The sequence below is a fragment of the Jeotgalibacillus malaysiensis genome, assembly GCF_044789845.1.
Lineage (GTDB): Bacteria > Bacillota > Bacilli > Bacillales > Jeotgalibacillaceae > Jeotgalibacillus > Jeotgalibacillus malaysiensis_A.
On record NZ_CP085252.1, the window covers coordinates 2,899,321 to 3,014,663 of the forward strand.

General features: G+C 44.8%; 113 protein-coding genes and 1 riboswitch (2 of these 114 only partly in view). Of the genes, 20 read left to right on the forward strand and 93 right to left on the reverse strand.

Features of this window, described 5'->3' with window-relative positions; translation table 11 throughout:
* A protein-coding gene (locus LG330_RS15145; protein WP_404405259.1) for a UDP-glucose dehydrogenase family protein crosses the window boundary here: on the reverse strand, positions 1-598 show its 5' end (the start). 722 nt of this gene lie to the left of the window's left edge; the window shows 598 of its 1,320 coding nt (coding positions 1-598); it begins with the start codon at positions 596-598; the stop codon falls past the left edge of the window.
* Between the two features lie 6 nt (positions 599-604).
* Positions 605-1,483 (reverse strand): UTP--glucose-1-phosphate uridylyltransferase GalU, encoded by an 879-nt coding sequence (gene galU, locus LG330_RS15150; protein ID WP_404405261.1) that lies wholly within the window; start codon positions 1,481-1,483, stop codon positions 605-607.
* 349 nt (positions 1,484-1,832) lie between these two features.
* Here galU and LG330_RS15155 point away from each other — a divergent pair, with 349 nt between their 5' ends.
* Both LG330_RS15155 and LG330_RS15160 read left to right on the forward strand, forming a co-directional pair.
* Positions 1,833-3,092, forward strand: coding sequence for a helix-turn-helix domain-containing protein (locus tag LG330_RS15155; RefSeq protein WP_404405263.1), 1,260 nt, complete (start codon positions 1,833-1,835; stop codon positions 3,090-3,092).
* The gene (locus LG330_RS15160) at positions 3,085-3,249 is read left to right on the forward strand and encodes a hypothetical protein (protein ID WP_404405265.1); all 165 of its coding nucleotides are present in this window, start codon (positions 3,085-3,087) and stop codon (positions 3,247-3,249) included. Before LG330_RS15155 ends, LG330_RS15160 begins: the two co-directional genes overlap by 8 nt.
* A 295-nt stretch (positions 3,250-3,544) precedes the next feature.
* Here the strand turns inward: LG330_RS15160 and LG330_RS15165 are convergent, their stop codons facing one another.
* From LG330_RS15165 to serC, 3 genes are all read right to left on the reverse strand, one after another.
* The gene (locus LG330_RS15165; RefSeq protein WP_404405267.1) at positions 3,545-4,003 is read right to left on the reverse strand and encodes an IDEAL domain-containing protein; all 459 of its coding nucleotides are present in this window, start codon (positions 4,001-4,003) and stop codon (positions 3,545-3,547) included.
* 465 nt (positions 4,004-4,468) lie between these two features.
* On the reverse strand, positions 4,469-5,653 hold the full coding sequence (locus tag LG330_RS15170; protein ID WP_404405269.1) for a phosphoglycerate dehydrogenase: 1,185 nt from the start codon (positions 5,651-5,653) through the stop codon (positions 4,469-4,471).
* Positions 5,654-5,824: 171 nt separating this feature from the next.
* Positions 5,825-6,904, reverse strand: a complete 1,080-nt coding sequence (gene serC / locus LG330_RS15175) for a 3-phosphoserine/phosphohydroxythreonine transaminase (protein WP_404405271.1) — start codon at positions 6,902-6,904, stop codon at positions 5,825-5,827.
* A 211-nt stretch (positions 6,905-7,115) separates the two neighbouring features.
* Here serC and LG330_RS15180 point away from each other — a divergent pair, with 211 nt between their 5' ends.
* Positions 7,116-7,913 carry a LysM peptidoglycan-binding domain-containing protein gene (locus LG330_RS15180; protein WP_404405273.1) on the forward strand — a complete coding sequence of 266 codons (798 nt, stop codon included), beginning with the start codon at positions 7,116-7,118 and terminating at the stop codon, positions 7,911-7,913.
* A gap of 401 nt (positions 7,914-8,314) precedes the next feature.
* Here the strand turns inward: LG330_RS15180 and LG330_RS15185 are convergent, their stop codons facing one another.
* The 4 genes from LG330_RS15185 to LG330_RS15200 all read right to left on the reverse strand — a co-directional run bounded on the left by LG330_RS15185 (position 8,315) and on the right by LG330_RS15200 (position 13,498).
* Positions 8,315-9,565, reverse strand: a complete 1,251-nt coding sequence (locus tag LG330_RS15185) for an S-layer homology domain-containing protein (RefSeq protein ID WP_404405275.1) — start codon at positions 9,563-9,565, stop codon at positions 8,315-8,317.
* A 71-nt stretch (positions 9,566-9,636) separates the two neighbouring features.
* Positions 9,637-10,890 (reverse strand): S-layer homology domain-containing protein, encoded by a 1,254-nt coding sequence (locus tag LG330_RS15190; protein ID WP_404405277.1) that lies wholly within the window; start codon positions 10,888-10,890, stop codon positions 9,637-9,639.
* 137 nt (positions 10,891-11,027) lie between these two features.
* Positions 11,028-12,296 carry an S-layer homology domain-containing protein gene (locus tag LG330_RS15195; protein ID WP_404405279.1) on the reverse strand — a complete coding sequence of 423 codons (1,269 nt, stop codon included), beginning with the start codon at positions 12,294-12,296 and terminating at the stop codon, positions 11,028-11,030.
* Positions 12,297-12,643: 347 nt separating this feature from the next.
* Positions 12,644-13,498 (reverse strand): STAS domain-containing protein, encoded by an 855-nt coding sequence (locus tag LG330_RS15200; protein WP_404405281.1) that lies wholly within the window; start codon positions 13,496-13,498, stop codon positions 12,644-12,646.
* Between the two features lie 249 nt (positions 13,499-13,747).
* Here LG330_RS15200 and LG330_RS15205 point away from each other — a divergent pair, with 249 nt between their 5' ends.
* On the forward strand, positions 13,748-13,903 hold the full coding sequence (locus LG330_RS15205) for a hypothetical protein (RefSeq protein WP_404405283.1): 156 nt from the start codon (positions 13,748-13,750) through the stop codon (positions 13,901-13,903).
* Between the two features lie 39 nt (positions 13,904-13,942).
* Positions 13,943-14,134, forward strand: a complete 192-nt coding sequence (locus tag LG330_RS15210; protein WP_404405285.1) for a hypothetical protein — start codon at positions 13,943-13,945, stop codon at positions 14,132-14,134.
* 44 nt (positions 14,135-14,178) lie between these two features.
* On the opposite strand, the gene LG330_RS15215 is transcribed toward LG330_RS15210, so the two are convergent.
* Positions 14,179-14,688, reverse strand: a complete 510-nt coding sequence (locus LG330_RS15215) for a hypothetical protein (protein WP_404405287.1) — start codon at positions 14,686-14,688, stop codon at positions 14,179-14,181.
* 236 nt (positions 14,689-14,924) lie between these two features.
* Between LG330_RS15215 and LG330_RS15220 the strand changes: the two genes are divergently transcribed.
* A complete protein-coding gene (locus tag LG330_RS15220) occupies positions 14,925-15,800 on the forward strand; it encodes a hypothetical protein (RefSeq protein WP_404405289.1) in 876 nt (291 codons plus the stop codon).
* A gap of 75 nt (positions 15,801-15,875) precedes the next feature.
* Here the strand turns inward: LG330_RS15220 and LG330_RS15225 are convergent, their stop codons facing one another.
* The 3 genes from LG330_RS15225 to LG330_RS15235 form a co-directional block, all read right to left on the reverse strand.
* Entirely contained in the window at positions 15,876-16,016 is a 141-nt protein-coding gene (locus LG330_RS15225; protein WP_404405291.1) for a hypothetical protein, read from the reverse strand.
* A gap of 30 nt (positions 16,017-16,046) precedes the next feature.
* Positions 16,047-16,496 carry a hypothetical protein gene (locus LG330_RS15230; protein WP_404405293.1) on the reverse strand — a complete coding sequence of 150 codons (450 nt, stop codon included), beginning with the start codon at positions 16,494-16,496 and terminating at the stop codon, positions 16,047-16,049.
* A gap of 89 nt (positions 16,497-16,585) precedes the next feature.
* Positions 16,586-16,723, reverse strand: coding sequence for a hypothetical protein (locus LG330_RS15235; RefSeq protein ID WP_404405295.1), 138 nt, complete (start codon positions 16,721-16,723; stop codon positions 16,586-16,588).
* Between the two features lie 735 nt (positions 16,724-17,458).
* On the opposite strand from LG330_RS15235, the gene LG330_RS15240 reads away from it, so the two are divergent.
* On the forward strand, positions 17,459-18,124 hold the full coding sequence (locus LG330_RS15240) for a hypothetical protein (protein ID WP_404405297.1): 666 nt from the start codon (positions 17,459-17,461) through the stop codon (positions 18,122-18,124).
* Between the two features lie 15 nt (positions 18,125-18,139).
* A complete protein-coding gene (locus LG330_RS15245; RefSeq protein ID WP_404405299.1) occupies positions 18,140-19,417 on the forward strand; it encodes a hypothetical protein in 1,278 nt (425 codons plus the stop codon).
* A gap of 288 nt (positions 19,418-19,705) precedes the next feature.
* Here the strand turns inward: LG330_RS15245 and LG330_RS15250 are convergent, their stop codons facing one another.
* The gene (locus LG330_RS15250) at positions 19,706-20,818 is read right to left on the reverse strand and encodes a nuclease-related domain-containing protein (RefSeq protein ID WP_404405301.1); all 1,113 of its coding nucleotides are present in this window, start codon (positions 20,816-20,818) and stop codon (positions 19,706-19,708) included.
* Positions 20,819-21,371: 553 nt separating this feature from the next.
* Between LG330_RS15250 and LG330_RS15255 the strand changes: the two genes are divergently transcribed.
* Together LG330_RS15255 and LG330_RS15260 are read left to right on the forward strand one after the other, a co-directional pair.
* On the forward strand, positions 21,372-22,907 hold the full coding sequence (locus tag LG330_RS15255; RefSeq protein ID WP_404405303.1) for an SWIM zinc finger family protein: 1,536 nt from the start codon (positions 21,372-21,374) through the stop codon (positions 22,905-22,907).
* Positions 22,894-25,689 (forward strand): DEAD/DEAH box helicase, encoded by a 2,796-nt coding sequence (locus LG330_RS15260; RefSeq protein ID WP_404405305.1) that lies wholly within the window; start codon positions 22,894-22,896, stop codon positions 25,687-25,689. The genes LG330_RS15255 and LG330_RS15260 overlap by 14 nt, the downstream gene beginning before the upstream one ends.
* 184 nt (positions 25,690-25,873) lie before the next feature.
* On the opposite strand, the gene LG330_RS15265 is transcribed toward LG330_RS15260, so the two are convergent.
* A complete protein-coding gene (locus LG330_RS15265) occupies positions 25,874-26,281 on the reverse strand; it encodes a single-stranded DNA-binding protein (protein ID WP_404405307.1) in 408 nt (135 codons plus the stop codon).
* Positions 26,282-26,523: 242 nt separating this feature from the next.
* On the opposite strand from LG330_RS15265, the gene LG330_RS15270 reads away from it, so the two are divergent.
* Positions 26,524-26,949, forward strand: coding sequence for a YwpF family protein (locus LG330_RS15270; RefSeq protein WP_404405309.1), 426 nt, complete (start codon positions 26,524-26,526; stop codon positions 26,947-26,949).
* Positions 26,950-27,217: 268 nt separating this feature from the next.
* Here LG330_RS15270 and LG330_RS15275 read toward each other — a convergent pair whose 3' ends face one another.
* The 9 genes from LG330_RS15275 to LG330_RS15315 all read right to left on the reverse strand — a co-directional run bounded on the left by LG330_RS15275 (position 27,218) and on the right by LG330_RS15315 (position 33,780).
* Entirely contained in the window at positions 27,218-27,601 is a 384-nt protein-coding gene (locus LG330_RS15275) for a hypothetical protein (RefSeq protein WP_404405311.1), read from the reverse strand.
* A 326-nt stretch (positions 27,602-27,927) separates the two neighbouring features.
* On the reverse strand, positions 27,928-28,218 hold the full coding sequence (locus LG330_RS15280) for a hypothetical protein (protein WP_404405313.1): 291 nt from the start codon (positions 28,216-28,218) through the stop codon (positions 27,928-27,930).
* Positions 28,219-28,908: 690 nt separating this feature from the next.
* The gene (gene fabZ / locus LG330_RS15285; RefSeq protein WP_404405315.1) at positions 28,909-29,331 is read right to left on the reverse strand and encodes a 3-hydroxyacyl-ACP dehydratase FabZ; all 423 of its coding nucleotides are present in this window, start codon (positions 29,329-29,331) and stop codon (positions 28,909-28,911) included.
* A 14-nt stretch (positions 29,332-29,345) separates the two neighbouring features.
* Complete coding sequence (locus LG330_RS15290) at positions 29,346-29,600, reverse strand: DNA-directed RNA polymerase subunit beta (protein ID WP_404405317.1); 255 nt, start codon at positions 29,598-29,600, stop codon at positions 29,346-29,348.
* 15 nt (positions 29,601-29,615) lie between these two features.
* Complete coding sequence (locus LG330_RS15295; RefSeq protein ID WP_404405320.1) at positions 29,616-30,452, reverse strand: flagellar hook-basal body protein; 837 nt, start codon at positions 30,450-30,452, stop codon at positions 29,616-29,618.
* Positions 30,453-30,464: 12 nt separating this feature from the next.
* Positions 30,465-31,304, reverse strand: coding sequence for a flagellar hook-basal body protein (locus tag LG330_RS15300; RefSeq protein WP_404405323.1), 840 nt, complete (start codon positions 31,302-31,304; stop codon positions 30,465-30,467).
* A 118-nt stretch (positions 31,305-31,422) separates the two neighbouring features.
* Positions 31,423-32,424 (reverse strand): rod shape-determining protein, encoded by a 1,002-nt coding sequence (locus LG330_RS15305; protein WP_404405325.1) that lies wholly within the window; start codon positions 32,422-32,424, stop codon positions 31,423-31,425.
* A gap of 342 nt (positions 32,425-32,766) precedes the next feature.
* The gene (spoIIID, locus tag LG330_RS15310) at positions 32,767-33,030 is read right to left on the reverse strand and encodes a sporulation transcriptional regulator SpoIIID (RefSeq protein WP_404405327.1); all 264 of its coding nucleotides are present in this window, start codon (positions 33,028-33,030) and stop codon (positions 32,767-32,769) included.
* Positions 33,031-33,093: 63 nt separating this feature from the next.
* Positions 33,094-33,780 carry a peptidoglycan DD-metalloendopeptidase family protein gene (locus LG330_RS15315; RefSeq protein ID WP_404405330.1) on the reverse strand — a complete coding sequence of 229 codons (687 nt, stop codon included), beginning with the start codon at positions 33,778-33,780 and terminating at the stop codon, positions 33,094-33,096.
* A 124-nt stretch (positions 33,781-33,904) separates the two neighbouring features.
* On the opposite strand from LG330_RS15315, the gene LG330_RS15320 reads away from it, so the two are divergent.
* Positions 33,905-34,339 (forward strand): VanZ family protein, encoded by a 435-nt coding sequence (locus LG330_RS15320; protein ID WP_404405332.1) that lies wholly within the window; start codon positions 33,905-33,907, stop codon positions 34,337-34,339.
* A 176-nt stretch (positions 34,340-34,515) separates the two neighbouring features.
* Here the strand turns inward: LG330_RS15320 and spoIID are convergent, their stop codons facing one another.
* From spoIID to LG330_RS15445, 25 genes are all read right to left on the reverse strand, one after another.
* Positions 34,516-35,508, reverse strand: a complete 993-nt coding sequence (gene spoIID / locus LG330_RS15325; protein WP_404405334.1) for a stage II sporulation protein D — start codon at positions 35,506-35,508, stop codon at positions 34,516-34,518.
* Between the two features lie 429 nt (positions 35,509-35,937).
* Positions 35,938-37,248: a UDP-N-acetylglucosamine 1-carboxyvinyltransferase gene (murA, locus tag LG330_RS15330; protein WP_404405336.1), complete on the reverse strand. Its 1,311-nt coding sequence runs from the start codon at positions 37,246-37,248 to the stop codon at positions 35,938-35,940.
* A gap of 453 nt (positions 37,249-37,701) precedes the next feature.
* The gene (locus tag LG330_RS15335; RefSeq protein ID WP_039811510.1) at positions 37,702-37,932 is read right to left on the reverse strand and encodes a DUF1146 family protein; all 231 of its coding nucleotides are present in this window, start codon (positions 37,930-37,932) and stop codon (positions 37,702-37,704) included.
* Between the two features lie 332 nt (positions 37,933-38,264).
* Entirely contained in the window at positions 38,265-38,669 is a 405-nt protein-coding gene (locus tag LG330_RS15340) for a F0F1 ATP synthase subunit epsilon (RefSeq protein ID WP_404405338.1), read from the reverse strand.
* 22 nt (positions 38,670-38,691) lie between these two features.
* Positions 38,692-40,101 (reverse strand): F0F1 ATP synthase subunit beta, encoded by a 1,410-nt coding sequence (gene atpD / locus LG330_RS15345; protein WP_404405340.1) that lies wholly within the window; start codon positions 40,099-40,101, stop codon positions 38,692-38,694.
* Between the two features lie 263 nt (positions 40,102-40,364).
* Positions 40,365-41,228, reverse strand: coding sequence for a F0F1 ATP synthase subunit gamma (locus LG330_RS15350; RefSeq protein ID WP_404405342.1), 864 nt, complete (start codon positions 41,226-41,228; stop codon positions 40,365-40,367).
* Positions 41,229-41,267: 39 nt separating this feature from the next.
* Complete coding sequence (atpA, locus tag LG330_RS15355) at positions 41,268-42,776, reverse strand: F0F1 ATP synthase subunit alpha (protein ID WP_404405344.1); 1,509 nt, start codon at positions 42,774-42,776, stop codon at positions 41,268-41,270.
* A 26-nt stretch (positions 42,777-42,802) separates the two neighbouring features.
* Positions 42,803-43,339, reverse strand: a complete 537-nt coding sequence (locus tag LG330_RS15360; RefSeq protein WP_404405346.1) for a F0F1 ATP synthase subunit delta — start codon at positions 43,337-43,339, stop codon at positions 42,803-42,805.
* The gene (gene atpF / locus LG330_RS15365; protein WP_404405349.1) at positions 43,336-43,854 is read right to left on the reverse strand and encodes a F0F1 ATP synthase subunit B; all 519 of its coding nucleotides are present in this window, start codon (positions 43,852-43,854) and stop codon (positions 43,336-43,338) included. Before atpF ends, LG330_RS15360 begins: the two co-directional genes overlap by 4 nt.
* Positions 43,855-44,034: 180 nt before the next feature.
* On the reverse strand, positions 44,035-44,247 hold the full coding sequence (atpE, locus tag LG330_RS15370; protein WP_039813889.1) for a F0F1 ATP synthase subunit C: 213 nt from the start codon (positions 44,245-44,247) through the stop codon (positions 44,035-44,037).
* An 88-nt stretch (positions 44,248-44,335) separates the two neighbouring features.
* Positions 44,336-45,046, reverse strand: coding sequence for a F0F1 ATP synthase subunit A (gene atpB, locus LG330_RS15375; protein WP_404405351.1), 711 nt, complete (start codon positions 45,044-45,046; stop codon positions 44,336-44,338).
* A gap of 5 nt (positions 45,047-45,051) precedes the next feature.
* Entirely contained in the window at positions 45,052-45,438 is a 387-nt protein-coding gene (locus LG330_RS15380; protein WP_404405353.1) for an ATP synthase subunit I, read from the reverse strand.
* A 4-nt stretch (positions 45,439-45,442) separates the two neighbouring features.
* Positions 45,443-45,661, reverse strand: coding sequence for an AtpZ/AtpI family protein (locus LG330_RS15385; protein WP_404405355.1), 219 nt, complete (start codon positions 45,659-45,661; stop codon positions 45,443-45,445).
* Between the two features lie 559 nt (positions 45,662-46,220).
* The gene (gene wecB, locus LG330_RS15390) at positions 46,221-47,366 is read right to left on the reverse strand and encodes a non-hydrolyzing UDP-N-acetylglucosamine 2-epimerase (RefSeq protein ID WP_404405357.1); all 1,146 of its coding nucleotides are present in this window, start codon (positions 47,364-47,366) and stop codon (positions 46,221-46,223) included.
* A 24-nt stretch (positions 47,367-47,390) separates the two neighbouring features.
* Positions 47,391-48,020 (reverse strand): uracil phosphoribosyltransferase, encoded by a 630-nt coding sequence (upp, locus tag LG330_RS15395; RefSeq protein WP_039811537.1) that lies wholly within the window; start codon positions 48,018-48,020, stop codon positions 47,391-47,393.
* 538 nt (positions 48,021-48,558) lie between these two features.
* Positions 48,559-49,794 (reverse strand): serine hydroxymethyltransferase, encoded by a 1,236-nt coding sequence (gene glyA, locus LG330_RS15400; RefSeq protein WP_404405359.1) that lies wholly within the window; start codon positions 49,792-49,794, stop codon positions 48,559-48,561.
* 505 nt (positions 49,795-50,299) lie between these two features.
* On the reverse strand, positions 50,300-50,833 hold the full coding sequence (locus tag LG330_RS15405) for a TIGR01440 family protein (RefSeq protein ID WP_404405361.1): 534 nt from the start codon (positions 50,831-50,833) through the stop codon (positions 50,300-50,302).
* Positions 50,834-50,860: 27 nt separating this feature from the next.
* A complete protein-coding gene (gene rpiB, locus LG330_RS15410; protein ID WP_404405363.1) occupies positions 50,861-51,301 on the reverse strand; it encodes a ribose 5-phosphate isomerase B in 441 nt (146 codons plus the stop codon).
* 1 nt (position 51,302) lies between these two features.
* Entirely contained in the window at positions 51,303-51,755 is a 453-nt protein-coding gene (locus tag LG330_RS15415) for a low molecular weight protein arginine phosphatase (RefSeq protein ID WP_404405365.1), read from the reverse strand.
* A 205-nt stretch (positions 51,756-51,960) separates the two neighbouring features.
* The gene (locus tag LG330_RS15420; RefSeq protein WP_404405367.1) at positions 51,961-52,968 is read right to left on the reverse strand and encodes a LacI family DNA-binding transcriptional regulator; all 1,008 of its coding nucleotides are present in this window, start codon (positions 52,966-52,968) and stop codon (positions 51,961-51,963) included.
* A gap of 63 nt (positions 52,969-53,031) precedes the next feature.
* The gene (gene galT, locus LG330_RS15425; RefSeq protein WP_404405369.1) at positions 53,032-54,531 is read right to left on the reverse strand and encodes a UDP-glucose--hexose-1-phosphate uridylyltransferase; all 1,500 of its coding nucleotides are present in this window, start codon (positions 54,529-54,531) and stop codon (positions 53,032-53,034) included.
* Between the two features lies 1 nt (position 54,532).
* On the reverse strand, positions 54,533-55,540 hold the full coding sequence (galE, locus tag LG330_RS15430) for a UDP-glucose 4-epimerase GalE (protein WP_404405371.1): 1,008 nt from the start codon (positions 55,538-55,540) through the stop codon (positions 54,533-54,535).
* Positions 55,541-55,559: 19 nt separating this feature from the next.
* Positions 55,560-57,350 (reverse strand): glycoside hydrolase family 2 protein, encoded by a 1,791-nt coding sequence (locus LG330_RS15435; RefSeq protein WP_404405373.1) that lies wholly within the window; start codon positions 57,348-57,350, stop codon positions 55,560-55,562.
* 15 nt (positions 57,351-57,365) lie between these two features.
* Positions 57,366-58,385 carry an aldose epimerase family protein gene (locus tag LG330_RS15440; RefSeq protein ID WP_404405375.1) on the reverse strand — a complete coding sequence of 340 codons (1,020 nt, stop codon included), beginning with the start codon at positions 58,383-58,385 and terminating at the stop codon, positions 57,366-57,368.
* A complete protein-coding gene (locus LG330_RS15445; RefSeq protein WP_404405377.1) occupies positions 58,382-59,572 on the reverse strand; it encodes a galactokinase in 1,191 nt (396 codons plus the stop codon). Before LG330_RS15445 ends, LG330_RS15440 begins: the two co-directional genes overlap by 4 nt.
* A gap of 288 nt (positions 59,573-59,860) precedes the next feature.
* On the opposite strand from LG330_RS15445, the gene LG330_RS15450 reads away from it, so the two are divergent.
* From LG330_RS15450 to LG330_RS15465, 4 genes are all read left to right on the forward strand, one after another.
* Positions 59,861-61,126 carry an ABC transporter substrate-binding protein gene (locus LG330_RS15450; RefSeq protein ID WP_404405379.1) on the forward strand — a complete coding sequence of 422 codons (1,266 nt, stop codon included), beginning with the start codon at positions 59,861-59,863 and terminating at the stop codon, positions 61,124-61,126.
* An 89-nt stretch (positions 61,127-61,215) separates the two neighbouring features.
* Positions 61,216-62,121, forward strand: coding sequence for a carbohydrate ABC transporter permease (locus LG330_RS15455; RefSeq protein WP_404405381.1), 906 nt, complete (start codon positions 61,216-61,218; stop codon positions 62,119-62,121).
* Complete coding sequence (locus LG330_RS15460; RefSeq protein WP_404405383.1) at positions 62,114-62,932, forward strand: carbohydrate ABC transporter permease; 819 nt, start codon at positions 62,114-62,116, stop codon at positions 62,930-62,932. Before LG330_RS15455 ends, LG330_RS15460 begins: the two co-directional genes overlap by 8 nt.
* A gap of 42 nt (positions 62,933-62,974) precedes the next feature.
* Entirely contained in the window at positions 62,975-64,351 is a 1,377-nt protein-coding gene (locus LG330_RS15465) for a family 43 glycosylhydrolase (protein WP_404405385.1), read from the forward strand.
* A 53-nt stretch (positions 64,352-64,404) separates the two neighbouring features.
* On the opposite strand, the gene LG330_RS15470 is transcribed toward LG330_RS15465, so the two are convergent.
* The 14 genes from LG330_RS15470 to LG330_RS15535 all read right to left on the reverse strand — a co-directional run bounded on the left by LG330_RS15470 (position 64,405) and on the right by LG330_RS15535 (position 79,216).
* The gene (locus LG330_RS15470) at positions 64,405-65,343 is read right to left on the reverse strand and encodes a DUF5107 domain-containing protein (RefSeq protein ID WP_404405387.1); all 939 of its coding nucleotides are present in this window, start codon (positions 65,341-65,343) and stop codon (positions 64,405-64,407) included.
* Between the two features lie 69 nt (positions 65,344-65,412).
* On the reverse strand, positions 65,413-65,925 hold the full coding sequence (locus LG330_RS15475) for a manganese efflux pump MntP family protein (RefSeq protein ID WP_404405389.1): 513 nt from the start codon (positions 65,923-65,925) through the stop codon (positions 65,413-65,415).
* Between the two features lie 252 nt (positions 65,926-66,177).
* Positions 66,178-67,230: an L-threonylcarbamoyladenylate synthase gene (locus LG330_RS15480; RefSeq protein WP_404405391.1), complete on the reverse strand. Its 1,053-nt coding sequence runs from the start codon at positions 67,228-67,230 to the stop codon at positions 66,178-66,180.
* 183 nt (positions 67,231-67,413) lie between these two features.
* Positions 67,414-67,974: a stage II sporulation protein R gene (locus LG330_RS15485; protein WP_404405393.1), complete on the reverse strand. Its 561-nt coding sequence runs from the start codon at positions 67,972-67,974 to the stop codon at positions 67,414-67,416.
* A 404-nt stretch (positions 67,975-68,378) separates the two neighbouring features.
* On the reverse strand, positions 68,379-69,251 hold the full coding sequence (prmC, locus tag LG330_RS15490) for a peptide chain release factor N(5)-glutamine methyltransferase (protein WP_404405395.1): 873 nt from the start codon (positions 69,249-69,251) through the stop codon (positions 68,379-68,381).
* Positions 69,238-70,317 (reverse strand): peptide chain release factor 1, encoded by a 1,080-nt coding sequence (prfA, locus tag LG330_RS15495; protein WP_404405397.1) that lies wholly within the window; start codon positions 70,315-70,317, stop codon positions 69,238-69,240. The genes prmC and prfA overlap by 14 nt, the downstream gene beginning before the upstream one ends.
* A 291-nt stretch (positions 70,318-70,608) precedes the next feature.
* The gene (locus LG330_RS15500; protein WP_404405399.1) at positions 70,609-71,211 is read right to left on the reverse strand and encodes a thymidine kinase; all 603 of its coding nucleotides are present in this window, start codon (positions 71,209-71,211) and stop codon (positions 70,609-70,611) included.
* 584 nt (positions 71,212-71,795) lie between these two features.
* Positions 71,796-71,996: a 50S ribosomal protein L31 gene (rpmE, locus tag LG330_RS15505; protein ID WP_041123483.1), complete on the reverse strand. Its 201-nt coding sequence runs from the start codon at positions 71,994-71,996 to the stop codon at positions 71,796-71,798.
* 467 nt (positions 71,997-72,463) lie between these two features.
* Complete coding sequence (gene rho / locus LG330_RS15510) at positions 72,464-73,738, reverse strand: transcription termination factor Rho (protein ID WP_404405402.1); 1,275 nt, start codon at positions 73,736-73,738, stop codon at positions 72,464-72,466.
* Positions 73,739-74,284: 546 nt separating this feature from the next.
* Positions 74,285-75,247: a class II fructose-bisphosphatase gene (gene glpX, locus LG330_RS15515; RefSeq protein WP_404405404.1), complete on the reverse strand. Its 963-nt coding sequence runs from the start codon at positions 75,245-75,247 to the stop codon at positions 74,285-74,287.
* 73 nt (positions 75,248-75,320) lie between these two features.
* A complete protein-coding gene (locus LG330_RS15520) occupies positions 75,321-76,607 on the reverse strand; it encodes a UDP-N-acetylglucosamine 1-carboxyvinyltransferase (protein WP_404405406.1) in 1,287 nt (428 codons plus the stop codon).
* A gap of 88 nt (positions 76,608-76,695) precedes the next feature.
* Complete coding sequence (fsa, locus tag LG330_RS15525; RefSeq protein ID WP_039811614.1) at positions 76,696-77,340, reverse strand: fructose-6-phosphate aldolase; 645 nt, start codon at positions 77,338-77,340, stop codon at positions 76,696-76,698.
* A gap of 541 nt (positions 77,341-77,881) precedes the next feature.
* Complete coding sequence (locus LG330_RS15530) at positions 77,882-78,739, reverse strand: class II fructose-bisphosphate aldolase (RefSeq protein ID WP_404405408.1); 858 nt, start codon at positions 78,737-78,739, stop codon at positions 77,882-77,884.
* Positions 78,740-78,856: 117 nt separating this feature from the next.
* Complete coding sequence (locus LG330_RS15535; RefSeq protein ID WP_039811620.1) at positions 78,857-79,216, reverse strand: response regulator; 360 nt, start codon at positions 79,214-79,216, stop codon at positions 78,857-78,859.
* Between the two features lie 207 nt (positions 79,217-79,423).
* Between LG330_RS15535 and LG330_RS15540 the strand changes: the two genes are divergently transcribed.
* A complete protein-coding gene (locus LG330_RS15540; protein ID WP_404405410.1) occupies positions 79,424-79,945 on the forward strand; it encodes a DUF2529 family protein in 522 nt (173 codons plus the stop codon).
* A 460-nt stretch (positions 79,946-80,405) separates the two neighbouring features.
* Here the strand turns inward: LG330_RS15540 and LG330_RS15545 are convergent, their stop codons facing one another.
* From LG330_RS15545 to LG330_RS15585, 9 genes are all read right to left on the reverse strand, one after another.
* A complete protein-coding gene (locus tag LG330_RS15545; protein WP_404405411.1) occupies positions 80,406-82,004 on the reverse strand; it encodes a CTP synthase in 1,599 nt (532 codons plus the stop codon).
* A gap of 419 nt (positions 82,005-82,423) precedes the next feature.
* Entirely contained in the window at positions 82,424-82,960 is a 537-nt protein-coding gene (rpoE, locus tag LG330_RS15550) for a DNA-directed RNA polymerase subunit delta (RefSeq protein ID WP_404405413.1), read from the reverse strand.
* Positions 82,961-83,468: 508 nt separating this feature from the next.
* Positions 83,469-83,633: a hypothetical protein gene (locus LG330_RS15555; protein WP_404405415.1), complete on the reverse strand. Its 165-nt coding sequence runs from the start codon at positions 83,631-83,633 to the stop codon at positions 83,469-83,471.
* Between the two features lie 93 nt (positions 83,634-83,726).
* Complete coding sequence (icmF, locus tag LG330_RS15560) at positions 83,727-86,987, reverse strand: fused isobutyryl-CoA mutase/GTPase IcmF (RefSeq protein WP_404405417.1); 3,261 nt, start codon at positions 86,985-86,987, stop codon at positions 83,727-83,729.
* A 3-nt stretch (positions 86,988-86,990) separates the two neighbouring features.
* Positions 86,991-87,581 (reverse strand): TetR/AcrR family transcriptional regulator, encoded by a 591-nt coding sequence (locus LG330_RS15565; protein WP_404409635.1) that lies wholly within the window; start codon positions 87,579-87,581, stop codon positions 86,991-86,993.
* Between the two features lie 487 nt (positions 87,582-88,068).
* Positions 88,069-89,208 (reverse strand): acyl-CoA dehydrogenase, encoded by a 1,140-nt coding sequence (locus LG330_RS15570; RefSeq protein ID WP_404405419.1) that lies wholly within the window; start codon positions 89,206-89,208, stop codon positions 88,069-88,071.
* Positions 89,209-89,221: 13 nt separating this feature from the next.
* Complete coding sequence (locus LG330_RS15575; RefSeq protein WP_404405421.1) at positions 89,222-90,358, reverse strand: acyl-CoA dehydrogenase; 1,137 nt, start codon at positions 90,356-90,358, stop codon at positions 89,222-89,224.
* 21 nt (positions 90,359-90,379) lie between these two features.
* Positions 90,380-91,231 (reverse strand): 3-hydroxybutyryl-CoA dehydrogenase, encoded by an 852-nt coding sequence (locus LG330_RS15580; RefSeq protein ID WP_404405423.1) that lies wholly within the window; start codon positions 91,229-91,231, stop codon positions 90,380-90,382.
* Positions 91,232-91,478: 247 nt separating this feature from the next.
* Positions 91,479-92,657 (reverse strand): acetyl-CoA C-acetyltransferase, encoded by a 1,179-nt coding sequence (locus LG330_RS15585; RefSeq protein WP_404405425.1) that lies wholly within the window; start codon positions 92,655-92,657, stop codon positions 91,479-91,481.
* A gap of 565 nt (positions 92,658-93,222) precedes the next feature.
* Here LG330_RS15585 and LG330_RS15590 point away from each other — a divergent pair.
* Together LG330_RS15590 and LG330_RS15595 are read left to right on the forward strand one after the other, a co-directional pair.
* The gene (locus LG330_RS15590) at positions 93,223-94,179 is read left to right on the forward strand and encodes a type II toxin-antitoxin system SpoIISA family toxin (RefSeq protein WP_404405427.1); all 957 of its coding nucleotides are present in this window, start codon (positions 93,223-93,225) and stop codon (positions 94,177-94,179) included.
* Positions 94,180-94,220: 41 nt separating this feature from the next.
* Positions 94,221-94,442, forward strand: a complete 222-nt coding sequence (locus tag LG330_RS15595; RefSeq protein ID WP_404405429.1) for a hypothetical protein — start codon at positions 94,221-94,223, stop codon at positions 94,440-94,442.
* 96 nt (positions 94,443-94,538) lie between these two features.
* Here LG330_RS15595 and LG330_RS15600 read toward each other — a convergent pair whose 3' ends face one another.
* The gene (locus LG330_RS15600; protein ID WP_404405431.1) at positions 94,539-96,656 is read right to left on the reverse strand and encodes a heterodisulfide reductase-related iron-sulfur binding cluster; all 2,118 of its coding nucleotides are present in this window, start codon (positions 96,654-96,656) and stop codon (positions 94,539-94,541) included.
* Between the two features lie 154 nt (positions 96,657-96,810).
* Here LG330_RS15600 and LG330_RS15605 point away from each other — a divergent pair, with 154 nt between their 5' ends.
* Complete coding sequence (locus LG330_RS15605) at positions 96,811-97,953, forward strand: phosphatidylserine/phosphatidylglycerophosphate/cardiolipin synthase family protein (protein ID WP_404405433.1); 1,143 nt, start codon at positions 96,811-96,813, stop codon at positions 97,951-97,953.
* A gap of 36 nt (positions 97,954-97,989) precedes the next feature.
* On the opposite strand, the gene LG330_RS15610 is transcribed toward LG330_RS15605, so the two are convergent.
* The 20 genes from LG330_RS15610 to argS all read right to left on the reverse strand — a co-directional run.
* The gene (locus tag LG330_RS15610) at positions 97,990-98,292 is read right to left on the reverse strand and encodes a TIGR04104 family putative zinc finger protein (protein WP_404405435.1); all 303 of its coding nucleotides are present in this window, start codon (positions 98,290-98,292) and stop codon (positions 97,990-97,992) included.
* Positions 98,293-98,505: 213 nt separating this feature from the next.
* Positions 98,506-99,141 carry an AIR synthase related protein gene (locus tag LG330_RS15615; RefSeq protein WP_404405437.1) on the reverse strand — a complete coding sequence of 212 codons (636 nt, stop codon included), beginning with the start codon at positions 99,139-99,141 and terminating at the stop codon, positions 98,506-98,508.
* 22 nt (positions 99,142-99,163) lie between these two features.
* On the reverse strand, positions 99,164-99,748 hold the full coding sequence (locus LG330_RS15620) for a cob(I)yrinic acid a,c-diamide adenosyltransferase (RefSeq protein ID WP_039811653.1): 585 nt from the start codon (positions 99,746-99,748) through the stop codon (positions 99,164-99,166).
* Entirely contained in the window at positions 99,745-100,173 is a 429-nt protein-coding gene (locus LG330_RS15625) for a bifunctional adenosylcobinamide kinase/adenosylcobinamide-phosphate guanylyltransferase (protein ID WP_404405439.1), read from the reverse strand. The genes LG330_RS15620 and LG330_RS15625 overlap by 4 nt, the downstream gene beginning before the upstream one ends.
* On the reverse strand, positions 100,125-100,760 hold the full coding sequence (locus tag LG330_RS15630) for a histidine phosphatase family protein (RefSeq protein ID WP_404405441.1): 636 nt from the start codon (positions 100,758-100,760) through the stop codon (positions 100,125-100,127). Before LG330_RS15630 ends, LG330_RS15625 begins: the two co-directional genes overlap by 49 nt.
* A complete protein-coding gene (gene cobS, locus LG330_RS15635; protein WP_404405443.1) occupies positions 100,712-101,488 on the reverse strand; it encodes an adenosylcobinamide-GDP ribazoletransferase in 777 nt (258 codons plus the stop codon). The genes LG330_RS15630 and cobS overlap by 49 nt, the downstream gene beginning before the upstream one ends.
* A 43-nt stretch (positions 101,489-101,531) precedes the next feature.
* On the reverse strand, positions 101,532-102,074 hold the full coding sequence (locus tag LG330_RS15640) for a bifunctional adenosylcobinamide kinase/adenosylcobinamide-phosphate guanylyltransferase (protein WP_404405445.1): 543 nt from the start codon (positions 102,072-102,074) through the stop codon (positions 101,532-101,534).
* Positions 102,062-103,135, reverse strand: coding sequence for a pyridoxal phosphate-dependent aminotransferase (locus tag LG330_RS15645; protein ID WP_404405448.1), 1,074 nt, complete (start codon positions 103,133-103,135; stop codon positions 102,062-102,064). Before LG330_RS15645 ends, LG330_RS15640 begins: the two co-directional genes overlap by 13 nt.
* Positions 103,110-104,072: an adenosylcobinamide-phosphate synthase CbiB gene (cbiB, locus tag LG330_RS15650; RefSeq protein ID WP_404405450.1), complete on the reverse strand. Its 963-nt coding sequence runs from the start codon at positions 104,070-104,072 to the stop codon at positions 103,110-103,112. The genes LG330_RS15645 and cbiB overlap by 26 nt, the downstream gene beginning before the upstream one ends.
* The gene (locus tag LG330_RS15655) at positions 104,069-105,535 is read right to left on the reverse strand and encodes an adenosylcobinamide amidohydrolase (RefSeq protein WP_404405452.1); all 1,467 of its coding nucleotides are present in this window, start codon (positions 105,533-105,535) and stop codon (positions 104,069-104,071) included. The genes cbiB and LG330_RS15655 overlap by 4 nt, the downstream gene beginning before the upstream one ends.
* Before the next feature lie 2 nt (positions 105,536-105,537).
* Positions 105,538-106,590: a FecCD family ABC transporter permease gene (locus LG330_RS15660; protein ID WP_404405454.1), complete on the reverse strand. Its 1,053-nt coding sequence runs from the start codon at positions 106,588-106,590 to the stop codon at positions 105,538-105,540.
* Positions 106,553-107,533 (reverse strand): ABC transporter substrate-binding protein, encoded by a 981-nt coding sequence (locus LG330_RS15665; RefSeq protein WP_404405456.1) that lies wholly within the window; start codon positions 107,531-107,533, stop codon positions 106,553-106,555. Before LG330_RS15665 ends, LG330_RS15660 begins: the two co-directional genes overlap by 38 nt.
* 277 nt (positions 107,534-107,810) lie before the next feature.
* Positions 107,811-107,998: riboswitch (cobalamin riboswitch) on the reverse strand.
* 193 nt (positions 107,999-108,191) lie between these two features.
* Positions 108,192-109,166, reverse strand: coding sequence for a ring-cleaving dioxygenase (locus LG330_RS15670; RefSeq protein WP_404405458.1), 975 nt, complete (start codon positions 109,164-109,166; stop codon positions 108,192-108,194).
* Positions 109,167-109,664: 498 nt separating this feature from the next.
* Positions 109,665-110,804, reverse strand: coding sequence for a bifunctional cystathionine gamma-lyase/homocysteine desulfhydrase (locus tag LG330_RS15675; RefSeq protein ID WP_404405460.1), 1,140 nt, complete (start codon positions 110,802-110,804; stop codon positions 109,665-109,667).
* Positions 110,805-110,810: 6 nt separating this feature from the next.
* Positions 110,811-111,731: a PLP-dependent cysteine synthase family protein gene (locus tag LG330_RS15680; RefSeq protein WP_404405462.1), complete on the reverse strand. Its 921-nt coding sequence runs from the start codon at positions 111,729-111,731 to the stop codon at positions 110,811-110,813.
* Entirely contained in the window at positions 111,732-112,205 is a 474-nt protein-coding gene (locus tag LG330_RS15685) for an S-ribosylhomocysteine lyase (protein ID WP_404405464.1), read from the reverse strand. It abuts the gene before it with no gap.
* Positions 112,206-112,394: 189 nt separating this feature from the next.
* Positions 112,395-113,030, reverse strand: a complete 636-nt coding sequence (locus LG330_RS15690) for a methyltransferase domain-containing protein (RefSeq protein WP_404405467.1) — start codon at positions 113,028-113,030, stop codon at positions 112,395-112,397.
* Positions 113,031-113,238: 208 nt separating this feature from the next.
* Positions 113,239-114,147, reverse strand: a complete 909-nt coding sequence (locus LG330_RS15695; RefSeq protein WP_404405469.1) for a hypothetical protein — start codon at positions 114,145-114,147, stop codon at positions 113,239-113,241.
* Positions 114,148-114,233: 86 nt separating this feature from the next.
* A complete protein-coding gene (locus tag LG330_RS15700) occupies positions 114,234-114,668 on the reverse strand; it encodes a hypothetical protein (RefSeq protein ID WP_404405471.1) in 435 nt (144 codons plus the stop codon).
* A gap of 143 nt (positions 114,669-114,811) precedes the next feature.
* Positions 114,812-115,343, reverse strand: partial view of an arginine--tRNA ligase gene (gene argS, locus LG330_RS15705; protein ID WP_404405473.1) — the 3' end only. 1,139 nt of this gene lie beyond the right edge of the window; 532 of the gene's 1,671 nt are visible here — the last part of the coding sequence; the start codon falls outside the window, past its right edge; it ends in the stop codon at positions 114,812-114,814.

Sequence of the window (115,343 nt, forward strand, 5' to 3'; positions counted from 1 at the left end):
CAGCGCTTTTCGTATCGGTCTGCACGACTGGAATGTCAAATGGCGTGTAAAGCGCAGCCACCTTTTCAACCGCAGGCTCGTAATTACCGCCGATCACGATGCGGTCTCCGTGAAATGCATCATGAATAGCATTTCCTTCCCGGAGAAATTCCGGATTGGAGACTGCATGCGCTGTGTGGTTGGTGCGAGAGCGAATGATGTCTTCAACCATTTCGTTCGTACCAACTGGCACTGTGCTTTTCGTGATGACGATCGTATCGTTTGTGATCGTGTCGGCGATTTCTACTGCTACCTTTTTCACAAAAGACAGATCTGCCTGACCGTTTTCACCCTCAGGCGTACCGACTGCGATAAAGATCATGTCTTTATTTTGGTACGCTTCAGTGCGGTCTGTTGTAAAATGGAGCCGCTCCTCGCGGATATTTTTCTGCAGCATGTCATCAAGTCCCGGCTCATAGATCGGAGACTGACCACTTTTCAGCAGTTGAATTTTTTCTTCGGAAACATCCAGACAGGTTACACGGTGTCCGACCTCTGCCAGGCAGACACCAGTGACGAGGCCTACATAGCCTGTACCTGCTACTCCTATATTCATCATGTTCATTTATCCTTTCTGACGTGCCATCAGTTCCTCAAGATAATCCATGAGGTCCTCTTTCAGGTCTTCCCGTTTCAAACCGAGTTCAAGCGTGGCCTTTATAAACCCAAGCTTATCCCCCACATCAAAACGGTTCCCTTTAAAATAGTAAGCGAGCAGCGGCTGCGGCATCTGCCTTAGCGCATCTGTCAGCTCAATTTCATTCCGGTCACTCGGCTCAAGGTTCTCAAGTATATTAAAAATCTCAGGCTGCAGAATATATCTGCCCTGAATGGCTAATGTTGAAGGTGCTTCTTCTATAGAAGGCTTTTCAACCAGACTGTCGATTGTGTATAGCTGCGGGTTAATCTGCTCACCTGGAGAGACAATCCCGTATTTCGAAACGTCTGCTTGCGGCACTTCCTGCACGCCGATCACAGAGCTTCCTTCATGCTCATCATACACATCCATCAGCTGTTTCAGACACGGCGGATCTGCTTCTACAATGTCATCACCTAAAATGACCGCAAACGGCTCCTCCCCAATAAAGCTCCTCGCACACAAAATCGCATGCCCAAGCCCTTTCGGCTCCTTCTGCCTGATATAATGAATATTCGCGAGGTTCGAAATGTGCTGCACCTGCTCAAGCAGCTCACGCTTTTCCTTTTTCTCAAGCGTCTCCTCAAGCTCATACGACTTATCAAAATGATCCTCAATCGCACGCTTGCCCCTGCCGCTAATGATAATGATATCTTCAATGCCTGATGCAATGGCCTCTTCCACTATGTACTGGATCATCGGCTTATCTACAATCGGCAGCATTTCCTTCGGCTGTGCCTTCGTCGCCGGGAGCATACGCGTTCCTAAACCCGCCGCCGGAATAATCACCTTCCTCACCTGCTTCATCCATCATCCCTCCGCTCATATCTCTCAATCTCACTATTATAACGCAAATGATGGAACCGCAGATAGCAAAACGTGATTTTGCACATTCTCTAATTGTATGCCACCCCTCAAAGAAGCGCCAGTCACATATATGAAATTTAAACGAACTGTAAAAAATGTAACCAGAGAGGTGAGTGGTGACTCTATCTAAAGTCTTATATATAATGGGGGGAGAGCGAAGGGCGTGGCCTAGAGCGAAGGGCGGGGTCAGACCCTGTCCTTCGGTGGCGGGGGTGGCGTAGTGAAGGCGGGGGTCAGACCCCCGCCTTCACTCCCAATACATAGAGAACATGCAATGGGGGGATTTGTAATGAATGTCGGGTCGATTATTAAGTATTACCGGACGAAGAAAGGGCTAACGCAGACTGAGCTGGCTGAAGGCATTTGTTCGACTTCTCATTTGAGTAAGATTGAGACGAATATGTATTCTGCTAACGAGGAGACTGTTAATTTACTGCTAGCGAAGCTGGATTTGAAGCTGGATGATATTACAGGGGATTTGCGAGAAGTTCATGAGACGCTTGAGTCTTTTATTCATGCGATTTTCATGCAGGATCGTGAGTCGATTGAAAATTTATATAATGAACTTAGAGAAAAAGAAGATTATATATTAACAAGCGAGTATGTGAATTTATATCATTTATATATGTTGAGGTATCATCTATTTCATTGGAATGAAGAAAAAATACAAGAATATATGGGTTTAATAAAAAAAATTAAAAATACTTTTGATCCGATAGAAAAAAACATTTTAGTGTTTTTCAGAGGGTTTCATCATTCAATGAATGAAAAATATGAAGAAGGCATTACAACAGTTCATGAGTTTTTGAGGAACCCTCTTCCAGTAGGCGGGATGTGGATAGGTGAAGCAAGTTATATGTTGTCACATCTTTATACTTCACTCAATCAAAACGAAGCTGCATTAACTTTTAGCAAAAAAGCATATGACGTCTTTCTAACTGAGTCAAATTTTATTCGCCAAGTTCATTCACAAATGATTCTTGGTATTAGCTACATGAGATTAAACCTTCACTCTGAAGCACTAACAGTTTATAAATCTCTTTTAAGAAATACCAGAATGTTTTTTAAAGATAATCTTTATCCTGGCGTGTTAATTAATTATGCCCGTTGTCAATATTTGCTCAAAGAATATGTTAAAGCTGAGAAAGCAACGAATGAAGCAATTGATCTTTCAGAGCCATTTTCATATAGTTTTGGGACCTCATTGCTCATATGGCTTGAATGCAGAGTGAAACTTAATAAGATTGACAAAAAATGGCACTCAAGAATGCGGCTATTAAAAGAAACAGATACAATAATTGGAGATAAATACTTTTTTCACCATTCAAATTTTCTTGAAAAGTATGAATTTTCCCAATACGATGGAATTAAATATGCGGTAAAATATTTATATCCCCATCTCATTAAGCTACAAAGCTTTAGCGATGCACTGGAAGTTCTGGAGAAGATCATCGACTATTATGAGTCTGTAGGCGATACAGAGAAGGTTGCACATTATTACAGCCAATGGAGAAAATTAATTAAAAGGGAGAGGACATTAAATGTTTAAATTTAAAAAAATTGCTATTTCATTATCAGTAGCATTAACATTAATTGTTAGTTTTGGTGCATTTAGCACTGATTTAAGTGGAGAATCTGTTCATTTTGCTTCAAATGACGAGTTTTCTACAATGGATAGAGACAGAATTGTAAAACCACCAGCTTAATTACATTTTTTTCTAGCATGATTTTCCCAATAGACGAATATAGACATTTATACTACAATAAGATTATGAAATGACCCAGCAATACCCTCTCATTGGCCGCTCGATTATCGGGCGGCACTTTTTTGTGTTTTTTAACATTTTTTCATTTTGTAATAATGATCTGGGTGGTCAAAACAATTTTTCTAAAAAAATATTCGACGGTTTTTGACAAAAAAATCGTTTTTTTCCCAAGTTAAAACCCTCTCTTCAAATTTGATGAGAGGGTTTTATGGTGCGCTTCGGGTTCGGGCATTCATTACTGAGCCGCCTCCTCTGTTTTCAGCTGATTGGTAAGCTGCATAAACAGGTCACGGTCTCCTTCCAGCAGGGCTTTGTCGATGAGTCGATACAGGTTCTGCATTTCAAGGTTGCCAATTTCTTCATTCATCGCTTCTTCCTCCTCATCCGCCAGAATCTGCTCCGCGTAGAATTGTGATACTGATTTTAGATGATCCACAAGATCCGAGATTTGAAGCAGTTGAAATAACGGGATCCTGAAGATGCGTGTGCCTCTTTGAAATACAAATATATCTGTGAGATTTTCAATTTGTCTGGTTTTCAGGTTAATTCTGATTTCGTTAGATTCAACAGGGATAAATTGATATACTTCATCCCCTTTCATCACTGAAAAGTATTGATAAGCAAATACTAATTTCAGTTCATGACCTTCCTGGAGCGTATAGAACGGCTTCATCATCTTGACGGTTAGCAGCATTGTTCTCCCTCCTATTCTGTTTCTGTCTCGACCACATCGCGCGGCCCTGCTGAGCCTGCCGGAACTTCAGCTGACTGGTCATTGGAGTGACTCGTTCTCCCGCTCCATCCTTTGACTTAATTACTACAGAATCACTTGGCAGCGTGTCATTTTGGTTAAGTCAGATTAAGCACTAAATATTTTTTAAATATTCAGTACTTTAACATAATTATCGTATATTTTGCAAGAAATGAAAAGGATAAATGTTTGAATAATTTTTGGAAGTGCACATTTGACATGGGATGTTCACAAATGAAGGGTGGGGTCAGACCCTGGCCTTCGCTGTGGTGCGGGATTGAAGGCTGGGGTCTGACCCCACCCTTCACTTCACCCTCCCCTCCTGATGCCCTTAGGTAACCAAAAGCACTTATGTCTTTTAACCAACAAAAAAACTTCCCCCATCTACATGGAGGAAGTCGATTATCTTTAGTGCCATCCATTCGCAATATGTCTTGCGCGGATAACACCTTCTATTTTCTGCAGCCGTTCCATAATGTCTGCAGCTTCTTCATCGTTCAGTTTGTTATCGATATCTATCAGCGTGTAGGCAAATTCACCTCGGCTACGGTTAAGCATGTCGGCAATGTTGAAATTGCGTTCTGCGAGCAGCTGGGAGAATTGTCCGAGCATGTTCGGGATGTTTCGGTGCATGATGGTCAGGCGGCCGGGTGATGTAAGTGGCAGGCTGACGTTTGGCAGATTGACTGCGTTTTTGATATTCCCTGTTTCAAGGTAATTTTTCAGCTGTCTTGCCGCCATGACTGCACAGTTTTCTTCAGATTCTGTCGTTGATGCACCAAGGTGCGGTGTTGCGACTACATTGTCCATGCCGAAAATGTCATCGCTTGGGAAGTCGGTGATGTATTTACCGACTGTACCGTCTTGAAGCGCTGCTTTTAATGCCGCATGGTCAACTAGTTCCCCGCGTGCAAAGTTGATGAAATGAATGCCTTTTTTCATGGACTTAAATGCTTTTTCATCAATGATACCTGTTGTTTTCGGGCTGAGCGGCACGTGGATCGTGATAAAGTCGCACTGTGAAAGCAGTTCTTCAAGCTGGTGCACACGCTGTACGCTTCTTGAAATCAACCAGGCTACGTCTACTGACACGAATGGGTCGTATGCCATGACTTCCATATCAAGTGAGAGTGCATCGTTGGCTACGACTGAACCGATGTTACCGAGGCCGATGACGCCGAGCTTTTTACCGGCTACTTCATGACCGATAAATGCTTTTTTGTTTGCTTCCACTTTGTCAGGGATGTCCGTTTCCCCTTTTAGCGAGTGAGTCCACTGAACGGCACGGAACAGGTTACGCGAGCTTGCGATCAGGCATGAGATGACAAGTTCCTTTACCGCGTTGGCATTTGCACCAGGCGTATTGAACACGACGACGCCCTGTTCTGAACATTGTTCGATCGGGATGTTGTTGGTGCCGGCACCAGCTCTGGCAATCGCCTGAACTGAGTTTGGGATCGGCTGGTCGTGAAGCTTGTGGCTTCTGAGTAAAATCGCATCCGGTTCATTGCTTTCGTTGATTTTGTACTGTTCGTCTAACAATTTAAGTCCTGCATCGGCAATTTTGTTGTAGGTCTGAATCTGGTATGTCAACGTAGAGAACCTCCTGGGATATTAAAGATTATAATGGGACGCTGGCGGGCTGTGCTCTATGCAACCCGTCAGCTGATGTATTTTAAATACATTGCAGCTTCGTACTATTAATATAGAAGAAAGACGAAATAAAATTGTGAAAAGCTTCAATTATTTTCAGCTTCTCAGTAACTACTTCACCTTCTCCTCAAATTCCCGCATCGCACGGCACAGCCGCTCCACATGCTCAATCGGCATCGCATTATACATACTCGCCCGCATGCCGCCTACTGAACGGTGCCCTTTTAACTCAACAAGCTGTTTAGATGCTGCGAATTCAATAAAAGCTTTATCGGTTTCTTCGCTACCCGATTTAAAAGGAATATTCATCAGTGAACGGTTTTCCTTTTTAACCGGCGAATAAAACAAGCTTGATTGATCAATTGCTTCATATAATAGTGACGCTTTTTCACGGTTGCGCTTTTCGATTTCTTTCACACCACCGAGTGAGTCGATCCATTCAAGCATAAGTCCGATCATATAAATACCGAATGTTGGTGGCGTGTTGTAAAGTGAATCTGAATTTTCATGCGTTTTATAATCGAGCATGGTTGGCAGATTGTCGGGTGCGTGTCCGATCAGGTCGTCACGGATAATGACGACGGTAACTCCGGACGGTCCAAGGTTTTTCTGGGCGCCTGCATAAATGACACCATAATCGCTGACGTTAATCTCTTCTGAAAGGATTCCTGAAGACCAGTCATTAATGATTGGTGCATCTGTTTTTGGCAGCGTGGTAAAACGAGTTCCTTCTATAGTATTGTTACCTGTGATGTGTACGTAGGATAAGTTTTCTTTGTGTGTAATCTGAGAGAAATCCGGAATATTTCTAAACTGGGTCTCTTCGGATGTTGCTATGACAGTCGTTTGTCCGACCTTTTTAGCCTCTTTCAGTGCTTTTTGGGACCATGAGCCTGTAATAATGTAGGCCGCTTCGTGATCTTTTTGTAACAAATTTAACGGGATCATGCTGAATTGTAACGAAGCACCCCCCTGTAAAAATAAAATTTTATAGTTTTCAGGGATATTCATGACTTTTTTCAAAAGGTGTTTTGTGCTCTCTAAAATGTCTTCGAAGGCTTTCGATCGGTGGCTCATCTCCATAACCGACATGCCAGCGTGATTTGTGTCGACGAGTTCAGATTGCGCTCGCTTCAGTACTTCAAGCGGCATTGCTGAAGGTCCCGCCGAAAAGTTAACGACTCGATCCATCAATATTCTACTCCTCTCTTACACTTTAAATCATTAAACTATCCTTTCCAATAATGTAGTATAGTATAGTCCTCACGCGTACACATGTCAACGCTGTATAGACAAATTAGCGCGTAATGTAATTGTTATCTCTCTCTAATGGTTTTGTTATTGCTGTGAAATGTATGCGTGTTATGCTAGGTCCTGTTAGTGAAAAGGAGGTAATTCAATCATGAAAAAACAAATCGTTGCACTAACTGCAATCGCAGCATTATCTACAGGCGCAGCAGCGTCAGCATCAGCAGCAGATTACTCAGTCAAAAAAGGTGACACTCTTTGGAGCATCTCTCAAAATAATAATGTAACAGTAGAACAAATTCAGAAGTGGAATAATCTTTCTTCTACTCTAATTTTCCCGGAACAAACGCTCAAGGTATCTGGTGAAGCAGAAGCTACAACTTCAAACGACACTTATACAGTAGTGAAAGGCGACACACTTTATAAGATCGCGACAACACACGGTATTACTGTAGGTGAACTTATGAGCTGGAATGGCCTTTCAAGTGACCTCATTTTCCCTGGACAGGAATTCTCAGTAGTTGGACAGGCAGCGGCTCCTGCTCAAGCAGCAGCGCCAGCTCAGGAACAGCCGGCTGAAGAAACAGCTCAGGACTCAGGTCAAACTCAGTCAACTGAAGGCGTATCAGGTACAGGTGGAGAAGCACCATCATCTGAAGCAGTTCAGTCAATGACGGTAACTGCTACAGCTTACACTGCATATTGCACAGGTTGCTCTGGTGTAACAGCTACAGGAATTGACCTACGTTCAAATCCTAACCAGAAAGTAATCGCAGTAGACCCTAACGTAATCCCACTCGGTTCACGTGTATGGGTTGAAGGTTACGGCGAAGCGATCGCTGGAGACACTGGCGGCGCAATCAAAGGGAATAAAATCGACCTATTCATCCCTTCTCAACAAGACGCTCTTAACTTTGGCGTACAAACAGTAGATATTAAAATCCTAGACTAATAGGTTTACCATATTGAATACCCCCGCTGCTGCTGCAGCGGGGGTATTTTTTGTGAAGGCCAGGGTCAGACCCTGGCCTTCAGTTTTTCGTCGAAGGACGGTAGGCTTGGGGTGTGGGCTTGGTTAATTCGCTCACCTTTAGCAAGTTATCTTTCACCTTTTCAGTTTATTAAGTCATCAATTTGTTTATTCGTCTTCAGGCTTCGATTGCGCGATTATATCTATGGCCTTCTGGTTTATTACGTCACCTTTAAATTTTATTCAATCATCTTTTGAATAATTCGCCGGCCCGGTCTGACCAGCCCCTACAAACGCCACATTCTCTTGATGCTTTGAAGGGCGGGGTCAGACCCCAGCCTTCGCTCCAGCCATCGATCGAGAACTCGCCCTTCGCTCTCCTATCAGTAAATCAATCCGAAGTGTCTATTGAACACAACGTCCTGATTTTCATCCGGCGTAACGATTCGGATTGTGTACAGGTCGCCTTCCTGTTCGATTAGTTCTGCGCGGATGACTGTAAATGTTGTGTTGGTGCGATAGTTTGATTCTGTGTAGTTTAGTGCTTCTTCTGCTGATAATGTGAAGATTTCATCCTCTGTATCAAAGGTTTTTCCTTTATATTGATCAAGTTTCCATTTGCCGTTTTCATTTACAATGCTGAGTGAGAACTTGACGATTGAAGTGAGTGCGTTACCGGGTTCAACAAAGCTGATTGTGATCCGGTCTTCTGTATTTTCAAGAAGTTCGTAGTTAATCCGGTGTCCGATTACCGCTCCATAGAAGAACCCATCACATGCTCTGCATTGTTTAATAAAGTTCTCTTTTACTTCAGGCTCAATATTCATTGTAATGGTTTCACGCATTTCATTCTGGAAGCTTTCATATGGTAATGGGTCTTCCCAAGGCTCAGTTTTTCCTACATAGTGGTAAAATGTGTTCTGCATTTCTCTCACTGTACATCTCACCTGTACAAATGCCTGGTCCTCATTTAGCTCAAAATTTTCATAATAACGGTCGATGAAAGCTGCAAGCTGGTAGCGTGTGACACTTTGATAGGATGAAAATGTGTCAGGCGTTGTGCCTGTTGTGATCCCTGCATCTACAAGCGCTTTTACATACGGTGCTTCCCAATCATCAGCATCTACGTCACTAAATCCGGTATCCGTATCGTTTTCATCAAATGGCAGGTCGAACCCTTCCACAAGCATTTTGGCAATTTGTGCCCGGTTGAGTGACTGTCCAGGGTTGAAATTCCCTTCGCTGTCCCCGCTCACTACACCCTCTTTTTCTAAAAGTGTAATGTAATCATGGCCCCAGTAGGTTTCGTCAATGTCAGGGAACTCACTAACTTCCTGTGTTGCATGCGCATTCCCTAATCCAACCGCCAACATTTTCGCGGCCTGCGCACGGGTCACCTTCTGATACGGACGCATCTCAAATTTCACTTCATGATTCGGCAGCTCCACTCTATACCCACTCATAATATCCTTATGAAACACATTCAAAATCGGCTCATAAGCATCACTGTCCTTACCCACATCTGTAAAAGGACTATACGGCTCAGGCTCAGCCCCCTCAGCGCCAACAGCAAGCCCTAGTGACAATGCACCTGCACCAAGCGTTGCAATCATACTTTTAGTTAATTTGTTCATTGTATGTAGATCCTCCTTATAGTTTGTACGAAGTGCGGGGTCTGACCCCGCACTTCGCTCTGCTCTAGCCTTTAGTTAACGAATCCAACTTGTCGATCGAATACGACGTCGTAGTTTTCATCTGGCGTAACGATTCTTATTGTGTATAGGTCATTGTTTTGTTCAATGAGATCTACGCGGATGACTTTTAGCATTGAATATTTACGATTGATTGATTCTACGTAGTTTAAAGCTTCTTCTACTGACAGTGTGAAAATTTCACTATCTCTTTCTACATGTTCTCCTTCGTATTGATCAAGTTTCCATTTGCCATCTTCATTTACAATACTGATCGTATAATCGGTTACTAATTTTAGAGCATTTCCCAGATCCACATACTGAATCGTGATGCGGTCTTTTGTATTTTCAATCAGTTCATAATTAACCTTATAATCAACTGAAGCGCCATAGTTGATTCCGTCACATGCTCTACATTGATTAATAAAATTTTCTTTTACATCAGGCTCAATATTCATGGTGATGGTTTCACGCATTTCGTCCTGGAAGCTTTCATAAGGTAATGGATCCTCTAATGGTAATGGTCCAGTTTGATTTACATAATGATAAAAAACATCCTGCATTTCTTTAAATGTGCCTCTCACCTGTACAAATGCCAGGTCTTTATCCAGCTCGAAATTTTTGTAAAAGCGGTCGATAAATGCGGCGAGCTGATAGCGGGTTACGCTTTGATAGGATGAGAATGTGTCAGGCGTTGTGCCGGTTGTGAGCCCTGCATCCACAAGCGCTTTGACATACGGTGCTTCCCAATCATCAGCGTCCACATCATTAAATCCTGTATCAGTATCATTTTCATCAAAAGGAAGGTCGAACCCTTCTACAAGCATTTTTGCAATTTGCGCTCTGTTCAGTGACTGGACAGGATTAAAATTACCCTCTCGATCTCCGCTTACAACACCTTCTTTTTCTAAAAGCGTGATGTAATCATGCGCCCAATAAGTCTCATCGATATCAGGAAACGCACTAATATCCTGCGTTGCATGAATATTGCCCAAACCAATCGCCATCATTTTCGCCGCCTGCGCACGCGTCACATTCTGATATGGACGCATCTCGTACTTGAATGTATGATCAGCCTGTTCAATCTCATAACCACTCATAATCTCCTTATGAAACACATTCTTAATCGGTTCATAGGCAGCGCTGTCCTTACTCACATCCGTAAAAGGACTATACGGCTCTGTAGCCTCCACTCCGGCAGCAAGCCCTAAAGACATCGCCCCTGCACCAATCGTTGCGATCATACCTTTTGTTAATTTGTTAAGCATATGTAGATCCTCCTTGTAGTTTTTCCGAAGTGCGGGGTCAGACCCTGGCCTTCGGTAGTTTTTTTCGGCGATCGGGTTGGGTGTAGGGCGAAGGCGAGGGTCAGACCCTCGCCTTCGCTCCACTACAGCCATCGCTCTCAGTAATAAAATCGTCCGTCTTCAATGTCGAATCTGATTGTGTCCTGGTAGGCGCTATCTGTGTTCAGTTGCATGAGGTAGTCGCCGTCTTCATTTGTGCCAAGGTCTGTGATACTATAGACTTTTGTGCTAAAGCTGTAGTGAAGTCTGTAGGTTGCTTCGATATAGTTTAGTGCTTGTTCTTTTGTCAGGTTGAGTGAGAGTTCGCCGGGTTTGTAGAAATCTACTTTGTAGCGATCAAGCTTCCATTTATCATCTTCTTTTGCAAGGCTGATGATGTAATTGGCGTCACTTAACAGTCCCTCAACCAATTCATCGTATTGAACGGTGATGCGGTCTTCGCTATATTCAAGTACCTTTTTATTAAACATACCGTCAATTGTTGCGGTATAGCGTATTCCGTCACAGTCGCCGTTTTGTGCACATTCACTCATGAAATTTTGCTTTACGATTGGCAGATAATCCTCAGTCACAACTTCCTGTAATTCTTTTTCAAGATTGTCGAAGGAATATGTTGCGTCAGGTTGAATGGCTGCGTCCAATCCTCTCATGTATTCAGATCTGAATTCACCATATGCCTCTCGGACTTTTAGAAATACTTGATCCTCATTTACCTCAGCCTGATTTAACGATCGATCGATAAACGCTGCGAGCTGATAACGAGTCACATTCTCTTCCGGTTCAAATGTGGTTGGTGAAGTACCGGTTGTAATCTCAGAGTCCACCAGTGCATTTACATAGGCAGCAGCCCAGTGATCGGCCGAAACGTCCTCAAATTCTGTACCACCCGTATTTTCATCAAATGGCAAATTGAACGTGTTTACAATCATTTTTGCAGCCTGCGCACGTGTAAGTGTAGCCTGCGAATTAAATGTTCCATCCTCATAGCCGCCGGCAATCCCCCGGTCAGCCATGATCGTAATATAATCGTGTGCCCAATATGTATTAGTTACATCAATAAATGGACTATCATTCTGCGTAGCCATCTCACCTCCCAGTGAAGCTGTTAGCATTTTAGCAGTCTGCGCACGCGTCACATCGTTATAAGGCCTCATTTCAAATGTATAATCGTCCAAATCCTGATAGCCCGACATAATCCCCATATAAAATACATTTTCCATCGTTTCATAAATAGACGACGACTTCTTAACATCTGAAAAAAGATTCCCTGTCATACCCTGCTCTTCTCCAGCGACCGGCTGTAACATTCCCAAAGATAAAACTCCAACACCCGTAAGCGCTGTCACTTTCTTTACTGCATTTCGCACTTTAAAACCTCCTAGTATGTATATAGTGAAGGCGGGGGTCAGACCCCGGCCTTCGCGACCGAAGGACAGGGTCTGACCCCAGCCTTCTTTTATGTAATATAAATGTAACATTAAAGTCATAATAAAGAAATATTTTTACCTTCTTTTTGGTAATTTAATTCTAAACAATCACTCCTTCGTTAATTATTGGTAATAAAAACCTACTTTCTAAGAGCAATAAAGATCAGATCCCGCTTTCGATCAGCTGGAGCGAAGGCGAGGGTCTGACCCCACTCTTCGCTCCAGACCCCCGCCCTTCACTTTCAAACCACAAAAAAATCTGCAGCATATTCCGCTGCAGATTTCATTTAAATATATTCATTTAGCTTTTTCTCAAATCCTATTTCTTTCAATGCTGATTTCAGCGTTGCATATGAAGGCACATCGGAGAAATTCAGACCAAGCTGTACAATGGTTTGTGCCATTTCAGGTGAAATGCCGGAAATCTTAGGCTTAACGCCAATTAATTTTAATGAATCAATGACCTGGAACAGTTTATGTGCAACAAACGTGTCAACCATCGCCACACCGGATAGATCAATCACGAACTCACTGACATTCAGCTCGAGACATTTTGTCAGTGATTCTTCCATGATCAGTTTCGCGCGGTGGGTGTCAATTGTACCGACAAGTGGCAATACAGCTACGCCAGCGTCAATCGGGACAACCGGAACTGACATTTCCAGCATCTGTTCCTGCGAAGCTTGAAGTGATTTTGTCTGGAACTCTACAAATGGCAGACAGAAATAATACACTACATCATCCACAGTCCGGTCGAGTACAGTTATAATCTCATATAACTTCGAAATCGGGTAATCATATGTAATTGCCGTTTCTTTAATAATCTCACCGATTGCTGAGCGGTACTCCGGAACTTCCTTTAACATTGAATCCAGTGATATTCCCATTTCAGCACAGGCCTTACCCGTTTTTGTCCCCCATGCTTCGATTTTTTCCTCACGCTCTTCCTTGGTCATCGATAGCGCTTTTCCATACAATGTCACAAGTTCAATACGGAATTCAAGCAGGTCATCTGAAAAAGCTTCAAGTCTTTCATAGCGTCTGTTTTGGTTTTCAGTAATGTTTTTTGCAAGATCTATTCTTTGATCTAAAATCGCTTCAGTTAAGTTTTTTAAAGTTGGTTCGAGGCGTGTGTCAGCCATTGCGGACCCCTTTCTAACAGTAGAAATGTTTATGAATCATTCGTTTATAAGTTAGCTTAAAAATTATACCCTTATTTTTAACTAATAAACATTTTTATTAATATTTTTTTACTGTAACAGATTCAGTATAAAGTTTGTCGTTTTTTGTCTATATATAATATTTCTGTAACAAGCTGATTAAGAAACGATGATTTTATTGAATGGCTTTTTTTAAGGGCGTAAGATGTTGTCAAAGGGAGGCGATACCTGATGCAAAAAGAAATTCTTTTCGAGTCTGATGAACAGCATTTCTACATACAGTCGATGCAGCCCTCAAACGTACGAAATGTGACCCTCACCGGTGCGATATCCGGGTCGAGAAACGGATCAACAATCGACGATAAAAAATGTAAACCGCTTCAATAGGCTTTGGACATCTTAGAGATTTGCAGGAGGTGTGATTCGGTGAAACTTCATCACATAGCAACAGGACTTATTGCCATATTACTTATTTCTTATATCGGGCTGAAAGTATTTACTGACATGTTCCAGACATCTTTCAACGAATCATTTTTATTTGAAATGTTCATGATTTTCGGTATGATCGGCTTTGCGACTTTCCTTAGCTGGAAAGCGCAGGAGAAAGAGCATTATTAATAGAAGAATTCAGGCTGCAGTTCAAGTTGAACTGCAGCCTGTTTTTAAGTGGTATGAAGAGGGAGATCGTGCAGCTTTTTCGGTAATAGAACGATCGGGATCTCTTTGATCTCATCTCCGTAAATCCCCGTCATCTGCTCGTCCAGCTCACAGAACAGCTTTTCAAACCATTCCTGAACTTTTTCATCGGCAAATACCTGATCGACAAAAAATTCTATTGATGTCGCATTATTTTTTCGCTGGAACAGCTTAATATCAGAGATCGATTCATGCAGGCCAAGTGCTTTCAGACGCTTGGTGTAAAATTTCAGCACTACCCCGTCAATCTGATTCTCCTTCATTTTCTGTGGATCGCCTTCATATTTTACAACAGCAATATCCTTTTCAAATTCAGGATTGCCTTCTCTTTCGATTAAATAATCCGGCAGTGCAAATACCGCCTCTGTCACATCTTGATCTTTATAAAACTGGTGGTCATCAACCGTCCATTTATTGTCACGAAGCCTTTTACAGATTTCCATAAATAGGACTTTCCCCATTGGGTCGAGCAACATCCCAACCTCTCCCCTTTCTTTAAATGTTTCTTGTACTATGACCGCTTTTCCCATTTTCTAAACACTGTTTAGAAAAATGGGATTTTGAGCATGCTTTTTAAGGGATGTTTTCACTGAAAAGGCTGCCATTAAAAAATACATTCTTAATAAAGAACAAAAGTATTGTTTTTATCCGATAAAAGAACTATAATTATAATTAATCAAAGAGATGAAATTCATGTAGGAGGCGGAAATGAATGGGTCAGGAAACTTATCAGCTAAGTGTTCGTTATAAAGATTTTGAATATGCAGTAGCCGGGGATCGTGAATTTGTAGATGAGCATGACAAAGTTGTGCAGTCTTACCTTTCTAAGATGATGAAAGAGGATTTAAAGCCTGGTCCTGACAGACAAGGAAAAATCTCAAGTACTTTTGAAATTGAAAAAAACACACTGGCACCTAAGCCGCTTCCTGAAAGCGGGGCAGGTGAAAAGCCCGATATTCAAAAGTATCTTGAAAACCTACCTTTAAATGCAGAATGGCAATTCACTCTCGCAATGGCATATTATCTTTCCAACTTTAAACAGCAGCCCTCCTTCACAGCTAAAATGGTCCGCAAACAATTCCGTGAAGCCCGTCACACTGTGCCCAATAATATTCACCTCAGCGTTCATACATGTGTTAAAAAAGGATACCTGCAGGAGTCAGACCAGCAGGATCTGCAAAAAATTTATGAAGTCACTGACTCAGGTATTGCCTATATTGACACACTGCTCTCAAGTACATCAGGCGTTGAGCGTGAATCTGAAAACGAATCTGACTCACAGGATATCTCATCATTTAATCTTGAAAATAACCCTGACCCGCGCATGCTAGAACGGGTTGAAGATCAGGCACTCAGCATCCTCTATATTTATATGAAAGAATTCGACCGCATCCATATGTCAGCAAAAGAGGTTTATGAGGTGCTGAAGAAGCATTTTGCCACTGAATTCTCGTCAAAAGCTATCCAAATTGCACTCAGCCGCTCACGCCCACTCGTCGAAAAAATCAAACACGAAGGCCAGATGCACTACCAGCTGACTGACAAAGGCATCGATCATATGGAAACATTACTTGGGAATCAGGTTTAGAGAGAAGGCGGGGGTCGGACCCTCACCTTCGCTTCCTCGCAAACAATAAAAGAGCTCCCAAAAAGGGAAGCTCTTTTATTTTTCAGCAGTTACATTCATTTGTGAAGCCAGCCACTGCACCATTTGTTCTGCTGTCAGCTCTTCTTTTTCACCTTTCGTATGTGCTTCTTTTAAAATAGATGATAAATGATTGCTTGTTAATTGTTCCATTGCCATGCAAATCGCTCCAGTGTTTTTTCCTGTATATTACCTTTTATCACTCCAGACTAAACCGGACCAAATCACTCTTTTTTCACCTGGTGACATTGACTCATCCTGCAGTTCAGGGGGTCTGGAGTAATTAAATGCATAGCTCAGGGCACTGCTTAGTGATCGTTGGCAATAGGCTTCTTCGTGCGGGAAGGTGAAAATGAGTGTACGGGTTTTAGTGTTGCATGAGATATTTATGTTAAAGGACGATTTTCCGCGAAGTGTGATCGTGAAGTTGGTTAGATGTGGCGCAGATTGCTCCTCGTAAAACTCACATGATTCAATAAAAACTTTTCTTTCGGTGTAAAACAAGTGATGCAGCTGTCTGAAAAAGTTGTAATGCGGAAGCCGCTCGAAATCCTGGACAGTTTCATATTCATAGAAATCGTTTAAAATTTTGTTCAGGTTTTTCGGCAGCTTTTCAAATCGAAATGTGTAATTGTTCATAAAATCCTCCAGAATTCATGATAGCAGCTTCTACAAAGGCACTCCGACACTATGCGGGAGCTGAGATTTTATGAAATGACTGTTTCTCTCTATACTTGCTTTTCTGTATTTAAACAATGTTCTTCTAACCATTTTAAGAAGTCAATTTCCTCCGGCATCAATGCTCTGGACAGTTTTTCCTCAAATTCAATACTCGTCTCACGTACCCAATTTTGAAAAGAATCCATGCTCATATCCTCCATTTTTCAGAAAATTACTAATTTATTGTATTTTATAATTATTTATTATACAAAATAATTCACGATATGTTAACTATTAATTTTTTTTTTAAACCCTCTAAGACCGATATTGTAAAAGTATTCGGAAATGACGAAGGTTGATGCATTGTCTGTAGTGCATATTCTCAAATACTATCGTGAATAGATTGCGGAAATCAGCCATAAAGACGCTGAATACCGTCTGAATATCCGTCCCTCCCGCTATCAAATTACGAAAACGGCGTACGCCGGATTCCCATTGATATTTTGCGTAAAATGAAAGACATTTATTATATTGATCATGATGCTTTTATATCCATTAATTTATATGAAAAAACTGACCCCAGTATGATTAAAGAATCCCAAGCCGGGCTTTCTAAAAAAAGATGAAAGCAGAATATCAGGTAATGATTCAGTTTCTCAGAAATCATCCAGCTTTACTGGACGAATTTCGGTCAATATCCCACCTGCCCCCCTTCAAAACAAAGGACACAAGTAAAAGCAATTACTCAATTACTTAAAGTATTCAAAATAACTTTATTCTTAAGACCAGCAGATAAAAATAGTCTGCTGGTCTTATTTTGTTGTACGTAGTCCTAATTATTCTTACTATTACAACATTTAATTTCAAATTACTTCAAGCAGTGACAAGATCAGTGTTTTTCTTTACAATAGAGAAAGCAACGATTTTTGGGAGGTTTGAAGATGCGGTACGGGTTACGCGAGGGATTAAAAGACCCTGGAAGAATGATAGATTTTGTGTCGGACAGTGAGGCTGTTATACATATAAAACGTTATATTACCGCTGCTTTTATAGCAGGATTACTTATTTTCGGCTTCAGTGCTGTGATCGGTATGGGCACTCAGGAATGGGCCGGAAATTTTGTTTTGTTCTACGGACTTGAATATGACCTGCAGCGTTTTTACTTTTTATTAGGGCGACTCGGACTCGGGTTATTGTATGTGAGTATTGTCCTGTTTTTACCGGCTCTTTTTTACTGGCTGATTGCAAAAGAAGCAACATTTAAACAGTCACTGGCTCTTGCACTATTCCCGGTGATGATTTTGTTGCTTGAACAGCTGAGCTATATTGTCTTAATGGTATGGCAGGGCATTGACTGGTATTCTTCACCTTTTTCATGGGGTGTTGTCGGGCAGTACTTTATTGACCATGCATGGTTTGTCTATTTCTTAGGCGCCATTTCACTGTTTAAATTCTGGGTCATCTACTGGCAGCTTATGACGCTGCGCGGGCTCACGAAACTAAAATGGTGGGCGGCATTTTTAATTTTACTCGGATTGAATATACTGTATTGGTCTGCGACTGCAACACTTGAGTGGCTGCCATTATATCAGTATTTATTTTTATAAGGGAGGCTGGCAATAGTGAGTAAACGAAGCAAATGGCTGATCGGCGTTCTCGCGGTAATTTTTGTCGGCGTGAACCTTTTCTTAATTAAGCATGATTTTCTGCTTGTCGACAGAACGTCAATTGTCCACAACCAGAAACCTGCACAGAGCGAACTTGCCGAAACAGTGATGGTCAAAAATGGTGTCGTTCAAACGGCGCTTGAAGAAAGAGTCTATTTTTCCGAACAACTCGGCATGTTTACAAGATTTTTAGTTGAAGAAGGCGACATCGTCTCCCCTGGCACACCACTTTACGAGTACACAGTGTCAGATCTTGAGGAGCAGCGCCTTGTATTTGAATCAGAAATTGAGCAGATTGACAGCGAAATTTCAGCAGTCGAATCTTACATCACAGAGCTTGAGTCGATTGAGCGTCAGATTTCAGAAACGAGCTCATCTTCTTCTGCCAATGCACGTCCATCAAGCTCACTGGACGATGAAGAACTGCTGATCACCATTGAACTTGAAGTCGGAATTGATGTGTCAGATGCAACCGTGGCGCAGACCCGTTCTCTTATAAACCAGCAGATCGGTTCCCAGGAAGCTCAAGTCGAGCGCCTGGAAGCTGAGCGCGATAAATATGAAAGGCTCTCAGACGGGCTTGAAGACAGTCCGGTTGTGACAGTCGAAAGCGAATTTGAAGGTCAGATTGCTCGCCTGGCTGAAGATATCAGTCACCCGCTGATCACCATCTACACCAACACACTCGCTTCCCACTCAAAACTGACAGATGAGGAAGCCATGCTTGTAGATGAAGGCATGGGCGCACGCGTCACTTCACCGGCTGCAGGCTCAATTGGTGACGGTACAGTCGCATCGAATCCGCTTTTACCGGAGTACGAACCCGAGCTCGGTCAAAAGAGTGAATATCCACTGAATATTGATCTCTTAACAGCAACTGAAGACTGGTTTTTTGGTCAGCATGTTGTGAATGAGATCATTCTTGATTCAGCACCTGATGCTGTGACAATGCCTGTTATCGGCCTGGACCGTTCAAAGATTTACGTGTTAAATGAAATGGGCTTTGTTGAACCTCGTATTGTTGAATTGGGGATTTTGGATGGTGATCGTCAGCAAATTATCAGTGGGCTTGCAGCCGGCGAATGGGTAACCGTTGACACTGAACAGATTGAACGATCCGGCATGCCTTATATCACGCCAATGAAGATTGCCCGTCTGACGTTTGATAATCTTGGGTATACAGATAAGCGGACGAATTGGAAATATGTATTATTAGGCGTATTGCCTAATTAGTTTTTGGAAGCCTCGCTGGTGCGGGGCTTTTTTTGGGGTTAGCGGGTGCGCTGGGTGCGAGAATGGCGGGTGGGCACACACGCTATTGGATCACCTTTTATATTTTATCTATCACCTCGGGAATTGATTCCATCACCATTTTGTTTTTTCAGCCTTGATCGCTGCATTCGCTGATTTTTAGATCATCTTTTATATTTTATCTATCACCTCTCCTCTGATTTCAATCACCTTTTACTTTTTTCCACCACGCCCTATTCATGCCCTTTGGAAACAATCATTACTCTGCTTCTATTTTTCTTCACTATCCAACTTTCTCCGATAATATTTTGTTCCTTTAGTCAAACCGGTTTTGTGTAAATTTGCCTTTCTTGCGATTCTGTTCATTGTTTGCGTTGAAAGTTCTCCCATAAACTTTCGCAATTCTTTATTTCGAATCCCTTCCCCCATGAGCAAGAAAGCTTCTTCGAGTGCAGATTCTACGATTTGAAATCCGCTAAAAGAACAATTTTTACAGCTCCATTTCATACTGCTATGAACAATGTCAAACTGCTCACAGGAAGGACACGACATACCCACGAGCAAAGTCTTTATATTAAAATCAAAACGTTCGAACCAATCAACTTCAAGTTCTTCGTGGGAAGCAGCCATTTGCTCAGCCAGTGCTCTGATTTGTTTTGAGGAGTGTTTTTTCGAAGATAGTTTATCTAATTCACGGTAAACTGCAAACGGTATTGATGAAGACGGATGTACATTTCCCAGTAATTCCGGGGATTCTGCTTTAAGAATCGAACGCGGGTTGCTCATAATAATCAATGGGATGATAGGCATTTTTATATTAAATCTCCTCTTGATCCACCTATCGAGATTACCTTTTTGCAATGTAACCTGAGTGTGAAAACTTTTTTGAGCGGACGTTTGATCATTGATCGTTTTTAATACCTGGTCATATGATGATCTGATTTCAATGGTTCCTGCTAAATTTTTTACTTCGAGAATAAAGATTGCCTTGTTAAATATAAGCATTGTGTCAATTTGGAAATTAAAATCTCCATTGTTCAAACGGATGTTGTAGAGCACCAGTGGCGCAGGATCCAAATATGAAATATAATAATCCGAACTTTTTTCACCTTTATAGCCTGCCATTTGTTTATAGAGCTCTTCTTCAACGACCTGCTTTTTGGGGTGGAAATCAGGCATTCTACGAGCTATACATTGTAGTGTTTTTATATATTGAGGCATTTCACGTTTTTTGATGATCATGGTTTCAGCTCGTTTCTCTTTAGTTTGGTTTGTGTGGTACCGGGATGAGCAGGTTACTGTGGTGCGGGACGGGATTCCATCACCTTTTGTGATATATCTATCAGCTTTTTGATTAATTGGTCCACCTTTTTGTTTTTTCACAGACAGAGGCTTGATCTCGTGATTTTTACGTCAGCTCGGGCGATATATCTATCACCTCCACTCATATTTCCGTCACCTTTTCATTTTTTCGGAACCGCCGGCCCTCCGCATTGAATCCACTACACATCTACCTGCCCTTCATGCCCTTGGGAAACTAAATGATTTAAAGCTTGTGACCTAAGTGCATTCAGGGCTGGGGCTGGACTTAGGAACAGGGATTGGTTGAGTTTATTTTTGTTAAGAGCGATATGACGTTGGGTTATTGCACCACCTTTTGTGATATTACTATCACCTTCTTCATTAATTCGCTCAGCTTTTACTTTTTTCACCGACCGAGGCTTGGCAAGACGATTTTTACGTCAGCTCGGGTGATATATCTATCACCTCCACTCATATTTCCGTCACCTTTTCATTTTTTCGAACCGCCGGCCACCACCCCGGTCCATCGTTCGTCAACCCTCACCACAATCCCTTTCACCCTCCCCCTTCGTTTTTCCGCAAAAGTACGGTATAATTAAAGATACGTTTTTTTTCGAAAAGGTGGAGATGGTGAATGCAAACGCAAATGCTGGCAGATGGGATGGAGCGGCTTGAGCAGCGGATGTTCAGGCAATTTTCGCCTGCTGATCAGGCTGATGAACGTCTTGTGCAGAAGGGATTGTTTTTATATAGACAGGGCACGGTGTATGAGATGGGGTTTGATGCGAATAATCAGATGCTGAAGGCGAAGGTGCGCGATGTGCATGGCGTGAGCGTGCGTATTTCACTGAATCCGGATAAGGGTAGCAGCTGCAGCTGTCCTGAAGAGCCGTGGTGCCGCCACCGGATGGCTGTGTTTTTTAAGTTTTATCAGCAGAATGCGAGTGTGAGTCAGTGGATTCAGACGTGGCGGAATCAAAAGCAGGATGCCGCGGTCCGGTCGCAGAAGTCGCCTGAAGTATGGCTCAGGCTGGCTGAGACAACAGCTGCTTTGATGCCGCTTGAGAAGATTCAGGAAGATTCTTATTTAATGGAGCATTACATTCTCGCGGGCTATCGTAAATTTCAGGAGCATGCCCCGGTTGAGAAAGAATGGGCTCCTTTATATATGCTGTATGTTTCGTTTTACTATTACAATTACCTGGCTGAAAAGGTGGATCAGGAGTCAGCTGATATTACGCGCGGCTTGGAGAAGATCATGGAAGCGATGCAAAAGGGTGTGTATGATCTGACTGTATATGCACATCCATTTTCGTTTGATCCGTTTTTTAAGGAGCTGAAGGCTGATACGGCAAAGCTTCTTGAGAGAAAAGATCCGCTCAGCTTTTCAATATACGGAATGATGTGGTTTCAGCTGTTTACGAAGCGCAGCGACCGGGAGCTTGAGGCAGAACGTTTAGCTGAAGCCGCCCAGTCGGATGAAACGCAGCTGGCGCAGACGATATTTGCGCTGCTCAGACATGATGATGATTTTGAAGAGCAGTTTGCTGCATCTTCAGAGCTTGCGGTTCCTCATGCGGTGCAGTGGCTTGAGTGGCTGCTGCGTGAGGATGAGATTGACCGCTCAGTCAGGGTATTAAAGGCGATGCAGAAAAAGCTGGACCTTTATTTGGCACGCATGGAGAATCATTCGGACAGAAGGTCGTTTGCGCTGTGGCTCATTCATAAAATTGAGGGTGAGCAGCTAAGACTGCATGTGCCCGATGTGACGATTAAATTGTATGAGAAGCTGCTTCCTTACAGCGCGCGTCATTTGGGTGCTGTCATGCTTGATGCGGGGAAGTATAAGGAATGGGTGGAGCTGGTCCACTGGATTGACTTTACCCCTGAGGAGCTTGAAGCTGCCGGTCTGAAAAAGCTGATGGAGCGCAAGCCTGAGTTTGCTGCACCACTTTTGCATCAGTGGGTGGAGAGTCTGATTCAGAAAAAGCAGCGTGAGACATACAAAAAAGCTGTGCGCTATTTGAAAAAGTTGAAGAAAATTTACCAGGGGTTAAATGAAGAGCCGCGTTTTGACTTATATTTAGAGCAGCTGATCAACCGTTACAGACGGCTGCGTGCGTTTAGAGAAGAGTGTGAGAGGGGGAAATTGATTCATGGAAAAGATTGATGTACTGCCGCTTTCTGACGGCTATTTTTCGATCAGGGTCATCAATAAAGATGGTGAAATGATTGACCCTGCGCGCTGGCAGTACACCCTGCTTTTATGGCATAAGGAGTCGTTTCATGGCACTTCCCTTCCTGACTTTAGCGGATTGCCGGCTGACAGTATTGCGCTTGACAGCTGGGCGGTGCTGACATTGTTTGCGCAGCCTGAGTTTCATGGCCGTGTGAGCTTTGAATTGTCTGAGCAGGCTGATTTTATGTATGATGCCGCTCCCCTTTTATATGAATGGATCACGGAAGGCAAGTGGCTTGCTGAGTGGAATCACCAGGCTGAGGGTGAGACATTTGAGATGAAGCTTGGGGATGAATTCTGGAGTGAGTGGGCGGATATGTCCTACAGCGGCGAGACGGCGGATGCGGACCAGAAGAAGTTTATGAATGACTGGTATGAGCATGCGATTACGGCGTTTTTCGATCATCACCCGAGGAGTTCGAACCTTGCAGAGCGCCTTTTTAATAAAGGGCACGTGCTGACAGCTGAGGATCTGGCTGCTTATTTTGATGAAAAGAAGTGGCAGATGTGGGTTGATCAGAAGGATCTGGAGCTTCCTTACCGTTTTGGTCTGCGCCTTGAAGAGCCTGAGTCTGAGGAGCAGCCATGGCGGATGCAGCCGTTTCTGCGTGACAGCAGGCGTGCTGACTGGACGTATGACCTGGATTTATCAAAGCCGCTATCCACTTCCCTTCCTAAAAGGTGGCTGGATGAAGAGGCTGCTGTTTCCCAGGAGCTTGATCGCTGGGTGAAGCTGATTCCCTATTTAAAAGAAGACGATGAATGGCAGCTTGAAATGGCTGAGGAGCGCGCCTGGCTCTTTTTAACGGAGGGCAGTGAAAAGCTTCTGGCACTTGATGTTGAGATCCTGCTTCCTGCATGGTGGCGTTCGATTCAGAAGTCTAATGTAGCGCTGAAGGCCTCTGTCAAAGGGGATCATAACTATCGCCCATCGTTTGTCGGGCTTGATTCCCTGGTTGATTATGATTGGAAAATTTCAGTGAATGGTCAGGATCTTTCAGATGATGAATTTCAGTCGCTTGTAGAGGAAAAGCGCCGCTTTATTCAGCTGAACGGCGAATGGGTGGCGCTTGATCCTGCCATGATCGCACGTATTCAGCAGGCAATGCAGGCTGCGAAAAAGAATGGCATCAGCATGCAGGACCTGCTTGAGGACCATTTAAATGAAGAAGAGGATGACAGCGCGGATGATCTTCGGATTCAGTTTGAGCTGAACCGCTCGATGAAGTCGATGATGGAAAAGCTCAATGACACAGGAAAAATCCCGCTCCTCCCTCCTCCTGATACGCTTCAGGGTGAACTGAGGCCGTATCAGCAGCAGGGATACAGCTGGATGAGCTTTCTGCGTGTCAACCGTTTTGGCGCATGTCTGGCAGATGATATGGGACTGGGAAAAACAATTCAGCTGATCAGTTATATGCAGCATGTTAAACAGACTGAAGCACCTGAGCAGCCATTCCTGATCATTAGTCCAACCTCTGTGCTAGGGAACTGGCAGCGTGAAATTGAACGCTTCGCACCGGAGCTTGAAGTGCAGCTTCATTACGGGCCGGTACGTGCGAAGGGTGAGGATTTCCACGCATCGATCGCAAAAGCAGATGTCGTGCTCACCTCTTACGGCCTCTGCCACGCTGATCAGGAGGAATTATCGGCTGTGCAGTGGGCGGCAGTTGCGCTGGATGAGGCACAGAATATTAAAAACCCCTTTACTAAACAGTCGAGGGCAATCCGCAGTCTGAATGGGCAGCATCACCTTGCACTGACGGGTACGCCGATGGAAAACAGACTGTCTGAGCTATGGGCAATTTTCGATTTTATCAATCACGGCTACCTTGGTTCACTTGGGTCATTTAGAAAAGACTTTATTGCACCAATTGAGCGTGATGGGTCTGAAGAGCTTACGCTGAAGCTACAGAAGCGGATTCGCCCATTCCTTCTGCGCAGGACAAAGGTGGACCCGGCAGTCGGACTGAACCTCCCTTCTAAAATTGAACAGAAGGAATTCTGTCCGTTAACGTCTGAACAGGCATCTCTTTATGAACAGCTCGTTCAGGATACACTTGAAAAGATCCCTCAGCTCTCCGGCATTGAGCGAAAAGGGATGGTCCTTCAAATGCTGAACAAGCTGAAGCAGCTATGTGACCACCCTGCCCTTTATCTGCAGGAGGAATCGCCTGCTGACATTGTGGCACGCTCTGAAAAGATGGATAAGCTGATGGATCTTGTGGAGCAGATATTAGAAGCCCGTGAAGGCACAATTATTTTTACACAATATATTTCAATGGGCCGCATGATTCAGGATGTACTGCAGAAGAAATACGGCTTCAAGGTGCCTTTCCTGAATGGTTCAACACCAAAGGCAACGCGCGATCATCTGGTGGAGCAATTCCAGGCTGGCGAGTTCCCTGTATTCATTTTAAGTCTGAAAGCAGGCGGGACAGGTCTGACGCTGACCGCAGCAAATCACGTGATTCACTATGACCGCTGGTGGAACCCTGCCGTCGAAAACCAGGCGACTGACCGCGCTTACCGGATCGGTCAGACAAGATTTGTGCATGTTCATAAGTTTATTTCTTCAGGAACGATTGAGGAGAAAATTGATAAAATGCTTGAGAAAAAGCAGTCTTTGAACGAGGATATTATTCGTGGAGACCAGTGGATTACTGAGCTTTCAAATGAAGAGCTTGAGGATCTGCTCGTTTTAAATGCGTGAAGAAAACCGTCTGACGTGGTCAGGCGGTTTTTTATGCTTTTATGTAAGCATATGAAATCGGGGAAGGCCTCGAGGATGTGTGCAGAAGCTTTTGAATCCTGCAGTCCCGGCAATGGGGAAGGTTTGACGGGGTACTGCAGAATTCAGCTGCTTATTGGAGCGGAGCCTTGGCTTGATTAACTGGTTACTTGATGGTTTCTAAATGGATATCCGGGTGCGGTGCGGCGTTTTGCGGAATGGGTTGTTCGAATGGGCCGGGGTCATCTGATCTCCTTTTGCGGTCCATAAATCTGACAGTGTCTACATACACTTCTGTCGTATATTGCCTGATGCCGTCTTCTCTTTCATAAGACCGTGACTGAATGCTGCCGACGATGCCTACGAGTGAGCCTTTTTCACAATAGGCTGAAGTGTTTTGTGCATTACGATTCCAGATCGTGCATCTGATGAAATCCGCTTCAAACTCTCCTGACTGATTTTTAAAAGGCCGGTTGACTGCAAGTGTAATATTCAGAACCTGTCTGTTACCTGCGATTTCTTTCAGCTCAGGATCCTTCGTCAGCCTGCCTACCAATGTGACCTGGTTGATCATGTTTATCCTCCTTTCTTATGGGATGAGTCCATCATATCCGGTGTTTAAATTGTTGTAAAACATGGAAATATTCATTTTGCTGTCGTTTTAAGAGGTGAAAAGTTCATTTTCTTCTAAGGGGAAATGTCACTTTTAGATGACATTATTCCCCGGGAAATGAACTAATGCATTATTTTTAGATTTTTTTGTAAAATTATATGATGTGCTATAATGAGCGTAAAAGCAGCAGGAGGATGGATTGTATGAAGACATTTAAACTGATGAGAATTCAGATCGTTGAAGATGAGGCCATCCGTCATTTCAAACTTCACGATGGTTTAATTATTAATAAAGAAGATGAGCATCAGACATGGATTTTAGAAGCTTTTTTAGATGGGACTGAAACAGAGTATTTCCAGCGTCTTCAGCAGAGCGATCAGGATATCGAAGTGCTTGCGGTCATTTCAAATGAAAAAAATGATCCTGCCGGGCTTTTTGCAACGGTGCATGAAGTGAAGCCGATTGGAGATAAGGTCAGTGTCCTGTTTACAGCGCATATGAGAAACCAGCGTAATGAATATGCTGAGGACCTGCTTGCTTATATATTGAATCAGAAGGATATTTCAGGTGACGAGCTGCTGGCTGAGTTTAGACATCAGATGCTGGAGAAGCCGCGGATTAAGAAGTAGTAGTGGCGACGGTGGCGGGAATTTCGGGTCGGACTGGCAATATTTGCGGTCACATTCGGACTTTTCCGGGTCACATTCAGGGAATTTAAAGTCACGTTTTGTCTGTTGGCTGATTTTCGAGTCAGGTTCTCATTTTTTCGGATCACATTGTTGAAATTCCAGGCCATATTCAGCAGATTTACAGTCACATTGATAACCTCACAGAAGCTAAATAAAAGGCCTGTTCAGAAACTCAGCATAACTGAATTCCGGACAGGCCTTATGTATATTAAGAAAGCTTTCTTTCAAGCGTTTGAATCACGTATTTTGCTTCGGCTTTACATGAGAAGTCCAGTTCGCTTCCAGTGCTCAGCTGAAGTTGCTCAATGCGTTCGATTTGAGCCGGTGTTGGTTCTTCTTCCAGCACCTTTTCAATTGTTTCATTAATTTTATTTGCAAGTTGTTCATGAAATTCAGGGTTTTCTTTTACTTTAGGCTCAAGGTTTTCGTACCATGATGCCTGAGTTGTAATATATTTGCTCCAAGAGTTCATGAATTCGATCATATTGAACTGATCTTCATTCCATTCAATTTGACCCATATACTGCTCGAATGCAGTGTTGATGGAGCGGGTAATACTAATTTTAGTCCCAGTTGGCAATTGTTGAAGCATATAAGAAACGAACCTCCTAGCTCTTTACTATCCGATAATTTCCCAATGACTGATGCGCTCAACTTTGAAGTGAAAAGTCTCTCTGTGCATTTTACCCTATTAAAGTTAAAAGTACAATCATCTATACATCCCATAGGTATGACGTATGTCTTTTATCATGATTACGGGGGCTAGGGGTGGAAATAGTCTTGTTTTGGGCGGCACAGGGGGACGGAGTTCAGTGATCCATTTTTAGAATGATTATAAAAGTGAATCAGTCAACTCCGTCCCCGCTGTGCCGCTACTGAAATTATTAAAAAACCGCCGGATTGCTCCGGCAGTCATCATCACTCGTCTCGCTTATCGCGATCTTCACGGTCAATTTCATCTTCAATGATATCTTCACGGTTATTGTTGTCATCGTTCATCATACCATTGTTGTTGCCATTGTTCCGGTCGCCATCCATACCCCAGTCGTCGTCAACGCGGTTGTTATTATTATCATGTGCGTTGTTGTCACGATTGTCGTTCATAGGGTTTTCAAGCGCGCCGTTGTTGTTGCCGTCATCTACGTTACAGCCGACCATAAGTGCTGCTGCAAGCAGTGAACCGGCAGCCAGTTTGATGTATTTGTTCATATATTTCCTCTCCTTTTTTTGGGGTGACCAATCACGGTCTGTCGATAGTTTCCCCGGAGAGATGTGAAATATGTATGGGTACAAAAAATGAAACTGAGCGTGGCTCAATCTCATTTTTTAAAATCTTCGCCTACGGGGCTAATCAAGGCGCTTACGTTTTTCTATGTTGTCCAGCTTCAGCGCCTAGACCCTCGAGTCATAAGCCACACTGAGAAAATGGGAAAGGTCACCCATTTCTCTCAGCTCGTCTTACGCTTGTCGGGTCTGACCAAGGCGCTTACGCTTTTCTATTTTGTCCAGCTTCAGCGCCTAGACCCTCGAGTCATAAGCCACACTGAGAAAATGGGAAAGGTCGCCCATTTCTCTCAGCTCGTCTTACGCTTGTCGGGTCTGACCAAGGCGCTTACGCTTTTCCTACTGTCCAGCTTCAGGCGCTAGCTCCTCGGGTCATAAGCCACGCACCGGTAAACGGGAAAAGCACCCGTTTTCCGCTCCGCGTCTTATGCCTGTCGGAGCTGAACGAGCGCCTTAAGCTTTTCTATGTTGTCCAGCTCCAGCAGGCAGGGGCTAGCACGTTTCCCTCGGGCTCTGTCCGATAAGTCAACATCGGCTCACTCTGTTCGCCGTGTTTCCTTTATCTCCGACGCCTCAGTCCAACGTGTACGCCCCTAAACGCCTGCTTACGCTTTTCTATTTAATCGCAAACATAATCTCCGTCTCACATGCCACTTCGCCATCTACAGTAGCTGTTGCCTTCCCTTTGCCGATTGGTCCTTTGATGCGGACGATTTCGACTTCGAGGCGGAGCTGGTCGCCTGGTTTGACCTGACGCTTGAAACGGCAGTTGTCAATGCCTGTGAAGAAAGCCAGTTTTCCTCTGTAGTCTTCCTGTTTCAGCATAGCGACTGCGCCTGTTTGGGCGAGTGCTTCTACGATTAGTACGCCTGGCATAACCGGGTAGTCCGGGAAGTGTCCGTTAAAGAATTCTTCGTTGGCAGTGACATTTTTGATGGCCACTGCGCGTTTGCCTTCTTCGATTTCCACCATTTTATCGATTAATAAAAACGGGTAGCGGTGGGGAATAATTTCTTTAATCTGCTGAATGTCTAACATCAAAAAACCTCCTGCTATTCTGTATCCTGTGTAACCAGGTCTAGTATATGTGTCCATGTTTCAGGTTTTAGCGCATCCGCCGGTGAACCGTCTCCGATAATCCCGTAGCCGACCATGAGTCCTACGACCAGGCTGAGACCTGCAAGGAGGATGACTAATAAAACTCTGATCAGAATTGGAAACAGGCGGACCTGCACCCATTTAGGGGTTTTAGATTCCTTTTCCTCAGCTGCTGGTTTTTGCTTTTTTTCTGAACGTGTTTCAGACATATCGTAATAACTCCTTTAACGCAATCCGTTTACAAGACCGGACATCTGATCAGAGATTGAAACGGCTCTTGAATGAAATTGGTAATTTCTCTGAACTTCAATGAGCTCAGTAAATGCTTTTGATAAATCGACATTTGACTGCTCAAGGGCACCCTGTTCGAGGCCGATTGTCTGTCTGATCCCGCCTTCCATCTGAACCATCAGCTCTCCTGCTTCAACGCCAAGTTCTGCAAGGTTATCAGGGATGCCGAGGTAGACGCTTGAGACGCGGTCCATGAGCTGAGGACGCTGAATATCAACGATGCCAAGCTCTACTGTCTGCTGGACACCTCCTGACTCCACTAGAAGTGTACCATTGTCCTGCAGCTGAATATTATCTACTGGTCCATCGAGCATGATCAGTTCGTCATTTTGATTTAGAATGCCGTTCCCCTGACCGTCGACAAGCATGACTTCATCATCGTTTACCGGCGTCAGATAAAATCCGCCTGCACGTGTGAAATTCTGTTCGGATGTACCATCAGGCGACTGGACAAGCACTTTAAAATATTGATTTTCAGTGCTAAATGCAAAATCAAGCTCTCTATCTGTACGCTGAAGTGAACCTTGTGTTCCTACCAGCTGTGACTGCGAAATTCTTGCGCCGTTTCCAAGTCTCAGGCCGTCAGGTGTCATACGCGGTGCCTGATCTCCCCGCTGGTTTTGCACCTGCTGATGAAGCAGTGAATTAAAGTTAGCGGTTGTCTGCTTATAGCCTGTTGTTGCTGAGTTGGCGATATTATTTGAGATCAGATCAAGCTGCTGCTGCAGTTGATTCATTGTATTTGTTGCAGTTACCATGTTACGGATCATGATTTAGCCCCCTTAGTTCAGCCTGCCGACTTCGTTCACTGCTTTTTCCATGCTGCGGTCATATGCCTGAAGTACTTTCTGGTTCGCTTCAAAAGAACGGTATGACGTCATCAGATCGGTCATCGTTCTCGCACTGTCGACATTTGAACGTTCAAGCGAGCCCTGGTTCATGGAAAAGCCTGCGTCTGCCACATTATAGGCATTTTCAAATACAGTTCCTTCAGGCGCTCTGTACAGTTCATCGCCTTCTTTTACAAGTACACGTGGATCATCTGAATAGGCGACGCCGATTCTGCCGATATTTACACCATTTTGGACAATCTGTCCGCCATCGGTTACTTCAAAACGGTCGTTTTCAAGCTCAATTCTCGCGCCATTTTCATCCAGTACGTAGTGACCACCCGGTGTTGTTAAAAAGCCGTCAGCGTCCAGGGCAAAGTTGCCGTTTCGTGTATAACGGTCTGCACCGTCTTCGTTTTCAAGGGTAAAAAAGAGTGCGCCGGGAATGCCTGTTTCCTCATTTATAGGGAGGTCTCCCTGCAAAATAGCCAGGTCAGTGGAAAGCCCTGTTTCACGCAGGTCTCCCTGTGTAAATAATGGGACTGCTTCCTGCATGTATACACCTGTGTTCAAGCCGCCGACTGGTGTCATTCTTGTGGACGACAGTCCGTTTTGTGTCGGAACTTTGGAGCCTCCAAGACTTGAAAGCAGCATCTCAGGAAATGCTCTCATCGAAGCCTGATCCGCCTTGAAGCCAGGTGTATTTACGTTAGACATATTATTTGTCAGCATTTCGGTTTTTCTCTGCTGCGCAAGCATACCGGTTGCAACTGTGTAAAATCCTCTGAACATTATTTTCACCTCATCATTTTTTACCCGTGACTTATTATAACAAGTTTTTGCAAAAGGCGGATGAAATTTCAGGAGATTCCTCCTTTCGACATTGTCAGAAGGAATCTCCTAAAGTCCATTATCCCAGTTTCCGGTGAGGGATCTTATCAATATTTTCAAGCATGATGCCTGTACCGATTGCAACACAATCCATTGGATTTTCAGCTACAAAGACAGGAACTTTCAACTCTTCAGCCAGCAGCTGATCAATGCCATGAAGCAGTGCGCCGCCACCTGTTAAGATCACGCCGCGGTCAATGATATCCGCTGAAAGCTCAGGCGGTGTCTTTTCAAGCACATTTTTCGCTGCCTGAACAATGACTGATACTGATTCACGAAGTGCTTTTTCCACTTCTGCTGATCTAATTGTGATCGTCCTTGGTAATCCGCTGACCATATCACGGCCGCGAATTTCCATTTCTTCATCGCGCGAATCAGGAAATACAGTTGCAATACTCAGCTTAATCGCTTCCGCTGTTCGCTCACCGATCAACAGCTTGTACTCTTTTTTCACGTAGTTCAAGATGTCTGCGTCAAACTGGTCACCGGCCATTTTGATTGATTGGGATGTGACGATATCACCCATTGACAGCACGGCTACATCCGTTGTGCCGCCACCAATATCCACAACCATGTTACCGCTTGGCTGGAAAATATCCATACCTGCACCAATTGCAGCGACTTTCGGCTCCTCTTCAAGGAAAATGCGTTTCCCGCCACTTTTTTCAGCTGCTTCACGAATTGCTTTTTGCTCAACGCTTGTGATATTTGTCGGGCAGCAGATCAGAATGCGCGGCTTAGATATCAAGCCTCTTAAATTCAATTTATTAATAAAGTGCTTCAGCATCGCTTCTGTCACGTCAAAATCAGCGATAACGCCGTCTTTTAACGGACGGATCGCCACAATGTTACCAGGCGTTCTACCGACCATGTTGCGTGCTTCCTCACCTACTGCAAGTACGCGGTTCGTATTTTTATCGATTGCAACGACGGACGGCTCATTCAGGACAATTCCTTTACCCTTTACATGGATCAGCAGATTTGCTGTCCCGAGGTCAATTCCAATATCTTTCGAAAACATTATTTTGTAAGACTCCCTTCAGTCACAGGTTATTGGTTTAGGACGGGTTGTGAGTGAAGGAGGGGGTCAGACCCTTGCCTTCGTGAAGGGCAGGGTCTGACCCCCTCCTTCACTGTTCGCCGCCAAATATGTATGGAATCTGCCTTGTGTTTGCATACGCATATTATATCGGTCATATTTACTGATATTATAGATAGTCTATGGTATATAGTCGTGATGGTGCTGAAGGCTGGGGTCTGACCCCCTACTTCAAAGAAAGCAAAGTCCAATAAGTATATATTACCACAACTAAAAGAGGAGGTCATGAACCAAACAAACGTTTGATTGATGGCCTCCTCTTTTTCAGTTGGATTGTTGCTGCTGCTTTTCATATTTGGCTTTCGTGGCTTCCCCGCCCCTTAAATGTCTGATTGCTTTATGATAATGAAGTATTGTTTTTACTTCGTCTGCGAGCGCAGGATCTAGTTTTGGCAGGCGCTCGGTTAAGTCTTTGTGCACTGTGCTTTTAGATACCCCAAAAATTTTTGCGATTGAGCGGACCGTTTCTTCTGTCTCTACGATGTGCCTGCCAGCCGAGATTGTTCTCTCTCTGATATACTCATGCACGGTGCCGGCCTCCTGTGGGTCCGTTTGTGCATTATATGCCGGCAGGCGGTTAAGATATACCTATTATTGCGTAATTGACATCGGGTCGATTGCCTGACCATCTTTTAACACTTCAAAGTGTACGTGAAGTCCTGCTTCCGGGTTGAGTTCGCTGACACCGGACTGTGCAATGACCTGTCCCTGTCTGACTTCCTCACCTTCAGAAACCGTGATATCCTCGATTGCCTGATAGCGTGTGACATAGCCGTCATGCTCGATTTCCACTGCGTTACCGATAAACGGATCCTCTTCTACCAGTGTAACTGTACCGCTCATAGCAGCTGTTACTTCAAATGGCTCACCATTCTGTACCAAATCAACGCCAAGGTTAGGGTAGTACGTCTGGTTTACAACAATTAATGATTCCTGCTGCTCACTTGCATCTGCTGTCTGGTCGTAAAACGCTTTATGAACAGATACTGCATCCGGGTCAGTGACTGGCAGGCTCATCTTCTCAGCTGGCTGATTGACTTCTGCTGTTTCCGGTGGACCGTAAGTATAGTCGTTGGCTTCTTCCTGATAAACATACTGACTTTCTGTTGACTCCTGTGCGACTTCTGAATCCTTTTGTCCCTGTACAAAAAATACAGTTCCAACCGCGAGCGCTGCACACCCAAGGTAAATGGCAGGTACCGCCCAGCGTTTTTTGAAAAACTTTTTAAAGCTGTCTGACAGGGTAGATTGATTTTTGTCTCCCTTAATCATTTTCATCACCTCAGCACTCATTTTGAACGCTTAGAGGAAATTCTATACATTGTCACAATTTTTTTCTTCAAAACCGTGTGCTGCATGATACAATCCCAAATAGTACTCGACTGGGAAAGGATTCTGTCGCATGATCAAATGGCTTAAACTGTTTATCACCACTCTGCCTTTTATATATATGATCCTGATCTGGGTGCTATCAAGTTTACCTCACGATGCAGTCATTGAACTGCCATCCGGGTCATTTGACCGTTTTCTAAAAGAGTCTCTCCATATAGTTGAATTTGGCATTCTCCATTTCTTATTTATTGCGGCACTGCTTGTCCATGGAAAGCTCAATGTCGCTACACATACCCTTGCAGCTGTGTTTGCAGCGTTCTACGGCTTTGTAGATGAAATACATCAGGCATTCGTTCCATACCGCTCAGCGACGATTATAGACGCTGTAAAAGACGTGACCGGCGTACTGGTCGTCTATTTCCTCATTCAGCGCTTTTATTTTGTTAAAAAGGATAGCAGACTGAGAAAATGGTTTGTGCGTGTTGAGGGGTATTTTCAGGAGTAGCTCTAAATGTAGCTGACGAACGCAGTATGTTCCCTGCTGAGGTAGGTAAGTCACCTGCCCAGTGCGCGATACACCCGGGTTGAGTGCTTTATATGCACGATTGACTGCTGCGTATACACAACCGAGTGCCATCACCTCAAAAAAAGCAGCATCCCGCTACTGGAATGCTGCTTTTTTCATCTTTTCACCAGCAGCGCAGGAACCGCGTCCCCAATTGACGTGATCTCCACCCCGCTGAAATAATGATGGACGATCTCCTTGTAGCTGCTGCCTGCAAGCGCCATCCCGTTCGCACCGTATTGACTCATCCCCACACCATGACCAAACCCCTTTGTTTTAATCACAACCTCATCACCCTGCAGCACCCACTCAAAGTCAGTCGAACGCAGATCAAGCGTTTCACGGATCTCTCTCCCGCTAAATGTTTTACCTGCTATTTCAACCGATTTAATTCTATGACCTGGCGTCCGCTCCAGAATATTGCCCTGCTCGCCTGCAGACAGACTGATGCCCAGCTTCTCTTCAAATTCATTTACCGGTATCTTTTTTTCATGGTAAAAGCCGGGAGCCGCCTGCTCATCCCATTTACTTTCCACTGAAGCTAAATAAGGGACATCCTCTTCCCAATAATCCTTCGCATTTTCAGTCCAGCCGTTGCTCGTAGAAAAAAATGCAGCTGTAATCGGCTGTCCCTCATAGGTAAGGATTTCACCTTTTGTTTCATTTACCGCTTCATCAATCGCTTTTTTCTTCCAAGTATAATCGTCTTTCCAAATGTCTTTTAATTCATCCTCATTTTTATATACCTGATGCGTTGTAGTATCCGTGATCGGTTCATCTCCGCTATGCGAGAGAAATTTCGTCACATACGTTCTTGCTGCGAGCGCCTGCGCTTTTAATGCTTCCTTTTCAAAAGAAGCCGGCATCTCACTTGCCACCACGCCCGACACATATGCTTCAAGGTCCACCGTCTCAACCTCACCACTCGCCTGCCTCATAACAGGGACAGCTAAATTAGCTTCAGGCTCCTCAACCTGTTCAGCCGGCTCCTCTTCTTCAGGCAAAGGAGTCCTCTGATCTTCTTTAGGCGAAATAATAAACGCCGGAATTGCGAGTAATAGTATAAAGTATCCTGCAAATAACAAAAACAACTTAAGCCGCTGGTGCATCCTCACCCCTCCAGACATAGGTTATGGGGGAGTATATGCAGCGAAGTGCGGGGTCAGACCCTAGCCTTCGTAATTTGCCAGATGGAGGCGGGTGGTGGGATGAAAAATTTCATTGGTGATGGAATTAATTTGAAAGATGATAGAATTATTGCTACTGCTGATAGATAAAGTTGGACATATTTGACCTCAAGTAGAATATACCGAATTGATGACGTAATTAATTTTAGAGGTGATAGATTAACCACAAAAGATGAGTGAATCCATCTATACATTTACCCATCTATTCCAATCTCAGCAGCTTCCTTGTTTCAATTCTCCAAAACAAAAAAAGCAGTATACCCACGCCCCAGCGTGTGTATACTGCTTATATACGTATAATTAGTCAGAGTATCGTGATGTATAAGAATAAGAAGTATGAGTTCAGTAAAATTATACGCGTACTGCTGTTGCGGCTGCTTCTACTCTTGCTTCTGTCTCTTCACTTACACGTTCTACGTTTGCACCTAGTGCGACAAGCTTTTCGTGGAAGTTTACGTAACCACGGTCAAGGTGTTTTAGTTCAGTTACTTGTGTGTAGCCATCTGCTACGAGTCCCGCGAGGATAAGTGCTGCACCTGCTCTAAGGTCAGTTGCTGCTACTTCTGCTCCCTGCAGATTGCTTGGTCCGTTCATGATTGTTGAACGTCCTTCGATTTTTACGCTTGCATTCATGCGGCGGAATTCTTCAACGTGCATGAAGCGGTTTTCAAATACTGTTTCAGTGATTACGCCTGTGCCATTTGCTGTCAGCATTAGCGCCATCATTTGTGACTGCATATCAGTCGGGAAGCCCGGATGTGGCATTGTCTTGATGTCTACTGACTTCAGGTTGCCGTTTCCGATTACGCGTACGCCTTCGTTTTCTTCGATGACTGTGACGCCCATTTCTTTTAGCTTCGCGATGACTGATGCTGAGTGCTCAGGTACTGCATTTTCGATTAAAACATCACCTTCAGTGATTGCTGCTGCGATCATGAATGTACCGGCTTCAATGCGGTCAGGAATGATTGTGTGTTCTGCACCGTGAAGTTCTTCCACACCTTCGATACGGATTGTATCTGTTCCTGCACCTTTGATCTTAGCGCCCATTTTGTTCATATAGTTCGCCATGTCTACGATTTCAGGTTCTTTTGCACAGTTTTCAATGACTGTCGTGCCTTCTGCAAGTGTTGCAGCTGCCATGATATTTTCAGTAGCACCTACACTTGGGAAGTCCAGATAGATTTTAGCGCCTTTAAGACGGCCATCTGTCTTCGCTTCGATAAAGCCATTTCCTACAGTTACATCTGCGCCCATTGCTTCGAAGCCTTTCAGGTGAAGATCAATTGGTCGTGAACCGATTGCACAGCCCCCAGGAAGTGCAACTCTTGCATGACCGTTTCTTGCAAGCAGTGGTCCCATGACTTGAACCGATGCACGCATTTTACGTACATATTCAAATGGTGCTTCAGGTGCAAGATCCTGGCTTGCATCCACGATAACTTTGTTTTCTTCTACTGTGTAGCTGACATCTGCGTTTAAATGTGTCAGTACCTGATTGATTGTTTTTACGTCTGATAGTGCAGGTACTTCTAGTAATGTACTCTTCCCTTTTCCAGCTAACAGTGCTGCTGCTAAAATTGGAAGAACTGCATTTTTAGCACCTTCTACTTTGACTGAACCTTGCAGCGTGTTACCGCCACGTACGATGATTTTTTCCAAGTGAGTTCCCCTCCGCGTCTTCATTCTCATAATACTATTCATATTCAATGTAAGTGACTGAAGTGATATCGTCTGCTTCAATCGCGCAATAGGCTAATCCAATAAATGTCTCATATACAAGTAAACTTTTAAAAAACTAAAACATTACAAATCTTATCACTCTAGAACTCTTTTATACAAGAGAAGAAAGTCATGATTCATGGCAATTTGACAAATTCCTCACATGCCATACTTCTATTATCGACAGATTACACTGTCTTTCCATATACTCCGTTCTCTTATATATGAAGAGTTCAAGATAGCCCCCACCGGTTTAAGTGTGCATGCTTGACTATTCCACAACATACTAAAGTTAAACCATTTCTTCCTGATTTGGTAGATGAAAAAATCACATTTTTTGAAAAAACATTAGATTTTTATTATGAAAACCTTTACATTGTGACAATTCCGTGTCTACCAAAGATAGGGCAGCTGCTGAGACCAGGTCGTATATGATAAGAAAAAGTTTGCAACAGTCGAGCCAATCGCGATGCTGACTAGTATAAATAATACTCTTGCCTGGAAAACTCTATTGGGTCTGATCGCTTTGTCAAACCTGAGCGCCTGCATCGACCAGAACGTTAATGCAATAAAAGTTAAATGAATCAGCATGCTGAAAAGTGCCTGCTGTCCGAACTCTGCCATATCCTGACTCCTTTCTCCCAACTTTGTCATTCTATCAAAGAATTCTTAGAATTCAATGAGAATGTGTCCGTAGTTTGTGAAAATGCTCATAAAGTATGATGTCAGTCCTCTTTGGAAGGGGTGTTGTGTACTGGTTGTTTTTTGATAGCGGCACATTGGGGACGGAGTTCAGTGATTCGTTTTTAGAGTCATTCTAAAAGTGGAACAGACAACTCCGTCCCCAATGTGCCGCCTAAATATTGTGAAAAAACAATCCATCAACCCAAACAAAAAACCGGCCCCTTACCGGCCTGGCATGGAAGCCATTCCGGGGAGGGTGCCGGTTAAATCAGTTACATTTTGTTTTCGTATACATCAATGCGGTTCATTGCACGGCGAAGTGCAAGTTCTGCGCGTTTGAAGTCAACGTTGTCCTGTTTGGCCTGCAGAAGGCGCTCTGCCCGCTGCTTGGCTTCTTTTGCACGGTCGATATCAATGTCTGGCGCGGGCTCTGCTGCCTGCGCTAGGATTGTTACCTGCTCCGGGCGGACTTCAAGGAAGCCTCCGGTTACGGCTACGAGTTCAGTGCGTCCTTCTTTTTTCAGGCGGACAGCGCCGATCTCTAGCGGTGCAACCATTGGGATGTGCCCTGGCAGAATGCCGAGCTCCCCGCTCTGAGCTTTTGTGCTCACCATTTCTACAGCAGACTCGTACACAGGGCCATCGGGAGTAACGATATTGACGTTAACGGTCTTCATTTTTTTCCCTCCTGGTCCCTAATTATACTTCTACGCCCATCTTCTTAGCAGATTCGAGCACTTCTTCGATGCGTCCTACTAGACGGAATGCATCTTCAGGAAGGTGATCGTATTTACCTGCAAGAATGTCTTTGAATCCTGCGATTGTTTCTTTAACAGGAACGTAAGAACCTTTCTGACCTGTAAACTGTTCTGCTACGTGGAAGTTTTGAGATAGGAAGAACTGGATACGACGTGCGCGTCCTACGATCATCTTATCTTCTTCCTGAAGCTCATCCATACCAAGGATGGCAATGATATCCTGAAGCTCTTTGTAACGCTGAAGCGTCTGCTGAACTTCACGTGCTACTGCGTAATGCTCTTCTCCAACGATCTCTGGAGAAAGTGCGCGTGATGTTGAAGCAAGCGGGTCAACGGCTGGGTAGATACCCATTTCAGAAAGCTTACGCTCAAGGTTTGTCGTTGCATCAAGGTGGGCGAATGTTGTCGCCGGTGCAGGGTCAGTATAGTCATCGGCAGGTACGTAGATCGCCTGGATCGATGTTACTGAACCAACATTTGTCGACGTGATACGCTCTTGAAGCTGACCCATTTCAGTTGCAAGTGTCGGCTGGTAACCAACGGCTGATGGCATACGGCCTAGAAGGGCTGATACCTCAGAACCTGCCTGCGTGAAACGGAAGATGTTATCGATGAACAGAAGTACGTCCTGTCCCTGCTCATCACGGAAGAATTCTGCCATAGTAAGACCTGACAGGGCAACACGCATACGCGCACCCGGCGGCTCGTTCATCTGACCGAATACCATCGCTGTTTTCTTAATTACGCCTGAATCAGTCATCTCGTGGAAAAGGTCATTTCCTTCACGAGTACGCTCTCCAACACCGGCGAATACTGAGATACCGCCGTGCTCTTGAGCGATGTTGTTGATCAGTTCCTGAATCAGAACGGTTTTACCAACACCGGCTCCTCCGAAGAGACCGATTTTACCACCCTTGATGTATGGAGCAAGCAGGTCTACTACTTTGATTCCAGTTTCAAGGATTTCTGTGTCAGTTGAAAGTTGTTCGAATGTTGGTGCTAAACGGTGGATCGGGTCACGCTGAACGCTTGCATCTACATCTCCCGCAAGGTCAATCGCTTCTCCAAGTACGTTAAATACGCGTCCAAGTGTAGCATCTCCAACAGGAACAGTAATTGGTGAACCAAGGTCCGTTACCTCTGCTCCACGCTGGATGCCGTCTGTGGAGGACATCGCAATGGTACGAACAGCATCATCACCAAGGTGAAGTGCTACTTCTAACGTTAGTACATCTGCTTCTGCTGAGCCTGATGCTACTGTTAGAGCGTTATAAATGTCAGGCAGCTGGCCATTGTCAAACTTAATGTCAACAACTGGACCCATGACCTGTAAAACGCGTCCTTTATTCATCATTTCCCCTCCTAGCTTGCTTGTGGAAGCCGAGCGGGAAAGCCCGGCTAAATGTGGTTTTCGATAACGAGAGATTGATCTGCGCTTCGGGCGGACGCTTTCCGGACGGTGGTTGCTGAGCCTCCTCAGCCTGCGGCCTCCGGGGACTCAGCTTCCCACTATTCGTCCCGGAGTCGCCGCCCTGCGCTCCGATCAACTCTCTGATAAAGTTTTTACAGTCCATGCCTAGCTGCTGTTTAAAAGAGCAGCTTAACTGAACTATATTAGTCTTCTAACGCCGCGGCGCCGCCTACGATTTCTGTGATTTCCTGAGTGATCGCGGCCTGGCGGGCACGGTTGTATGATAATGATAGTGAATCGATAAGCTCTTTGGCGTTGTCCGTTGCACTCTTCATTGCTGTCATACGGGCAGCGTGTTCACTTGCTTTACCATCAAGCAGTGCGCCGTAGATCAGGCTTTCTGCGTATTGTGGTAAAAGCACTTCAAGGATTGCTTCAGGTGATGGTTCAAACTCATAAGATGTCGTACCGCCTGTTTCAGCTGCTACATCTGTCAGAGGGAGAACCTTCTTCTCTGTTACTTCCTGTGAAATTGCGCTGACGAAGTGGTTGTAGTACATGTAAAGCTCGTCAAAAGCTTCATCTGCATACATGCCCACTGCTTTCCCCGTAATTTCTTTAATATCAGCAAAGCTTGGCTGGTCGGGTAACCCAATGATGCTATCGATGATATTCATGCCTTTTTTAGCAAAGAAGTCACGTCCTACACGTCCGACTGCAAGGATCACATACTCATCTTTGCTTGAGTGACGGGTGTTAATCGCATTCATTGCTGAACGGATTACGTTGGAGTTATAAGCTCCTGCAAGTCCTCTGTCAGAAGTGATGACGAGATAAGCAGTCTTTTTCACCGGGCGTGTGCTGAGCATCGGGTGTGATGCATCTGCAGCGCCTGTTGCAATTGAAGCAACCACTTCCTGAATTTTATTCATGTAAGGGTTGAATGATTTCGCGTTATCCTCTGCACGGGACAGTTTGGATGCGGATACCATTTCCATTGCTTTAGTGATTTGACTTGTCTTTTTCGTCGACGTGATTCTGTTTTTAATATCGCGTAACGATGCCACTGGTTCTCACCACCCTTTAAAGTTGAAATGCTGGTTTAATTACTCGCTTTTAGCAAAAGTCTTCTTGAATCCGTTGATTGCTGCTTCCATATCACTGTCTTCAGGCAGACCTTGCGTTGTGCGGATGTGATCCAGCAGTTCTTTGTGGTTTTGATCCATCCAGCTTAGGAATTCGTTTTCGAAACGGCGAATGTCTTCTACTGGGATATCATCAAGGTGTCCTTTAGTTAATGAGTAAAGGATCATTACCTGCTTTTCTACTTTAAGCGGCTTGTTCAGGTCCTGCTTTAGTACTTCAACAGTACGTGCACCACGGTTCAGTTTTGCCTGAGTTGCTTTATCAAGGTCAGAACCGAACTGCGCGAATGCTTCAAGCTCACGGTATGCTGCAAGGTCAAGACGCAGTGTACCGGATACCTTCTTCATCGCTTTGATCTGTGCAGATCCACCAACACGAGATACTGAAAGACCGGCGTTGATCGCAGGACGTACACCCGAGAAGAATAGATCTGACTGAAGGAAGATCTGTCCATCAGTAATTGAGATTACGTTCGTTGGAATATAAGCTGAGATATCCCCTGCCTGTGTCTCAACGAATGGTAGTGCTGTGATTGAACCTGAGCCCAATGTTTCATTCAGCTTCGCTGCACGCTCAAGAAGGCGGCTGTGAAGGTAGAATACGTCACCAGGATATGCTTCACGACCTGGAGGACGGCGAAGTAGTAGTGAAAGTTCACGGTATGCAGATGCCTGTTTTGTTAAGTCATCATATACAACAAGCACGTGCTTGCCGTTAAGCATGAATTCTTCACCCATTGTTACGCCTGTGTATGGTGCTAGGAATAATAATGGAGCAGGCTGTGATGCTGATGCCGTTACGACGATTGAGTAATCAAGTGCGCCGTGCTTTCGAAGTGTTTCAACTGTACCACGTACTGTCGATTCTTTTTGTCCGATTGCAACGTAGATACAGATCATGTCCTGATCTCTCTGGTTCAGGATTGTATCGATCGCTACAGATGTTTTACCAGTCTGACGGTCACCGATGATCAGCTCACGCTGGCCACGGCCGATTGGAACAAGTGCATCGATCGCTTTAATACCAGTCTGAAGTGGCTCGTGTACTGACTTACGTGCCATTACGCCTGGTGCCGGGCTTTCGATTGGACGTGATTTAGATGTGTTGATCGGACCTAGACCATCAACTGGCTGTCCAAGCGGGTTTACTACGCGACCAATCATTTCTTCTCCAACTGGAACTTCCATGATACGGCCTGTACGGCGAACTTCGTCGCCTTCTTTAATGTCTCGGTATGGTCCAAGGATAATGATACCGACATTGTTCTGCTCAAGGTTTTGCGCCATACCCATAACGCCGTTAGAGAATTCAACAAGCTCTCCAGCCATAACGTTATCAAGGCCATGAGCACGTGCGATACCGTCACCAATTTCGATAACAGTACCAACCTCCGTTACTTCGATATCCGATTGATAGTTTTCAATCTGCTGTTTAATCAGCGCACTGATTTCCTCAGCTTTGATGCTCATGAATGTCACCCCTCATTTCGTGGATCTTATCGTTTCAGTTCACGTTCCAGGCGATTTAGCTTATTGCGAAGGGTACCGTCAAAGATACGATTCCCAATGCGGATGCGAATGCCGCCAAGAAGTGCTGAGTCTACGTGATTATGAATGTCAAGACGCTGCTTTCCGACTTTCGGAGCAAATGAAGCAGAAATTGCTTCTTTATCTGCGTCTGATAGCTTTGTTGCTGATGATACGTGTGCTACGGCTGTACCGCGTGCATTTAATGCACGGTTAATGTACTCATCTGCAAGCTCAACCATCTCATTGTTACGACGGCGGTCAACCAGAATGTACATTGTGTTCAGCACGTGCTGTGAAATGCCGCTGAACGATGCCTCGATCAGCTGCTTTTTTTGATCTTTTGACCATTTAGGAGACTGAAGGAGCTTTGTCAGTTCAGGCGTCTGTGTAAACACCTGGCGTACTGTGCGAAGATCCTCTTCAATCTGATCTGTCTGGCCGTGCTTTACTGCAAGCTCAAAAAGTGCCTGTGCGTAACGCGCTGCTGCAGTTGATTTGCTCATCGCAGATCCCCTGCCTTTGCAATTGTTTCATTGATCAGCTGCTGTTGTTCTGCAACTGTCAGTTCTTTTTCAATTACTTTAGAAGCAACCAGTACTGATAATGTAGCAACCTGCTCGCGTAGTGCTGCAACTGCCTGGTCTTTTTCTGTTTCGATTTCGCGAAGTGTCGCTTCTTTCATACGCTCTGATTCTGCACGCGCTGCAAGAATAATTTCTTCACGCTGAGCATCACCCTGTTTGCGGGCGTTTTCAATTAGTTCCTGCGCATCCTGACGAGCTTCTTTCAAAAGCTGGCGCTGCTCTTCAAGCTGCTGCTTCGCTTCTGTACGACTTTTTTCAGCCGCTTCGATTTCGCCTGCGATGTGGTCTTCACGCTGTTTCATGATGCCCATTAACGGACCCCATGCGAATTTCTTAAGTAATGCTAGTAAAAGGATGAACATCGCTAATTGGAAAAGGATGTCTCCCTCACTGAAGCCACTGGCTCCAAGTACAAATGCATCAAGTGTGAACACGCTCGTTTCACTCCCTTCAGAAGTCAGTCAAATACGGAAAGTTAGTGTTGATTCGTAAGGCGATGACTGATTAACATTAATCAGTCTTTATAATAGGTAGAAATTCATTTTAGAGTCAGATGTTCTGTAAAAAATGGCGAAGCATGTCACGATGTGATCTTCGCCATTTTATGTGAAATATTATTGACCTTGTACGATGAACGCGATAACTACTGCGATGATCGGAACGGCCTCAACTAGTGCTACCCCGATGAACATTGTAGTTTGAAGCATACCACGTGCTTCTGGCTGACGTGCGATACCTTCTACTGTTTTAGATACGATCATACCGTTACCGATACCTGCACCTAGTGCTGCTAAACCTACTGCTAGTGCTGCTGCTAAAAGACCAATTGAACCTGTCATTTGGATATGTCCTCCTTAGTGTGGGTAAATAATTTTTTGTGTAAATGTTTGTTCAGTAACTGAACAGGTAAATATATTAATGGTCAGAGCTCACTTTGTGCGCCATATAAACCATCGTTAACATTACGAAAATGAACGCCTGGATACCACCGATGAACACGGAGAAACCAAGCCATGCAAGCGTTGGAATAACCGCCGCAATGTGACCAAAGAAACCTGTTGCCAGACTTCCTGCAAGAAGACCGAGTAGGATCTCACCTGCATAGATGTTACCGTAAAGACGCAAACCAAGCGTTAGCGTGTTTGCAAATTCTTCAATAATCTTAAGCGGGAATAAGAAACCCATTGGTCGGAAGAAATCTCTTCCGTATTCTCTGAAGCCTTTCATGCGTATGCCGTAGTAATGCGTAAGCGCGATTACCATAACAGCAAGAGTCATTGTAACGATTGGATCAGCTGTCGGTGATTTCCACCAGAGATAGTGATCATATGTAATCGCAAAAGGTAAACCTAAAAAGTTCGAAATCGCAACATACATAATGAGTGTAATCCCTAAAATGTGAAAGCTTCCTCCGGTTTTCCAATCCATGTTACTCTTGATGATATTCCGCACAAAATCCATGATCCACTCCATAAAGTTCTGCATCCCGGTTGGCTTCATCGCCAGGGCGCGTGTGGATAGGACTGCAATTAAAAATACAACTGCGGATGCGACGGTAATCATTAAGACATTGGAGAGATTAAAGGTCAGCCCCAGAAATTCTGCTAATGGCGCTTCATGATTCATTTATTTCACCTCTCTTCCCGCTTCTTGTGTAGGACTTGCTGCAATAAATAATCTATCATAATGACGAAATAAACCATCATTAATCCAAATACAGTGGAAATCAAATGAATGAGTTCCGGAAATTCCAGTGCAATGAGCACCGCTACTCCTGCTGAGGCCATACGTGATAGTGTTCCAAGCGAACGCACTTTTCTGCCTTCGTCCATCGCACGATCAAACTTTTCCATTCTGTTCTTCATTAGCCAAAGATTAAGCAGGCTGAAAGAAGTTCCCAGTATCAGACCGAGAAAAACATCCGGGAAAGGTGTGAACCCGAAGCCGAGGACAAACATCGATAACAAGTAAAATATGTACTTGGTGTACCGTGAAAAATGCTTTCTGATGTCAGGCATTTAGCTACTCTCCTGAGTCGAATTGTTTCACTGTGCGAAGCATCGCATAGATTCCTGCTGATAAACCCAGAAGTAATCCGATGATCATAAACAGCGGTTCTGTTTCCAAATGACGATCAAGCCATCTCCCACCAAAAATTCCGATGAGTACGGAGCCGGTTAATTGTGACAGAATGGCCGAATAAAGGGCCATCGCATGGAACGGACGTCTTGACTGACGCATGAGTGCATCCTCACAATCTGAGAATGAAATTGAGGGCGGATATCGACAGGTTTTATGTGTAATTTCAAGTCTATGAAAACCTTATCATTATACCCTTTAAAAGCATACAATAGGCACTAAATGATGTCAACGCGATCTCGACAAAAAGTTCAATTGATCACATATAGAAGTTTGTGTGTTCACATTTTTGACAAAACGGAATTTTGAGCGGTGTTTGGGAGTTGTTTTTTGGTTTGGGGTGTGTCCTGTTTTGGTGAGAAGACTAGTGAGTGGTTAACGGGATTGGTGGATGGCAGAGTTCGGGTGTTAGATGGAGGAACGCTGTGGGTGTGGTGGGCTAATTCTTTCACCTGGGCTGGTTATTCAATCATCTTTTCGATTTTATCTGTCACCTTTTAGTTTATTCTACTTTTGCACGGGGTGCGGTAGATTTATCTATAGGCTTTCGGAAGATATCTATCACCTTTCACTATTATTCATTCACCTTTCAACTTTATCGCACCTCACCACAAAACGTATATAAGAAAATCCCGCCCCTAACCCAGGAGCGGGATTTGTTTTACACGCGGAATGTATCCGGGCGCTGATCTGTTTCTTTAAAGTAGTAGCGGATCGCTTCTGCAATGCGGGCAGATGCTTTTCCGTCACCGTATGGGTTGGATGCTTTCGACATAGCCTGATAAGCCGCTTCATCTGTCAGCAGTTCCGTTGCCATATTGTAAATCTGTTCTTCTTCGATTCCGGCAAGCTTCAGTGTACCTGCTGCGATACCTTCAGGGCGTTCTGTTGTATCACGCAGCACAAGCACTGGTACACCAAGTGATGGCGCTTCTTCCTGCACGCCGCCTGAATCTGTCAGAATCAGGTGTGCTTTTGACGCAAAGTTGTGGAAGTCAATGACATCCAGCGGATCGATCAGGTGGATACGATCGTCTCCACCGAGGATGTCCTGCGCAATTTCACGTACAGCCGGGTTCAGGTGAACAGGATACACAACCTGCACATCCTTTTGCTCATCCACAACACGCTTGATCGCACGGAACATATTTTTCATCGGCTCACCAAGGTTTTCCCTGCGGTGCGCAGTAACAAGGATCAGACGGTCTCCGTTTAGCTGATCAAGAATATCACTTTGGTAATCTGCATTTACAGTTGTAGATAACGCGTCGATCGCTGTGTTACCTGTAACAAAGATGTTTTCTTTAGGCTTGTTTTCCTGAATAAGATTATCTGCTGACTGATCTGTTGGTGCGAAATGCAGGTCTGCCATTACACCCGTCAGCTGGCGGTTCATCTCTTCAGGGTACGGGGAATATTTATTCCATGTACGAAGACCCGCTTCGACATGCCCGACTGCGATCTGATTGTAAAATGCAGCAAGTCCTGCGACGAAAGTCGTTGTTGTATCACCGTGAACAAGTACGATGTCAGGCTTCGTTTCTTTCATAATACGATCAAGGCCTTCAAGCGCACGTGTCGTGATGCCAGTCAACGTCTGGCGGTCCTTCATGATATTTAAATCGTGGTCTGGTGTGATTCCGAAAATGTCCATAACCTGATCAAGCATTTGACGGTGCTGAGCTGTTACAGTCACGATTGGTTCGAAATACTGATCCTGTTTTTTGAGTTCAAGTACAAGTGGTGCCATTTTAATCGCTTCTGGTCTTGTACCGAAGATCGTCATCACTTTTATACGTTTAGACATGAGTTTCTCCTTTAATGATATCGCTTATTTTGTACCGAATAATCTGTCACCCGCGTCTCCAAGACCAGGGACAATGTAACCTTTTTCATTCAGTTTTTCATCAAGGGCTGCAATATAAATGTCTACATCATCATGTTCTTTTTTAATTTCCTCAACGCCTTCCGGTGCTGCTACAAGGCATAGGAACTTGATGTTTTTTGCTCCGCGCTTTTTAAGAGAGTTAATCGCTTCAACTGCTGATCCGCCTGTTGCAAGCATTGGATCAACCAGAATGAAATCGCGCTCTTCAACATCTGAAGGAAGCTTCACGTAGTATTCAACCGGCTTTAGTGTTTCAGGGTCGCGGTACAAACCAACGTGTCCAACCTTAGCTGCAGGAATCATTTTCAAAATCCCATCTACCATTCCGATACCTGCACGCAGGATTGGGACGATCGCAAGCTTTTTACCAGAAAGGACTTTACCTTTCGTCTGGCTTACCGGCGTTTTCAAATCAATTTCTTCCATTGGTAGGTCGCGTGTGATTTCAAAAGCCATGAGTGTTGCCACTTCATCTACTAGTTCACGAAAATCCTTTGTTCCAGTCTGTTCATCGCGGATGTGCGTCAGCTTGTGCTGAATCAGCGGATGATCAAATACGTATACTTTTCCCACACCTGTCACTCCTTTATTATAGGTTCTCCAACCACCGCAAAATATTTCCGTGGGGGACTGCGCTTTCCGCACCCGGGCGCCGAGCCTCCTCAATGCTACGCATTTCCGGGGTCTCGCCTGCCCTTCCCTGGTGCAGGAGTCTCCGTCCCCCCACTCCAATATTTTGCTGAATATGATAAAAAATGTTTGAAGAACACATATGTAATATTCATTTCTTCATATTATTATAAAGCAAATCCTTACGAAAGTTATCATACTTGCAGATTTTTTACAAGAAACGTCCGTATGATATATGGGAAGTGTTACGTAATGGTAATTGTACTAAAAATTTTGACGGTTGCTGGTTACTTTTCGCTGACTACGCTGAAGTTGTAGCGATTGTGCTGCAGGATGTAGCGATACACCCGGGAACTTGTCGCAATCCACCGCATGGATGTAGCATTCCCCGCTTTGAATGTTATTACCCGACCTGCACCACACTCTCTTCATGCCCTTAACAAATCAAAAAGACTGCCCAATGAAGGACAGTCTCCAAAATTTACTCGTATAACGCGAAACGGCTTGTGATCTCTTCGACTTTTGCTGCAGCGTCTTTCAGCTTTGCTTCGTCCTCGTGGTTTTTCAGCGCGTTTGCAATCAGTTCAGCGATTTCTTCCATTTCTTTTTCCTTGAAGCCGCGTGATGTGACAGCTGGTGTTCCGATACGGATACCGCTTGTAACGAACGGGCTTTCAGGGTCAAATGGAATCGTATTTTTATTAACAGTGATGCCGATATCATCAAGTACTTTTTCAGCCACTTTACCTGTCAGATTCAGCGAGCGCAGGTTCACAAGCACAAGATGGTTATCAGTTCCGTCTGAGACGATATCGATCCCATTTTTCTTGAACGCTTCTGCCATTGCCTTTGCATTTTTAACAACCTGATCAATATAGTCTTTAAATTCAGGCTTCATTGCTTCACCGAATGCCACTGCTTTTGCAGCGATAACGTGCATTAACGGTCCGCCCTGCACGCCAGGGAAGATTGACTTATCGATTTTTTTCGCGAATTCTTCTTTACAAAGAATCATGCCTCCACGTGGTCCGCGAAGTGTTTTGTGCGTTGTTGTTGTAACAAAATGTGCGTGCGGCACCGGAGACGGGTGTACACCAGTTGCTACAAGACCTGCGATATGCGCCATATCAACCATTAAGTATGCGTCCACTTCATCAGCGATTTCACGGAATTTAGCGAAATCGATTGTGCGTGAGTATGCACTCGCACCGGCTACAATCATTTTCGGCTTGTGCTCAAGCGCTTTTTGACGGACATCCTCATAATCGATGAGCTCGTCTTTTTCGCCTACACCGTACTCGATGAAATTGTAAAGTTCACCGCTGAAGTTTACTGGACTTCCGTGCGTTAAGTGACCTCCATGAGACAGGTTCATACCAAGAACCGTGTCGCCCGGCTTTAGTACTGAGAAATAGACAGCCATATTAGCCTGTGCACCTGAGTGCGGCTGAACATTCGCATGCTCTGCACCGAAAATTTCTTTCGCGCGGTCGCGTGCAAGGTTTTCAGCGACATCCACGTGCTCACAGCCGCCATAGTAGCGGCGTCCAGGGTAACCTTCTGCGTATTTGTTCGTTAGTACTGATCCTTGCGCTTCCATGACTGCTTCACTTACAAAATTCTCTGACGCGATCAGCTCGATTTTCGTACGCTGGCGCTTCAGTTCGTCCTGCATTGCTTCGAATAATGCCTGATCCTGCTGTTGAATCTTATTCATTGTGAATCCTCCCTCATGTCCCGGGTCTGTTCCCGTCTTTGGTCAAAAATCTTCTTCATCTTAACATGTTTTTGATGATTGTGAAAATGCTGTTTTTGACATAAAGGGTGTTGTTATGCGCTTACATTGGCTTTTTACATCTAAAAGACGAATATTTCTCAGGAAATCTGTAATAAATTTTTGTATTTTGATCGACTATTTTCGGAATTGAATGGTTTTGTGTGGTTTATAAAGCCTGTGTTGGAATAGACCTTGACTGGTTGATCAGTTGGTGAAGATTAATTGGTTCATTTCTAAAGATATATGGCTCAGCCCCCGAAATAATTGAATCAGCGATGTACACAATTGGCTCAATGACCGGTATGGACAAAATAATTGATTCACCCCTCCACTTTTATGGTTCATCTCCTGTATGAATCGATTCACCGCTCTCCTTAATTGAACGCATCCTTACCACAACTGTTTAACCTAAAAACAACCGGCCTCTAAAAGACCGGTTGTCCATTTATTCAAGTTCATATACTGCCCGTGCACCGCCAACCAGCTTCGGTCTGGTGCGCGCCAGTGTGATGTGTGCTTCACCCAGTGATTTTGCTGCGACGCGAACTGGAACAGCGACAGGCTTCAGGTGCATGCCAATCAGCGTGTCGCCGATATCAATACCGCCGTGCGCCTGAATGCGTTCAACTGCAACAGGATCTTTCATATGACGATATGCATATGACGCCATTGCACCGCCTGCTTTTCGCACAGGGACAACTGTGACTTCTTCAAGTCCGTATCGCTCAGCCGTTTCACGCTCCACGATCAGTGCACGATTGATGTGCTCGCAGCCCTGAAATGCAAGATGAAGACCTGTATCTGCTGAAAATCTCTCAAATGCTTTATAAAGCGATTCAGCGACTTCATCTGTTCCTGACGTACCAATTTTACGGCCGATGACTTCAGAGGTTGAACAGCCGATGACAAAAAGCTGACCCTCTTTTAGCGAAGCCTGCTCCTGGTATTCCTCAAGGATTGACAGCAACTCCTGATTCATTGCAAGCCCTTCTTTCTGAAGAAATGATTATTTTGCTTCATACTCACTCATCTTATTAATACGATTCTCATGACGGCCGCCTTCGAATTCTCCCTGCAGCCAGATCGAAGCGATTTCACGTGCAAGGCCCGGTCCGATCACACGCTCACCCATTGCAAGCATGTTGGAATCGTTGTGTCCGCGCGTTGCTTTTGCACTGAATGTGTCATGAACAAGCGCACAGCGGATACCTTTTACTTTGTTCGCTGCAATACTCATACCAATGCCTGTCCCACAGATCAGAATCCCGCGGTCGAATTCGCCTGATGCCACTTTTTCAGCAACCGGCAGTGCGTAATCAGGGTAATCAACAGATCCCTCACAGTCACAGCCGAAATCTTCAAATTCAATGTTCAATTCTGTTAAAAGATCTGCCATTTCCTTGCGCAGATTCGTACCACCATGATCAGATGCTAATGCGACTTTCATATTAAAATCCTCCCTGTTCCTGTTTATTAAGGTTTTTCAGCATGCTATCCATTAATCTGTTTAACTCGTTAAATGTGGAACGGTATACTTCCACCGAACCGCCATACGGATCTGACACATCAAGTCCGCGTTCTGAAGAAAATTCCTTCAGCGTAAAAATGCGATCCGCTGCAAACGGAAATTGTTCCATCAGCATTGCCTTATGCGAGCTTGTCATTGCAAATACATAATCCGCCCAGTGCACATCAGACTGTGTGACTGAATGAGAGCGGTGATTATGCGTCAGACCGTTTTCCTCAAGTACCTGCTGCGCATTGTGTGACGCCATTCCGCCCTCCATCGCAAAAAGCCCGGCAGAACGTACCTCAATATGCGGTTCATCTCTATGATTTAAAATTGCTTCAGCCATCGGACTGCGGCAAGTATTCCCTGTACAAATAAATAAAATCCTCATGAAACCGACCCCTTTTTAGGATTCTCACTTCCCCCTTAGCTTATCACATTTTAGACACTTTTTCTTTTTGGGAGTGTTTTGTGATACAGCGGGGACGGAGGTGATGTATCACTTTACCATATTCTGTATAAAAGATACAGCAACCTCCGTCCCCGCTGTATCGCACCAAAAAACCCGGGTCATCCCAAACCCGGGTTCATCATCATCACTTTTTTAACGGTCCGCTGCTTTCACGTACCAGCAGGGTGGTTGGTAGGACGACTTTTTTGGCGATTTTGCGTTTGGATGAGAGCTGTTCGAGCAGGAGGTCGACGGCTGCTTCACCCATGTATTCGGTGTGGACCTGGATGGTTGTGAGTGACGGCTGCAGGTAGCGTGACATCTCGATGTCATTGAAGCCGACGACTGATACCTGTTCCGGGACGCGGACGCCTTTTTCATGAAGTGCGCGCATGGCTCCGATTGCCATGGAGTCGCTTCCCATAATGAAGGCGGATGGTCCGTTGCCTTGCTTCAGCGCTTCTTTCATCAGCGTGTAGCCGTCTGCTGCCGTGAACTTTCCGGTCCAGATATATTCAGGGTAAAATGTATGATAGAGAGACAGGTATTCGAAGAAAGTCGTTTCCCGCTCGTCTTTGACCATTTCATTATCCTGAACATATTCATGTCCTCCGATATAGCCGATACGCTCATGGCCCAGATCGATCAGGTGCCTGAGGACATCGATCATGGCAGAGCGGAAGTCGACTACAATTGAATCAACATTTGAAGTTGGGGTGAAATCTACCAATACCAGTTTATCTGTCAATTTTTTGAATAGATCAATATCAGATAAACTGAACTTTCCAATTGCGATCATACCATCGAGCTTTTCTTCTCCGGCTGATCTGAATTGGAGATCGTTTTTGTAGTATTTTACGATTTCAATCCCGCGTTCTGAAGATGTACGCTCTACACCAAGACGCACTGAAAGATAATAAGGATCTTCCATTTCCTGCTCTTTTGAATACCAGTAGACGAGACCCATTCTAAGCGTAGTCTTCTTCTTTACAACCTTACGTTTGCCAGGTTGATAATTGAGCTCATCAGCAATTAGAAGGATTCGCTGCTTTGTTTCATGAGCAACTGATAAACTTTCATCCTTATTGAGTACCCTGGAGACTGTTGCCAGAGATACATTCGCTTTTGTTGCAATATCTTTTAAAGTTGCCATTTTACCACCCATTCATTTTTCAGGACATTTACTTTCTATTATACGTGATTCCATCAAGAGGTTTTAGTCATTTATTGAAATCAGGAATTTTCTAAATGCTTCCTGTCCCTGTTCATTTTGCTTGAACACTCCTGCATGTGAAAGTACTCTTTCAAATACTTTCCCTGTTTCATTTTTAATAATCTCAGTTATGTTTTCAGAAGATGGTGATCTTGCAGTCAATATTTTTTCCGCCCACTCTGCATGCTTCGCTGTCCGTTCATCCTGCTTTAAACCAGTCATATCTTTATCTGCAAGGTAACCCGCAGTCAACTGAAGCTCTTCTTTCAATCTGCCCGGCAGCACGGCTAATCCCATGACTTCAATTAAGCCGATGTTTTCTTTTTTAATATGATGAAGCTCTTCATGCGGATGGAAAATTCCACCCGGATGTTGTTCAGTCGTTCGGTTATTCCGCAATACCAGATCGATTTCGAATTTGCCGTCGCGCTTTCTTGCGATTGGCGTGATCGTGTTGTGAGGCTCTCCATCTGAAAATGCCAGCACTTCCACCAGCGGATCCTCATAGCGTTTCCATCTGTCCAGCACTTTACCGGCAAGCGCTGAAAGTTCATAACGATCTGTTCCTCTTAATCTCAGGACAGACATTGGCCATTTTACAATGCCAGCCTCAACGTTTTCATAACCTTTAAACGTAAAAGTCTCAGTGACAGGTGCGACTGCCATCGGGAATTCATAATGCCCCGCCTGAAAATGATCGTGGCTCAAAATGGATCCCCCGACAATCGGCAGGTCTGCGTTCGAGCCGACAAAGTAATGCGGGAACTGCTCGGTAAAAGCAAGCAGACGGTCAAAGCTTTCTTTAGATACCTTCATCGGCTTATGTTCTTCACTCAGAACAATTGCATGCTCTTTATAATACACGTAAGGCGAATACTGGAAATACCACTGCTCGTCCTCAAGTGTAACTGGAATAATACGGTGATTCTGTCTCGCAGGATGGTTTGCTCTGCCGTCATAGCCGACGTTCTCTTTACATAGTAAGCAGGATGGGTAACCTACACTTTTCGCCTGTTTCTCAGCTGCAATCGCTGCAGGGTCTTTTTCAGGCTTTGAAAGGTTGATCGTAATTTCGAGATCACCAAAAGGGGTCCCTGCAATCCAGCTTTCATTCTTAGCGATCCGGTCTGTCCGGATATAGTTCGCGTTTTGTGATAACTCATAAAAATGCTGCGTCGCTTTTTCAGGATTGTCCTGGTAAAGAGATAGAAAGGTATGATTCAACTCAGACGGTCTCGGCATCAGGCAATTCATGATCGCTGCATCGAGCTGATCTTTTTCAGTAATGCTGGTTACATTCAGTTCTGCTTCAGCCCAGCTGAGTATTTCATTTAACACTGGCACTGGCGTTTCAAGCCGCTCATCGGGAACGATTGTTTCTTCAGGTGCATCCAGCTTCAGCAGTGAAAGGATTCTGTTTCTGGCATAATCAATATCTGCCTGTTCAACCATTTGCTTTTGAACAGCAAACTGCAGCAGGCGTTCAATTTGTAATGAAATCATGTTAGCCTCCTTTCCGGGTCTCCTGGTTATACCCTTGAGGATGTGTTTCATGCCACTTCCATGCGCTTTCTATAATGTCATGAAGGTTCGTATAAACCGGGTTCCATTTCAAGATATTCCTTGCTTTCTCAGCAGAAGCAACAAGCTTTGCAGGGTCTCCTGCTCTGCGTGCTTCTTCTTTTGCAGGAATGTCGTGGCCAGTTACTTTACGCGCCGTGTCGATCACTTCTTTTACACTGAAGCCCTGGCCATTTCCTAGGTTAAATACAGTCGTCTCAGGATCTGATTCAAGTTTTTCAAGCGCAAGCAGATGCGCATCTACAAGGTCACTAACATGAATGTAGTCGCGGATGCACGTGCCATCTGGCGTTGCATAGTCTGTACCGAAAATGCTGATATGATTGCGCTGTCCGAGTGCCACCTGCAGAATAATCGGAATCAGGTGTGTTTCAGGGTCATGATCTTCCCCTCTCAAACCTTCAGGATCCGCGCCTGCAACGTTAAAATATCTGAGTGCGATCGAATGAATGCCGTATGCTTCACTCGCCCATTTCAGCATCTTTTCAACGGCAAGCTTGGTTTCACCGTAAGGGTTAGTTGGCGACACTGGGTCTTCTTCAGTGAGTAATTCAGTTTCCGGCTCACCGTAAGTTGCGGCTGTTGAAGAGAAGACGAGCTTGTTCACGCCATGTCGCTCCATTGCCTGAAGCAGTGAGATTGCACCGCCTACGTTATTTTCATAGTACTTTAAAGGGTTCTGTACACTTTCTCCTACCAGAGAACTCGCAGCAAAATGAATGACTGCATCTATTTTGTGCTTCGTAAATACCTTATCAAGGAATTCCCCGTCATGAAGAGAACCTTTATAAAAATGGTCGTCACGGTTAACTGCGCCGCCGTGACCAGTCTGGAGATTATCAACGATGACTGTATCAAACCCTTTTCTTTTTAATGCTAATACTGCATGGCTTCCAATGTAGCCCGCTCCACCTGTGACAAGTACTGCCATTTAAAACACTCCTTATCGGCTATTTAGATTTGATCTCGTTATGCCACTGCAGATTGATCTCTCTGATTTCTTCAATGCTGCATTTTGGCTCTCTATCATAGGTTAATATACCATTAATCTCCTGCTCAACATCTGTCAATTGAGTGTAGCAATAGCCGTGAAGCGCTTCAGAATGATAGACCGCGTCCATGATGCGCTTGTAATCTGCAACGTACGCTTTTTTATCTTTAACTGATGTATAGCCCCATCCATTGTCTTCACCAGTCATAAATCCAATACCTCCAAACTCTGTTAACAGAATTGGTTCTCCCCGATGACTGAAGCCGTTAGCATAGATTTTACGCTTTGCCGGCTGTGAAGAAAGAAGGTTTTCTTTTGTGCTGAGCTCTTCTTTAAAATGAGTACTTTTTGCTTTTTCATCATCACTGCCATGATTATAGTTATGAATCGCACATATATCCGTTACCGTCTGCTCCCATCCATCATTACCAACTACAAGGCGGGTATTGTCCAGTGAATGCAGGTGGTGATATAGTGCCTGAGAATGATGCTGCTGTTTACTGTCAGATCTGATCATTTGCACACCCCAGCTCTCATTTAGAGGAACCCACGCAACAATCGACGGGTGGTTGTAGTCCCGCTCAATGATTTCAGACCATTCCTCTACAAGACGTGTTGCAGCTTTTTCGGAATAGAAGGCGGACGCTGCACATTCTCCCCAAACCAGAAAGCCGAGCTGGTCTGCCCAGTATAAGAACCTTGGATCTTCCACCTTCTGATGTTTTCTGCAGCCATTAAAGCCAAGCTCTTTTGCCAGTTCAATATCACGTTTGAAATCATTGTCATCAGGCGCTGTTAATAACCCTGTTCTCCAGTATCCCTGATCAAGTACGAGTCGCTGGTAGTAAGGTTTATTATTTAAATACACCATGCCATCCTCTGTATGGATTTTTCTCATACCAAAATACGTGCCTACCTCATCATAAACTACTGATTCATCCATTATTTTTACAGTCATATCAAATAGTTGTGGATTTTCAGGCGACCACGTCATACCTTCATGATGGAAGCCCGTATGAAAAATATGCTGACCCAGCACATTGAAAGTACGCTTTTCATAACACTCGTTGATTAGGAACCTTGCCTGAATGATGGATTTACCTTTAAACGAGATGGAGATATCAGCCCACTTACCAATCGCAGCATCTGAATAGTTGAATTCAGCTTGTACATCTCCTTTATCCAGATCCGGCGTTAAGCGCACATGATCCAATGAGGCTTCAGATACCGCCTCCAGCCACACTGGCTGCCAAATGCCTGTTGTATTTGTGTACCAGATTGATTCAATTTCCTCTTTCCAAAACTGTTTGCCTCTTGGAATGGTTTCATCCTTTGAAGGATCATAAGCACGTACAGTAATGACTGCCTCTTCACCTGCTAAATGGGTAATATCCAAAGAAAAAGACGTGTGACCACCTGTATGCTCACCTGCAAGTTCTTCATTTACATAAACTTTTGCCTGATAGTCGACAGCGCCAAAGTGGAGAATCATCTTCCTGCCACTCCAGTCGGATGGAACTTCCACTTTTCGCTGATACCAGACAACATCATGAAATGTCTTATCATGAATGCCACTTAATTCGGTTTGAAAAGCAAATGGCACCTGGATTTTCCTATTAAACGCTTCGTTGTTCAGATACCACTTTTCTTTCAGTCCTTTGTTTTGATCATCAAAAGCGAAATCCCATTCTCCATTTAAGTTAAGCCAGTCTGGTCGCACAAATTGTGGACGAGGATATTCTGTTCTCATTCTTTGTCACTCCTTTTAGTATGTAGTTAGTCGATAAACTGTTTCAGAGCTGTATTTTTCACCTGGTGACAATTCACATGTCGGGAAAGAAGGTTCATTTACTGCATTCGGCAGCCCTTGAGTTTCCAGGCACATTCCTGAATGAGGCTTAATTTTCTGACCGCGCATTTCCCCTTCGGCTCCAAGATGATTTCCTGCATAAAATACAACAGCAGGCTGATCTGTCTCAATTACCAGACGTCTTCTGCTTGAAGGTTCACTTAGCTGAATGATTCCTTTATTTAAGAGAAAAGGGTGATCATAACCGTTGCCACCTATTTTAATTTGCTCATCCTGAAGGTCCAGTGCATCTGCCAGTTTTTTCGGTTTTTGGAAATCAAAAGCAGTACCTCCTACATTTCTTTTTTCTCCTGTTGGAATCAGGTTTTCGGTTAATGGAAGGTAAGCATCTGCCGGGATCTGCAGTTCATGACCTAAAACAGAATCAAGTGTACCAGTCAGGTTGAAATAAGTATGATTCGTCAAATTTATAATTGTTTTCCGATCAGTTGTTGCTTCATAACTGATTTTGAGTTCATCATTATTTGTCAGTGTGTAACTCACCTGAATGTTCAGCTCTCCAGGAAACCCTTCTTCTAAATGGGGGCTTGTCAAATTGAACATTAAAGTATTTCCTGTTTCAGTAACTGTCCATATTCTTTTATCAAACCCCTGTTCCCCTCCATGCAGTGAGTTTTCACCATCATTTTTTGCAAGGGTATAGGTTTCATTTTCCAATGTAAATGCAGCATTCTCGATTCTGCCTGCAAAACGGCCGACAATGGCTCCAAAGTACGGTGAATCCGTTAAGTATCTTGAAAAATCATCATATCCAAGGACAATATTTTCTTTCTGTCCGTCTTTATCCGGCGTAATCCATTCAGTAATAATACAGCCATAATTCAGTGCTGATAAACGTACACCATTGTCGTTTTGGATTGTATATTTAATAATCGGCTGTCCATGATGCTGTGCAATTTCGTTCTTTGAAATCATCTTGTCTGTTCAGCTCCCTTAATGTTTATTTCTTTTGCCCCGTCTCCAACTGAAGCAACATAAAAGTCCGGTCCGTAACCAATACGATCCTGATAATGTCTTCTCGTATTTTTAATGAAGTCTTCAACGTCATCAGTTTTAACAATAGCGATTGCGCACCCGCCAAAGCCCGCTCCTGTCATACGCGCACCAATTACCCCAGTCTGAGTCTGAGCAAATTCAGCTAATGTATCAAGTTCTTCCCCAGTCACCTCATAATCTTCTTTCAATGACTGGTGTGAATCATTCATCAATCTGCCTACCTGCTCAAGATCCCCTGCTTTTAAAGATACGTAAGCCTGTTTGGTACGCTCATTTTCTGTCACAACATGTTTGACTCTTCTATATAGAAGCAAATCATCAAGCCAGTTCTTTACATCTGAAAGCTGTGCAACTGAAAGCTCACCAAGACTCTCAACTTCTGTGTACGTCTGTATGATCTTTAAGGCCTGTTCACATTCAGCACGGCGTTCATTATATTTTGAAGAAGCAAGTTCTCTTCTTTTATTGGTATTCATAATGACAATTTTTTCGTGTTCCAATTCAATTGGAGCGTATTCAAATTCCAGCGTATCACAATCAAGCCAAATCGCCTGTCCCAGCTTCCCCATCCCAATTGCAAATTGGTCCATGATTCCACTGTTTACCCCGATGAATTCATTCTCAACTCGCTGGCATAATTTGATCAGCTCAACCTGTGAAATTGATAACCCGGTCAGCTCTCTTACCATAACGCCTGTTGCCATCTCTATTGAGGCAGAAGAAGAAAGACCTGCACCATTTGGAATGTTGCCCTCAAACAAAACATCAAAACCATCTTCAATGTTGTAACCGCTTTCTTTGAGGAAGTGTATTACCCCGATCGGATAGTTCACCCACTCGGTTTCATTGTTTTTTTCAAGGTGGTCAAGTGAGGCTGTAATGATCCCGGATTTAGAAAAGTTTTTAGATGCAAATCTGATCTTTTTATCTTTACGCTGCTTTACATAGGCATAAGTTCCATATGTAATTGCGAGCGGAAATACTTTTCCTCCATTGTAATCCGTATGTTCCCCGATCAGGTTGATCCTCCCTGGTGCGAAAAACAAACGTTCAGGTGATTCATTAAATATAGAGATAAAAGACTGTTTTAAGTCGTATACATTCATCTTCCATCCTCCTTCTCTTAAATTACTTCTTAATTAGTAAATTAAATATACTCATAATTATAATTTAATTTTAGTAAAAGTCAACGTAAATTTAAATAAATTTTTACTAAATAAACTTGTTTTATTTTAATAAAAAACTTATTAAAATAGCCATTTATAGCATTTTTTATTACCTTCTTATTAAATTAATGAAAAATAAAGTTGACAATGTAAGCGCTTTTAGTTAACATTTGTTTTAGTTAATAAAACGATTGTTAACTAAACTTTTAACTTGAGGGGGATTTTCAAATGAAAAAGTCTTTACTTACAGTTGCATCAGGTTTAGCAGTGGCATCCGTACTGGCAGCATGTTCAGGCGATGACACATCAAACGAAGGCAGCAGTGAAGGTAGCAGCGGCACTCAGGAAATTACATTCTGGGCACCATTTTCAGGCGCAGACGGTCCTAATATGGAGCAGATTGTAAATGAATTTAATGATTCACAAGACGAAGTTTCAGTAGATTTCCAAATCGTTCCACAGTCAGAATATTACACTACCCTTGACTTATCTCTTAGCGGTCAGCAGGAAGGCGCAGATGTAATGATCATGCACGGTGATCAGATTATGACATATGCAAACCAGAATATTATTAAAAATCTTGATGACATTGTCGGTGATCAGATCGATAGAGAAAATTATCACCCGACTGCCTGGGAAGGTGCAGAAGTTGATGGTTCTATCTATGGCGTTCCATTAGATATTCACCCGCTTATGTTCTATTACAATAAAGATCTGTTTGAAGCGGCTGGACTTGATCCGGAAGCTCCACCAACAAATCGTGAAGAGTTCCTTGAAGCAGCGATCGCAACAACAAATGCTGATGAAGGACAATATGGATTTGCAGTACCAACACTTTGGCCTCAACAATTCATCTTCCCATCAATTGTCTATCAAAATGGCGGTGAGCTGATCACTGATGACGGCGAAGTACAATATGATTCACCCGAAGCAGTTGAAGCACTTGAGTTTCTTCACTCTCTAATCTATGAGCATGAAGTATCACCAGCAGATATCCAGCAGGATGGTGAGCTGACATTGTTCCTTCAGGGGAATTCAGCAATGCATATGAACGGTCCATGGATGATGAATCAGTTTGAAGAGTCAGGTATGAACTATGGTGTAGCACCGGTGCCTCAGCTTGGAACTGAGCAGCAGGCTGTTTTTGCTAACTCACATAACTTTGTAATTCCTGAAACTGTTCAGGATGACGCTAAAATTGAAGCAATCACAACTTTCCTTAACTATGTAGATGAAAATGGTATGGCTTGGGCTGAGTCTGGACAGGCTCCGGCATCTAAAGCTGTCTATGAAAGCGATGAATTCAATGAAATGAAGCAGCAGCCTGAAGTAGCAAAGCAATTCGAATATGTACAGTTCTCTCCAAACGTTGAAAACTGGGGACCAGTGTCTGATCCACTATTCAGCGCTGTAAACGAAGTACTTCTTAACCAGAGAGACGCACAAGAAGCTCTTGAGCAAGCAGCTCAGGATGCACAATCAAGTCTGCAATAACGAGCAATAAAGTAAAAAGGTAAGAGGAAGGGCTTATGCCCGCTCTTACCTTTTACTTTAAACTAGCTTTAAAGAAAGAAGGTTTTGATATGAAGTCAAAAGCATCGGGTTTTACATCTTTTCTATTTGTACTTCCATATCTGATCATGTTTACTTTATTTTTAGTCGTTCCTTTAGTTTACGGGATCTACATTAGTTTTCATGATTGGAATTTAATTTCTCCTATCCATCCATTCATAGGTCTGGAAAATTACTCAGCCATTTTCACATCTGGCACACCTGAAAATCGTGTATTTTTAAATGGACTGAAAAATACTGCACAATTTGTTATTTATAGTGTGCCTTTATTGGTTATTATCGGTCTGGGTCTTGCGATGCTAGTGAACAGCTTACCTGAAAAGATTCGCGGCTTTTTCAGAACAGCCTATTTCCTTCCGTACGCGATCTCAGTATCAGTTATCGCTGTATTATGGCTCTGGATGCTTGATTCAAACTCAGGACTTGTTAACCAATTCTTAAATTCACTTGGTATGGATAGTATCCCATGGTTGACCCGATTGCCTTTTGCATGGATATCACTTGTTATTGCTACAGTGTGGTGGACCATTGGTTTTAACATGATTATCTTTATTAATGCACTGAATGAAGTTCCTGAAGAGCTTTATGAAGCAGCGGATATTGATGGTGCTTCAAACTGGCACAAGTTTTTACATATTACGCTGCCATCAATCAGACCAATTATGATCTTTGTTGTTATCACTTCAACAATTGCATCGTTTAATGTTTACGGTCAGCCTTATCTGATGACACGCGGTGGTCCTGGTGAATCCACTGAAGTGCTGTTAATGGGTATTGTTCAACAGGCTTTCCAGTTAAGACAAATGGGCTCAGCCGCTGCAATGGCGATGCTGATGGCATTAATTATGATTGTCATTTCAGTTGGTCAATTCCTGGTAACAAGATCTGGTGAAAGAAAGGAGAAAAACCATGCGTAAAACTAAAATCCTTAATATCGTATTCGCTTCGATACTGGCGATTTTGTTTCTGATACCGCTTGTATGGATGGTTTCCACTTCTTTCAAATCAGATTTTGAAGCAATTGGAGGAGGAACATTCTTCCCACAGGAATTTACTTTCGAGAATTATACCAGCACGTTAACCAGCAGTAGCGTGCCAATTCTAAGATGGTTATTTAATTCACTATTTGTCGGTTTTGCAGGTGTAGCAATTGTAGTCGTAATTGATTCAATGGCTGCTTATGCACTCGCCCGTCTGGATGTACCGTTTAAGAAAGTATTATTTCCGTTGTTTGTCAGTACATTAATGATTCCCTGGGTTATTACTTTCCTGCCGCTTTATCAGCAGTTTAGTAACCTTGGACTTCTTAACACCTATGCACCACTGATCCTGCCTTATTCGGCAAATGCATTTGGTGTCTTCCTGCTGTATCAATTTTTCCGTTCTTTTCCTAAAGAACTGGAAGAAGCAGCACGAATGGACGGAGCAAACAAATGGCAAATCTTTATGAAAGTCGTAATTCCTTCTGCACGACCATTAATTGCAACACTGGCAATCTTTACTTTCATGGCAATCTATAATGATTTCCTATGGCCACTTGTAACGACAAACACCCCTGAGATGAGAACCGTTACAACCGGTATTGCGATAATGCAACAGGGGAGCTTTGTTTCATCCTACGGAAAACTGATGGCGCTGACTACGCTAGCTACTATCCCAATTTTAATTGTCTTTTTAATCGGCCAGAAATGGTTTATCAGAGGGATTACACAATCAGGAATTAAGTAATCAAAAGCCGCCCAGAGCGGCTTTTGTTCTAGGAGTGATGTTGTGAAAAGAATCGCTATAACAGGAATTGCACTATTAGCAGCGGGCATTGGCCTTGCAGCCTGCTCATCAGATGAATCTCAAGAGTCAAATGAATATGCCCAGGATTTTTATAACCCTGTGTTACCTGACGGGGCTGATCCCTGGATGACGAAGCATGAAGATACCTACGTCTATACGCACACGACCGGCAGTAATATAACCATCTGGCAATCTGACAGCCCCACCTCAATGATGAATGCAGAATCAAAAGTTGTATGGGAACCTACTCCAGGAACTGAAAACAGTCAAAACATCTGGGCACCGGAAGTACATTTTATTGATGGGAAATGGTACGTATATTATGCGGCAAGTGGTGGAGGAAGTGAGCACAGAATGTATGTGCTTGAGTCTGAGAACGAAGATCCATTTTCAGAATACACTGAAGTAGGACAGATCACAGATCCTACTGATAAATGGGGAATTGACGGAACAGTCATCGACCAGAATGGAGAATTGTTCTACGTCTGGTCTGGCTGGGAAGGTGACGAGAATGTCAGTCAGTATACTTATATCGCAGGAATGGAAAGCCCTACAGAATTAAATACTGACAGAGTCGAGCTCTCAAGACCTGAATATGACTGGGAAATGGAAGGTGGCGAGCCATCCATTAATGAAGGTCAACAGATCCTTTACACTGATGATTATATTCATATCGTCTACTCGGCAAGTGGCAGCTGGAGCGATTTTTATAAGCTTGGCATTTTAACAGCAGAAAAAGATGCCGACCTGCTGGATCCTGATTCATGGACAAAACAGGAGGAGCCTGTTTTCCAAAGCAGTAATGATGTTTTTGGACCAGGTCACGCTTCGTTTGTTGAATCCCCTGATGGCTCAGAGTACTGGATTGTCTACCATGCAGCTAAAGAGCAGGGATCAGGCTGGACACGAAATGTTCGTATGCAGCCATTTGAAATCACTGAAGATGGCTTCCCTGATTTCGGAGAACCTTTGTCCATCACTGAACCATTACCGCTGCCTGCAGGTGACCCAGTGAACATTACCAGATATACACCTGATATGATTGAAACTGATGGCGAGGTCACTGATGAAGGTATTTTAGCTGAAACGGATCAATCTCTTTCTCTTCAATTTGAAGCGCCTGAAGCCGGAGAATACTCCCTCTACCTTTACTGGAGAAATAATGGTGCTGTCACAGTAAATGGTTCAACTGATACAGGTGACACATTCACGTTCTTTAATAACAATCAGGGATTACAAAATGAACCACTGGCTGTAAGTTCTTATCAGCTAAACCTTGAACAGGGTGAAAATACAGTTAAGTTAAATGTAGCAAATGGTACGTTCGATTTAGATCATATTGAAATAAAGGATCATTAAACCAAGCCTCGTTAAAAGAAGGTGTCCAATTTCGTGCAACTGGACACCTTCTTTTAATTCAACTCTTCAACCGTTATCCTAAATATCCACAAATCCTCACTCTCAGGCGCAATTTTCGCGACCCGGTCAATTTTATTTGCTACATACACATCATCATACATGCCTGTTGATGGCTGAAGGGAGAAGTTGTAGTCCCCGAGCCAGCCGCCATGGTTTTTGAAAACAGATAAAAACGGAATTTTATCCGGATCAAATGAATAGTAAAGTGCTTTGTTGATATCTTTCTGTAATGCTCTGCACCAGCCGCTGCTCAGTCTTGTAGCGAAGTAAAATTTCTCAACGTTCTGTGCTTCTTTCGGCGCCATTTTTGAAAGATCAATTTCTTCCTTCGTATCTTTTGAGTACGTAATCGGAAATGAATGACGCGATCCCCATGCACCAAGATGCTCATTGTCAGGTTCGATACTGATGATTTCTTCGCATTCTTCCGGCACTTCGATCTGCGTGTGTTCATTCATATTCAGTAAAATACTCGGCGCCCATATATATGCAAATGGCGCTTCACCGGTATTTTTTGCCCGGTATCTGACTTCCAGACCGTCATCTAGCAGTGTGATCGTTTTTTTAAGGATGTATCGAAAAACCGGGCTCTTCACCTCAAGTGTGACGCCATTATCAAGTTTTTCGTCAATCTCCCATACCATCGACCAAACCTCACCATGATCCGGTACTTTCCTGTTATTTAGCGGGTGTGGACCTTCATCTACTCCCGGAAACAGATCATCAAAGCCGGATGGGGTATACTCTCCAAAAGCAGAGCCATAATGTGGCATTGGCAGCTGGTCTACTTTTGCCTGATAAAACCACTCATAATCCGCTTTTTTATCGTAAAAACTTGCTACTTTTCCACCGAAATCCGGTAGAATGACTGCTTTTAAATGCTGATTTTCTAAAATAATTGCTTCAAGTCCTTTGAATGTTCCCTTTTTCATCACAGTTCACCTCGGCGCTGACTTCTTTACTAGTAATGTAGCCTCCGTGCAGGTTTTCAAACCAGCATACTACTCAATCATGCGAAGTGCGAGTCCGATTAAAATGCTGCCGCCGATCACTTCACTGAATCTGCCTGCTGTGAGTGTGACAATGCTGCCAATCGCAAAACCGATCCGGGTCATGAGAAATGCTGCGAGTCCGAAGAGTAGGAGCGACTGTGAATCAGAAAGGTCTGTAATCCCAAGCGTGATGCCGATTGATAAGCTATCAAGGCTGACAGCAATCGAAAAGGCCAGCCACTTGAGCGGAGTCAGCACCAATGGCTGATCTTTTTTCGTTTTAAAGCCCGCAAAGATCATCTGAATACCGATAAAGATGAGCAGCAGCATGCCAAACCAGTTCATCGCATCAAGCAGTGAAGAACCGATCAACATTCCCGCTGCCGGTAAAACCATATGTAAAAGACCAACCATGAGGCTGATGATCCATTTTGCTCTTGTGCTGACCGGCTGTGCGCCTGCTGCGATGCTTGCTGACAATGCATCCATTCCAAGCGCTAACGCTAAAAAGATTGTCCACATACTGCTCCCCCTTTTGTTGATGAGGGATTATATGATTTGGGCCTCGGGGATATGATTGGAGTTGTGGAACAGCATATGGCGGTTGTCGCATTTTCTTTTCAGTATGTAGTGATACACCCGGTTATTTGTACCAATCTCTGCTCAGGTTGTATCAATCACCCTTGCAACTTGTGGCATTCCACTCAAAATTAGTAGCAATCACACCAGGCTCTTAATCTATTCAACCTCCATTTAACAGAAAAAAGCCCCCCCTCAGGAAGAGCTCTCTTTAATCCACTTATGTCCGGCCGCTTTTTCAAGACGGTTCATGATGGCTGCGCCGATCCCCTTTTCATCAAAGGCTTCAGCTAAAATGATATCTGCATCTGTGTCGTTAAAGGAACGGATCGCGTGATAGAGCCCACGCGCAATCGTTGCAGGGTCTTTACGTCTGCCGCAAACCTCAACAATGTCAGCCGTAAGCTGTGCAGCGAGTTCTTCAGAGGCGAGCAGGCCAACTTTTTTCCCTTCACCTTTAAAACGGTTGATCGTCTGCTGGATCCATTCAGCTTCACCTTTAATGAGATAAAGAGGTGCGGTTGGTGCATAATGTGTGTATTTCATCCCTGGTGATCTTGGGACACTCTGTTCCTTTTTCAAAGAAGGATCAACGAGCACCTGACCGATACAGGCTTCGATTTCTTCAGCTGAAACACCACCTGGTCTCAAGATCATCGGTGGTGTAACCGTACAGTCAATGACTGTGGATTCAAGTCCAACGCCTGTTTCACCGCCGTCGACGATTCCTTTTATGCGTCCTGTCAGGTCACGGGCCACGTGCGCTGCAGAAGTCGGGCTTGGCTTGCCGCTCGTATTCGCACTCGGGGCAGCGAGCGGCTTTCCGGAACGGGTGATCAGTTCGAGCGCAACAGGATGTGACGGCATGCGGATGCCGATTGTATCAAGTCCTGCTGTTACAAGATCTGAAAACACACCATTCTTTTTGTTAAAAATGATTGTGAGTGGGCCCGGCCAGAATGTCTGAATCAGCTGTGTTGCATCATTGCTGATCGATGATACAAGTTCATCTAACGATTCAGGATTTGAAATGTGGACAATCAGCGGATTATCTGACGGGCGCCCTTTTGCATCAAAAATGCCCTGCACTGCAGTATCACTTGTTGCATCTGCTCCGAGGCCGTAAACGGTTTCAGTAGGAAAGGCAACCACATGACCGTGTCGTAAATAATCAGCTGCTTCAGAAATCTGTGGATAACCTTCACTCTTTTCCACATTGATATCCACAGTCCAGCGGATCGTTTCCATGTGAATCACCTCTCAAATTACTTTTTAGATTTATTTTGATTTATTTCGACATGCTGGTTTATCAACATTTAGTCCTGAATAATAGTATACTATTTTTATCTTCCTGTGAACAAAGGTTAAAACTATCCACAGTTTGTGTATAACTTCATCAAAATTGTGCACAACTTTGTGTATAAAGAGTAGTTATCCCCGTTTTTCACTAAAGCGGTTCCATTTATCTGAAATCCAGTTCACAATAAATGATTCTACTTTAATATCCGTTTTCGACACTTTTTTTTCTGGGGATAAGTCGTTCTCACAGTCCTCATTTTTCTCTTCTTCCAAAGTCACTGTCCCGCACATTTCAGGAAAGAATGCACACCACCAGTTTTCACCCGCTCCACTGCCGATCTTAATCACAAGTGTCTGATAAGTGCCGCCATCAGGAAACGTATGTGGTTCGAATGCTGTGGACACCGTTTGTTCAGGCGCTATATCTCCGGCATGCCGCTCTACGATTAAACGAATCTGATGGAGTTTTACATTTAGTTGATCACTCAGTTCTTCCCTGGTTAAAGGGTGACCACCTAAAAGCTGAATGATTTCAGGCTGTATGGATTGATAAAGCGCTTCTTTTGCTGATTGATCCTCTGCTGTATCGCTATTTGCAATTACACGCATACGAATGTCGCTTTCTTCACCGGATGCTGTAGATGGTGTAAGGATTGTGAGTAAGATCATCAAAATCATTGTTTTTTGAATCATCGTCCATTCCTCCCTGCCGTTACTAGGGCATTGTGGACGAGATTTGTGAGTTTTAAACATTGATAGGAATTAAAAGTTTGGCGTTTGATCTACGTTTCGGGCGGACGCTTTCCGGACGGTTGTTGCTAAGCCTCCTCGGCTGCGCCTGCGGGGTCTCAGCTTCCAACTAATCGTCCCGGAGTCGCCGCCCTCCACTTCGATCAACGCTGCGTATAATAAATCCTAATCATATTTTCTCATAAGTTATTAATTGTTCAATTATATGCTTGCACAGCTGAAAGTTCCCGCGTAAGGCGGCGACTCCTATGGCAGGAAGGGACAGGTGAGACAGAGCATGGCGAAGCCTGCTGACTCACCGCCCGGCCATGGAAAGCGTCCGCCTGGAGCGGGAACTTTCAGCCTACTTATTCAACACTAGAATCAGTTAACTCACAAAATACCATTCTATCTTTACCATTGATATCATAAATGACTTCAGTGTGATCATCTGGAAAGGCTTTTCTTAGTAATGCTGCCACGGTTTCTCCCTGTCCTGCGCCGACTTCGAAGCCGATAAGGCCCGGTCTGTTCATGTGTGCAGGCAGCTGTTCGCTCATTTTTCTGTATAGAATTAAGCCCTCTTCATCTGCGAAAAGTGCAGAATGGGGCTCATGTTCTGTGACGATTTCTGACATTGTGCTGAAATCACTGTGTGGAATGTAAGGCGGGTTTGAGAGAAAAACGTCAAACTTTTTTCCTTCAAGCGGCTGAAGGAGGTCACCTTCTGTAAATTCAATTTCAGCTTCAAGTGATTGCGCATTCTTTTTTGCTGTTGCAAGGGCTGCTTGGGATAAATCCGTTGCAGTGACCTGCCAGTCCGGGCGTTCAAGCTTCATGGTGATCGCAATCACACCGCTTCCTGTTCCTACATCTACGGCCAGAACCTTCTTCTTCTTTTTGAAGATACGATCCGCCCGGTCAAACATATAAAAAATTAATTCTTCTGTTTCCGGTCTTGGGATCAGCACGTCTCTATTTACATGAAAACGTCTCCCGTAGAATTCTTCATGACCGATAATGTGCTGAACAGGCACACCCTGGACATGCTGATCAAGTGCGATACCAAAGGCTTTCAGATGTTCCTCTGACAGCTCTTCTCTCAGTTCCATAAAAAATGATGTCCGGTTGAGCCCTGTTATGTGTCTCAGTAAAAGTTCGGCTGCAAAGGCTTCGCGGTCGTGATCCTCTAAATAAGAAGAAGCCCAATTAAGGGCCTCGTACATTTTAAGCTTCTCCATTATTCATCGCTTCCATTTTAGCTGATTGCTCTTCTAAAATGAGCGCCTCAATAATTTCATCCATTTTACCCTGAAGGATCTGATCAAGCTTCTGGATCGTTAAGCCGATTCGGTGATCCGTTACACGGTTTTGCGGGAAGTTGTATGTGCGGATACGCTCTGAGCGGTCGCCCGTTCCTACAGCTGACTTACGGACAGCATCGTATTCAGCACGCGCTTCCTGTTCAAACTTATCGTAAATACGCGCACGAAGGATCTTCATTGCTTTTTCTTTATTTTTAATCTGTGATTTTTCATCCTGCATTGATACGACAACACCTGTCGGAACGTGTGTCAGTCGTACTGCTGACATTGTCGTATTTACAGACTGCCCACCAGGACCACTTGATGCAAATGTATCAACGCGGATATCTTTTTCGTGAATATCCACTTCTACATCTTCTACTTCAGGCAGACATGCAACAGTCGCAGTTGACGTATGAATACGGCCGCCTGATTCCGTTTCCGGAACACGCTGAACGCGGTGTGCCCCGTTTTCATATTTCATTTTAGAATAAGCGCCTGTACCGTTAATCATGAATGTGATTTCCTTGTATCCACCAACGCCTGTTGTGCTCGCATCCATCACTTCGATTTTCCAGCCCTGAGATTCAGCAAAGCGGCTGTACATACGGTAAAGGTCACCGGCAAATAAAGCAGCTTCGTCTCCACCAGCTGCTCCGCGGACTTCCATAATTACGTTCTTATCATCATTCGGATCTTTTGGTAAAAGGAGTACGTGAAGCTTTTCTTCAAGTGCTTCAATTTCATCTGAGAGCTCACTTACTTCTTCTTTTACCATATCACGCATATCAGCATCGAGCTTTTCATTCAGCATTTCTTTTGCGTCTTTATGCTGCGCGAATACTTCTTTATAACGGCGGTATGTCTCAACTGTTTCAGACAGGTCTGATTGCTCTTTTGAGTATTCACGCAGTTTTTTTGTATCATTGACAATTTCAGGATCACTGAGTAGTTCATTTAATTTATCATAGCGGTCTTCTACCGCTTGTAATCGATCAAACATGATATCTTCACCTCTTTAGTTAGTATAGCGGATGGCGGGTTGTCTCACAACTGAAATCAGCTTCATTTGAAACGGTTTGCAGCAGCTCCAGGTGGAGGCTTTCCGGACGGCGGACGCTGAGCCTTCTCAGTCTGCAACTTGCTTGGTCCCGGCTGTCTCGCTAATCGTCCCGGAGTCCCTTCCTTACGCTGCCATCATCCTCAATTTTTTTAATACTCCTGCTCTAAAAAGAGAACCACTCTCTCCAATAAGAATATGAAGAAAATGATTCTCTATCCAAAACGTTATGCATTAAACCTTTTCAGATGAAACGGTTACGCCTTTTGGGACTTCATGATGGTGGCGGCAGCGTGGTTCGTAAGCTTCTGATGCTCCGACTAAAATAACCGGATCATCGTAGCCTGCCGGGCGTCCTTCGATCAGACGCTGCGTACGGCTTGCAGGTGATCCGCATACTGCGCATACGGCCTGAAGCTTTGTTACCTGTTCTGCAAGTGACATGAGGTGTGGAACTGGACCAAACGGCTCTCCGCGGAAGTCCTGATCAAGACCTGCTGTGATGACTCTGAAGCCCTGGTCAGCAAGTTTTGTAATGACTTCCACTATTTCTTCATCAAAGAACTGAACTTCATCAATTGCGATTAGGTCAGCTTTTTCAGTTACCTGCTCGAGAATTTCAGAGGAATGTTCAACTGGTACAGCGATGACTGATGCTCCGTTATGGGACACGATGGCTTCTTCGCTGTAGCGATCGTCGAGTTTTGGTTTGAATACTAAAATATGCTGTCTGGCAAATTGTGCGCGTCTTACGCGTCTGATGAGTTCTTCTGATTTCCCGGAAAACATACTTCCGCAAATCACTTCCATCCAGCCCGTTTGTTTCATTACATACACGTTTCCTTCAGCTCCTTTGGTCGTTTGCAGTACGCTTATGTATAAGCATGATTCCTCTATAACGCTGTCCCTTTACGTGGGAGACTGCGCTTTCCTGCCCCTGGGCGGTGAGCCCGCAGGCTTCGCCATGCTCGGTCTCACCTGTCCCTTCCTGGGGCGGGAGTCTCCGTCTCCCACTCCAAGGGTCAGCTGAAAGTTTAATTATTCCTTAAATATTTTTATACGCATTCTGGCATGTATCTAATAACTATATTTATAGTTGCAATATGGTTTAAGTCTATTGAAAAACACCTCTTCGTTCAAGAGGCGATTTGACTGAATCTGTTGTTTTATTCCCTTAATTGGCGAATTTAACCGTAAAAAAACAGGCAAGAAATTGATTCTCGCCTGTTTTGATTGTAAAGCTTAGCATACAGTCGGAACTTACATACGCTGTCCAGCTCCGACTCGCAGGGACTAGCAGACTGCCCATTCACTCGTACGATAAGTCATCATCGAATCGCTTCGCTCTTCGTGATTCCTTTATCTCCGTCGTGAACGGTTCAGTCAGTACGTCCCTAAACGCTCGCCTACGCTTTTCTAATTTACTTAAGACCGTATTTTTTGTTGAAGCGATCAACACGGCCGTCCGCTGCTGCGAACTTCTGACGTCCTGTGTAGAATGGATGGCATTCTGAGCATACCTCAATACGAATGTCTTCCTTAACAGAACCTGTTTCAAATTCATTACCGCAAGTACATGATACCTTTGCAGCTTTGTAATTTGGATGAATATCAGTTTTCATCTCAGTCATCTCCTTCCGCCCTGAACCATCTGGAACAGAGTAAGTATCTTACATACTAGCATGGTGCCAGATATGTTTCAAGCACACTGCTTACATTATAGCAGGGTGAATGTTGTGCAGCAACCATTGTTTTTGAAATTTATTGAGTATGGGATAACGGTTGGTCTATGCTTCAGGCGGACGCTTTCCGGACGGTTGTTGCTGAGCCTCCTCGGCTACGCCTGCGGGGTCTCAGCTTCCAACTAATCGTCCCGGAGTCGCCGCCTTACGCTACGACCACCCTGAGTAAAGTTAAGTAAATAATATGCTAAAACATACTTAGCGCCTCCTTGGAGAGCAGGACGGAGACTCCCGCCCCAATAAAAGGGACAGGTGAGACCCCGCAAGCGAAGCTGAGGAGGCTCACCGCCCGGGGGCAGGAAAGCGCAGTCCTGAACGGAAAGGAGGCGCGGTTTTGTCAGTGAAATTTAAGACTTGCGTCCGCTTGTTTTCATTTCTTCTGTCAGGTTTTCAAAGAACTCCTGGTTGGTCTTTGTCTGACGGATTTTACGTACGAGGCGTTCGCCGAAGTCATGTGAATCAGACATTGCGCGGCGGATTGCCCATAGTTTATCAAGGTGATCTTTTGTCACAAGCAGTTCTTCTTTACGCGTACCGCTGCGGCGAACGTCAATAGCCGGGAAGATACGGCGTTCTGCCATACTGCGGTCAAGGTGAAGCTCCATGTTACCTGTTCCTTTGAACTCTTCATAGATGACTTCATCCATACGTGAACCTGTATCAACAAGTGCTGTTGCAAGGATTGTTAAGCTGCCGCCTTCTTCAATGTTACGTGCAGCACCAAAGAAACGCTTTGGACGGTGGAACGCAGCCGGGTCAATACCACCTGAGAGCGTACGGCCACTTGGCGGGATAACAAGGTTATAAGCACGTGCAAGTCGTGTAATACTATCCATCAGGATCACGACGTCACGCTTATGCTCAACTAGACGCATTGCACGCTCAAGTACAAGCTCAGCTACTTTAATATGATTTTCAGGTACTTCATCAAATGTTGAGCTGACAACATCTGCATTTACAGAGCGCTCGATATCTGTTACTTCCTCAGGACGCTCATCGATTAGCAGGACAATCAGTTCCGCTTCAGGGTGGTTTGTCGTGATTGAGTTAGCGATTTCTTTCATCAGCATTGTCTTACCTGCTTTTGGAGGGGCAACAATTAGTCCACGCTGACCAAAACCAACAGGTGAAACCAGATCCATAATGCGCGTTGAAAGCTGTCGCGGCTGGTTTTCAAGCTTAATTTGGCGATCCGGGTATAGTGGCGTCAGTGCAGGAAAATGCACGCGCTCTTTTGATGTTTCAGGGTCGTCACCATTGACTGCTTCTACGTGAAGAAGTCCGAAATAGCGTTCGTTTTCTTTCGGTGGTCTTACTTTACCTGAAACCTTATCACCATTTCTTAAATCAAAACGGCGGATCTGAGATGCTGAAATGTAAATATCCTCAGAGCTTGGTGAGTAGTTGATTGGACGCAGGAAGCCAAAACCTTCTGACTGGATGACTTCAAGCACGCCTTCCATAAAGAAATAGCCTTCCTGTTCAGCACGTGATTTCAATATAGCAAAGATTAATTCTTTCTTTGTAAGCTTGCTGTAGTAAGAAACCCGGTATTCTTTTGCGAGTTCATATAATTCTTTTAATTTCATATTGTCGAGTGACGACATTTTTAATTCTTCCATAAAGGACACCACACTTCTGTTATTTTAATTGCTTCTTCAGCGAATCTATTGTGCTTGAAAAATGTTTGTGAGGATAACTGGTTGAAATAGAGGTTGTGTAGCTGAAGTCATTCATTATTCTACTCTTATTTATCTGCACAATCAACGTTGAAAATTGTCGTTCTATGGACTTTAAGAAACGCTTTTGATTTCCACTTCAGGCGGACGCTTTCCGGACGGTGGTCGCTGAGCCTCCTCACCTATGGTTGCGGGGTCTCAGCTTCCCACTAATCGTCCCGGAGTCGCCGCCTTACGTTCCAATCAACGCTTAAAATTTTTTAAATACAATTTGGTCGCTGATGCATATTGAACAATTTCTCGGAGTTCAGGACGAAGACTCCTGCGGAAAAACGATCGGGAAAGACCCCGCAGAGCAGTGATCTTCTGCCCGAGGAGGCTTGAGCGTTCGTCCGCGGAAAGCGAAGTCCTGAACGGAGAGAAATTGCGGTTACTACTTTGATCAAACGAAAAAACTCCAGGTATCTCTTTCCCGGAGCTTTTCGACGTTTACTTCATGACAAGGTTCGGCTTTTTCTTCAGACTGTGCGTGCCTTTGATAAAGCGGACGGTGCCGGATTTTGCACGCATAACAAGAGAATCGGTTTCTCCGTATGTGCCTTTGAACTGAACGCCTTTGAGGAGTTCTCCATCAGTTACACCAGTTGCTGCGAAAATTGCATCATCTCCGCGGACGAGGTCTTCCATGCGCAGGACCTGGCTAACATCAATGTTCATTGCTTTACAGCGTGCTGCTTCTTCTTCATTTTGCGGTAGTAGTCGGCCCTGGATCTCTCCGCCAAGACATTTCAGTCCAACTGCAGCGATGACACCTTCCGGCGCGCCGCCTGATCCGAAAAGAATGTCTACACCTGTTGTGTCGAACGCAGTATTAATTGCGCCTGCAACGTCGCCATCACCAATCAGCTTAATGCGGGCACCTGCTGCACGCAGTTCTTCGATAATTTTCGCATGGCGGTCACGATTTAAAATCGTGGCAACGACATCTTCAATATCTTTGTTTTTTGCTTTCGCTACCGCTCTCAGGTTATCAATGACTGGTGCGTTGATATCAATGCAGCCAACTGCTTCCGGTCCGACTGCAATTTTATCCATATACATGTCAGGTGCGTTCAGCAGGTTTCCGTGATCCGCGACCGCAAGTACTGCAAGTGCATTCCAGCCGCCTGAAGCGACAATGTTCGTACCTTCTAAAGGATCGACCGCTACGTCAAGACGTGGACCGTAACCTGTACCAAGCTTTTCTCCAATATAAAGCATTGGCGCTTCATCCATTTCACCTTCACCGATTACAACTGTACCTTTCATCGGGATTGTGTCGAATACGTCGCGCATTGCAGTTGTGGCTGCATCGTCTGCTTCATTTTTCAAACCGCGTCCCATCCATCTTGCTGATGATAATGCTGCTGCTTCAGTAACCCGTACAAGCTCCATTGATAAACTGCGTTCCATGTCAATCATCCCCTCGTGATTTGTCATGAGTCAGTATAACACATTCCGTTTCATTATGACATACTATTTAAAATTAAGCGTTATTTACCTGCTCGAGTTCTTCCATCGACATTTCCTCCCGCCAGATCACTGCACCAAGACCTGAAAGCTTTTCAATCAGATCGCTGTATCCGCGGTCAATGTGCTCAAGGCCTGTTACTTCAGTGATGCCTTCAGCCATTAGGCCGGCGATGACAAGTGCGGCACCTGCACGAAGGTCAGATGCTTTCACGCGTGCACCCTGTAAAACGGATGGCCCGTAGATAATCGCTGCACGGCCTTCTGTTTTAATGTTTGCGTTCATCCGCTTTAATTCGTCAATATGCTTAAAGCGCGCTGAATAAATCGTATCTGTAACCATTGCAGTGCCGTGAATTTTCGTCATAAGGGACGTCATCGGCTGCTGCAGATCCGTTGGGAAGCCCGGGTATACGAGCGTCTGAATATCAATTGATTTCAGGTTTTCTGACTTTCCGATATAGACATCCTCGTCACCAATTTCAACATGAACACCCATCTCACGCAGCTTTGCAATTAATGATTCGACATGAAGCGGGATGACATTATTAATTGTCACACCTTCACCTGCTGCTGCCGCTAAAATCATAAAGGTACCTGCTTCAATGCGGTCAGGAATGATGGTGTGGCGTGTACCGTGAAGTTCATCCACCCCTTCAATTCTGATTACATTTGTTCCTGCACCTTTGATTTTCGCGCCCATATTACTTAAAAGTGTTGCAACATCAATAATCTCAGGCTCTTTGGCAGCATTTTCAATGACTGTCTGCCCCTTTGCTCTGACAGCTGCAAGCATGATGTTAATCGTCGCACCTACGCTGACAACATCTAAATAAATTCGTGCACCTTTCAGTTCATCGGCACGCAGATACAGTGCACCCTGTTCATTTGTAACAGTGGCACCGAGCGCTTCAAAACCTTTAATGTGCTGGTCAATCGGACGTGGCCCAAGGTAGCATCCTCCCGGCAGACCGATTGCTGCTTTTTTAAATTTACCAAGCATTGCGCCCATCAGATAATAAGAAGCACGCAGCTTTTTCACGCGTCCATTCGGTAATGGCATTGCAACCATTCCTTCAGGATTCACACGCATTTCACCATCTTCAAATTCAACATTGCCGCCAATTTCCTCTAGCAGCGCTTTTAACGTATGAACATCAGATATATTAGGTAAACCTTCAATAGTCGTTGGTGTATCAGCAAGAATTGTAGCAGGAATTAGCGCCACTGCACTGTTTTTAGCACCACTGACTTTGATGTTTCCTTTAAGGGGATTGCCCCCTTCAATTTTTAATTTCTCCATTGATTGAAGCTCCTTCCGAACCAGCTCTTATATGTCTTTTTATCATGTGTATTTCCAGCTGAATCATGTGTGAAGGAAGCAGGATTTTTTATGCTTTGCGATTATTCCAGTCGTTAAGAAATGCTTCAATTCCCGCTTCCGTTAGTGGATGTTTAAATAGTTGGTGTAACACTTTTGACGGACAAGTTGCGATATGCGCACCGTTCAGTGCAGCCTGTGTAACGTGCATTGGGTGACGGATTGATGCTGCAATAATCTCTGATTTAATGTCATGCATAATGAACATTTCAGAAATGGTGCTGATCAGATCCATTCCATCGTGACCAATATCATCAAGGCGGCCAAGGAAAGGTGACACGTATGATGCACCTGCACGCGCTGCCATCAGTGCCTGATTTGCACTAAAGATCAGCGTAACATTTGTCTTGATGCCTTCTTTTGCAAATGCCGCAGTTGCCTTCAGTCCATCAGGTGTCATGGGGACTTTAACGGTGATATTCGGTGCGATTGCAGCCAGTTCTTTACCTTCTCTGATCATGCCTTCAGCATCAAGAGAAATAACTTCTGCACTGACTGAACCGTCTACAAGTGAGGTAATTTCCTTCAGCCGGTCATGAAACGAAATGCCTTCTTTCGCTACAAGCGACGGATTTGTTGTAACACCGTCAATAATACCCCAGCTGTGCGCTTCTTTGATCTCATCCATGTTTGCTGTATCAATGAAAAATTTCAATGTGATCCCATCCTTTGTTATGTATTTGGTATTATAACCGTTGATATGCGCGGATGGCACTCGCTTTCCGCGGCCGCGCGGTGAGCCTCCTCAATGCTACGCATTTCCGGGGTCTCACCTGTCGCTTCTATGCCGCAGGAGTCTCGCACCATCCGCTCCGATCAACTTAGTTTGACTCAAATAAAATTTAATTACTAACTAATGTAACAATTTTCTTTCATTTAAAAAAGATAATTTTCCAAAGTTCAATAAGTAAATTTAGGCTTTGATTGGAGCGGGAGGGCGAGACTCCTGCGGAAAAACGATCGTGAAAGACCCCGGAAGGCAGTGGTTTTCTGCCTGAGGAGGCTTGAGCGTTCGTCCGCGGAAAGCGAAGCCCTCCCGCGGAAATCAAAGACGGTTACCAGAACCATTAAATATTTAAAAAAGGCTGACTCAAAAAACGGTTGGGCCGCTTATGGTTAAATAAGCGGCCTGCCTGTTTGTGAGCCAGCCTCTTTTGATATGACTCAATTTCTACCCCATGAAACCGAGTGACGAGTTACGCCTTGCTTGATGAACCAAATTCACGCATTTTGCCGATTACTGTTTCTTTAATCACTTCACGCGCTGGTCCAAGATATTTACGTGGATCATATACTTCTGAGTCAGCAGCAAGTACTTCACGTACCTTCTTCGCTGATGCAATCTGGTTTTCTGTGTTCACGTTGATTTTAGCTGTTCCGTAAGAGATCGCTTTTTGGATGTCTTTTGTCGGAATGCCTGTACCACCGTGAAGAACGATTGGTACGCCTGCTTCTTTACCGATCAGTTCCATTTCAGTGAATCCAAGGTTTGGTTCACCTTTGTAAGGTCCGTGAACTGACCCAAGTGCTGGTGCAAGTGTATCGATACCTGTACGCTCTACCAGTTCTTTACATTCTTTAGGATCTGCATAAATCACACCATCAGCAACCACGTCATCTTCCTGGCCGCCTACAACGCCAAGCTCAGCCTCTACTGAAACTCCTTTTGCGTGTGCGTATTCAACAACTTTAGAAGTCACTTCCACGTTTTCTTCGAAAGGTCCGTGAGAAGCATCAATCATTACAGAAGTGAAACCTGCATCGATTGCTTCTTTACACTTGTCAAAGCTTGATCCGTGGTCAAGGTGAATTGCTACTGGCACAGTAATGTTTAAGTCTTCAAGAAGACCTTCAACCATTTTCACCACAGTTTTAAATCCGCTCATGTAGCGGGCAGCACCTTCAGAAACACCAAGAATAACAGGTGATTTTTCTTCTTCAGCAGCCTGAAGAATCGCCTGTGTAAATTCAAGGTTATTCAGGTTGAACTGGCCTACTGCATAGCCCCCATCCTTCGCTTTGTTCAGCATATCTGTCATTGATACTAATGGCATAATTAGTTCCTCCTTTAAATAAACGGCATAGCTTCTGCACAACCATTTTCTCTAGTATCATACCAAACGTTTAAGTATTTTACCATGCCAGCCACTCATCTTTTCTAATTAGACGCGCTAATTTGCCTTTATATGCTCTTTTACAAGGTTTCTGATATCCTGAATGTCAAAAGGCTTGGTGATGTGTGTAAGCGCTCCCAAAGATTCTGCCTCCTGAATCATGCCGAGTTCACCGTAGGCTGTCATAATGATCACCTTTATTTCGGTTTCCTCTTCTTTCATTCTCCGTAAGATTTCAATGCCATCCATTCCCGGAATTTTCATATCAAGCAAGACTAAATCCGGCTCTTCCTTTAAAAGCGCAAGTGCTTCAAGCCCGTTAGCTGCCTGAAATGTCTGGTACCCTTCTTTTTCAAGAATTTCGTTCAGCAGAATACGTATGCCAAATTGATCATCTACAATCAGTACTTTCTCCACATTCCACACCTCGTTTTCTTGATATTCAATCCACACAGGTTCGCTTTATATGTATATAGTTTAATAATAGAGCAAGTCTGTCTGTTTCTCAATGTGCTCTTCTTATGGTACATTCAACACAAACAGATGAGTTCCTTCATATTAATAAAGAAACCGTGTGCGCTTTTTTGACAAAAAATGCGAAAATCAATTGAAAGGATGACTTGCATGCTTAAAATGTTTACTACGCAGCTGACCGGATTATTCGGCAGACTGCAGTCTAAGGAAGAAATGGAAATTGAAAATGCTGCCCGTCTGTTAGCACAGGCTTCAGTCGGAGATGGCTCTATTTATATAAAAGGGTTTGGTGAAATGGCAGGTGTCACTGCTGAAGCAATACAGGGCGAAGAGCCGCTTGAAGGCGTGCGCGAACTGCAGGATGATCTGTCCGGATTAACGATTGCTGACCGCGTGCTGCTTGTTTCAAGAAGAACAACTGATCCGCAGGCACTCGCTTTTGCAGATAAACTGATTGAAGCAGATATATCTTTTGCAGTGATTGCAGGGAAAGTAAAGGATGCTGAAGGCGACCTTGAGGTAAAAGCGGATTCTTTCCTGAATACGCAAACGGTCCGCGGCATGCTGCCTGGAGAAACGGGTGGGCGCTTCGGCTTCCCTTCACTGATGGCTGCGCTTTATTTATATCACGGCGTGAAGTTTGTGCTAGATGAGATTTTAGAGGATTATTAATGCGTGAAGTTCCTGCCTCATTTCAGGTAGGAACTTTTTTCATTTGTTGTCATCCTTTTTTACGCTGGATGAAAGATACGATGAGACCAATTGGGATGAGTGCAAAACTTGCATAAATGCAGGTCCATTTGATTGCGGTAAAGACCGGCGTAATGGTTGCAAAAATATCAAGCCTTTCCGGATAAAAGGTTTTGACCAGTCAGCTAACCGGTGGTGCATCGGCAGGATGGCAATTGGCTCATGGCGTATAATAATTGCTACACCGCCACATTTAATTGAATCACCGGTAAGTATAATTGGTTCAGAGACTGCTGGACACCGCATAATTGATTCATCGCCGGCATTAATTGATTCACACCCCGGATTATATGCATCACCGCTCCCGTTAATTGAACGCCCAGAAAACAATCAGGCGAAAAAAATCCCCCACCCATATCAGGGCGGAGGATCCAATCATCTATTATTTCTTCATTGTTGCTTCGATAAAGTCTCTGAACAGTGGCTGCGGACGTGTTGGGCGTGATGTGAATTCCGGGTGGAACTGTGATGCCACGAACCATGGGTGGTCAGCAAGCTCAATGATTTCTACAAGACGGCCGTCAGGGCTTGTACCTGAGAATAGGAATCCTGCGTCTTCCATTTTCTCACGGTACTGGTTGTTGAACTCAAAACGGTGACGGTGGCGCTCGTAAACGACTGCATTGTCATATGCTTCGAATGCTTTTGTGCCTTCAGTCAGCTTACACGGATATAGTCCAAGGCGCAGCGTTCCGCCAAGATCTTCGATATCCTTTTGCTCCGGAAGCAGGTCAATAACAGGGTATGGCGTTGTCGGATTAATCTCAGCTGAGTGAGCCCCTTCAAGGCCAAGTACGTTACGTGCAAATTCTACACTTGCAAGCTGCATACCAAGGCAGATACCCAGGAATGGTGTTTTTGTTTCACGTGCATAGCGGATTGCTTCAATTTTACCTTCGATTGCACGGTCACCGAATCCACCAGGTACAAGGATTCCATCAACGTCTCCAAGCTCCTGTTCGACATTTTCACGTGTCAGCAGTTCAGAGTTCAGCCATTTCACTTCAACGTCAGCGTCAAAGCTGTAGCCTGCGTGACGCAGTGATTCTACAACTGAAATGTAAGCATCCTGCAGCTCAACGTATTTACCAACAAGGGCAATCGTTGTCTTTTCCTTCAGGTTACGCACACGGTCAACAAGTGCGTTCCATTCAGTCATTTCAGGCTGAGGCGCATCAAGCTTGAAATGATCGCAGACGATCTGATCCATGTTTTGTGCCTGAAGCGCAAGCGGTACAGCGTAAAGCGTATCAGCATCTGTTGCCTCGATGACTGATTTTTCATCGATGTCACAGAATAGCGCAATCTTGTCTTTCATATCCTGGGAAATCGGGTTTTCAGTACGCAGGACAATAATATTCGGCTGGATACCAAGGCTGCGAAGCTCTTTTACACTGTGCTGTGTCGGCTTTGTTTTCATTTCGCCGGCAGCTTTGATATAAGGAACAAGCGTACAATGGACGTACATTACGTTTTCGCGGCCTACGTCACTCTTGATCTGACGGATTGCTTCAAGGAATGGAAGAGATTCAATATCCCCTACTGTTCCGCCGATTTCCGTGATGACAACATCTGCATTTGTTTCGCGTCCTGCACGGAAAACGCGCTCTTTCAATTCGTTTGTAATGTGCGGGATAACCTGTACTGTTCCGCCAAGGTAGTCACCGCGACGCTCTTTTTTCAAAACTGTCGAATAGATCTTACCCGTTGTTACGTTGCTGTATTTGTTCAGGTTAATGTCGATAAAACGCTCGTAGTGACCAAGGTCCAGGTCAGTTTCAGCGCCGTCATCTGTTACGAATACTTCACCGTGCTGATATGGACTCATTGTTCCAGGATCTACGTTGATGTATGGATCGAACTTTTGAATTGTTACGTTTAGACCTCTGTTTTTCAAAAGACGTCCAAGTGATGCTGCTGTGATTCCTTTACCAAGCGATGATACTACGCCGCCTGTGACGAAGATATATTTTGTTGACATGTGTATTTCTCCTTTCGGGTTTACGGTGTTCTGTAGGATGACCGTTGACCTACACTACAGGGGGACGCTTTCCGCGGCCGGGCGGTGAGCCCGCAGGCTTCGCCATGCCAGGTCTCACACGTCCCTTCCTGCCGCAGGAGTCGCCCCCTTTCGCTTCGGTCAACTCTGTGCATAAGAATAAATTCTTATAGTAAAGAACAATTACTTAAAATAAAAAATAACTTCTTTCATTTGGCTATACGAATTTTATAACTCTTAAAAGAGAGTTCTATAAAAAATAAAAAGCGCCCCTCCTGCGTGTAAAACGCAAGGGAGCGCGGATATTTGCGATTGATCCCTTTAAAGGGAGCCCAAATAAAATACTACCATCAAATTTTAAAAAATCAAGAAAGAATTAAATGGCGGAAAAGACTGACGATTTATAACTTGTCCTCATCTTCGTCTTCATCATCCAGATCATCTTCATCCTCGTCATCATCGTCAAGGTCGTCAAAATCAACGTCGTCTTCGAATTCTTCGCCGTCGAGATCTTCAACATCTTCAACTTCATCGTCGATCTCGTCATAGACAAGGTCGTCTTCTTCGTCATCAAGGTTGTCAAAGTCCAGATCTTCTTCTGCTTTTTTCTTTTTCTTTGATTTTGTTTTCTTTTTCTTTGTTGTCTGGATTTCGCTTGTAATCTGCTCGTCTTCTACCTGATCAAGCGGATACCATGAGCGGAGGCCCCAGCCTTTGTCTGAGTCAAGATAGATGAAGCGGCCGTCCATGTTCAGGTCTGTGTAGAACTGAACGATTCTGTTACGGGCTTCTTTATCTGTCACACCTAACAGGCGACTCCATTCTTTGACCATATCGTCGAATGTCATTGAGTTATGCTTATCAACGAGTAATTGGTGTGCGATTTCTATAAATGAATATTCACGCAGGTCTTCTACTGAGCGATTTTTAAGTTCCATGGTTTGCACTCCTTTGGTTTGGGTGATGTTGCTGTAAGAAGTTACACTTCCACACCGCTGTCTCTTTCCGTGGGGGACTTCGCTTTCCTGCCCCCGGGCGGTGAGCCCCTCCATGCTTCGCATGAATGGTCTCACCTGTCCCTTCCTGGGGCGGGAGTCTCCGTCCCCCACTCCAAGAGCCAGCTGAGATGGAATATAAAACGTTTGTTTTAACAAACAATTTACTCCAGCAACTTTGTATAGAATTTCATTTAAATACTTTAAAAAGACCATCAAATTGTTTTCCACCAAGTTGATTGAAGCGGAAGGCGGCGACTCCGGGACGAATAGTGGGAAGCTGAGACCCCGCAGCCGAAGGCGAGGAGGCTCAGCAACCACCGTCCGGAAAGCGTCCGCCTGCAGCGGAAATCAACGGTCCTGTTATAAAGTGAATAAATGAATTTAGCTCAAGGCATATGTTCCATTATAACCAAAGTTTTAATCAGAATGCCATAGTTACCATTGTTTTTTAGGAATTCTTTATTCCGCTCTTTTTCGTTTCGCGCCATGCGAGCCAGTAAAATAAGGCGGCGAGCAGCAAAAATGGAACGGCGCCTACCATTCTGCTGTAAAGATAGAGGGTCAGTCCTGCAACCAGCAGGATTGATGCGCTGAGGATAAACAGTTTTTTCACTACATCACGTCCCGATCAAAATGATTACCTTTAGTATAGTACAAAAAGAAAACTGCCGGGTAATAATCCGGCAGTTTTTACAGTAATTTAATCCTACATATTACGACGGTACTGTCCGCCTACTTCATATAAGGCATGTGTAATTTGACCGAGTGATGCTACTTTGACTGTTTCCATCAGCTCAGCAAACAGGTTCCCGCCTGTTACTGCTGTTTCTTTCAGTCTGCTCAGCGCTTCTTCAGCTTTGTCACCATGTGACTGCTGGAAGGTCTGAAGGTTGGTAATTTGTGTTTCTTTCTCTTCTTTTGTCGCACGTGCAAGTTCCATGCTGTCCACCTGTTCTTCTGATGGCGGGTTAGGGTTCAGGTAGGTGTTCACACCGATAATCGGAAGCTCGCCTGTATGCTTCTTCATTTCGTAGTGCATGGATTCTTCCTGAATTTTGCCGCGCTGATACTGTGTTTCCATTGCGCCGAGCACGCCGCCACGGTCATTGATGCGTTCGAATTCCTGAAGGACCATTTCTTCAACAAGGTCAGTCAGCTCTTCGACGATAAATGCACCCTGGAGCGGATTTTCATTTTTACTTAAGCCGTGCTCTTTTGTAATGATCATCTGGATCGCCATTGCGCGACGGACAGATTCTTCAGTTGGCGTTGTGATGGCTTCATCATAAGCATTGGTGTGAAGCGAGTTGCAGTTATCCTGAAGTGCCATCAGCGCCTGCAGTGTTGTACGGATATCGTTAAAGTCGATTTCCTGTGCGTGCAGGGAACGGCCTGATGTCTGGATATGATATTTCAGCTTCTGGCTTCGCTCGTTTGCACCGTATTTGTCTCTCATGACAGTTGCCCAAATTCTTCTTGCCACGCGGCCAATCACTGTATATTCAGGATCAAGTCCGTTTGAGAAGAAGAATGACAGGTTCGGTGCAAAATCGTTAATATTCATGCCGCGGCTCAGGTAGTACTCTACGTACGTAAAGCCGTTTGCAAGTGTAAATGCGAGCTGTGAAATCGGGTTCGCACCCGCTTCAGCGATATGGTAGCCTGAAATCGAGACTGAGTAATAGTTGCGCACTTTGTGATCGATAAAGTACTGCTGAATATCACCCATCATACGAAGCGCAAACTCTGTTGAGAAGATACATGTGTTTTGTCCCTGATCCTCTTTTAGAATGTCAGCCTGTACCGTTCCCCGCACGACCTGTAAAGTCTGTTCGCGTACTTCAGTGAATTCTTCCATAGACAGTGTGCGGCCAAGCTCTTCCTCACGCGCTTTAACCTGCTGGTCAACGGCTGTATTCATAAACATCGCAAGGATAATCGGTGCCGGTCCGTTGATGGTCATGGAGACTGATGTTGACGGTGCACACAGGTCAAATCCTGCGTACAGCTTTTTCATATCCTCAAGCGTACAGATGCTGACGCCACTTTCCCCGACTTTTCCGTAAATATCAGGGCGGTGGTCAGGATCCTCACCGTAAAGCGTTACAGAGTCAAATGCAGTACTCAGGCGCTTTGCATCATCATCCTTTGAAAGGTAATGGAAGCGGCGGTTCGTCCGTTCAGGCGTCCCTTCACCGGCAAACTGACGCTTCGGATCTTCACCCTTACGTTTAAATGGAAACACCCCTGCAGTATAAGGGAATGATCCAGGTACATTTTCTTTGTATACCCATTTTAAAATTTCACCGTAGTCTTCAAACTTCGGCAGTGCCACTTTTGGAATCGACAGGCCTGAGAGACTAGTTGTCTTCAGTTCTGTGACGATTTCCTTATCACGGATTTTTGTCGTAAATTGATCCTGTGCATACAGTTCTTTCAGCTGAGGCCAGTTTTCAAGAATCTTTTTAGACTCTGCTGAAAGCTGCCCCCACGCTGTTTCTTTCATTCTGTCCAGCACTTCCACTGTCGCTTCTTCACCTGCTTCTCTGGCTGCTTCAATGCTGCCTTCTAGCTGGAAGAATCGGCGTGCGAGCTTCACCTGCTCCTCAGCACCCTTATGGTAACGGCGGACGGTTTCTGAAATCTCGCGCAGATAGTAGCGGCGGTCGTTTGGAATAATGACGTTCTGCTTTTCAACTTCCGCTTTTTTAGAAAAAGCAGTTGACCAGTCAGTCTGGACTTTGTCATTTACTTTTTCAATCAGCGCTGCGAAAAGGGCATTCGTTCCCGCATCGTTAAACTGGGATGCAATTGTACCAAATACCGGCATGTCATCGAGTTCCTGATCAAACAGCATACGGCTGCGCTGATACTGCTTCTGCACCTGGCGCTTCGCATCCTCTGAGCCTTTACGCTCGTATTTATTAATCACGATCAGGTCTGCGTAGTCGATCATATCGATTTTTTCAAGCTGTGAAGGGGCACCGAACTCACTTGTCATCACGTACATTGAGATATCCGAGATCTCAGCGATTTCAGCATCTCCCTGCCCGATTCCGCTCGTTTCAACGATGACCATGTCATAGCCTGCAGCTTTGACAACAGAAATCGCATCACGGATTGCAAGTGACAGCTCACTTTTAGAGCCGCGGGTTGCAAGGCTTCTCATGAATACGCGGTCAGAGAAAATCGCATTCATACGGATTCTGTCTCCTAAAAGCGCGCCGCCTGTCTTCTGCTTCGTCGGATCAATCGAGAGAATCGCTACTTTTTTATCAGGGATTTCATTGATAAAACGACGAATCAGCTCATCTGTCAGCGAACTTTTTCCTGCGCCGCCCGTCCCTGTGATCCCAATGACCGGTGCATGTTTTTCTTCCGCTTTTACCTGGTCCATAATGTTCTGCCAGACATCGCTGTCATCTTTCATCCGGTACTCAGCAAGCGAGATAAACTTTGACACGACAGGAATCTGACCTGATGTCAGCTCGCTGATCTCATGCTTCATTTCTTTTTCAACGGTTGCATAATCACACTCTTCAAGCATGCGATTGATCATGCCCTGAAGTCCGTTTGTACGCCCGTCTTCTGGTGAAAAGATGCGTGCAATGCCATATGCGTGAAGCTCTTTGATTTCACGCGGAATGATCACACCGCCACCGCCGCCATAGATTTTAATGTGGGGAGCCCCCCGCTCATTTAACAGGTCGTGCATATATTTAAAATACTCAACGTGTCCGCCCTGGTAGGATGAAATCGCAATGCCCTGCACATCTTCCTGAATTGCCGCGTTCACGACTTCTTCAACTGAGCGGTTATGCCCTAAGTGAATGACCTCTGCACCGCTTGCCTGCAGGATTCTTCTCATAATATTGATTGATGCATCGTGCCCGTCAAACAGGCTGGATGCTGTTACAAAACGAACCGGATGTTTCGGCTTATAAATTTCAGGTTCATTAACTGCCATTATTTATTCCCCCTTGTTCACCGCTGCCTGGTATCCCCTTACACCCTTAAGCAGCAGCTCGGTCTGTCTGTCCGTATACTGATCGATATGATATTCACGCAGCGCCCATCTTCTGAACGCCCACATCTGACCCTGTACGAAAATGTTCTGTGCAAGCAGATGAATCTCGTCATGTTCCATCACAAGCTCACCTTCATCCACACATTTTTGAATCAGCGTCTCAAACATTTTTGTCATTTCAAGCTCTTTTTTCAACACGTACGGCAATGCATCTTTTGAAAGTGACTTGGCTTCCTGATACATGACAAGCACTTCATCCTGCATACTGTCGACGACTTTAAAATAGTGTGCGATCCCTCTTGATAAAGACTGAAGCGTCCCGCCATCAAGCTCCAGGTCATGCAGGCGGACGCGTACTTCGTCATAGATTCTGTCACAGACGAGGTAGAGCACGTCTTCTTTTGTGCGTATATATTCGTAAAGTGTACCGATACTGAATCCCGAAGCTTTCGCAATTTCACGTGTTGTGGTGCGGTGAAATCCTTTTTGCTTAAAAAGGGATACGGCTCCTTTAATCATCTGGTCACGGCGCATTTCAATGAGCCGCTCGTCTTTTACTGAGGATTGTATTTCCCGTTTATTCTCCAATCGCATCCGCCACCTCTCACATTGTTGATGGGCCGTTGGCTGAAGGGACGTGTGATAATCGCTTATGATTTCCGCGGGAGGGGCTCGCTTTCCGCGGACGAACGCTCGAGCCTCCTCGGGCAGAAAACCACTGCCCTGCGGGGTCTCTCACGCACGTTTTTCCGCAGGAGTCTCGCCCCTCCCGCTCCAATCAACGCTTAATCTCACTTCATATGCAGAATTTATTATGATATTAATTTTGTAAGTAAACTGGACTCGAGTAGTAAAGTTACTCCTACTATCAGAGCGTTGATTGCAGCGTAAGGCGGCGACTCCGGGACGATTAGTTGGAAGCTGAGACCCCACAGCCGAAGGCGAGGAGGCTCAGCAACAACCGTCCGGAAAGCGTCCGCCTGGAGCTGCAATCATAAGCAGCTTAAAATAGAAAACTTTCTTACTTCGTCACCATACGGCCAATTACGAGGCGCTGGATTTCCTGGGTGCCTTCGTAGATCTGGGTGATTTTTGCGTCACGCATGTAGCGTTCAACAGGATAGTCTTTTGTATAGCCGTAGCCGCCAAATACCTGTACCGCTTCTACAGTGACCTTCATCGCTGTGTCTCCCGCCATCAGCTTAGACATGGCTGATTCTTTTCCGTATGGCAGGCCTTCTGATTCAAGCCATGCAGCCTGGTAAGTGAGCAGGCGTGATGCTTCGATGCTCGTTGCCATATCTGCGATTTTGAATGATACACCCTGGTTAGCAAGAATTGATTTACCGAACTGCTCGCGTCCTTTTGCATATTCAACAGATGCATCAAGTGCGCCCTGTGCGATTCCGACTGCCTGTGCTGCGATTCCGTTACGGCCGCCGTCTAGTGTCATCATCGCAATTTTAAAGCCTTCTCCTTCTTTACCTAAAAGGTTTTCAGCCGGTACTTTTACATTGTCAAAGATCAGTTCGGTTGTAGGTGATGAACGGATGCCGAGCTTTTTCTCTTTTTTACCGATCGAGAAGCCTTCCCAGCCTTTCTCAACGATAAATGCGCTCATGCCGCGTGTTCCCGCTTCTGCATCTGTTACAGCAAAAATGATATACAGTTCTGCTGCACCGCCGTTTGTAATCCATACTTTTGAACCGTTCAGTACGTAATGATCGCCGTTTTTCACAGCTTTTGTTTTCATTGATGAAACATCTGATCCTGCACCCGGCTCAGAAAGTCCGTAAGCACCAAGCATTTCACCCTGTGCAAGCTTTGTCAGGTAATGCTTCTTCTGTTCTTCTGTACCGAACTTGAAGATCGGCCAGCTCGCCAGTGAAAGGTGCGCTGATAGCGTTACGCCAGTGGATGCACAGACGCGTGACAGTTCTTCAACTGCGATTACATATGCAAGGTAGTCACTGCCGATTCCGCCGTATTCTTCAGGCCATGGAATCCCGGTTAAGCCAAGTTCAGCCATTTTATCGAAAATTTCACGATCAAAGCGTTCTTCTTCATCACGCTCTGCAGCTGTTGGTGCAACATCCTTTTCTGCAAAGTCGCGTACCATTTTACGAATCATTTCGTGTTCTTCAGTTAACTTAAAATTCATCTTGGATTTCCCCCTATTTGGTCACGTGCTTACTGATCACGATTCTCTGAATTTCACTTGTACCTTCATAGATCTCACTGATTTTTGCGTCACGGAACAGGCGCTCTGCCGGATAATCTTCCGTATAACCGTTTCCGCCAAATACCTGAACGCATTCGATCGCGTTATTCATAGCAGTTGAGGAAGCAAACAGCTTTGCCATAGATGCTTCTTTTCCACATGGCTTGCCTTCCTGACGCAGGAACGCTGCCTGATAGACTAATAGTTTTGCAGCTTCAGCGGCTGTTGCCATATCTGCAAGCTTAAACCCGATTCCCTGCTGCTGTGCAATCGGCTTACCGAACTGCTCACGCTCTTTTGCATAAGCGACTGCATGATCAACTGCTGCTTCAGCAATGCCTAGCGATTTTGCAGCAATGCCGATTCTGCCGACATCAAGGTTGCCAAGTGCGATCTTAAAGCCTTCCCCTTCTTCACCTAAAAGGTTTTCAACAGGCACTTTCATATCTTCAAACGTCAGCTGCACTGTACGTGAGCCGTGAAGTCCCATTTTCTCTTCATCTTTTCCAACCACAAATCCTGGGAAGTTTTTCTCTACGATAAATGCACTAATTCCCCGCGTACCTTTTTCGGGATCTGTGACGGCAAATACGATATATGTGTCTGCTTCCCCGCCGTTTGTGATAAAGATTTTAGAACCGTTTAATACGTAGTGATCGTCTTTTTTCACAGCGCGCGTTTTCAGGCTCGCAGCATCCGATCCTGCACTCGGCTCTGTCAGACAGAAGGCACCGAGATGTTCTCCAGTCGCAAGCTTCGTCACGTACTTCTGCTTCTGCTCTTCATTACCGTAATATAAAATCGGGTTCGTTCCGACTGATGTATGCACGGATAAAATCACACTGATAACCGGACTGACTTTCGCAAGCTCATTGATTGCGATGATGTAGGATGTGAAATCCATCCCTGCGCCACCGTACTCTTCAGGAACCGTAATCCCCATCAGACCCAGCTCAGCCATTTTATTTAAAATGTCACGCGGAAACTCTCCCGCTTCCATTCTTTCGATAAATGGTTCGATTTCTTCACGTGCAAAGCCTCTCACCATTTTTTGCATCATGATTTGTTCTTCTGTAAATCGCAGATCCATCTTCCTGCTCCTCCTTGATGTCTATTCGTAGCTGTAGAATCCACGGCCGGTCTTTTTACCAAGCCAGCCCGCTTTTACGTATTTGCGAAGCAGTGGACACGGGCGATATTTGCTGTCGCCAAATCCTTCATGCAAAATTTCCATAATGTAAAGGCACGTATCAAGACCGATAAAGTCAGCAAGCTGAAGCGGTCCCATCGGATGATTCATACCCATTTTCATGACATCATCAATGGCTTCCTTCGTTGCCACACCTTCATAAAGCGTATAGATCGCTTCATTGATCATTGGCATCAAAATACGGTTTGAAACGAATCCCGGGAAGTCTTCTACTTCAACCGGTGCTTTGCTGAGCGACTTCGTCATCTCTTCAATCGCCTGATACACTTCATCCGTTGTTGCAAGTCCACGGATGATTTCAACGAGCTTCATGACCGGTACCGGGTTCATAAAGTGCATGCCAATGACCTGTTCAGGACGCTTTGTTGCTGCTGCAATTTCTGTGATTGGCAGTGAGGACGTGTTTGAAGCTAAAATGGCATGTGCCGGAGCTGCCTGATCGAGCGTTTCGAAAATTTTTGTTTTGATGTTCATGTTTTCTACTGCTGCTTCGATGATGAGGTCAGCATTTTTTGCATCGTTCAGATCAGTTGAACGTGTGATGCGGCCGAGTGTGGCGTTTTTATCTTCTTCTGTCATTCTTTCTTTGCTGACTGCGCGGTTCAGGTTTTTTTCGATGACGCCGAGTCCGCGTGTGAGGAATTCGTCTTTCAGGTCGTTGAGGATAACGTTGTAGCCTGACTGGGCACAAACCTGTGCGATGCCGCCGCCCATTTGTCCGGCGCCGATGACCATGACTGTTTTGATGTTCATTGGGATTCTCCTTTTTACGTAGTGTGGCTTTAGGTAACCGCAAACCTGCGCTTCAGGCGGACGCTTTCCGGACGGTTGTTGCTGAGCCTCCTCGGCTGCGCCTGCGGGGTCTCAGCTTCCAACTAATCGTCCCGGAGTCGCCGCCTTACGCTCCGGTTTGCTCAAGTGTCTATTTACAAAGTAAAATCATCCCTTCATTTTGTACTGCATATAAAGGGCATGATTTTTTTGGACCATAAGCTTAGCATCAAACCTGAATCAGTACTGCGTCTCCCTGACCTCCGCCTGAGCAGATGGCTGCGATGCCGAGTCCGCCGCCGCGGCGTTTGAGTTCGTAAGCAAGTGTCAGGATGACACGCGCGCCGCTTGCGCCGATTGGGTGGCCAAGTGCGACTGCGCCTCCGTTGACGTTTACTTTTTCAGGGTCAAGGTTGGCAATTTTATTACTAGCAAGTGCAACTGCTGAGAATGCTTCGTTGATTTCAAACAGGTCGATGTCTTCAAGTTTATGGCCTGTTTTTTCTAGCAGTGTGTTGATGACAAGACCTGGTGTTTGCGGGAAGTTTTTCGCTTCTACGGCAACTTCTGCATGTCCAAGAATCGTTGCAAGCGGCGTCTTGCCTTCTTTTTCAGCGCGCTTATCGCTCATCAGTACCATTGCGCATGCACCGTCGTTGATGCCAGGTGCGTTACCCGCTGTAATTGTGCCGTCTTTTCCGAATGCCGGACGAAGACCTGCAAGTGTTTCAGGCGTTGTGCCTCTTCTGACTGATTCATCATTTTCAACAGTGATTGGATCACCTTTACGCTGGGGCACCTGAAGTGGCACAATTTCTTCAGCAAAGATGCCATTGTCGATTGCGTTACCTGCAAGCTTGTGGCTTCTTGCTGCCCATGCATCCTGATCTTCACGCGTCAGGCTGAATTCTTCAGCTGTTGAGTTTCCGTAAGTACCCATGTGGACGTTGTTAAATGTACACGTCAGTCCATCGTGAACCATCATGTCTTTGACCGTCTGATCTCCCATGCGGAAGCCTGATCTTGCTTTATCCATAAAGTAAGGTGCATTTGTCATTGACTCCATACCGCCTGCAACGATCAGCGACTCATCTCCAAGTCTGATCAGCTGGTCTCCAAGCGTGACTGAACGCATACCTGACGCACATACTTTGTTAATTGTTTCTGTTTTCACTTCCCATGGAATGCCTGCTTTTTGTGCTGCCTGGCGTGATGGGATTTGTCCCTGACCACCCTGCAGAACTGTTCCGAGGATGACTTCATCTATTGTTTCCGGTGCAACGTCTGCACGTTTAAGTGCTTCTTTGATTGCTGCTGCTCCGAGGTCTGAGGCTGTGAATGATGCGAGTGATCCGCCCATTTTTCCGAAAGGTGTTCTTGCTCCGTCAATAATTACTGTTTTTGGCATTGTGATTCTCCCCTTTGTTTAACTTTGATAGCCGCTGATCTCCGCTGCGGGCGGGCGCTTTCCGCGGCCGCGCGGTGAGCCTCCTCAACGCTGCGCGTCTCCGGGGTCTCACCTGTCGCTTCTATGCCGCAGGAGTCGCCCGCCCTCCGCTACGATCAGCTGTGGCTGCATTTTGTAACACAGCCGGTCTAAAAGTAAATTTTGAATCCGCTTACAAAAATGCATCCTTGACTTGAACATTTTGACTGTTTTACGGCTGGGCGGACGCATGTTGACTGAACGCTCGCTCAGTAATTCCCCTTTAAAAAAGCCGATTTAACGGCATTTAAATGATTCTACCCCTTCTATTGTAAGCGATTTCAATTATTGATACAAGTGACTTTCTAGAATGTTGATCAATAATATAGCCCATTTTTTATACTATTTAACCGGAAGATCAATATAATATGAGGAGTTGAAAAGTGATCTCCTGTCATTTCATTTCTTTGATTCATTTACAGTGCTTTGAAATGTCCTTACTGACTATTTTCACGGATCATTCGCCTGTTATTAGGAGAGGTGCCGGATGGGGCTTATCATTTGGACTTTGGTCGTATTACTTTTTCTACTTTATTTTTTTGTATATGAATTAATTAAAGAAAGGAAGATCTTAAGACCTGAATTCACAGGTGAAGCCAGGTGGGAAATATTTAAACGTCAGTCACGCCAAAAGAATTTCAGACGGGGACTATATCTTATTTTTATTGTTGGTGCAGCAATATGGTTAATCTTTTATGGATTTACAGCTGAAGATTGGAATTTATTGCTTCTGGCTGCAGCTTCAGTTGTTTTTATTGATATTTCAATTTTTTCAACACCTAGAATTAAAAAGATATGGAATACTGAATTTGATTTGGATGAAATCGAAGCATATAGGTCGGACGCTGACGATACAGTGACCAGATTAACTGCAAAGGCTTCTCATTTTGCTTTAGTTCATGAGAATATACCGGCAAATTCCAAACATATTGATAGCGACACAGATATTCTGGACTTTGTTCACGATGTACTCCAGAGTTACTTATCAAGATTTGGATTACTTGCTCACATTTATGAATTTTATGAAGCAGCTGACAGAAAGACTGAGGAGTTTGATTATCAAATTTATGAAGAAGATTTGATAGGGGTTTTAGAAGATATTGCTTCTACTTTCAGTTTGAGCTTTGAAGACCAGGATTTTTTAAGCGATGCTTATGATGAATTCATTAACAAATTTCAGGCAACCAATTTACCTATTCAGGCTGAGCCATCAATGAATAAAATGATCAGTAACCTGCTCCTTAACGAAAATTATACTTTAACGTTATTTTCCAGCAATCGATCATATATGCTCACACCGACCTTTCTGAATAGAAGACTATATTTAACCTTAATCGTCTGCCAGTATGGTGAGATCGATACGCTCGATGGCTCTCTGGTTCCCCAGCTTGTTCAAACAACTTTACAGCATTATGAATGGGGCGCTCAAACAGGTGTTAATTAGAAGTTAAGCAGGTGCAATGAATGTATAGGAGGTGGTACGCAGTGTCTGGACTAACTAATGATCCCGGCAATACTGATTCTGCGAAAGAAAAAACTTTTAAAACGATTCGAGTAAAAATTAAGTCAGCCAGCGACCAAAGCTGTATCAGTCAGTTTGATTTGAATGCAAAATCAAACGTGACGAGAGTAGGGAAATATTCTGTCCCGCACCATGAAAAAGAAAGAAAAAGACGCGGCAGTCATATCATATCGATGCTTAGATAAGGCTACTCGATGCGATCAACAAAAAACGACCTGGCCGTCATAAGAAGCAGCCAGGTCGTTTGGTTTTATTAGTTTATGTTGTTCTTTTAGAAGCTCTTAGGCAATATCCGCTTGTTGAGGCTTCCCAATCACACTCAGCTCAAGCAGTTCAGCAACATCCATTGTACCCACTTCTTCTTCAACTTCCTTCGCCTTTGTACCGTCTGACAGCATTGTCAGGCAGTATGGGCAGCCGGAGCTGATCATGGATGGTTCTACGACGAGTGCCTGTTCTGTACGGGCAACGTTGACGCGGTGGCCTTTGTCTTCTTCCATCCACATCAGTCCTCCGCCGGCACCACAGCACATGCCTTTTTCGCGATTACGTTCCATTTCCACGAGTTGAACGCCTGGAATTGACTTCAGAATTTCACGCGGTGGATCGTAGACTTCGTTGTATCGGCCGAGGTAGCATGAGTCGTGGAAGGTGATCTTCTCGTTAACTGCATGTACAGGTTTCAGCCTGCCTCGTTCAACCAGTTCCGCAAGTACTTCTGTGTGGTGGTAGACTTCAGCTTTCAGACCGAATTCAGGGTATTCGTTTTTAAAGACATTATATGCGTGAGGATCGATCGTTACGATCTTCTTCACGTCATTTTTTTCAAACTCAGCGATGTTGGCATTCGCAAGCTCCTGGAATAAGAATTCATTTCCAAGGCGGCGCGGTGTATCACCTGAGTTTTTCTCTTTGTTACCGAGAATTGCGAATTTCACGCCTGCTTCATTCAGCATTTTAGCAAATGAAAGCGCGATTTTCTGGCTTCGGTTGTCAAATGAACCCATTGAACCAACCCAGAAAAGGTATTCGAATTCTTCGTCTGCTTTTTTCATTTCTTTGACTGTAGGAACCACTACATCTTCACGTGCTTCTCTCCAGTTTTCTTTTTCTTTACGGTTCAGACCCCAAGGATTACCCTGACGCTCAATGTTTTGCATTGCGCGCTGTGCATCCGGCTCCATTTTACCTTCAGTCAGTACAAGGTAACGGCGCAGGTCGATGATTTTATCAACGTGTTCGTTCATAACAGGACACTGGTCCTCACAGTTACGGCACGTTGTACAAGCCCAGATTTCCTCTTCAGTGATGACGTCACCGATCAGGCTTGGGTGGTACATATCGATTGCTGCTTCAGTGCCGCCGTTTGCTGCAGCTGCTGCGATCTGGTTGCCTTTTGTCTGAGCAAAAGCAGGTGCCGGTACCCATGGAGACTGTGACGTGACTGCTGCTCCTGTAAATGTCAGGTGGTCACGGATTTTCGTAATCAGATCCATCGGCGACAGCATTTTACCAGTACCGGTTGCAGGACACATATTCGTACAGCGTCCACATTCAACACATGCGTAAAGGTCAATCATCTGAAGCTGCGTGAAGTCTTCCACTTTTCCAACACCGAACGTTTCCTGTGACTCATCTTCAAAATTAATGCTGCGAAGCTTACCAGGATTATCAAGACGGTTGAAATACACGTTGATTGGTCCAGCGATCAGGTGCGCGTGTTTTGACTGCGGCACGTATACTAAGAAACCTAACAGGAATAATAAGTGTACCCACCAAGCAAAATAGAAAATGACTGCGTTCGCTGTAGTTCCCATCCAGCCTGTAGCAAGTGCGATGACTGATGCGACAGGCTCTGTCCAGGTCGTTTCGTGACCAAAGAAGACAATTCCCGCACCGTTTCCGAGTAATACAGAAACCATTAGTCCGCCGATAAAAATCAGTACAAGTCCTGATTTAAAACCCCTTTTCAGACGGACAAGCTTTTCCATGTAGCGGCGGTAGAATGCCCATACCACTGCGACAAGGATCATTAATGTAACGAGTTCCTGGAAGAATGTAAATCCAGGGTAGAAAATACCAAGCGGCAGGTGCGCCCCTGGCACAAGACCTTTATAAATGAAGTCGATCGCGCCTGCCTGAACCAGCAGGAAGCCATAGAAGAACATCACGTGAATGATCCCGCTCTTCTTATCCTTCAATAATTTTTTCTGGCCAAATACTTGAACCATGATCTTCTTCATGCGTTCTTTCACGTTGTTATCAAACTCTTCTTTTTTGCCGAGTTTGATAAAGTCATAGCGTGATTTAACCAGATAGCCAAATAAATAGATTGCGTAAGCGGTTACAAGAATGAACGCAATCCAGTTAACAATCAGCAAAATATCCCCAATGCTCATGTTCGCTGCACTCCTCCCAAAGTTGTCTGACTCTTTCTTATACTCATTATATAATGAATGAGCATTCAGTCAATGGATTTTCAGAACTTTTCTCTTTCATTTTACAGGTTCTGCTGTTATTTGGACATACTATTTTCGAGAAAGGAGTCGGATGATGAAAATATTTGTCTGGATCGCACTGCTAGTTATCTGGCTCAGACTGGACTGGCTGGCCGGATTAAAAAAGAATAAAAAACCACTTGCTTCTCCCTACAAAAACAGAAATGCTGAAGCAACTTTTTTTGACGACGGCGTGGAGTGGATGAAGCAGCTCGAGGATGACTGTTTAAATGCAGTCTGCACGATTGATATCATGTTTTTCATTTTACAGCCCGATGATGCGGGAAAACGCCTGATGAAACTGCTTGTGAAAAAAGCGCGAGAAGGTGTACGCGTGCGTCTGATGCTGGATGCGATTGGCAGCCGTTCATTTAAAAAGTCACTGAAGCATATTCCGCATGAAGGCGTGATCATTCAATTCAGTCGTCCGTTTACGTTTAGAGGAAGCTGGTTTTCAATGCAGAAACGCAATCATAAAAAACTTTCAATTATAGATAAAAAAATTGCGCATGTGGGCGGGTTTAATATTGGACTTGAATATTTACACCTCGACCCAGTGCTGACGCCATGGCGGGATTACCATTTGCGTTTGACCGGTGAGTTCACTCAGGATTGCCAGACTGAATTTGAGCGTGACTGGCGTGAGGAATCCATTGAGCCTGAAAAGAGTGGGAGTGGACAATATCAGCTTGTATCATCTGAAGCGGTTGATCAGGAGGCATTCATTTGCAGCCTGCTTAAAAAAGCGTCGGCTTCGATTTTTATCGGTTCACCTTATTTTATTCCGACTCAGAAGGTCGAGTCCTGTTTGTTTGATGCAATTGAACATGGCGTTAAACTAACTGTTTTAGTTCCCGGGACGCCTGACCACCCTCTTGTGCAGCCTGCCTCCTACCGCTACCTTCGCCGGCTGATTGAAAAAGGAGCGGATGTTTATCAATTTCAAAACGGCTTTTATCATGCAAAAGCGATTTTGATTGATGACAGGTTGTGTGATATTGGCACAATGAATTTTGACCGGCGGAGTCTGTTAATCAATGAGGAATTAAATGTGATTACAGAAGACGCTGAAGTGATCCGTGCACTGACGGAGAGTCTTGAGAGGGACATGAAAAATTCCATTAAGCTGAAGCAGGGTGATTTGAAACTGCAGCCTTTAAAAGAGTCGGCGGCTTGGTGTGTGGGGCATTTGCTATAGAGAAAAAGGCAAAGAGTGTTGTGACTCTCTGCCTTTTTACCATAGTGGCTCATCGTTATTTGATAGTCTGACACCAGCCGGCATGATCATAATTGCGATGATCGCTACAAGCGCTGCAAATATTGCCGTACCTGTAAGTGAAAAATCCAGTATTATTACGCTGAATATCACAATAAAACTAATGAGTCCAGAAAGTGTAGCGGAGCGTTTTCTTGTGTTTTTAGTCACATATTGCTTTTCGCCGCAATGCGGACATTCCATTGCGCCATTAAACCACATAATCCGTTTAAATGCTTTCGAATATGACCATTTCTGATGACAGTTCTGACAAACCGGCATGAGGTGTTCCTCCTTTATGATCCTTATAGTAGTAATACGGATGAGCGTGGGAAAAGTTCCCTCGTTTGGTGTGATTGTGACAAGCGGCACGAGGATTGCCACAAGTTCCCTGGTGTATCGCGACAACCTGAGCACGGATTGCAACAACTACCCCGGCGTATCGCGACAGATCCAGCCACAATTGCTACAACTCCACGAAAAAAGCCTGCTGCATCACTCCACTGCAGACCTCCCCACAATCCAGCACGTTGCCGGACCAGCTGATTTATTCACATCCACGCCAAAGTTGGGCATAGACACCTCAATACCAAGCTGCTCACACATCCGCGACCACTCCTCCGTAATCCCTTTAGAGCCAACCGGCCAAATAACTGAAACAGATGGATCATCAATATAGGAGCGTGCGAGACTCAAAGGCGCTACTTCAATAGCTTTTTCAACCACTTCCATACCGACCAGCGGCTTTCCAATAAGCGTCCATTCAACTGGACCGCCCACTTTTGAAAAATTCCGCACCCTTTCACCAATAACCGTTACTGCCACAGCGGACTGCTGCAGCGTCATATTTGATTCTGTGCTGCCAGTCACAGCAGCATCCACACCAATTTCAGCCAGCCCCTGCTCCACACCTGCCCGAAGCTTACTCCATTCAGCATCACCGCAGAAATTATGAACCACAACTGAAACCGGCACTGCCCCTGCTGAAACGCAGTCCATCACTGCTGTGCGGAAAGCATAATAGGCGACCACCTCATAAGGAACATTGACTTCATCAAGCGGCTTTTCACCGATCGCTCCGCTGTTATCTGAAGTCATGACAAGCACCCTGTCACCTATCTGCCACTCCATCGCATTGCGCCCAAAAGCTGATTTATTCATCTTTTGATTTTTTATTTGTATGGAACACCTTTGCGCTTCGGATATATTCCACGTCTGAAATGTTCTGGCGTGCATTTACGACACGTGCACAGGCAAACAAATAATCTGATAGACGGTTTAAATACTGCTGCGGTGTGCCCGGCAGCTCTGCATCAAGCTTGGCAAGTGACACTGTCTGGCGTTCTGCGCGGCGTGTAACGGTTCTTGCGATATGAAGCGTCGCTGCTGCCGGTGAACCGCCTGGCAGGATAAAGCGTTCAAGCTCCGGTGCTTCCTCCATCAATTCGTCAATTCTCTTTTCAAGCTGCTCTACTGCTTTTGGATCAAGCTTCCACTCACGGCGGCTTGATACGTTTGCAAGGTCACCGCCCGCATCAAACAGCTCGTGCTGGATCGCTTCAAGGTCTGCTAAAATATCAGCGAACTTTTCAGCATCAAGCTCAGTGACTGCCTTTCCTACAAAACTGTTTGCTTCATCGATTGTGCCATATGCTTCAACGCGGACGTCATCTTTAAAAACGCGTCCCCCGATTAGACTTGTTTGTCCTTTATCCCCTGTTTTCGTGTAAATTTTCATCTTAATTCCTCCTTTGTTTTCAGCTCTTCTGCAAGTCCATACCAGACTCTTGTCACACGTTCTGCTTTGAATGCGGAATATTGATGACACCAGCCAAGCACGTCTCTTGTAAATCGCTGTTCTTTTTCCAGTGGAACAATTCCTTTAGACTGATCGGTTCCAATGATGACCACGCGTCTGTCAGGATGCCCGTCTTCCCATTTTGTTAAACGGTCCACTTCATGCTGCCATATACGGACGGTTTCATCACTGTCGCGTCCAAACTGCTTTAAAATCCAGTGTTCGAGTTCTGTAAATAAAATGATATTCACATCGCTGTCAATCTTTTCTCCTGGCTCACTTACTTCCTGAAAAGAAGCCTGATCAAGCTGCGATTCTACCCATTTTCGTTTGCCGTTGTAGGCACCGCCGATAACAAAGTGCACCGGTCTCCCCTCCCGAACGACTCTCCGTCTTTCCAGACTAGCGTCAGCCCTTCACCGTGAAGGGGCTTCCAGTCCCAGAAGTCCTTTTCTTCAGGTGCAAGCTCTGTCAGCAGCTTTCTGATCGGACCTCCGTGCGCAACGATGGCGATATCCCTTACCTCATCATGCACACACCACTCGCGGATTGTTTTCCACGCTTCCATGACGCGCGCTGAGAAGTCTTTGAACGACTCACCGTTTTCAGGCTGCATCAGTTCAGGGTTACTCAGCCATTCTGCAAAGTCTTCACGCTTTTGCAGCTCGTCTGCTTTACGGCCTTCCCATTCACCAAAGTTAATTTCACGCAGTCCGCGATGCTGAATTTTTGGCTGATCCGGAAACAGGATTTCGGCTGATTCCACACACCTTTTCAGATCACTGATCACAACGCGCTCTGCGTCCGGGCGATGTTCTTTTGTTTCATGCAGACGGTCGATTCCATCCTGTGAGATCGATACGTCTGACCAGCCGATATAGACCTTATCCTGATTTTCCTTCGTTACCCCATGACGATAGAGAGATAACACCACACGAGTATCAGACTCCATAATTCTCCTCCTTCAACTGAAGCACCAAGCGAATCACCGGAGATTCCACTAAATGCTTTTTTAAAAAAGATCACGCTGAGCATGGTAAAAATGATCGCCCCTGTTAAAAGGATAACGAGCAGCGGCCACCGCTCCGGCGAAAGTAACAACGGGATGATTGCGACCAGACTGACGATCCCCGCTTTTAAAAGAACGTGTTCAGTCAGGTAACCTTTTAAGTAGTGCGCCATGCCATCCTGCCTTGCAAGCGGCGCTTTTACAAGTAGTACAGCGATCATTAGCCGGGACAGCACCGGGATCCAGATAAGCCAGACCCAGTCTGTTACCCCATGCATAGCAAGGTCCAGCAGCAGAATAAATTTTGATACCAGCAGGACGATGAGTGACAGTACACCAAATGCCCCGACTCTCGGATCCTTTAAAATCATATGTCGCTTTTCAATATCTTTATATGAAAAGTACGCATCACTGACATCCGTCCAGCCGTCCAGATGCAGACCGCCTGTCAAAATGATAAATGTCAGCCAGATCAGAAATGCGGTAATCAATGGACTGACAGAAAAAACTTCTGCAGCAAAGATGATCCCGATCGATATACTCCCAATGACTGCACCAACCATCGGCAAAAGCCCGATCATCCATCTGACTGACCGATGATTCATCTCAATTTCACGACGGATCGGCAGGACAGTGAAAAACTGAATGGCAAGTAAAAATCCCTTTATCATGATGATACCTCATTTATTGCAAGCTTATCATATTGCCGGGTGTTCATCGCAGCATCTCACCTTTCCGAATCAGCGCAAGACCCGCTTCCATTTCAACAGCACAGTTACTTTCTTTTACAAGCATCTGATGAATCTCACCGATCAGCCGCTGGTACACAGATGTAAAACCTTCTATAAATACAGGCTCGCAAAGCACTTCATTTGAAACAATGTAGAGGTCAGCCTGCACTCTGACTGACTCGATAAAATAGGAAAGATCATGCAGGATCTGTGCTTTTTTTGACTCTCTCATCAGCTCATTTGTCAGCCAGGTCGTCACGCAGTCCCAGACGACAATGGCACGTTCCGGTATGTTTTTAATTGCTTCCGGCAGGTCAACAGGCTGCTCAATTGTCAGCCACTGTTCATTCTCTCGATCCCTCTGGTGCCTTTCAATCCGCTCCTGCATTTCTTGGTCAAAGGAAACACCTGAAGCGAGATACACGAGATTGCTCCCGGTTTCATCTTGCCTTTTCAGCGCTTCACGTTCCGCCCATCCGGTTTTCCCGCTTCTGACACCGCCAATCACGACTGTTACTGTGCCCATAACGTGATCGCCTCAACCAGCTTTTGGTTTTGCTCAGGCAATTTCATCCCGACTCTCAGCCAGTCACCGTTAAGCCCGCGGTAATTATAAGTGTGTCGGAGAACCAGTCCTTTTCTCAGCAAAAACTGCCACAATGCTTCTGTCTGCTGCGGGTCCGGTGGCTGGATACACACATAATTCGCTGCTGAGTTAGATATTTTAAAGCCCAGATCATGCAAAGCGACTGTGAAACGGGATCTTTCTTTTCTGATAAACGAACGAACTTCATCTGTGTAATGCTGATCCTGCAATACAGTCTCTCCCGCTAAAAGCGCAATCTGGTTCACATTCCAGTGAGGCAGCCACTGGCCGATTTCTTTTATAGTCTCCTCATCACCGAGCAGATAGCCGAGACGCAGACCAGCAATACTGTACATTTTCGTCATTGATCTAAAAATGATGAGTGAAGGGCTGCCAATGTAATCTGCAAGTGAATATTGTTCTCCTGCCATATCAATAAAGGCTTCATCCAGTAAAAGTGTACTGCCTGTTTTCTCTGCTGTTTCAAGCCAGGCTAAAAGCGTTCCCCGCTCAAGTCTGATACCTGTAGGATTATTTGGGTTGCAAATAAAGAGTGCACGTTCAGCCTTTGATAAAAATGTATGAATTTCCTCGTCATCCGGCTGAAAGCCCATAGTTTCTTTTGTATAAATAGGATGAGTCAGTGCGCCGTTCGCCTGGATGACTCTCTCGTATTCACTGAATGCAGGATGAATGACACCAACTGTCTTCCCCTGAAATTTTCTGAGGGCAGTCATCATAAGTTCTGAAGCCCCATTTCCCAGAAGCACCTGGGATTCGCTGACCTGGTGCTTTTTAGCAATCAGTATTTTCAGGTTCCTTCCTTCAGGGTCAGGATAAGAAGATATTGCATTGTACCAGTGATCCCACCGCTCTTTTAAAAGTGTTGGCGGACCGGTCGGAATACTATTTTCACTAAAATCAATCACATCTTCAGGTACTGTGAGATTTAACGTTTCATATAGATAATGCGGATTAGCGCCATGGGAAGGTAAGGTCATAGAGCATGCCTCCGATCCAGCAGCATGCAAGAAACAGCCAGGCTGTCCGGTGCATGATGGTAATAGTTTGTTCAATATGGTGTACGGTTAGCGGATCATCAGACAGACCGATGACCGGCCTGTTTGAGATCACACCCTGATATGTATTGGTTCCGCCGAGTTTAATATGTAAGAGCAGTGCGACAGCTGCTTCACCCCAGCCGCTATTTGGACTTGGGTGCTTTTTTGACTGCGCCGGCAGTACTTTTAAAAGCGCTGACCTCTTCCCGTTTGCAGGCTTTACTGTCAGCAGCATGAGAAGCGCGGTGATTCTTGCCGGAATCCAGTTCGCAAAGTCATCAAGCTTTGCGCTTGCCCAGCCGTACTCTGCGTAGCGTTCGTTTTTGTAGCCGACAATTGAGTCACCCGTGTTGATCGCTTTGTATCCCCACATGCCCGGTGCGCCAAATAAAAGTGCAAAGAACATTGGTGCAGTGACTCCGTCGCTTGTATTCTCAGCGACAGTTTCAATTGTTCCGCGTGCAATGGCGGATTCATCGAGTTTTTCTGTGTCCCGCCCGACTATCCAGGAAAGCTTTGTTCTGGCTTCTTTCATCTCTCCTTTTTGAAGCGGCGCTGAGACTTCTTTTGCTGCGTCAGCCAGACTTTTAGAGGCGAGTGCTGATGTAATAAGGATCGTTTCAAGCATAAAGCCTGCGCTCCAGTGGATCTGATAGCTCCCGTAAACGACTAAAGCTGTCATCAATATCGTCATTGCAACGACAGAAAATACGCCAAAGATCCCTTTCAGCTTCCGTGATCTTCCTTTATTTAACCTGTGCTCAAGCCATATAATGAAAGACCCGATCCACCTGACAGGGTGCGGCCAGGCGGGCGGATCTCCAATAAACCGATCAAGGCAGAGCGCAATGGTAATTGCGGCTGCGTGTGTGATCATGATATTCCCTTTCTTTCACGGTAAATATTAATGGCTTCTGTTGTACATTCCACAATCCCTTTTCCAATCAGCTTACCGAGCGGTGTAATGGATCCCGCATATTGAACGAATGATCCATGCTGCGTTGCTGCCACCATGGCACTGTCAGTTGACGTGCCGGTTGCAAGTGTACCTGTGAGCGGATCTTTGACATCGGCGTTTTGCAGCGCTTTAACTTTCGCTTCAGTTGCCGTCATCATCGCTTGAATAAACGCTTCATCAGACAGTTTTCCGTTGATGAAGATCCAGCTGTTGATGGTACCGATTGTCGCCTGATGATTCCGTTCATGTGAAAGTGAGACGTCAACCGCATTTCCAACTCCGGCTGTCACAGCAATCACGACTGACAATCCGTTCTCTTCGTATTCACGGATCACAACATCCTCAACCAGCACAGCGGTCATCATCCCAACTGTGTCAGCTGCGTTCCATCCATTTTTGTCAGCATACATTTTCATATCCTCACAGCTGTCGTCACATTCATAATCCATCGTTACATGCCGGTTCACGAAATGATGATACCACCCAAGCCCCGCTCCGATCACTGCGGATGATAATGTCTTAAGCGACTGAGGCGCTTTGACATGAATATGGTCAGCCGTAATGGTGAAATGATCTTTTGTGATCTCTGACCGCATGCTCTGCCCATGGTTTGGCAGCAGGGTAACCTGCGGCTTCGGGAGCTCAGGGTGTGACTGTGTATGCACACGTGCCTGATACACATGCTCAACCGTTTTTTTGTTCAGCACATGTCCCGGTTCAGCCAGCTGCACGGTTTTACCGTTGTGTAAAAGCAGCAGGCGGTCGCAGTATAATGAGGCAATATTTAGATCATGAAAAATCGATATCACCGTCAGTTCATGCGTTTCTGTCCATTCCTTCAGGAGATCAAGCAGCTGTTTCTGGTAAGACAAGTCCAGATGGTTTGTCGGCTCATCGAGTAAAAGCAGCTTCGGTTCCTGTGCAAGTGCCTGCGCTAAAAATACACGCTGACGTTCCCCGCCTGAAAGATCCTGAATCGATTTCCCTTCAAATTCAAGGACGCCGGTCTGATTCATTGCTTCTTTGACCGCTTTTTCATCATGCGCAGTCCATGGTGCAAACATGCCTTTCTGGTGAGGATAGCGGCCCATTGACACCGTTTCACGAACCGTATAGTCAAATGCATGACTGTGCAGCTGCGGAAGTACGGCGATTTCACGGGCGAGCTGCTTCGCTGAATAATCTTTGAGTGGCTGGCCTTTAAAAGAAACATCCCCTAGACGGCACGGCAGCAGTCCGCTGATCATTTTCATGAGCGTCGTTTTTCCGCTGCCATTAGGTCCGAGAATGCCTAAAATCTCCTGCTTCCGAAGTTCAAATGAAACATTTTTCACGACGTCCTTTTCGCCATATCCACCGCTTATTTGTGAAGCCTTCAGCATCGCTATCCTCTCCTTTCCTTACGTTTTTGAATGAGTATCAGTCCAAATACCGGTGCTCCGATTAAAGCTGTGATCACACCGATTGGGAGTTCAGTCGGTGCAACAATTGTTCTTGCGACAAGGTCACATAAGATGAGCAGGCTGGCTCCATTTAGAATAGAAAGCGGCAGCACATGACGGTGATCTGAACCTGTAAGCATTCTGACCATATGCGGCACCACAAGCCCGACAAAGCCGATCGTTCCTGACACGGCTACTGCTGCGCCGGTCAGTAGTGAACCTGAAGCTAACACCACAAACTTTCTCTGCTGAACGTTTACCCCTAAATGCTGGGCCCGCTCCTCACCAAATGCCATAGCATTCAGCTCCCGTGCGTTCCACATTAACAGGATTGCACCAATGATAAAGAACGGCGCAATCAGGCGGATATACTCCCAGCCTCTCATCGACACACTGCCAAGCAGCCAGTTGATGATCTGTCTGAGCTCTTCACCGGTTAATGCAATCATCAGGGATAGAATCGAGCCGAGAAATGAACTGAAAATAATTCCTGTCAGAATAATCGTTTCCATTTTCATTGATTTCTCGACCATTCTGGCAAAGCCAAGCACAATGATCAATGTGAGCAGCGCTGCTAAAATACTGATCACAGGCAATGTGAAGCTGCCAAGACCCGGAATCGTCAGTCCGAGGAAAATGGTCGCAACAGCACCGACTGACGCGCCGGATGAAACCCCAAGTGTATAGGGGTCAGCGAGCGGATTTTTCAGGAGTCCCTGAAAAGAAGCCCCTGCAATCGCAAGAGATGCGCCAACAAGGGCAGCAAGTACAACCCGTGGAAATCTGATATCAAGCACGATTGAGCTGAACATTGGATCCAGCGCTTCCCGGTTACTGAACGCCCCTGCAAAAATGCTGAGCATGTCCATGACAGGCACTCTTACAGAGCCGACTGTCACTCCGAGTGTGAATGCAGTCAATAAAAGCAGGAGGGAAACAGCGTATCCCGACCAGACCTTATTCCGCGAAAACATCAGGATAGATCGCTTCTGCAAGCGCCTGCGTTCCTTCTACAAGTCTCGGGCCTGAACGTGTAACCGGGTCTGAAGGAACTAAATAGACATCTTCATTTGTTACTGCCGTTACCTCGCTGAAGCCTTCATAACCCATCCATTGCTCCACTGCATCCTCTACGAAATCTCCAAATGTCAGTAATGCAACCTCCGGATTGCGCGTAACGACTTCCTCTTCTGTTAACGGTACAAAGCCTTCCTGATCTGCCATCACATTTTCAGCATTGATCAGATCAAGCATTTCCTGAATAAACGTGTTGTTTGCTGCTACATACATTTCAGGCGGTCCAGCCACATCCACTAACACTGACTTCTGGTCCTCTTCTGAAATCGCTGAAGCCTTTTCGGCAATCTCATCAAAGCCTGCCTGCATATCTGCAATAATCTGCTCTGCTTCTTCAGTTGTTCCTGTTACCTGACCAATCATGTCGATCGTGTCGTACACTTCATCAAACGTCATTGCATTTTCAATCACAACAACCGGAATGCCTGCATCTTCAATCTGCTGAAGACCATCTGCACCACCCGGATTCGATGCATGCGCAAGCACAACATCAGGCTGAAGGGAGATAATCTTTTCTACGTTAAACTCCATGCCCCCGATTTTTTCAACTTCCATTGCTTCTTCAGGGTAGTTGTCAAAGTCAGATACACCAACAATTTCTTCATCAAGTCCAAGTGCGTATGCAATTTCTGTATTACTAGGCAGCATGGATACGATCGCATCAGGCTGCTCTTCGATTGTGATCTCATCACCATTTGCATCTGTTACTGTGACAGGGAATGATGATTCAGATTCAGCAGGCTCTTCAGCTGACTCCTCCTGCTGATCTTCTGCTGGCGTTTCCTCTGTTGTTTCTTCTGCGCTGTCCGAGCAGGCTGCAAGTACGCCTGCTGCGAGTAAAACTGGTAACCATTTTTTCATTTTGTGTTCCTCCGTCTTTTTATGTAAGTTTTTTTGAGTAAAAGTTTGGCGCCTGATCTCCGCTCCAGACGGACGCTTTCCACTGCATCAGCGCTGTAAACTTCAGTTTGTATGGACTAATCACATTCATGTATCACTTAACGTGATTTACTGACAATCCCCCTTTTTATTTTTGACAATAAAAAAACATCTCACGCGGGAGATGCAGGGTTGCAGGGTATAGCCGTATGTAAAAAACGGAGAGACTGCAACACCCGCCCATATCCTCGTAGGCGTGTCTGGTGCTTGGAATCAAGGCAGGTCTCCTGACTTATGACGTCTGAGTGTTTGTCTCCTTCCCATAGCTTAAGCTACAGTGGCTGTGGCAGACACATGTCATTTACAGTGGCGGGACCGCGCTGGAATTGCACCAGCTTCCCTTTTAACTGATCATTGATGATCAGCACCTCTATCCGTTCATATTGAAATGTTTTTTCAATGCTATTATAGCACTTAGTTTTGGTAAGTGTACAAGGGATTTTTCATCAGCGGGGTTGTGGTTCAGGAGAAAACCAGTGACGTTCAGGAGATTTTGTCGGTGGTTCCGAAAATCATGCCAAATGACCTGTCACCCAAGCCCACTTAAAAGCCGCCCGGCGCAGGCCGGACGGCAGACAAATCAGCTTTTGATTTCTAATGGTCTTAAGCTCGCTTCGATTTGCGCACGTTTTGGCTCAAGGAATGGTGGCAGTGCAAGTTCCTCCCCAAGGTGCTCCATATCTTCATCTGTTGCAAAGCCCGGCTCATCTGTTGCCAGCTCAAACAGAATGCCGTTTGACTCGCGGAAGTAAATTGAGCGGAAATAATAACGGTCCACTTCTCCTGATGTCATCAGACCAAAGCTTCGAATGCGTTCATCCCACTTTTCATAGTCTTCAAAAGTTGGAATCCGGAATGCTACGTGGTGCACACTTCCCCGCCCAGGACGTTCTGGCGGAAGATCAGGCCGCTCCTCGATATGCACTTCAGCACCAGTGCCGCCTTCTGCAACCGACATAACCTGGATTGCAGGCAGTTCAGCACCGGCACGGTTCGGATACTCGCTCACCTTTTCAAACCCAAGCACCTGCTCAAGCACTGCGATCGTTTTTTCTGCGCGGCGCACAGTCAGTGTGACAGGTCCAAGTCCAACAATTGCATGCTCTTCCGGAACATCAGCACCGGTCCATGGCACACCGGGTGCTACCCCTTCTTCACCATTATCTGCAACAAGCATGAGGCGTGATCCTTCTTCATCCTCAAAATAAAGTGTGTCGCGGCCTGCACGCTTTTCAATATCATCATGACGGACATTTAACTCTTCAAAACGCTTTTTCCAGTAGTGAAGAGATTCAGTCGTCGGCACACGGAATGCCGTATTTGAAATACTTGAAACGCCCGGGTAAGTGCGCCCGGCCATCGGGATATCAAAGTAAGTCATATCTGTTCCCGGACTGCCTACTGCATCCGCATAAAACAAATGATAAGAAGACGTGCTATCCTGATTCACAGTTTTTTTAACAAGTCGCATGCCTAATGTTTGTGTAAAAAATTTATGATTTTTCTCAGCAGCCGATGTGATAGCTGATACGTGATGAATACCTGTTACTTTCATGATGTACACTCCTTTTATCTCGAAACTGAGATATTTTCTATCTTTATTGTATGCCCGATTGTAAAAGAATGCAAGAAAAATATCTCGAATTCGAGATATTTTTTAGTTTGATGTATTTTCTCTGGAGATGTAGCATTCCCTGCGCAGGTTGTTGTGATACACCCGGGTGCTTGTCGTCATTCAACTCCAGGTTGCTGAAATGGACACGCTAAGTTGTACCAATTCCCCATTCCCATCCCTACACCCATTCTCTTCATGCCTTTAAGAAACTAACAGATTGCTTCCCAAGTTCATGGCAATTGATGCACGCTGCAGTTGTCGCATTTCCTGATCAGGTTGCAGCGATACGCCCGACGAGTTGCCTCAATCCGTCCAGAAGTTGTCGCAATCCACCCGCCAGGTTGTACCTTTCCCGCTCCAGGTTGCCCCACTCCTGCACTAGCCTGCCATCATCAACCACGAAAAAACCGCTCCCGACAAAGGAGCGGCTCATCTCTATTAATCTTCCAGCGCCTGCTCAAGATCGATCAGCAGGTCTTCAATATCCTCAATACCAACTGAAATTCTTACAAGTCCGTCTGTAATACCAAGCTCTGCGCGGCGCTCTGCAGGAATAGATGCATGGGTCATGCGTGCCGGTACTGAAATCAGACTTTCTACTGCGCCAAGGCTTTCAGCAAGTGTAAAGTATTTCACTTTTTCAAGCACGCGTGCCGCTTTTTCACCACTGCCTACATCAAATGAAATCATACCGCCAAAGCCTCGTGACTGCTTCGCTGCAATTTCGTGGCCGGGGTGTGATTTGATGCCAGGATAGTGAATTGTTGTTACGCCTTCATGGCGCTCAAGGAAAGATACAATTTCTTTAGCATTCACTTCATGCTCTTCCATACGCAGGCCAAGTGTTTTAATACCGCGCATTAACAGCCATGAATCCTGTGGTCCGAGGATCGCGCCTACAGAGTTCTGAACGAAATGTACTTCTTCAGCAAGCTTAGCTGAGTTAACGACAACAAGTCCTGCGACAACGTCACTGTGTCCGCCAAGATATTTTGTTGCGCTGTGTACGACGATATCTGCACCGTGATCGATCGGCGTCTGCCAGTATGGTGTTGTAAATGTATTATCCACAATTGTCAGCAGGCCATGCTCTTTTGCAACGGCTGACACAGCTGCAATATCTGTTACTTTTAAAAGAGGATTTGTCGGTGTTTCAATAAAGACTGCTTTCGTATTTTCCTGAATCGCATTTTTCACATGATCTGGATTGCTTGTATCAACAAAAGTAGAGTCGATGCCAAGACGATTCAGCACTTTTGTCATAACGCGGTACGTTCCACCGTAGACATCATCAGTCAAAATAACGTGTGATCCTGTGTCAAACATCATCATGACTGAACTGATTGCGGCCATTCCAGAACCAAACGCAAATCCTGCGTGACCATTTTCAAGATCCTTGATTAATTCTTCAAGCGCATGACGCGTCGGATTGCCTGTACGGGAGTATTCGTATCCCTGACGAAGTCCGCCTACACCGTCCTGCTTATATGTGCTCACCTGATAAATCGGCGTGGAAACTGCGCCTGTTGCTTCGTCTCCAACAATACCTCCATGTATCAATTTCGTTTTCTGCTTCATATGTGTTTAACCACCTTCATATATATTCTGGCTCAGATATCGTTCACTGCCATCTGCGAATACAGTGACAATATGGCTCCCTTTTGCAGCTGTTTCTGCTTCCTTCAGTGCAGCATGAAACGCTGCACCGGATGAGCTGCCGACAAGTAGGCCTTCTTTTAAAGCCAGTTCTTTTACCCAGTAAAAAGCATCCGTGTCATATACCGTTTGAATCGCATCGAAAAACGCGCGATCCATATAATCAGGGAGAAATTCCATTCCGATCCCTTCTGTTTTATGAGGACCGGATTCCCCACCGTTAATCGTTGAGCCCTCAGGTTCCACGATGACCGTTTTAATCGCAGGGTTCTGATCTTTTAAGTACCGGGCATTCCCCATAAATGTACCACCGGTTCCAGCGCCTGCTACGAAAATATCAATCTTGCCGTCCATGTCGCGCCAGAGCTCAGGCCCCATCGTTTTATAATACGTCTCCGGATTAGCAGGGTTACCGAACTGCGCCGGAGAAAATGAACCAGGCGTCTCACGCACGAGCTCTTCTGCTTTTGCGATCGCACCCTTCATTCCTTCAGCAGTTGGCGTATTCACAACCTCTGCGCCAAGTGCGCGCATGAGCGTCTGCTTTTCCACACTGAATTTCTCAGGTGTCACAAAAACCACCTTGAAGCCGCGTCCGACAGCTGCAAGTGCAACACCGATTCCTGTATTTCCAGCAGTCGGCTCAATAATGGTGCCGCCTTCTTTTAGCTCACCGCGTCCCAGTGCATCTGCAATGAGCTCCATGCCGAGACGGTCTTTCACGCTGCCGCCCGGATTAAAATACTCCAGTTTCGCAAAAATCCGGCATTCGTTTGGAACCGGAATGCCGGAGATTTCTACGACCGGCGTATTGCCGATCAGTTCGTGCACGCTTTTTGCCACGTTCATTTATGCTTCCTCACCAAAAACGTCTTTCCACTCATCGCGCTTTGCAAGCATATCAGCAGCAATTTCCTTTGCACCTTCAAGGCTGTGATTCGCTGCCCATCCGCACTGAACTTCGTTGCACGCCGGTACTTCATCAGCTTTTAACACGTCATTCAGCGTTGCTTCAATGGCATTAAGAATTTCATCGTAGTTATCGTGGTTTAGTACTGCAAGATAGAATCCTGTCTGGCATCCCATTGGACCGATATCAACTACGTTATCCAGGTGGTTACGGATATTTTCAGCCATTAAGTGCTCAATTGAGTGCAGACCATCCATTTTCATATGCTCTTTGTTCGGCTGCTTAAAGCGCATATCATACTTATGAATCTCATCACCGTTCTGTCCTTTTGTCACGCCTACAAGACGTACATAAGGCGCCTTTACTTTCGTATGGTCAAGATTGAAGCTTTCTACATTCATTTTTTTTGTCATGTGAAATCTCTCCTTTGAAAGTGTGATTGTGTTTATCTTAACTGGTCTGGTGATGGGATGTACAGGGATTTCCATTGGTGTTTACATTTTTTAGGTGTCACACCCGGGACGGAGTTGAGTGATTCATTTTTAGAATGATTCTAAAAGTGTCACAGTTAACTCCGTCCCCGCTGTGCTGCACTATATTTACTACTTCTTCACCGCATGAATCAGCCAGACGTATTCATTGAGTCTTTTAAATGATGTTGAAAACCCTGCCTCGTCCAGCAGTTCATTCATCACCGGGATGGTTGTATAGTATTCTCTTTTTAAATCTTCAAGCAGGGTGTGATAGCCCTGCTGCTCAACTTTTTTCCACTGAGCAAGTTTGGCTTCTTCGGTTTCAAAGATTGTGTCCGCAAAAACAATCTGACCAGCTGCTGGCAGTTTGGATGCATAGATCTTAGCTGCTTTTGCTTTTTCCTCATCTGTTAAGTGGTGAAAAGCATAGGTGCTGACGAATGTGTCAGGCTGTCCACTCAATTCGAAGTCCAGGAAGTCTCCATCTGAAATATTCAAAGCAGGAAAACGCTCCTGCGTACGTATGCGCATGGCATTGTTTGGCTCGTAAGCTGTGACGTTAAGACCTTTGACTAAAAGTTTTTCAGTCAAATTGCCAGTGCCGGGTCCGAATTCAATTGTATGTCCAGTGGCTTTGGCTGCTACTTCTTCAAGAATCGTGTCATAGCGCTCGAAAACCGCTGCATATTCTTCATCCTGCCCGCTGACTGATGCATCATAGCTGTCTGCCCATTCATCAAAAATTTCTACAAATTCGCGTCCCATTTCGGGATCACTCCATTCAAAATTTATTATTCTTATCAACATACTCGGAATTAACCTGGACGGTGATTATATTATCAGAAATTGAATGGTTTGTCACGTGTGTAATTTTGTTTGGGAGACTCATCGGGGACGGAGTTAAATGCGCCACTTTTAGAATCATTCTAAAAATGAACCACTCAACTCCGTCCCCACTGTGCCGCTTCATTCATCACTTCACCAAATACTGCGGCGGGTGACAAGCGTTCACAGTAAGGTAACTTTGCCATTCTTTTTTAGACTGCTCCCACTCAACCGGATACTGCCCCCATTCCCATGAAGGGTTCCAGTAGCCTTCTGTCTGCAGCTGTTCTGCGTACCATCTGGCGTTTTCTTCAGCCAGGTCTTCGTATTTTTCGTATAAAGGTGATTGGGTGTTTGTGATTAATTGGAGTGGCTGCAGGCCATACCCATTCCATTCTTCCGGATTTTTAGTGAACTGAACGAGCGTCTTAATTTTATGAATGATCTTTTCTTTCAGCTCTTCATTTGGTGTGAGCTCAGCTAATCTGTAATAGCATTGAATTTCATGCATATCCCATTCAGTAATTTCATTCAGCCGGTTGATCACATCTGTTTCTAACTTTGCTGTGAATGCTGAACCCGCCTGACATCTTTGAAAATAACCAAGGATTTCTGCTGATGGGTTGCCGGGTGTTTTTTCAAAACCGGTTTCTCCCGCTTCATTAACGGTCCACCACGGCGCGCGCGGCACATGATTGACAATCTCCGGTACAATCGGAAACAGCTTTTTCTCCCCGTGATACTGATTCTCAAGATAGTTCAGCGCTTTTACAATCATTGGATGCCGCGCACTGATTGGCAGCTGCATCACATATTGGAGCGCAACGGTTGTGTCAATTACACTCGATTCAACCATTCTACGGTCCGGTTCAATGGCATGACCAAAGCCGCCATCACTGTTCTGATAGGCTTCGAGCGCATGAATGACAGCTCCGTGAGACCCTTCACCCTGTCTGAAAGCATGAAATGCTCTGTCCACTTCTCTTGCATCACGTGATATGTATAAATTAATTGCGATTTTCTGATCTTTTGTCAGGTGTTTGTTTATTATATTCATTTTCTCGCCTCCAGGTATTGTTATTCGTTGCAGACGTGTAAAAATCCTTCATATAAAAAACTCAGGTCAGTGATCGACCTGAGTGATTACTCTGATGGTTTAATTTCAAATGTTTCCTCGTTTTCGCCATCCCATTCGATGAAAACCTCTATTGTATCTTCTGCAGTTACATCAGTAATTTCCGCTGACAAATTTCTTGAATCTTCGAATGTGGGATCATTTAATGTCTGTCTATTGAATTCAAAGGAAGAGCTTGCTTCCCCATCCTCACTCAGGTAGCCCGCTGTAATTTCTCCCGTATCGTCGTCACCCAGCAGGTCTGTTTCCTCTCCCTGGTAAGTGATTGTAAATGCATGTTCGACCATTGACTGGTCACTGTCGTTATTGCCTGAAACCTCAGTCATTTCCAAGGTTGCTTCCCATTGTTCGCCTTCTCCTGAATAAGTGACATCAGCTTCTTCCTCTCCTCCACAGGCTGCTAATAAAAGTGCAGGTGTAATGACTAAACCGAGCCTTCTCATCTTAACATCCTTTCGATAAATAATTGGTATTTATTTTACAATACCCTTTTGGATGGGATTAACACATCTGAGCATATAGAAAATTCGAATTCTTTTTCAAATAAAAAACTGCCTCTATTTAAGAGACAGTTTTAAAAGGTTCATTACATTTGCTCAGGAGCTGCTACACCAATCAGCTTCAGTGCGTTGCTGATTGTCTGGCGTACTGCCTGAATGAGGTTCAGACGTGCTTTTGTCAGCTCAGGTGCTTCTGCATCAAGTACTTTATTCGCATTGTAGAAGCTGTGGAATGCTGAAGCAAGTTCATTGATATAAGTTGCTACGCGGTGCGGTGTACGCATTTGTGCAGCGGTACCGACTACCTGCGGGAATTCCCCAAGCTTTTTCAGCAGGTCGATTTCTTTTTCCGTGCCGATCAGTGATACATCAGCCTGATCTGCAAAACTGAATCCCTGCTCCTCTGCCGAACGCAGGATACTGCAGATACGGGCATGCGCATATTGTGCGTAATACACAGGATTTTCATTGGATTGCGACACGGCAAGATCCAGGTCAAAGTCCATATGTGAATCCCCTGAACGCATCGCGAAGAAATACCGTACTGCGTCAAGTCCCACTTCATCCACAAGCTCACGCATCGTTACGGCTTTACCTGTACGTTTACTCATCTTCATT

Coding starts and splice junctions, on each gene's coding strand:
- galU (WP_404405261.1), bottom strand. CDS start 1,483: ATGAAGCAGGTGAGGAAGGTGATTATTCCGGCGGCGGGTTTAGGAACG.
- LG330_RS15155 (WP_404405263.1), top strand. CDS start 1,833: ATGAATGTCGGGTCGATTATTAAGTATTACCGGACGAAGAAAGGGCTA.
- LG330_RS15160 (WP_404405265.1), top strand. CDS start 3,085: ATGTTTAAATTTAAAAAAATTGCTATTTCATTATCAGTAGCATTAACA.
- LG330_RS15165 (WP_404405267.1), bottom strand. CDS start 4,003: ATGCTGCTAACCGTCAAGATGATGAAGCCGTTCTATACGCTCCAGGAA.
- serC (WP_404405271.1), bottom strand. CDS start 6,904: ATGGATCGAGTCGTTAACTTTTCGGCGGGACCTTCAGCAATGCCGCTT.
- LG330_RS15180 (WP_404405273.1), top strand. CDS start 7,116: ATGAAAAAACAAATCGTTGCACTAACTGCAATCGCAGCATTATCTACA.
- LG330_RS15185 (WP_404405275.1), bottom strand. CDS start 9,565: ATGAACAAATTAACTAAAAGTATGATTGCAACGCTTGGTGCAGGTGCA.
- LG330_RS15190 (WP_404405277.1), bottom strand. CDS start 10,890: ATGCTTAACAAATTAACAAAAGGTATGATCGCAACGATTGGTGCAGGG.
- LG330_RS15200 (WP_404405281.1), bottom strand. CDS start 13,498: ATGGCTGACACACGCCTCGAACCAACTTTAAAAAACTTAACTGAAGCG.
- LG330_RS15205 (WP_404405283.1), top strand. CDS start 13,748: ATGCAAAAAGAAATTCTTTTCGAGTCTGATGAACAGCATTTCTACATA.
- LG330_RS15215 (WP_404405287.1), bottom strand. CDS start 14,688: ATGTTGCTCGACCCAATGGGGAAAGTCCTATTTATGGAAATCTGTAAA.
- LG330_RS15220 (WP_404405289.1), top strand. CDS start 14,925: ATGGGTCAGGAAACTTATCAGCTAAGTGTTCGTTATAAAGATTTTGAA.
- LG330_RS15225 (WP_404405291.1), bottom strand. CDS start 16,016: ATGGCAATGGAACAATTAACAAGCAATCATTTATCATCTATTTTAAAA.
- LG330_RS15230 (WP_404405293.1), bottom strand. CDS start 16,496: ATGAACAATTACACATTTCGATTTGAAAAGCTGCCGAAAAACCTGAAC.
- LG330_RS15235 (WP_404405295.1), bottom strand. CDS start 16,723: ATGGATTCTTTTCAAAATTGGGTACGTGAGACGAGTATTGAATTTGAG.
- LG330_RS15240 (WP_404405297.1), top strand. CDS start 17,459: ATGCGGTACGGGTTACGCGAGGGATTAAAAGACCCTGGAAGAATGATA.
- LG330_RS15255 (WP_404405303.1), top strand. CDS start 21,372: ATGCAAACGCAAATGCTGGCAGATGGGATGGAGCGGCTTGAGCAGCGG.
- LG330_RS15260 (WP_404405305.1), top strand. CDS start 22,894: ATGGAAAAGATTGATGTACTGCCGCTTTCTGACGGCTATTTTTCGATC.
- LG330_RS15265 (WP_404405307.1), bottom strand. CDS start 26,281: ATGATCAACCAGGTCACATTGGTAGGCAGGCTGACGAAGGATCCTGAG.
- LG330_RS15270 (WP_404405309.1), top strand. CDS start 26,524: ATGAAGACATTTAAACTGATGAGAATTCAGATCGTTGAAGATGAGGCC.
- LG330_RS15275 (WP_404405311.1), bottom strand. CDS start 27,601: ATGCTTCAACAATTGCCAACTGGGACTAAAATTAGTATTACCCGCTCC.
- LG330_RS15280 (WP_404405313.1), bottom strand. CDS start 28,218: ATGAACAAATACATCAAACTGGCTGCCGGTTCACTGCTTGCAGCAGCA.
- fabZ (WP_404405315.1), bottom strand. CDS start 29,331: ATGTTAGACATTCAGCAGATTAAAGAAATTATTCCCCACCGCTACCCG.
- LG330_RS15290 (WP_404405317.1), bottom strand. CDS start 29,600: ATGTCTGAAACACGTTCAGAAAAAAAGCAAAAACCAGCAGCTGAGGAA.
- LG330_RS15295 (WP_404405320.1), bottom strand. CDS start 30,452: ATGATCCGTAACATGGTAACTGCAACAAATACAATGAATCAACTGCAG.
- LG330_RS15300 (WP_404405323.1), bottom strand. CDS start 31,304: ATGTTCAGAGGATTTTACACAGTTGCAACCGGTATGCTTGCGCAGCAG.
- LG330_RS15305 (WP_404405325.1), bottom strand. CDS start 32,424: ATGTTTTCGAAAGATATTGGAATTGACCTCGGGACAGCAAATCTGCTG.
- LG330_RS15315 (WP_404405330.1), bottom strand. CDS start 33,780: ATGAAAATGATTAAGGGAGACAAAAATCAATCTACCCTGTCAGACAGC.
- LG330_RS15320 (WP_404405332.1), top strand. CDS start 33,905: ATGATCAAATGGCTTAAACTGTTTATCACCACTCTGCCTTTTATATAT.
- spoIID (WP_404405334.1), bottom strand. CDS start 35,508: ATGCACCAGCGGCTTAAGTTGTTTTTGTTATTTGCAGGATACTTTATA.
- LG330_RS15335 (WP_039811510.1), bottom strand. CDS start 37,932: ATGGCAGAGTTCGGACAGCAGGCACTTTTCAGCATGCTGATTCATTTA.
- LG330_RS15340 (WP_404405338.1), bottom strand. CDS start 38,669: ATGAAGACCGTTAACGTCAATATCGTTACTCCCGATGGCCCTGTGTAC.
- atpD (WP_404405340.1), bottom strand. CDS start 40,101: ATGAATAAAGGACGCGTTTTACAGGTCATGGGTCCAGTTGTTGACATT.
- atpA (WP_404405344.1), bottom strand. CDS start 42,776: ATGAGCATCAAAGCTGAGGAAATCAGTGCGCTGATTAAACAGCAGATT.
- LG330_RS15360 (WP_404405346.1), bottom strand. CDS start 43,339: ATGAGCAAATCAACTGCAGCAGCGCGTTACGCACAGGCACTTTTTGAG.
- atpB (WP_404405351.1), bottom strand. CDS start 45,046: ATGAATCATGAAGCGCCATTAGCAGAATTTCTGGGGCTGACCTTTAAT.
- LG330_RS15380 (WP_404405353.1), bottom strand. CDS start 45,438: ATGCCTGACATCAGAAAGCATTTTTCACGGTACACCAAGTACATATTT.
- LG330_RS15385 (WP_404405355.1), bottom strand. CDS start 45,661: ATGCGTCAGTCAAGACGTCCGTTCCATGCGATGGCCCTTTATTCGGCC.
- wecB (WP_404405357.1), bottom strand. CDS start 47,366: ATGTCTAAACGTATAAAAGTGATGACGATCTTCGGTACAAGACCAGAA.
- glyA (WP_404405359.1), bottom strand. CDS start 49,794: ATGAATAAGATTCAACAGCAGGATCAGGCATTATTCGAAGCAATGCAG.
- LG330_RS15405 (WP_404405361.1), bottom strand. CDS start 50,833: ATGAATCAGGAGTTGCTGTCAATCCTTGAGGAATACCAGGAGCAGGCT.
- rpiB (WP_404405363.1), bottom strand. CDS start 51,301: ATGAAAGTCGCATTAGCATCTGATCATGGTGGTACGAATCTGCGCAAG.
- LG330_RS15415 (WP_404405365.1), bottom strand. CDS start 51,755: ATGAGGATTTTATTTATTTGTACAGGGAATACTTGCCGCAGTCCGATG.
- LG330_RS15420 (WP_404405367.1), bottom strand. CDS start 52,968: ATGGCAACTTTAAAAGATATTGCAACAAAAGCGAATGTATCTCTGGCA.
- galT (WP_404405369.1), bottom strand. CDS start 54,531: ATGATTTCATTACAAATTGAACGCCTGCTGCAGTTTGCTGTTCAAAAG.
- galE (WP_404405371.1), bottom strand. CDS start 55,540: ATGGCAGTACTTGTCACAGGTGGAGCGGGCTACATTGGAAGCCATGCA.
- LG330_RS15435 (WP_404405373.1), bottom strand. CDS start 57,350: ATGAGAACAGAATATCCTCGTCCACAATTTGTGCGACCAGACTGGCTT.
- LG330_RS15440 (WP_404405375.1), bottom strand. CDS start 58,385: ATGATTTCAAAGAACGAAATTGCACAGCATCATGGACAGCCGATTATT.
- LG330_RS15445 (WP_404405377.1), bottom strand. CDS start 59,572: ATGAATGTATACGACTTAAAACAGTCTTTTATCTCTATATTTAATGAA.
- LG330_RS15450 (WP_404405379.1), top strand. CDS start 59,861: ATGAAAAAGTCTTTACTTACAGTTGCATCAGGTTTAGCAGTGGCATCC.
- LG330_RS15455 (WP_404405381.1), top strand. CDS start 61,216: ATGAAGTCAAAAGCATCGGGTTTTACATCTTTTCTATTTGTACTTCCA.
- LG330_RS15460 (WP_404405383.1), top strand. CDS start 62,114: ATGCGTAAAACTAAAATCCTTAATATCGTATTCGCTTCGATACTGGCG.
- LG330_RS15470 (WP_404405387.1), bottom strand. CDS start 65,343: ATGAAAAAGGGAACATTCAAAGGACTTGAAGCAATTATTTTAGAAAAT.
- LG330_RS15475 (WP_404405389.1), bottom strand. CDS start 65,925: ATGTGGACAATCTTTTTAGCGTTAGCGCTTGGAATGGATGCATTGTCA.
- LG330_RS15480 (WP_404405391.1), bottom strand. CDS start 67,230: ATGGAAACGATCCGCTGGACTGTGGATATCAATGTGGAAAAGAGTGAA.
- LG330_RS15485 (WP_404405393.1), bottom strand. CDS start 67,974: ATGATTCAAAAAACAATGATTTTGATGATCTTACTCACAATCCTTACA.
- prmC (WP_404405395.1), bottom strand. CDS start 69,251: ATGGAGAAGCTTAAAATGTACGAGGCCCTTAATTGGGCTTCTTCTTAT.
- prfA (WP_404405397.1), bottom strand. CDS start 70,317: ATGTTTGATCGATTACAAGCGGTAGAAGACCGCTATGATAAATTAAAT.
- rpmE (WP_041123483.1), bottom strand. CDS start 71,996: ATGAAAACTGATATTCATCCAAATTACAAAGCTGCAAAGGTATCATGT.
- rho (WP_404405402.1), bottom strand. CDS start 73,738: ATGGAAGAATTAAAAATGTCGTCACTCGACAATATGAAATTAAAAGAA.
- glpX (WP_404405404.1), bottom strand. CDS start 75,247: ATGGAACGCAGTTTATCAATGGAGCTTGTACGGGTTACTGAAGCAGCA.
- LG330_RS15520 (WP_404405406.1), bottom strand. CDS start 76,607: ATGGAGAAATTAAAAATTGAAGGGGGCAATCCCCTTAAAGGAAACATC.
- LG330_RS15530 (WP_404405408.1), bottom strand. CDS start 78,739: ATGCCATTAGTATCAATGACAGATATGCTGAACAAAGCGAAGGATGGG.
- LG330_RS15540 (WP_404405410.1), top strand. CDS start 79,424: ATGCTTAAAATGTTTACTACGCAGCTGACCGGATTATTCGGCAGACTG.
- LG330_RS15545 (WP_404405411.1), bottom strand. CDS start 82,004: ATGTCAACAAAATATATCTTCGTCACAGGCGGCGTAGTATCATCGCTT.
- rpoE (WP_404405413.1), bottom strand. CDS start 82,960: ATGGAACTTAAAAATCGCTCAGTAGAAGACCTGCGTGAATATTCATTT.
- icmF (WP_404405417.1), bottom strand. CDS start 86,987: ATGGCAGTTAATGAACCTGAAATTTATAAGCCGAAACATCCGGTTCGT.
- LG330_RS15565 (WP_404409635.1), bottom strand. CDS start 87,581: ATGCGCCGTGACCAGATGATTAAAGGAGCCGTATCCCTTTTTAAGCAA.
- LG330_RS15570 (WP_404405419.1), bottom strand. CDS start 89,208: ATGAATTTTAAGTTAACTGAAGAACACGAAATGATTCGTAAAATGGTA.
- LG330_RS15575 (WP_404405421.1), bottom strand. CDS start 90,358: ATGGATCTGCGATTTACAGAAGAACAAATCATGATGCAAAAAATGGTG.
- LG330_RS15580 (WP_404405423.1), bottom strand. CDS start 91,231: ATGAACATCAAAACAGTCATGGTCATCGGCGCCGGACAAATGGGCGGC.
- LG330_RS15585 (WP_404405425.1), bottom strand. CDS start 92,657: ATGCCAAAAACAGTAATTATTGACGGAGCAAGAACACCTTTCGGAAAA.
- LG330_RS15590 (WP_404405427.1), top strand. CDS start 93,223: ATGGGGCTTATCATTTGGACTTTGGTCGTATTACTTTTTCTACTTTAT.
- LG330_RS15600 (WP_404405431.1), bottom strand. CDS start 96,656: ATGAGCATTGGGGATATTTTGCTGATTGTTAACTGGATTGCGTTCATT.
- LG330_RS15605 (WP_404405433.1), top strand. CDS start 96,811: ATGAAAATATTTGTCTGGATCGCACTGCTAGTTATCTGGCTCAGACTG.
- LG330_RS15610 (WP_404405435.1), bottom strand. CDS start 98,292: ATGCCGGTTTGTCAGAACTGTCATCAGAAATGGTCATATTCGAAAGCA.
- LG330_RS15615 (WP_404405437.1), bottom strand. CDS start 99,141: ATGGAGTGGCAGATAGGTGACAGGGTGCTTGTCATGACTTCAGATAAC.
- LG330_RS15620 (WP_039811653.1), bottom strand. CDS start 99,748: ATGAAAATTTACACGAAAACAGGGGATAAAGGACAAACAAGTCTAATC.
- LG330_RS15630 (WP_404405441.1), bottom strand. CDS start 100,760: ATGGAGTCTGATACTCGTGTGGTGTTATCTCTCTATCGTCATGGGGTA.
- cobS (WP_404405443.1), bottom strand. CDS start 101,488: ATGATAAAGGGATTTTTACTTGCCATTCAGTTTTTCACTGTCCTGCCG.
- LG330_RS15640 (WP_404405445.1), bottom strand. CDS start 102,074: ATGGGCACAGTAACAGTCGTGATTGGCGGTGTCAGAAGCGGGAAAACC.
- LG330_RS15645 (WP_404405448.1), bottom strand. CDS start 103,135: ATGACCTTACCTTCCCATGGCGCTAATCCGCATTATCTATATGAAACG.
- cbiB (WP_404405450.1), bottom strand. CDS start 104,072: ATGATCACACACGCAGCCGCAATTACCATTGCGCTCTGCCTTGATCGG.
- LG330_RS15655 (WP_404405452.1), bottom strand. CDS start 105,535: ATGCTGAAGGCTTCACAAATAAGCGGTGGATATGGCGAAAAGGACGTC.
- LG330_RS15665 (WP_404405456.1), bottom strand. CDS start 107,533: ATGAAAAAATGGTTACCAGTTTTACTCGCAGCAGGCGTACTTGCAGCC.
- LG330_RS15670 (WP_404405458.1), bottom strand. CDS start 109,166: ATGAAAGTAACAGGTATTCATCACGTATCAGCTATCACATCGGCTGCT.
- LG330_RS15675 (WP_404405460.1), bottom strand. CDS start 110,804: ATGAAGCAGAAAACGAAATTGATACATGGAGGTATTGTTGGAGACGAA.
- LG330_RS15680 (WP_404405462.1), bottom strand. CDS start 111,731: ATGAACGTGGCAAAAAGCGTGCACGAACTGATCGGCAATACGCCGGTC.
- LG330_RS15685 (WP_404405464.1), bottom strand. CDS start 112,205: ATGACAAAAAAAATGAATGTAGAAAGCTTCAATCTTGACCATACGAAA.
- LG330_RS15690 (WP_404405467.1), bottom strand. CDS start 113,030: ATGGGACGCGAATTTGTAGAAATTTTTGATGAATGGGCAGACAGCTAT.
- LG330_RS15695 (WP_404405469.1), bottom strand. CDS start 114,147: ATGAATATAATAAACAAACACCTGACAAAAGATCAGAAAATCGCAATT.
- LG330_RS15700 (WP_404405471.1), bottom strand. CDS start 114,668: ATGAGAAGGCTCGGTTTAGTCATTACACCTGCACTTTTATTAGCAGCC.